The following is a 112,627-nucleotide window of genomic DNA, read 5'->3' as shown; positions in this document are numbered from 1 at the left end:
GGAGGCCCAGCGGCCGGCCACGAAGGCGAAGCCGATCTTGGAGACACCGCCGTCCAGGACGAGCTGGATCAGCAGGTGGCCGAGGACCAGGACGACCAGCACGATGCCGGACAGGCGCATGAAGAGCCAGCCGTACATCTCGAAGTTGCCGCGGGTCGACTTCGGGGTCTTCCTCGTCCGCTTGCGGGGCGGCTCGATGACCGGCGCCGGGTTGTCGACGTCGTACAGCGGGGCACCCTCGACGGGGCCGATGCCGGAGGTGGTGGTTTCAGTGGTGGACATGCGCCTCAGCTCCCGAAGAGTTCACGAGCGGCGTGGCCGAGGACGGGGTAGATCGCCCCGAGCATCAGCACGACCCAGACACCGACGACGGTCCAGAGCATCTGCTTCTGGTAGCGCGGGCCCTTCGACCAGAAGTCGACCGCGATGACGCGGAGGCCGTTGAGCGCGTGGAAGAGGATGGCGGCGACGAGGCCGTACTCGAGAATCGCGACGATCGGTGTCTTGTACGTGGCCACGACCTTGTCGTAGGCCTCGGGGGAGACACGGACGAGTGCGGTGTCCAGCACGTGTACGAACAGGAAGAAGAAGATGAGGACGCCGGTGACTCGGTGAGCCACCCAGGACCACATTCCTTCCCGGCCGCGGTACAGCGTTCCAGCCGGCACGGAAGAACCCTCCGGGAGCGGGGACTAGGGCCGCGCCGGCTTTCCGTGTCGGTCGGGCCCGGCCGGGTACGGTCCACCGGCCCCCAGCATGGTAGCGACGGTTGCCTGCGGCGCTTACGGGGGGCCTGCCTGTGTGATCAATCAGGCACTCAAACGAGCACGGATGGCTCATCGGCCGGGCGGCCACCGGGGTGGGGACTGGTGTTTTCTCCGGGTACGGGTGGTTTGTGGTGGCTTACGTCCACGCGGCGGAGCCGAATATCAGCACAGCCCCCGCCCCTATGGGGCACGGTCCAGCACAGGTTGGTCAGAAAAGTCCCGTACAAGGCGCCTCAGCCTTCCCCTCGCCAAGCGGCGCAGTTCCTCTGTCGCCAGGACCCGCTCCTCCTCGGGATCGTTCGCCAATCGTGATCGGATGGCCGCGAGGAGCTGGTCCAGCAGCTCGTCCGGTGCCACCTCGTCCAGGCAGATGACGAACACGTGTCCGAATTTGCTCTCGTATGCCGCGTGTGCCGCGCTCAGGGCGGTGTGGGCGGCGGAGTACGTGCCGTCGGGGGGCGGGGCGAGGGACTCCCCGGCCAGGGCCTCGGCGAGGTCCGCGGGGGTGAGGTCGTACGTCGCCTCGTCGGCCGCGGCGAGCAGGGAGTCGAGGTCCGGGTAGGGGCGGTGCTCGGCGACCCGGTGGGCCCAGCGCAGGCTGCGGCAGCAGGTGAGCAGGGCGCGCCGGACGTCGTCGGCGGGGGCGCGGTTGAACCGCTCCGGGCCCGTGGCGGACTCGGTGCGGTGTTGCGCCGGGAGGGCGGTGTGGCCGGGGAGGTGCGGGAGACGGTGCGCGGGCAGCGTGGGTCCTCGGCGGCTGGCGTGACGGCTCGTGCGCGCCACGTGCGGGTCGGCAGGGGATCGTGTGAGAAATGCGCCGCCACGTTAGCGACGGCGATCCGGTCGGCGTCCAGTCGCTGCCCGGATTTCACCCGGATGGGAGAGTTTCGGGGCCTCTCATGGACACGTGGGCCGGACGGGGGTCGTAGCTTCGGAGAGAAACGACTGGGGGGCAGAGTGTGGAGGTGAGTCGCGTGCGGTCCAAGGTCTGGCGAATACCAAAACGCATATGCATGCGCAGGAGCACGGTGCGGCCGTGCCCCGGTGTCGAAACGGATGTGGCCTGGTGACCGGCCGCAGGCAGGTCCCCGAGGGGAAGACGCACGTACGGCGCACCAGGTTGCTGCTGGCGGCCACCGGGACCGTGGTGGCCGGTGGTGTGGCGGCGGCCGTGACGCTGTGGCCCTCCGGTGGCGGCTCGCCGAACGGGGCCGGGGCCTCCGTGGGCACGGCGGCGGCGTCCACGGGCTCCGCCCGCTCCGTCCCGTCCCGCTCCTACCCCCTGTCGCAGCCGCCCCGCACCATCCCCGCCGTCAGCCGGTTCACCGCGGCGCGGGGCCCGGGCTGGCGGCCCGCCTCCGGGCACCGGGTGGTGGTCGACAACGCTCAGCTCGCCGACGAGGGGCGGCTGCTCGCCGGGGAGCTGGGGATGGCGTACGGCGGGCAGACCGGCGCCGGCGCCGGTGACGTGGAGCTGGGCCTGGCCGGCAGCGGCAACCAGGAGTCGTACACGCTGACCGTCACGAACGGGCGGGTGAAGATCACCGGGCCCGGCGAGGCCGGCGTCTTCTACGGCACCCGCACCCTCAAGCAGGAGGTGCACGGCGGCGGCACCGCGCCCGAGGGCGTCGTGAACGACGCGCCCGCCAAGCCGCGGCGCGGGTTCATGCTCGACATCGCCCGCAAGTACTACACGGCCGGCTGGATCGAGGACCGCATACGTGAGCTGGGCGACCTGAAGTACAACGAACTGGGTCTGCACTTCTCCGACGACCAGGGCTTCCGCATCGAGTCCTCCTCGCACCCGGAGATCGTCTCCAAGCAGCACCTCAGCAAGGCCGATGTGAAGAAGATCGTCGACCTCGCGGCGAGCCGGCACATCACCGTGGTGCCCGAGATCGACTCGCCCGGCCACCTGGGCGCCGTCATCGCCGCCCACCCCGACATCCAGCTGCGCAACGCCTCCGGTGTCGCCACGCGCGGGGCGGTCGACATCTCCAAGCCCACGGCGGCGAAGATCGTCGACGATCTGCTGGACGAGTTCTCGGGCGTGTTCCCCGGCGCGTACTGGCACCTCGGCGGCGACGAGTATCTGGCGCTGATGGCGCGCAACCCGGCCGCCTCCTACCCGCAGCTAGCCGCCGCCGCGCGGGCCCGGTTCGGGCCGAAGGCGGGCGTCGCCGACCTCGCGACCGGCTGGCTGAACGACCGCGCGAACGTGATGCGCGCGCACGGCAGGACCATGCGGGCCTGGAACGACGGCTTCTACCGGGCGAGCTCCGTGCAGCCGGCCGGGGACCTTCAGGCCGCGTACTGGACCGGCAAGGAGCTGGGCGCCCGGCCGCCGACCGACTACCTGGGCGCGGGCCGCAAGGTGATCAACTACAACGACGAGTACCTCTACTACGTGCTCGGCCAGCCGCAGACCTTCGTCTACCCCACCGGGCAGCGGATCTACGAACAGTGGACCCCGCGCGTGCTGCGGGGCACGACGGCGGTGTCCGCGCGGTACGACGGACAGATCCTCGGCGGCGTCTTCGCCGTCTGGAGCGACCGCCCGACCGCCCAGACGCAGGACCAGGTGGCGGCCGGGATCCGGATGCCGCTGCGGGCGACGGCACAGAAGCTGTGGGACGCGCGGACCCCGTCGCTGTCCTGGACGCAGTTCACGGCGCTGGCGGGCCGACTGGGCTGAAACGCCACACCGGGCAGGCTAGGTGGCCGAAAATACCCTCCTCGAGCGCCTCGACAGCTCCCCTGGTGTGCGTGTGACACTCCCGGTCCGTCGCACGCAGTAAGGGGAGATGCGGGCTCCGTACGGATGAGGCGCCCCGACGAGGCGTTTCGAGGAGGCTTGATGAGCCTGGTGGACCTGATCGCGCAGGCCGACGAGCGGGCACTCGCGGCAAGCGGACTGGCTTGTTTGGACCGGTGTGTGCCGCTCCTCGGAGGCGACGACGAGGTCCTGCGGCCGCTGTGGGCGAGCCTCGTCGAGGGACACGACTGGGAGCAGCGGCTCACCAAGGCGCGCTCCGAGCTGGCGGCCTGGGAGGACTCCGAGGCGGACGCCGAGCGCGCCTCCGAGGCCGAGGCCGCACGGCTCGCCCGCCGCATGCTCGAGGCGGTCCCCGCCGAGCCGTCCGCCGACGCCCTGCGCCGGTGGGCCGACGCCTGCTCGGTGGCCGCGCTCCAGATCCACCGGTTGCTGGACCCCGCCGACGACGACGCCCCGGTCGCGGCCCGCCGCGAGGGCCGTACGGACCGCATGCCGCCGCTCGTCGCCGCCGAACTGCGCCGTCAGGTGGCCGTCCTGGAGCTGGTCACGGACCACGGCGCGGGCGGACTGCGCCGGGCCCTCGACGTGTCGACCGAGGGGCGCCGGGTGCTGCGGGCCGTGGTCTCCCGGCGCGCACGGGGCCGCTCGTAGCCTCAGGGGCTCAGGAGTCCTTGCACTGTGCCCGCCCGGGTCGCGCGGCCTGGCACCGCACCTCGCCGCGTTGCCGAAAAGCCCTGGTAGCTCCTCCTCCGAGCTCTCGGCTTCGCTCGAGCAGGGGGACCCCCTCCGAGGGCTCTCCGGCGCCTTGCGATGCACGGCACCGGACCACGCGACCTCATCGGGTGCTCATAGTGCCAAGGACCCCTTGCAGCCCCGTAAACCCCTTCCGCTGCAAGGATCCTGTGACCGTCCTGTGGTGCGGTGGGGCGGTCCTGCGCCGGTGTCGGGGACTCCCTTCGGACGGCGTGACGCCGCGGCGGTGGAGGGCGCTCTTCCGGGTGTGAACGCAACTGAGGTGACCAGGCCCCACGCCGCCACGAAGCCCGTCCGCTGGGCCGCCGACGCCGTCGCGGCCATGCGCGAGGGCGCCCGGCTGCGGCTCGACTACTCGGCGCAGAGCCTGTGGCGTGTGGACCGGACGATCGAGGAGATAAGCCGTCAGGGCGCGCCGTACGCCGCCGTGGAGACCGTGCTGCGCGGGTTCGGGGCGTACGCGGGCGAGGTGGTCGTCCGGCTGACGGGCGGGGAGTGGTGGTCGTCCGGCGGCGACCATTGGGTGCGTACACCCGACGGCCGCCTGTGGGACCCCATCGACGAGGCCCGCCGCTGCCACCGCGGCGACGGCTCGCTGCGGCTGCTGTGCCGGGACGCGACGAGCGGGACGGCTTGAGGGCGCGCCGCGGCCGTCACGGCCGGCCGAGGTTTCACCCGAGGCCGGTGGGGAGGGTGATGGTCCCCGTGAACGCGCCTTCCGTGCGCTCGGTCACGTCCTGGCTGTAACGCATCGTCTGTCCGCCGTAGGGGATGAGGAAGGTGCACCGGAAACGGTGGGACCTGATGCGGTACGTGGCGGAGTCGAGGGAGAGCACCTCCTCGACGCGCTCCACCAGTACCTGGCTCTCGGACGCCCTGACGCCGGCTGTGCGCAACTGCTCCAGGGTCGGCGTGAGTTCGCGTACCGCCTGCTCCACGACGCCCCGGTCCCGTACGGCGGGGAGCTTCACCGACGCCACCTCGGCCCGCAGTTCGACCGAACCGCCCGACTTCACGACCGAGACGCCGTCGCCCGACTCCTCCCGGGCGTAGTTCCCGAACGCCGTGAGCGCGGCGACCGGGTCCTGCACCACGTCCGCGATCTCCGGATCCGACAGCGGGCCGCTCTTCCACCGTGATCCGGCCGCGCCCTTCCTGACGTACCCGGTCCCGTCGACGACGTAGACCTCTTCGGGCTTGGCGACGCCCTTGGCGTACGTCGTTCCCGTGGAGTGCAGCGCCATGGGGCTCTGTGTGCGCCGTACCGTGGCCGTGTACGTGGCGGTGCTCTGCTGTCCCTGCGACGCCAGGCCCTCGTTCCCCTTCACGGCGAACGTCCAGCCCTTCTGCCTGGACATCGCTTCCCTCGCCCGGGCGAGGAACTCCTCGGGTGTCCGTGGTGCGGCGGGTGCCGCCTTCGGCCTGGCGCCGACGTCCGCGGCGGCTGACTCCGCCGGGGCTCCGGTTCCGCCGCTCTCGGCGCACCCGGCCAGGGACAACGAGAGCAGGGACACAGCGGGAACCGCCAGCGCGGCAACGGCGAAACGGGGTCTCACGCGCGCACTCCTTCACGATCGGAAGGCGCCCGGTTGTACAGGAGCTGGGGCCTCCGACGCCACCACGCGGACAAGCGGGACAAACGCCGCGCGCCGAGCGTGTACGGGAGTTCGGCTGTCGGTGCGACCTGGACGCACGGAACGCGAAAAGGTTGTACATGATGCGCGATCTTGCCGTGTGTTGTTCGCAACGCCCGCGGGCCGTGATGTCCCTGACGTGGCGTGCGCTTGACCAGAGCGAGGGGAGCGATTGGCGTTCTCCGGCCGAGAAGGGGTGGGATCGGCATGGGCGAGCCAGGCGAGCGCATTCCGTACGCGAACGAGATGCGGCCCAGCGCTGCCGCCTTCGTCGCGCGCGTCACCGCACGCAACCGGCTGCCGTTGGACTACTCCGTGGCCAGTCTGCGGGTCGTCGACTTCCTGGTCGACGGCTTGCGCAAAGGCGGGGCCGACCGGGAGCGGGCGTCCGGCACGCTCCTCGGTCTCGGCGCGTACGTCGGTGAGGTGCTCGTGCGCCGCGCGGGGGCGGCGTGGGTGGACTTCGACGCCGATCAGCGCGCCTACTTCGGGCAGTCGGTCGGCGTGCGCATGCCGGACGGGCGGGTGTGGAACCCCCTCGGCAAGGTGCGCAACCGATTCGAAGTGGGCGGCCCGGAGGAGTCGTTGCAGACTTTCTGGCTGACGCTGCACGGGCGGGCCAGGCGGTCGGCCGCCGCCTGACGGGCTGTGACACTTCTGTGAGCCCTGACGCTGATGATCGTGGGTGTTACACACAAACCCGCCGCGAACTCGGCATGGGGCGAGGACAGTCTTGGGTCAGGGAGGGGAACCGCGCCGCGTACACCCGTACGACGCGGAGCTGGGCGCTGCGGTCGCGCGGGCTCAGCAGGGGGACGAAGCCGCCTTCGCGGTGGCGTACCGGATCGTGCAGCCGGGGCTGGTCGGGTATCTGCGTGGTCTCGTCGCGGACGAGGCCGAGGACGTGGCGTCCGACGCCTGGCTGGAGATCGCCCGGGACCTGGGCCGGTTCAAGGGCGACGGGGCGGGTTTCCGCGGCTGGACGGCGACCATCGCCCGGCACCGCGCGCTCGACCACCTGCGCCGCCGGCGGGTACGGCCCCGATCGTCGGGGCTGGAACAGGAGGCACTCGAACTGCCGGGCGCCCACAGCACCCACGACCAGGCGCTGGAGTCCATCTCCACCGAGCACGCCCTGGAACTCATCCGCGGACTGCCGCGCGACCAGGCCGAGGCCGTGCTGTTGCGCGTGGTCGTCGGCCTGGACGGCCCCGCCGCCGCCCGCGTCCTCGGCAAACGGCCCGGTGCTGTGCGTACCGCGGCCCATCGGGGGCTGAAGCGTCTGGCCCGCAGGCTTCGCGTCGAAGGCGCGGGAGACCGGGGTGTGACGGATGACGGCCCCGAGACGCTGGGTGAGTCGAAGTGAGCGGCAGCGGCGGCGGACACGACGACCGGGCCGGCCGCCGGGCAGAGATGGGTGCGGACATGGGTGAACGGCACAGCGACGGCCAGGTCTTCGGCCGTCGGCGCGTGCACCCCGGCGATTCCGCGTCCGCCTCCGCGGGCGCGGCCGGAAGTGCCGCGCTGGAGGCTCTGCTCGCCGCCGCGCTGCGCGAGGGCGCCCTGGACGCCGAGGCCGAACAGAGAGCGGTGGCCGCGTTCCGGGCCGTCCGGGACGCCGGCGCGCCCCAGGCGCGGACCCGGCGCCGCGACGACTGGCGGCCGCTCGGGCACCGGCGTGTGCGGTCGTCGGTGAAGGCCACGGTCTGCCTGTTTCTGGCCGGACTGACCCTGGGCGGAGTCGCGTACGCGGCGATCGGCCCGGACGGCTCCTTCGACGGCGGGAACAGTGGTGGTCACGGGCGGCGGCAACCGTCGCCGAGCGCCCCGGATCGGTCGAGCGGGGCGCCGGATCCGGCGACGTCCCCTGTGCCGGACACCTCCGTCTCCCCCGACCGCCCGGACACCGCGCAGGACACCGAGGCCCATTGCCGCGCATACGAGCAGGTGAAGGACCGTGGCAACGCCATCGGTTCGACGGCATGGCAGCGGCTCGTCGAGGCCGCCGGCGGTGAGCGGAACGTCGCCGCCTACTGCGCCGAGCAGTTGGCACAGGACGGCGGCAAACCGGGCAAGTCAGGCGAATCCGGCAAGGCTCCAGCGGCTTCCCGCACCCCCGGGCCTGGGGAACAGACCGAAGAGGCCGCCAAGGCCCGCGGGAAGAGCAAGTAATCAGGCGCCCCCACGCCGGCTCCTCGACGCTCCGGTGGCTCGTGCGCGCGTTGCCCGGGCGGCGGGCCGACGCCGCGAAGCAACGGCCGGGGCCGCCACCCCCCACAGGAGAGGCCCCGGCCGTCGCGCGGTACGGGCCGCGCGGCGGCCCGTCACTCTCTACAGCGCCGTGGATGCGTTTTCTGTCACACCTCGCCGCGTCACGGGTTGGTTGCACGTTGTACGGGCGTGGACGAAGAGCGGTTTCAGGCCGTAACGTGCCTTTCGCGCCGACCGCGACGATCAGCAATAACGGGTGATGCAACCGCCGCAGACCACGAGCGGCCTGAAGACCACAGGCAGGACGAGGAATCACGACGGCGAGAACCCGGCGCGCGCGAGCGGTGCCGGATCAGGCGCACAGAGGGGCAGTTCGGGTGCTGGGGGACGACGCGGAGCTGACGGCCGCGGTACTTGCGGCACAGGAGGGGGACGAGACCGCTTTCCGTACCGTGTACCGCGCGGTGCATCCGCGGTTGCTCGGGTATGTGCGCACGCTGGTCGGAGACCCGGACGCGGAGGACGTCACCTCCGAGGCGTGGTTGCAGATCGCCCGTGATCTGGACCGGTTCAGCGGCGACGCCGACCGGTTCCGCGGCTGGGCGGCCCGTATCGCCCGCAACCGCGCCCTCGACCACATACGGATGCGCGGCCGCCGCCCCGCGATCGGCGGCGACGAGACGGAACTGACCGGGAAGCCCGCCGAGTCGGACACGGCCGGGGAGGCCATAGAGGCCCTGGCGACCGGCCGCACGCTCTCCCTCATCGCCCAGCTTCCGCAGGACCAGGCGGAGGCCGTGGTGCTGCGGGTGGTCGTGGGCCTCGACGCCAAGACCGCCGCCGAGACCCTCGGCAAGCGCCCGGGAGCCGTCCGCACGGCGGCGCACCGCGGTCTGAAGCGGCTCGCGGAGCTGCTCGACGTGAATCCGGACACGGATCCGGAATCGGCTGGCGCGCTCGGCGCCATGCCTCCCCAGCGAGACGCGCACAGACGTGCGGTGTCGTCCGCCGGTGTGACGCATACGCGTTCGCGGACGCAGAAGGACATGTGATGGCCGACGAGCAGGACAGGTGGCTGGACAGGGACGCGGCGGAGCGTCTGCTGCGCGGAGAGCCCCCGGCCCCCGTCGACGCCGACGCGCGTGCCCGCGCCGAACGGCTCGCCGAAGCACTCGCCGCTCTGGCCGCCACACCCTCTCCGACCAGCGGCGAACTCCCTGGTGAGGAGGCCGCGGTGGCCGCGTTCCGGGCCGCCCGCGCGGCCCGGCAGGACAACGGGGCGGCGCTCCACCCGCAGCCGGCGGCCCTCCCCCAAGCTCTCGACTTCGCTCGAGCAGGGGGGACCCCCACCGCCGACGCCGGACTCGTCCGTCTCGGCCGTCCCGAGTCGGGCGGGCGGCGGGCCCGCCGGTGGCGCACGGTGCGCTTCGGACTGGCCGCCACGGTGGCCGCCGGGATGATCGGCGGGGTCGCGGTGGCGGCCGGAACCGGAGTGCTGCCGACACCGTTCCGCGACGAGCCGGGACCCGCCGCGTCCGTGTCGCCCGCTCTGACGTCCCCTCGGCCTTCGGCCACTCCGACGCCCGGCGCGACAGTAACCGGAGGCCTCCCGTCCGCGACGCCGGGCGGCACGACCGGTGCGCCCGGGCGGAACGGCTCCTCGCGCGACGAGGCACGCGACGGCTCCACCACGACCGGCCGGCCCGGCGACGCCGGCGACCGCGCCGCGGGCCGGACCGGTGACCGGTGGACCGGGGTGCGCTCGTCCTGCCGTGACATGGCCGGCGGCAAGCTCCTCGGCCCCGAGCGGCTGCGCGACCTGGCGGACGCGGCGGGCGGCAGCGGCCGGGTGAAGGCGTACTGCAAGGGCGTCCTGGGCGGCGGCGACGAGGGTTCCGGCCGCGACAGGAGCGGCAAGGGCCGCGACGGGGACGGCAGCGGCGGCGGGAAAGGGAACACCGGCGGGAACGGGAACACCGGCGGGAACGGGAACACCGGCGGGAACGGGAACACCGGCGGCGACGGCGACCAGGGCGGCAACGGCGGTGACGGCGAAGGCCACATAGCGCCGGTTCCCACTCCGCCGACCGCACCCCGCGGCCTGGTCGGGGCCGTTCCGACGCACACGGCGTCCCCGAGCCCGACGTACAGCGCGCCGGGCTCCGCCGAGAACCACTGAGCCGTCGCCGGTGCCGCGCTGACCTGCGGTTTCGCTTCTCCTGAAAAATTCTTCGCGGGAGGTGTGACGCTTTCGGCCGCCGTGGCGCAGTACTGAGTGAGCCGACTGGTCATCGGCCGTCGCACGGAGCCGGGGTTCCCCCCGTACCCACGGCTCGTGCATCGGCGCGGGCGGGACACGTTCCCCCGGTCCCGCCCGCGCCCCACTTCCTCCCTCAGGCGTCTACCAGTGGACGACGACCTTGTCGCCGACCCGCACCTGGGCGAACAGCGCCGCGATCGCCGACTCGTCCCGTACGTTCACGCATCCGTGCGAGCCCCCTGCATAGCCGTGCGCCGCGAAGTCGTACGAGTAGTGCACCGCCTGACCGCCGCTGAAGAACATCGCGTACGGCATCGGCGAGTGGTAGAGCGTGGACACGTGGTCGCGTGACTTCCAGTAGACGCGGAACACACCCTCGCGGGTGGGGGTGTACTCCGTGCCGAAGCGGACCGCCATCGTCGAGAGCGTCCGTCCGTCCACCATCCAGCGCAACGTGCGGCTCGTCTTGCTGACGCACAGCACCCGGCCCGTCGTACAGCGCCGGTCCGGGGCCCCGGCCGGCTGCCCGCCCATCAGGTACAGCTCCCACGTACCGGGCTCGTGCGTCATGGCCAGCAACCGCTGCCAGGTGGCCGAGTCGACCTCACCCGTTGGGGGCAATCCGCGCTTGCCCTGGAAACCCCTGACGGCGTTCTCGGTCAGGTCGTCGTACGTCCCCGTCGGGCCGTCGAACAGCCAGTCGACCTGGCGCAGCCGGGCCTGCAGCTCGCGCACCCCGCGGCCCGAGTCGCCGCGCCGCCACAGGGCGGCGGGCGAGGGCTTCGGGGCGGGTGCGGCGGTGCTCGGCGCGCCGTCCCCGGACGCTGTACGCCCGGCGCCGGACGGGGTGCGCGGGACCTCGATGTGCACCGGTGAGCGGTGCCTGCCGTCCCCGCCGCCCGCGTCCCCCGGCTGCGCCGTGCAGCCGGCGGCCGCGAGGAGCACGGCGGCCCCGGCGACGGCGACGAGCGACTTCCCCATGCCCCTGGTACGCATACCGACCCCCGCCGTCTCACCGGACGCCTCTGTCCGACCGCATCTCCTCAGATGTTCCCCGCGCGTGACCGACGGCGAACCAGGGGGCATGGTTGTGAGCAAGGTCCCAGCGTGCGGCAATTCCACCGCGCGCAGGGCCGCCGCTACAGTCCGTCGCGAGGGTCGTCTGTACTGGCGAGTAACGAAGCCAGGCCACCAAGCCGAGTACGAAGCAACGAAGCAACGCGGAGGCACACACCATGGCGCGCGAGTCGGAGTCCGGACTGCCCATCGAGCCGGTGTACGGGCCGGGCGCCCTCGAGGGCTGGGATCCGGCGGAGAAGCTGGGCGAGCCGGGGGCGTACCCCTTCACGCGCGGCGTGTACCCGACGATGTACACCGGCCGTCCGTGGACGATGCGCCAGTACGCGGGCTTCGGCACGGCGACCGAGTCGAACGCCCGGTACAAGCAGCTGATCGCGAACGGCACCATGGGCCTGTCGGTCGCCTTCGACCTGCCCACCCAGATGGGCCACGACTCCGACGCCCCGATCGCGCACGGCGAGGTCGGCAAGGTGGGCGTGGCGATCGACTCGGTCGACGACATGCGGGTGCTGTTCGGCGGGATCCCGCTGGACAAGGTGTCCACGTCGATGACGATCAACGCCCCGGCCGCGCTGCTGCTGCTCCTGTACCAGCTGGTCGCGGAGGAGCAGGGCGTGTCCGCCGACCAGCTGACGGGCACGATCCAGAACGACGTCCTGAAGGAGTACATCGCCCGCGGGACGTACATCTTCCCGCCGAAGCCGTCCCTGCGGCTGATCGCGGACATCTTCAAGTACTGCAAGGCCGAGATCCCCAAGTGGAACACGATCTCGATCTCCGGCTACCACATGGCGGAGGCGGGCGCGTCTCCCGCACAGGAGATCGCGTTCACGCTCGCCGACGGGATCGAGTACGTGCGCACGGCCGTCGCGGCCGGAATGGACGTGGACGACTTCGCGCCGCGCCTGTCGTTCTTCTTCGTGGCGCGGACGACGATCCTGGAGGAGGTCGCCAAGTTCCGCGCGGCCCGCCGGATCTGGGCGCGGGTGATGAAGGACGAGTTCGGCGCGAAGAGCCCGAAGTCGATGATGCTGCGCTTCCACACCCAGACGGCGGGCGTGCAGCTGACGGCCCAGCAGCCCGAGGTGAACCTCGTCCGGGTCGCCGTCCAGGGCCTCGCGGCCGTGCTCGGCGGCACCCAGTCGCTGCACACCAACTCCTTCGACGAGGCGATCGCCCTGCCGACCGACAAGAGCGCGCGTCTGGCACTGCGCACCCAGCAGGTGCTGGCCTACGAGACGGACGTGACGGCGACGGTCGACCCCTTCGCGGGCTCCTACGTCATCGAGAAGATGACGGACGAGGTCGAGGCGGCGGCGCTGGAGCTGATGGAGAAGGTCGAGGACCTCGGCGGCGCCGTCGCGGCGATCGAACGGGGCTTCCAGAAGAACGAGATCGAGCGCAACGCCTACCGCATCGCCCAGGAGACCGACTCCGGCGAGCGGGTCGTGGTCGGCGTCAACCGCTTCCAACTCGACGAGGAGGAGCCGTACGAGCCGCTGCGCGTCGACCCCGCGATCGAGGCCCAGCAGGCCGAACGCCTCGCCAAGCTCCGCGCGGAACGCGACCAGCCGGCCGTGGACGCGGCCCTGAAGGAGCTGAAGAAGGCGGCCGAGGGCACGGACAACGTGCTGTACCCGATGAAGGACGCCCTGAAGGCCCGCGCGACGGTGGGCGAGGTGTGCAACGCGCTGCGGGAGGTGTGGGGGACGTACGTGCCGTCGGACGTCTTCTGACCGTCGTACGGGCGGGGTGGAGTGTCGTACCCCCGTGCGACACTCCTTGCCATGTTCGGCGTCATCGATCTCCCCACCTACCTGGCAGGACTCGTCCTCATCGTCCTTCTCCCCGGGCCCAACTCCCTGTACGTGCTGTCCGTCGCCGCCCGGCGCGGGGTGCGGGCCGGGTACACCGCCGCGGCGGGCGTGTGGTGCGGGGACACCGTGCTGATGACGCTGTCGGCCGCCGGGGTCGCCTCGCTGCTCCAGGCGAACGCCGTGCTGTTCGGGATCGTGAAGTACGCCGGCGCCGGATATCTCAGCTGGCTGGCGGTCGGAATGCTGCGCGCCGCCGTCGGGATATGGCGTGCGCGGCGGGAGAAGGCCGTCGAGGACACGCCGGCCGCCGTTCCCGCCGCCCCTGCCGAGGAGCGGCCCTACCGCCGCGCCCTCGTCATCAGCCTGTTCAACCCGAAGGCGATCCTGTTCTTCGTCGCCTTCTTCGTGCAGTTCGTCGACCCGGGATACGCCTACCCCGCACTGTCCTTCGTCGTCCTCGGCGCCTTCGCCCAGCTCGCCAGCTTCCTCTACCTCAGCGCCCTGATATTCAGCGGCACGCGCCTCGCGGCGGCCTTCCGGCGGCGCAAGCGGCTGTCGGCGGGGGCCACCTCGGCCGTGGGTCTGCTGTTCCTGGGGTTCGCGGTGAAGCTTTCGCTGGCGAGCGCGTAGCCCGTCACCGTCAGTTCGTGCGGTCCGGTCGGCCCTCGGAGGTCGCCACGCGACAGGGCGCAGGCCGGCCGGACCGGGCCGGGACGGCGGCCCCGACCCGGGTGAACGCGGGACGGCCCGGGCGCGCGCCGCTCAGCGGTTGCGGGCCTTGCGGATCGCGCGGGTGACCACCGGCGGGAGCAGGTCCGCGGCGAACTTACGGGTGCGGCTGCGCGGGACCGCGGGACGCTTCGGTGGGTCCGCGGGCCGCCGGGTGGGCTGCGTGGGGATCGTGACCGCAGGGGGCTCGGGGGTGTCCGCGTGCCGCGACGGCGGGAACGGCGGTGCCTGCATGCCCTTGGACTTGAGGCGGATGATGCGGTGGCCGGCGGCCTGCTGGACGCTCAGGTGGCAGTCCTCGCGCCCCTCCACCATCGCCAGCAGTTCCTCCTGGACGGGCTCGGGATCGCCCCAGGTCCCGTACAGCTTCTGCGTGCTCAGACAGATCGGGCGCAGGCCCCTGTTCAGCACCGCTTCCCAGGCGGCCACCGAGACACCGGGGGTGTGCTCCGAGCGGAAGTCGTCCAGGACGACGATTCCGCCGGGCAGCAGCAGGTCGTGAGCCGCTCCTATGTCGCCGTGGACGTGCTCGTACAGGTGCGAGCCGTCGATGTGGACGAACCGGCAGGAGCGCGGCGGGACCTCGTCGGGCACGATCGAGCTCGGTCCCTGGAGGACGCGGGGCAGCGCGTCGTGGAAGGAGAGGTAGTTCTCCTCGAAGGCCTGCCGGGTCAGGGCGCTGTACGACTTCGTCGACTCCGCCCGGTTGGCGTCGTCCGGTGCGTCGCCCCCGAAGAGGTCGCACACCGTGAACCCCTCGCCGTCCCTCAGATGCCGGCCGAGGAAGATCGCACTCTTGCCCATGTACACCCCGACCTCCAGCAGGTCTCCGCGCATCCCGGCGGATTCCTGCCGGTCGAGGAACCAGTTGAAGAGCGTCTGGTCGAGAACGGGGAACCAGCCGGGGACGTCATCGAGCCGGCGGGGCGGTGGAGCCGTTTCTGCTGTGGCGACCATGAGGCGGGGCACTCCCTTGTGCGGACGGAAACGGTGCGAGAACTGCCCAGCATCTGCCCGGCAGGGGTCATCCAAACGGGTGGCGAGGTGAACAGCAGGCCAATTCCTGTGAGCCGACTGAGAGTCGGGGCTTCGACAGCGCCGCCGTGAAACAGGCCGTCCCCGCCCGGACGACCGGACGGGGACGGTGCCGTGCTGAGGGGCTCAGCCCCGGGCGGCGCGCCCGCGCCTGAGGGCCCGGGCCCGGCGGGCGACCCTGCGGACGGTGGCGTTGCGCGGGATGAACGCCAGCTGGACGGGGATCCCGCCGGGCAGCGCCAGCGAGGTCAGACGCCGGCGCTTGAAGTACCGCCAGGTGTGCGGGCTCAGGTGCTTGGTGAGATAGCGCTCGGCGTGCGCCCGCAGGTCCGGGTAGATCTTCGGCTGCATCGCGAAGCCCACGGTCCGTACGAGCGCGTCGAGGTCCTCGACCTCCATGCCCCGGCGCTGGTGCTCGACCGCCCCCCGGGCCGTCAGCTCGGGCAGCAGCGCGTCGACGATCGTGACCGGGACGCGGTTGCTGTTCTCGTACGGGGCCAGACGTTCCAGCAGGGTCTCGGTGCCCATACGGGCGACCGGGAGGCCGTAGAACGCGGACGCGGTGAGCAGCGCGGTGGAGAAGCAGCCGACGACCAGCGCCGGACGCATGCGCTGGTACAGCACCTCGGCGAGGACCGGGGTGTCGAGCACCGTCAGGTCGGCGCCCAGCTTCTCGGCCTCCTTCTCCAGCGCGCGCGACCAGCGGGCCGGCGCCGAGGGGTGCGGCTTGAACACCACCCGGGTGTGCCCGAGCGCGACGGCGCCCTTCAGCATCCGCACGTGGAGGTTCTCCTCCTCCACGGCGGTGAGTATGTCGAGCGCCGAGAGGTACTGGCCGAGCAGCAGAGCGGGGGCCTCCACGGCGGGCAGCGCGTCACCGGTGTCCTCGAGTTCCGCGAGCACCTTGGAGAACGCGTCCGTCGGCACGATCTCCGGCTCGACGCCGAACTCGGTCAGCAGCAGCGGCTTCAGGCCCGGGACCAGGTCCAGGTGCAGCAGCCGGTCCACACGGGTGCCGACCAGCGGGTCGATCTTGTTGCGGGTGGGGCCGTAGCTCATCAGGCCGTCCGCGTAGACGGTGACGGGCGCGCCGGTGAAGATCTGGCAGACGCCGAGCGCCGGGTTGACCTGGATGGACTCGACGGCCAGCTCTATCTCGTCGTCGCCGAGGTTCCACAGGAGCCGCAGGTGCCGCTCCCACAGCGGGACGTCGTCCAGGCGCGGGGCCCAGCCGCCCGGGTGGAAGGGGTGGATGGTCTCGTTCCAGGAGATGACCTCGTCGAAGCGGCCGCGCAGCCGCTCGAAGCCGGGCATCTCGTCCAGGCCAGGCGTGGTCTCGGGCGTCGCCGCGTTGTTGGACACGAGCAGGATGCGTCGGTCGGCGGGCGCGAAGCACTCGCTGTCCAGTGCCGCGGCCAGGGTCGCCGTGCCGTACAGCGTCGACGCCAGGAAGATCTGCGTCGTCACGCGGCCACCCCCGCGGGGGCGGGACGGCGGCGCAGCCGGCGCAGGCGCGAGGCCCGCTCGATGTCCATGGAGTCCAGGGCGTCGTCGAGCACGTCCTGCGGCATGCGCCGCAGCGCGACAGCACTCATCGACTTCAGTTTCCGTGCCACCGGCGGCTCGAACCTTTCGATGGATCCCAGATGGTGAGAAATGATCGCGCAATAGGTGCGCACGGCCTTGGGGAGCAGTCTGTCGGCATCCTGGTCCCCGGCGGTCTCCGCCACGACCTGGTCGAACGCGCGGATGAAGTCCAGTTGCCGCACATCCCCGATCTGGGTGAGCGAGGAGGCGACACCGCGCCGGTAGTAGACGCCCATGAGGCTGACCGCGGCGAAGGACTCCGCCTCCCGGTGCAGCTTCCAGATCCAGGGCCGGTCCTCGGCGGTGCGCAGGCCGTCGGTGAAGTGCAGCAGACCGCGGTCGACGAGGCGGCGGTGGTAGGCACCCGCCCAGGCGTACGCGTAGTCGACGGAGGTGGAGCGGTCGGCGGGCAGGATCGCGTCGCGCGGGTTCATCACCACACCGCGCCGCCCGTGCGGCACCCGGTGGATGGCACGCGCCCGCCCGGTGCACTGGACGTGGTCGGTGCGCACGAAGTCGCAGCCCAACTCCTCGATGGCGGCGACCAGTTTGGGATAGTAGCCGGGGGCGAGCCAGTCGTCCCCGTCGAGGAACGTGAGGTACTCGCCGCGTGCCGTGTCGATCCCGGTGTTGCGCGCGGTCGCCAGCCCCCCGTTCTTCTCGTGCCGGACATACACCGCGCCTGGCAACTCGCGCTCCGCACGCGCGAGGATGTCCGGCGTCTCGTCGCGCGAGCAATCGTCGACGAGAATGAATTCGAAGTCCTCGCGCGCGTTGGCACGCAGGCTCTTCAGGGTGTCGGGCGCGTATTGCTGCACGTTGTAGAACGGCACGATGACGGAGAGCTTGACCACGCCTGTGACGGTAGGCGGCGGCCCGGCATTCGTCTTGACCGGCGGTTTGATGGGAAGTGAACGACGCATGGCGGAATAGTGAACCCAGCTGTTTCCTGGCGGTTTCACGGCTTGATTCGCTGTTCGTCGGCGTGCTGTTAACCCTTTGTTGCATTCCGCTTCGGCTGCGCCTCGAAATCCCTTCCTAGCGTCTTCGATGTGCCAGCAAGTACTGCGAGGCGCCTGCGGGTCGCCGTCCTAGCCGATTCCGACACCCGGTGGAAATGGGGTGCGCTCACCGCTGCCCGCATTTCACCGACGGAATTCACGGAGACCACCGAATCGACGGAAACATGCGATAAAACCGCCGATTCGGACATCCGGCTCGACGGTTTCCTCCTGCGGGGCCGTGCCACCCCCACCGCCCGCCAGCTCAGGGAGGTCGGCGTCCGCGCGGACTCCCTGCGCGAGGTCACCGCCGTCGAATTCCTGCGCGAGATGACGCAGGAGACGTACGACGTCCTCGTGCTCGCCCTCGTCGGCGGCGGCGTCCAGGCGATGCTGCACGGGCTCGCCCACGCCTGGCAGGGACGCCCGCAGCGGCCCGTGGTGGTCACCGGCTATGTCGGTGTCGTCTACGAGAAGCTCGCCGACGGCCTGCTGCTGCGGCACGGCGCGGACCTGGTCCTCGCCAACTCCCGCCAGGACGCCGAGCGTTTCAGGGCCCTCTACGTGGGAGTGGGCGCCGACGCCTCGTCGGTGACCGAGGTCGCGCTGCCCTTCCTCGGCGGCGCCCCGTACGAGAAGAAGGACCCCTACACGGTCGTCTTCGCCGCACAGCCCTCCGTCCCGGAGACCCGCAAGGACCGTGCGTACCTGCTGGACCGGCTCGTCCAGCACGCGCGCCGCCACCCCGGGCGCGAGGTGCTGCTCAAGCTGCGCTCCAAGCCGGGCGAGCACACCACCCACATCGAGGAACTGCCCTACCAGAAGCTGGCCCAGCGGCACGACCTGCCGGCCAACTTCCGCCTGGTCTACGGGAACATGGGCGAGGTCCTCGACCACACCGACCTGCTGGTCACGGTCAGCTCGACGGCCGCCCTGGAGTCCCTGCACCGCCGTATCCCCACCGTCGTCCTCACCGACCTCGGGGTGCGGGAGGCGCTCGGCAACCACCACTTCGTGGGCTCGGGCTGCCTCGCCTCCTGGGACCAGCTCGACGCCGGACACGAGCCGACACCCGATGCGGAGTGGGTGGCCCGGCAGGGCGTCGCTGCCGGGGGTACCCCCTCCGGGGGAGGTTCGTACGCCACCGCCTTCGACGAGGCCCGGGGGCGCATCGGTGAGCTGCTCACCACCGGTGAACTCCCGCCGCTGAAGCCCTACTACACCCCCGTCACCGCGCCCGGCTATCTGCCCGGCGTCCTCGCCCGCCACCACCTCGCCCCGGACGGCAGCCCGCTGCCGGGCGCGCCCGCCGCCGACAAGGCGCCCGGACCCGTACGCCAGATCGTCCGCCGCGCGGCGCGGGGCGCGTACCGGCACGGCGTGCAGCGGGTGGCGCCCGTCATCCGGCGGATGGGTGAGCTGTGACCTCTCTTCAAGGAGTAGACCCCATGTCCAACCCGGAAGCGGGCCAAGGCGCTTCGGTGTGCCGGGTGCTCGCGGTGATCCCCGCGCGCGGCGGCTCCAAGGGCGTCCCCGCGAAGAACCTCGCCCCCGTCGGCGGTGTGCCGCTGGTGGCGCGCGCGGTGCGCGAGTGCCTCACGACCCGCCTGGTGACGGACGTCGTGGTGTCCACCGACGACCAGGCCATCGCCGCGACCGCGCGCCAGGCCGGCGCCGAGGTCGTGCTGCGGCCGGCCGCCATCGCCGGTGACACGGCGACCTCGGAGGCCGCCGTCCTGCACGCCATGGACGCCCACGAGGCCCTGCACGGCGCGCCCGTCGACGTCGTCCTGCTCGTGCAGTGCACCAGCCCGTTCATCGTCCGCGAGGACATCGACGGGGTGGCGGGCGCGGTCGTCGAGAACGGCGCGGACACCGCGGTCACCGTGGCCCCCTTCCACGGCTTCATCTGGCGGGACGCCGAGGACGTGGTCGCCGCCGGCACCGTCGCCGAGGCCGACGCGGCCGTCGGCGGCGGCTACGGCGTCAACCACGACAAGTCCTTCCGCCCACGCCGCCAGGACCGACCCCAGGACCTGCTGGAGACCGGCGCCGCCTACGCGATGGATGCGGCCGGCTTCCGCAAGCACCAGCACCGCTTCTTCGGCCGTACGGAACTGGTGCGGACGGACCCGGCGCGGGTCCTGGAGATCGACGACCCGCACGACCTGGCGCGGGCACGGGCTCTGGCACCCCTCTTCGACGCGGACCTCCCCCAAGCTCTCGACTTCGCTCGAGCAGGGGGGACCCCCATCGCTTCGCTGCCCACTGCTGATGATGTCGACGCAGTCGTACTGGACTTCGACGGCACCCAGACCGACGACCGGGTGCTGATCGACGCCGATGGAAAGGAGTTCGTCTCCGTGCACCGCGGGGACGGACTCGGCATCGCGGCCCTGCGCAAGAGCGGGCTGAAGATGCTGATCCTCTCCACGGAAGTGAACCCGGTCGTCGCCGCACGGGCCCGGAAGCTCAAGATCCCGGTCCTGCACGGCATCGACCGGAAGGACCTCGCGCTGAAGCAGTGGTGCGAGGAGCAGGGCATCGCGCCCGAGCGCGTGCTCTACGTCGGCAACGACGTCAACGACCTCCCGTGCCTCGCCCTCGTCGGCTGGCCCGTGGCGGTCGCGAGCGCCCACGACGTGGTACGCGGCGCCGCCCGTGCGGTCACCACCGTCCCCGGTGGCGACGGCGCGATCCGAGAGATCGCCAGCTGGATCCTCGGCCCCTCTCTCGATTCCCTCCACAAGTAAGGACAGTTCCTGCCATGAGCACCAACTCCCGTCTGCGTACGTTCGGTTCCCGCGAGGTCGGCCCGGGCAAGCCCGTCTACATCTGCGGCGAGATCGGCATCAACCACAACGGCGAGCTGGAGAACGCCTTCAAGCTGATCGACGTGGCCGCCGAGGCCGGGTGCGACGCCGTGAAGTTCCAGAAGCGCACCCCCGAGATCTGCACCCCGCGCGACCAGTGGGACATCGAGCGCGACACCCCCTGGGGCCGGATGACCTACATCGACTACCGCCACCGCGTGGAGTTCGGCGAGGACGAGTACCGCCAGATCGACGAGTACTGCAAGGAAAAGGGCATCGACTGGTTCGCGTCCCCGTGGGACACCGAGGCGGTCGCCTTCCTGGAGAAGTTCGACCTCCCGGCCCACAAGGTCGCCTCCGCGTCCCTCACCGACGACGAGCTGCTGCGCGCCCTGCGCGCGACCGGCCGCTCGATCATCCTGTCCACGGGCATGTCGACCCCGAAGCAGATCCGCCACGCGGTGGAGGTGCTCGGCAGCGACAACATCCTCATGTGCCACGCCACCTCGACCTACCCGGCGAAGGCGGAGGAGCTCAACCTCCGCGTGATCAACACGCTGGAGAAGGAGTACCCGAACGTCCCGATCGGCTACTCCGGCCACGAGACCGGCCTGCAGACCACGCTGGCCGCGGTCGCCCTCGGCGCGGTGTTCGTCGAGCGCCACATCACCCTGGACCGCGCCATGTGGGGCTCCGACCAGGCGGCCTCCGTCGAGCCGCAGGGCCTGACGCGCCTGGTGCGCGACATCCGCACCATCGAGGCGGCGCTCGGCGACGGCGTGAAGAAGGTCTACGACTCCGAGCTCGGCCCGATGAAGAAGCTGCGCCGCGTCACCGGCGTCGTCGCCGAGGCGGAGATCGCCGCGGCCGCCGGCGAGCCGGTGGCGGTCTGAGCGCCTTACGGGACGGTCGTACGCCGATGAGCCCCCGCGCCGGATCCGCCGGCCACCCCCCCTCCACGCTCGCCTTCGTCGAGAGCCCGGTACAGCTCCTGAACGTGCTGGAGTGGGCCCACGCGCACGCCCTCGGCGCCGCGGGGGGCGCCGCGGGGGGCGCCGCGTCCGGGCGCGCGGCGGCGATCCCCGCGCAGGGGCGCCGGCGGCCGCGCGCGATTCCCGCGCAGGGGGGCCGGGGTTCCGGGGCGGGGCGTACGGCGGGGGACGACGGGGGGCCGCACGGTACGACGGGGGACGGCGCGAGCGCGGCGGCGGACGGTACGGCGCCGCAGGACGGGGGCGCGGCGGACGGCACGGCGCGGGAGGGGCTCACCCTCGTGGTGCTGGCGCCCACCGACCCGATGACCCGGGGCCAGCTGCGCCGCATGGCGGAACTGGCCCGTGACGAGGGGTACGAGGTCCGCTGGGAGGAAGCGCGGGGCGGTGCCCTGGCCCCCTTCCACACCATCGGCGGCCTCACCCCGCTGCTGCGCCGGGCGCACCGGGTGGTGATGGGGGACCCGTTCTCCCGCTACGTCCAGCTGCTGCTGACCATCACCGGGGCCCGGGAGCTGGTGGTGGTGGACGACGGCACCGCGACCATGGAGTTCGTCGCCCAGCTCGCCCGTGGTGAACGCCTGGTGCGCTGGCACCGCAAGGGCAGCCGCCGCGGCCCCCGGGACCTGCTGTTCGCCCCCGTGTCGTCCTCGGCGCGCCGCAGGCTGACGCCGGGCACCCGGCGCACGGTGGAGGTCTTCTCCTCCATGCCGATCGAGGAGGCCCCGGCCGGGGTCACGATCACGTCGAGCGACTTCGCCTGGACCCGGGCCCGCTTCGGCCCGCCACGCCTGACCAAGGGCGCGGACCTGGTCGGCACCTCCCTCGTCGAGACGGGCGTGGTGGACGGCGAGCGCTATCTGGAGGCGGTGCGGTCGCTCGCCACGGCGCACGGGGCGACCCGCTACTTCGCCCACCGCCGAGAAAGCCCCGAGAAACTCCACAAGCTGGCGGTGGAGACGGGCCTGGAGGTGGTCCGCCCGGATCTGCCCCTGGAACTGATCGCCCGCCGCGGCCCCGTCGGCCGTACGATCCTCAGCTTCCCCTCCACGGTCGTCCACACCCTGCCGCTGGCCCTGGTCGGCACGGAGGTCCGCGTCGCGGTGTGCGACATCGACCCTGCCTGGCTCACGGACCACGCCTCGCCCCGGGCGCAGGGCTTCCTGTCCGGGGTGACGGACACGGCGCGGGACGTGGACCGGGTGTCGTCGGTGACGGGGGGACCGGACGTGGCGGCCGCCGAGCAGGACGTGGCGGCGGGATAGACCCGCGGCCGGACCGCGGCGTCGCGCAGGGCGTTCTTCGTGCGGTGGTCAGTCCTCGTCGCGCGGCTTGCGGGCCAGGAGGTACGCGCGCTGCCGCTTCCCTGCCCCGTCCGGTTCCAGGAGGGTGTGCGCCCGGACCGGCAGGCCGGCCTTGGTGAGGTGGGCCGTGATCGTGTCCGGGCTGTGCCAGTAGTGGTCGAGGCCCGTCTCGTGGCCGAAGGGCTCCGCAAGGTGGCGCTGGTCGTCGTCGCCCGTCTCGAACGCCACGAGCGCGTGGCCGCCGGGGCACAGGACACGGTGGAACTCGGTGAACACCGTCGGCAGGTGCTCCTCCGGTACGTGGACGACCGAGAACAGCGCCGCGATCCCGCCCAGCGTTTTCGGCGGCAGGTCCAGCGCCGTCATCGTGCCGACGTGGAAGCGCAGGCCAGGGTGGGTGCGGCGGGCCAGAGCCACCATGCGGGGCGAGAGGTCCACACCGAAGACCGGGACACCGAGGGCGTGCAGGCGGGCCGTGGCGTGTCCGGGGCCGCAGCCGAGGTCGGCCACGGGGGCGGTGCCGTGCGCCCGGACCAGCTCCGCGAAGGCGGTGACCAGGGCCCGTTCGAGGGGACGGGTCGCCAGGTCGTCGGGGAAGCGGTCGGCGTAGTCGGGGGCCATGGCGTCGTACGACGCCCGGGTGGTCCGTATGAAGTCCGGCTCCTCGGCGTTCACGCGGGCGACCCTACCCGCGCGGGCGGGCGGCGAAGGGGCTGCTTTCAAGCGTTCACCACTTCGCCATGTGAGGCCGCGCACGGGTTGGGGAGTCGTAGAGGAGGTGACGCTTCCGCGACGGGAAGGCGGCGTGACGTGGTATCCGTGGTGTACGGGAATCGCTCGGAACCCTTCGAGCGTTCACGTAACGGGCCGCCCGTACACGGAAGCGGTCCCGTACTGGGATCACCGGGCGCCCCCCACGGCGCCGGGACGCCGCCGCGGTCACCCCCGCGGTCCCGCTCTCGACCCCGGCCCGATTCCGTCGCCCGGAAAGCCCGGCGAGTTTACCCATCCCCACAGCCGACCATGCGGCGTGCGGCCAGATTTTCTTCCCCTGACGGGCTAAAGTTTTGTTGATCGCAGGGAGGTCGGCCGCCCGATCGCCTTACCCTTCAAAGGGTGAACCAATTGATGTCCCTAGAGTCCGAGGCCGATCACTCCGGCGAAGCGGTGCTTCCCGGCGCGCTGTCCGAGGCGCTGCACGCCGAACTCGTCGCCTTCCGTCGCGACCTGCACATGCACCCGGAACTCGGCCACCAGGAGTTCCGCACGACCGCCGCGATCAAGGCCCGCCTGGAGCAGGCGGGTCTCGCGCCGCGCGTCCTCGACACCGGAACCGGACTCGTGTGTGACATCGGTGACCCGGACGGCGTACGCCCGATGCTCGCGCTCCGCGCGGACATCGACGCGCTTCCCATCCCGGACACCAAGACCGACTGTGCCTACCGCAGCACCGTGCCGGACCGCGCCCACGCCTGCGGCCACGACGTGCATACCACGGTCGTCCTCGGTGCCGGACTGGTCCTCGCCGAGCTGCACCGCGAGGGGCGGCTGCCGCGGCCGGTGCGGCTGGTCTTCCAGGCCGCCGAGGAGGTCCTGCCGGGCGGGGCCGCCGACGCCATCGAGGCCGGTGTCCTGGAGGGGGTCGGGCGGATCATCGCCGTGCACTGCGACCCCAAGGTCGACGCCGGGCGCATCGGGCTGCGGCACGGCCCCATCACCTCCGCCTGCGACCGGCTCGAAGTCGCGCTCGACGGCCCGGGCGGTCACACCGCGCGCCCCCACCTCACCACGGACCTCGTGCTCGCCGCCGCGCGTGTGGCCGCCGAGGTGCCGGGGATGGTCGCGCGCCGCGTCGACGCCCGCAGCGGGCTCTCGGTCACCTGGGGGCGCATCGAGTCCGGGCACGCCTGCAATGTGATCCCCCAGCACGCCGAGATCTCCGGGACCGTACGCTGCCTGGACCTCGACGCCTGGCGGCAGGCGCCGGACCTGGTGCACGCGGCGGTTGACGAGATCGCCAACCAGTACAAGGCCAAGCCCGAGATCAACTACGTCCGTGGGGTGCCGCCGGTCGTCAACGAGGCCGGTGCCACCGAACTCCTGCGCGACGCGATGACCGCGCGGCGCGGTGCCCACTCCGTGGAGGACACCGAGCAGAGCCTCGGCGGCGAGGACTTCTCCTGGTACCTGGAGAAGGTGCCCGGCGCCATGGCCCGTCTCGGCGTCCGCCGCCCTGGGGACCGCGTGGTGCGGGACCTGCACCAGGGGGACTTCGACGCGGACGAGCACGCGATCACGGTGGGCGTGGAACTGTTCACGGCGGCGGCACTGCTGGACGCGCAGGAGCGGTAGGCGGTAAGCGGGGCCGGGGCTCGGCGGCCGGTGGACGGGCCAGGATGCCTGGAGCCTGAGCCCGGGCCGGTACGCCGGAGCCCAGGTCGGCCGACGATCAGTGACCGGAGGCCGGGGCCGGGTGCCGGAGCCCGGGCGGCCGGTGGCCGGAGCCCGGGTGAGAATGCCGGAGCCCGGACCACGAACCCGGAACCCGGGTCAGGCGCCCGGAGCCCAGGCGGCTGGTGCCCGGAGCCCGGAGCCCAGGTGGGCCGACCGGTGGCCGGAGGCCGGGGCAGGACGCTGAAACCCGGAGCCGGGCGACCAGTGGCCGGAGGCCGGGGCAGGACGCTGAAACCCGGAGCCGGGCGACCGGTGGCCGGAGCCCAGGCGACGGTGGCCGATAGGGGTGCCCCGTTTGGCCCCCCTCGCCCCTTTCCGTCACCCGCGCGTAACCGCCGTCGCGCAGCCGTAACCGGGCGGCGGCACGAATCGATAACGGCCGCGAGAAACCCCGTTCCCCTCCCCTTCTACGCGCGTTACTGTGCGCCGAATCGCTGCGGTGGCGGCGCTTTGGGCATGCGGACCGGTGACGGTGCCGTGGGGATGAAGGGGTGCTTGCTGTGCGTCTGATCTCTCGGGTCTCTCGGAGAACGAGGTTCTCCCAAGCTGCGGTGACCGTCGCGGTCATCGCCCTCGCGGCCACCGGCTGCGGCAAGTCCAGCACGGAGGGGAACAGCGACTCCGGCAAGAGCTCCTCCGGCTACACGGGGAAGGGCATCGGCCTGGCCTACGACATCGGGGGCAAGGGCGACCAGTCCTTCAACGACGCGGCGTACGCCGGTTTCCAGAAGGCCGAGAAGGACTTCAAGGTCAGCGGCCGGGACATCGAGCCGCAGGACGGCGAGTCCAGCGCGGACAAGGTACAGCGCCTGGAGCAGCTCGCCAAGGCCGGCTACAACCCGATCATCGGCGTCGGCTTCGTCTACGCGCCCGCCGTCAAGGAGGTCGCGGCGAAGTACCCGAAGATCACCTTCGGCATCATCGACGACGACACGGTCAAGGCGAGCAACGTCGCCGACCTGGTCTTCCACGAGGAGCAGGCCTCCTACCTCGCAGGCGTCGCGGCGGCGAAGTCGACCAAGAAGAACCACATCGGCTTCATCGGCGGCGTGGACATCCCGCTCATCCACAAGTTCGAAGCGGGCTTCGACCAGGGCGCCAAGTCGGTCAACCCCAAGATCAAGATCGAGTCGCAGTACCTGACCCAGACGCCCCAGGAGGGCGGCTTCTCCAGTCCCGACAAGGGCAAGGACGCCGCGAACGGCCAGATCGAGGCGGGCGCCGACGTGATCTACCACGCGGCGGGCCTGTCCGGCCAGGGCGTGATCCAGGCCGCCGCCGATCACAAGGTGTGGGCCATCGGCGTCGACTCCGACCAGTACGAGCAGAGCGCGCTGGCCAAGTACAAGGACTGGATCCTCGGCTCGGCCCTGAAGAACGTCGGCGGCGCGGTCTACGACCTGACCAAGTCCGTGGTCGACGGCAAGCCCCTGACCGGCGAGGTCCGTGGTGACCTGAAGTCGGGCGGCGTGGGCTTCGCGGACTCCAACCCGAAGTACCAGGCGATGAAGGACGTCGTGGCGGCCGTGGACAAGGCCAAGCAGGACATCATCGACGGCAAGGTCGTCGTCAAGACGCAGTGACACCGTCGTCGGCCCGGCCGACGACTGGGCGCCCTGGGCCGGGTAGTACGGGCCGGGGGCGCCCGTCCTGTTCGGAGGCCGGGCGGGAGGGACGGAGCTCTGATACACTTGATCTTGAGCTGGTCGCCGGAACTCCCGGTGCCTGGTCGCGCGTTGGTGGTCCAAGGAAAGACGCCCCGCTTCCTGCGGGGAGATGCAGGTGCAAGGCCTGCCCGGCGCTCCGATACGAAACCCATCCCGTGCGCGGGATGGGTTTCGTGCGTTGTACCCCGCCGACGGCACGCCGAACGGCAGTCCGCGCGACACCGGCATGGAAGACGTGCCGGTGGCAACCCGGTGCCGATGACCATGGGCCACGGACTGGGCGAAGCGCTCGAAGGCGGCGGTCGTCCGCGCAGCCTTCGAGCCGGCTCTCCGCGCACCAGCCGTCAGTCCCTCCAGACCTCAGGCACCCCATTGGCAAAATCGCTCATATGGCCACCGGAGTTCCCGAATCACTCAGATCCCCCACAAACACCTCGAACACCGCTTTCGTTCGCCTCCCGCAAGTGCCCCGACGCTCTCCGTAACCCGTCGAAGAGACGGTGGCCACATCTCGATAACGGACCGGACAGAAGGGGTTTTCCGTCCGGTCTACGCGCGTTACGCTGCCGCGGAACCAGCGCCTGGTATGGGCGCTTGCACGAAGGAGTCTCGTTCCATGCGCCGGGTGTCCCGAATCGCCGTCGCGGGTGCTGCCACCGCAGCCCTCGCTCTCACCGTCTCCGCCTGTGGCAGTTCGTCCACCGAGTCCGCCGGCAGCGGCAAGAGCAAGGGCGTCGGTCTCGCCTACGACGTCGGCGGCAAGGGCGACCAGTCCTTCAACGACGCCGCCTACGCCGGTTTCCAGAAAGCCGAGAAGGACTTCGGTGTCGGCGGCCGTGACGTCGAGCCGCAGGACAACGAGTCCGACGCCGACAAGGTGCAGCGTCTGGAGACGCTGGCCAAGGCCGGTTACAACCCGGTGATCGGTGTCGGCTTCGCCTACGCGCCGGCCGTCAAGGAGGCCGCCGCCAAGTACCCGAAGATCACCTTCGGCATCATCGACGACAACACGATCCAGGCGAAGAACGTCGCCGACCTGGTCTTCCACGAGGAGGAGTCCTCCTACCTCGCCGGTGTCTCCGCCGCCAAGACCACCAAGAAGAACCACATCGGCTTCATCGGCGGCGTGGACGTCCCGCTCATCCACAAGTTCGAGGCGGGCTACATCCAGGGCGCCAAGTCGGTCAACCCGAACATCAAGGTCGAGACGCAGTACCTGACCCAGACCGCTCAGGAGGGCGGCTTCTCCAGCCCCGACAAGGGCGAGAACGCCGCGAACGGCCAGATCGACGCCGGTGCCGACGTCATCTACCACGCGGCCGGCCTGTCCGGTCAGGGCGTCATCAAGGCCGCCGCCACGCACAAGGTGTGGGCCATCGGTGTCGACTCCGACCAGTACGACCAGAGCGCGCTGGCCGCGTACAAGCAGTACATTCTCACCTCGGCCCTGAAGAACGTCTCCGGTGCGGTGTACGACCTCGCCAAGTCGGTCATCAAGGACAACAAGCCGCTGTCCGGCGAGATCCGCGGCTCCCTGGCCAACGGCGGTGTCGGCCTCGCCGACTCCAACCCGGTGTTCAAGGACAACGCCGACCTGCAGGCCGCGCTGAAGAAGGCCGAGCAGGGCATCAAGGACGGCTCGATCAAGGTCAAGACCTCCTGACCAGGCGGTCATAGGCCTGTCGAAGGCATGGCCGAAAGAGCGCTGTCATGACAGCGTTACGGCCTGGGAACGGGGTGCGGGGAGGATCGCCGAACCGCACCCCTGGCGCCGATCTCCCGCCTGTCGGGCGGCGCGCCTGGCACGCACGCTCGCGGCGTTGCCGAAACGCCCACGTGGCTCCGTCACGAGGGCGCTCCGGCGCCTTGCGATCCCACACACCAGGCGCCGCCCGGCCCGCCCTTCGGGCGGACGGCGGGAGATCGGCGCCAGGGGCGCCCCCGTTCGCGCGGCAGAATGCTCGGAACGGATCGACCGCGATCAGGTCCGAGCAAATTTAAGGCAGGGGCGCTATGCGCGTAGAGCGGCCCCTTTTCCAAGGAGAGTGCGCCATCGACGCGTCCAGCAGCCCTCCGCTCACCGCACAGTCGACGACCGCGGTCGAGCTGGCGGGGATCACCAAGCGATTCCCGGGTGTCGTCGCCAACCACGACATCCACCTCACGGTCCGCAAGGGCACCGTGCACGCCCTCGTCGGCGAGAACGGCGCCGGCAAGTCGACGCTGATGAAGATCCTCTACGGCATGCAGAAGCCGGACGAGGGCACCATCGCCGTCGACGGCGAGCAGGTGAGCTTCTCCAGCCCCGCCGACGCCATCGCCCGCGGCATCGGCATGGTCCACCAGCACTTCATGCTCGCCGACAACCTCACGGTCCTGGAGAACGTGGTCCTCGGCAGCGAGAAGCTGTACGGCATCGGTGGCGGCGCCCGTAAGAAGATCAAGGAGATCTCCGACCGGTACGGGCTGAACGTACGCCCCGACGTCCTGGTCGAGGAGCTCGGCGTCGCCGACCGCCAGCGCGTGGAGATCCTCAAGGTCCTCTACCGCGGCGCCCGCACCCTGATCCTCGACGAGCCGACCGCCGTGCTGGTCCCGCAGGAGGTCGACGCACTCTTCGACAACCTGCGCGAACTGAAGTCCGAGGGCCTGTCCGTCATCTTCATCTCCCACAAGCTGGGCGAGGTCCTCTCGGTCGCCGACGACATCACCGTCATAAGGCGGGGTACGACGGTCGGCACCGCCGTACCCTCCAAGACCACCCCCCGCCAGCTCGCGGAGATGATGGTCGGCAGCGAGCTGCCCACCCCGGAGACCGCCGAGTCCACGGTCACGGACAAGCCGGTCATCGAGGTCAAGAACCTCACCGTCTACGCCAGCGGCGGCGCCTCACTCGGCGTGGAGGCCGAGCCCGCGGCCGGTGGGCTCACCGAGTTCGCCGCGGGCGGCGATGTGAAGCGCGTCCTCGACGACGTCACCTTCACCATCCACGCGGGCGAGGTCATGGGCATCGCCGGCGTCGAGGGCAACGGCCAGACCGAGCTCATCGACGCGCTGATCGGCCTCAAGCACGCCGACTCCGGCTCCATCGCCTTCCTCGGCGAGGACATCACCGCCTGGGCCACCCGCAAGCGCCGCGAGCGGGGCGTCGGCTACATCCCCGAGGACCGCCACCGCCACGGCCTGCTCCTCGAGGCCCCGCTGTGGGAGAACCGCATCCTCGGCCACGTCACCGAGCGCCCCAACGCGAAGGGCTTCTGGCTCGACCCCAAGGGCGCCCAGGAGGGCACGCGGCGGATCGTCGAGGAGTACGACGTCCGCACGCCCGGCATCGACGTCACCGCCGCCTCCTTGTCCGGCGGCAACCAGCAGAAGCTGATCGTCGGCCGGGAGATGAGCCACAAGCCGAAGTTCCTGATCGCCGCCCACCCCACCCGTGGTGTGGACGTCGGCGCGCAGGCGCAGATCTGGGACCAGATCCGCGAGGCCCGCCGCGAAGGCCTGGCCGTGCTGCTGATCTCCGCCGACCTGGACGAGCTGATCGGCCTCTCGGACACCCTGCGGGTGATCTACAACGGCCGGCTCGTCGCCGACGCCGACCCCGCCACCATCACTCCGGAGGAGCTGGGCTCGGCCATGACGGGTGCCGCGTCCGGACACCTGGAACACGTAGCGACCGACACAGACGAGGCAGACGCCGGTCCGGAGGACGAGGCCCGATGAAGAAGTTCGACAAGGAGCGGGTGCTCCTCGCGGTGGCCGGCCCGGTCATCGCGCTCGTCTCGGCGATCCTGCTGACCTCGGTCGTGCTGGTCGCCTCCGGCAAGAACCCGTTCGAGCCGTACGCGCTGATGCTCCAGCAGATCGGGTACTCCGACGTCCAGGTGCTGATCGTCAACCAGGCGTCGATGTACTACCTGGCCGCGCTCGCGGTGGCCGTCGGCTTCCGGATGAATCTGTTCAACATCGGCGTCGACGGCCAGTACCGCCTCGCCGCGATGATGACCGCGGTGGTCGGCGCGCACATCGCGCTGCCGTCCTTCCTCCAGATCCCGGTGCTGATGCTGGTCGCCATGCTCACCGGCGCCTTCTGGGCCGGGATCGCGGGCGTGCTGAAGACCACCCGGGGCGTGAGCGAGGTCGTCGCGACGATCATGCTCAACGCGATCGCCACCAGCCTCATCGGCTACCTCACCCTGTCCAACGTCTGGGGCGTGCAGGTCGGCAACAACATGACGACCGGCATCATGAAGAAGTCGGGCTGGTTCCCCGGCATCAACCTGGGCGCCGACGTCGGTGAGATCTACGGCCTGGTCTTCCTCGCCGTCCTCGCGGGCGTCCTGTACTGGCTCGTCCTCAACCGCACCCGCTTCGGCTTCGACCTGCGCGCCACCGGCGCCTCGGAGACCGCCGCCGCGGCCTCCGGTGTCGACGCCAAGCGGATGGTTCTCATCGCGATGCTGATCTCCGGCGGCGTGGCGGGCCTGTCGGGCCTGCCGCTGCTGCTCGGCGACGCCCACACCTACAGCCTGAGCTTCCCGACCGGCCTCGGCTTCACCGGCATCACCATCGCCCTGCTCGGCCGCAACAACCCGGTCGGCATCGCCTTCGCCGCGCTCCTGATCGCCTTCCTCGACAAGGCGTCACCGGCCCTCGACTACGCGACCCCGGTCGCGTACGAGAAGGAGATCGCCACGATCATGCAGGGCCTGATCGTCTTCGCGGTCGTCATCTCCTACGAGGCCGTACGCCAGTGGGGCCTGCGCCGCCAGCAGAAGCGGGTCGGCGCGGAGCTGGCCGCGGAGGCGGCCGGCAACAACAACTCGCACCAGAAGGAGGTGGCTGCCCGATGACCACCGCGACCGTCGCCAAGCCGAGGGCGCAGCAGCCCGGCAAGGGCAGCCGCCGTATCTCGCTCCCCGCACTCCTGCTGATCATCGCGGGCGTCCTGATCCTGACCTCGGCCGTCCGTGTGATCACCGGCGCGGACGGCATCACCTCGACCGGGCAGATGTCCACCGCGCTGCGCCTGGCCGTGCCGATCGGCCTCGCCGGCCTCGGCGGCCTGTGGGCGGAGCGCTCCGGCGTCGTCAACATCGGTCTCGAGGGCATGATGATCCTCGGCACCTGGTTCGGCGCCTGGGCCGGCTACCAGTGGGGTCCGTGGACCGGTGTCGTCTTCGGCATCGTCGGTGGCGCCCTGGGTGCGATCCTGCACGCCATCGCCACCATCACCTTCAACGTGAACCACATCGTCTCCGGTGTGGCGATCAACATCCTGGCCCTCGGCACCACCCGCTACCTGTCGAAGTTCACCTTCGAGAACGCCCCGCAGGGCTCCTCCAAGCAGTCCCCGCCGATCGACTCGCTGGGCACCTTCGACATCCCGGGCCTGTCCCACTGGCTCGACACCCTGAACAGCAAGCACTGGTTCCTGGTGTCGGACATCGCGGGCCTGATCGGCGGTCTCGTCACCGACCTCTCGCCGCTCACCGTGATCGCGGTGGCCCTCGTCCCGGTCACCTGGTGGGTGCTGTGGCGCACGGCGTTCGGTCTGCGTCTGCGCTCCTGCGGTGAGAACCCGGTGGCGGCGGAGTCGTTGGGCGTGAACGTGTACAAGTACAAGTACATCGCGGTGATCATCTCCGGTGGCTTCGCGGGTCTCGGCGGCGCGTTCCTGTCGATCGTGGCCTCGAACGTCTACCTCGACGGTCAGACCGCCGGCCGCGGCTACATCGGTCTCGCCGCGATGATCTTCGGTAACTGGATGCCGGGCGGACTCGCCCTCGGCGCGGGCCTGTTCGGCTACACCGACAGCCTCAACCTGCGCGGCGGCACCACCAACGTGCACGCGCTGATCCTGCTGCTCGCCATCCTGGTGGTGTTCGGCGCGGCGTACCTCGTGTGGAAGAAGAAGTACGTTCCCGCGCTGATCACGGCCGTGGCCGCGGCCCTGATGTTCGTCTGGTACTCCACCACGAACGAGGTCCCGGCGCAGCTCGTGACCGCCACCCCGTACGTCGTCACCCTGCTGGTGCTCTCGCTGTCCGCGCAGAGCTTGCGGATGCCGAAGGCGGACGGTCTGCCGTACCGGAAGGGACAGGGCAAGTGACCGATCCCGCGACGTTCGACTGGGCGGCCCTCAGGGAGGAGGCGCGGGCGGCGATGTCCCGCGCCTACGCCCCCTACTCCGGCTACCGGGTCGGTGTGGCGGCCCTCGTCGAGGACGGGCGGACCGTCACCGGCTGCAATGTCGAGAACGCCTCCTACGGCCTGAGTCTGTGCGCCGAGTGCGGGCTCATCTCGCAGCTGCAGAACACCGGGGGCGGCCGGCTCACGCACTTCACCTGCGTGAACGGCGAGGGCGAGCTGCTCGTCCCGTGCGGTCGCTGCCGCCAGCTGCTGTACGAGTTCGGCGGCCCCGGTCTGCTGGTGGACTCTCCGGCGGGGGTCCTGCCGCTGTCGGAGATGCTGCCGCAGGCTTTCGGCCCGGACCATCTCGCCAAGTAACTCCTGTGCGGCCCCTCCGAGTTGAACTCTACGGCTCAGGGGGGCCGCACACCTTCGGACCTGAAGGTCCTTCGAACCTCCGGAAGGAACCCATGGCCATGGACGCCATCTCCGTCATCCGCACCAAGCGGGACCGCGGTGAGCTGAGCGACGAGCAGATCGACTGGGTCATCGACGCGTACACGCGGGGCGAGGTCGCCGACGAGCAGATGTCCGCGCTCGCGATGGCCATCCTGCTCAACGGCATGAACCGCCGCGAGATCGCCCGCTGGACGGCAGCGATGATCGCCTCGGGCGAGCGCATGGACTTCTCGTCCCTCTCCCGCCCGACGGCCGACAAGCACTCGACCGGCGGCGTCGGCGACAAGATCACGCTGCCACTTGCCCCGCTGGTCGCCGCGTGCGGCGCGGCGGTCCCGCAGCTGTCGGGCCGGGGCCTCGGCCACACGGGCGGCACGCTGGACAAGCTGGAGTCGATCCCGGGCTGGCGCGCGCTGCTGTCGAACGAGGAGATGCTGTCCGTCCTGGACGGTGTCGGTGCCGTGATCTGCGCGGCGGGCGACGGCCTGGCACCCGCGGACAAGAAGCTGTACGCGCTCCGCGACGTGACGGGCACGGTGGAGGCCATTCCCCTGATCGCCTCGTCCATCATGTCGAAGAAGATCGCGGAGGGGACGGGCTCGCTGGTCCTGGACGTGAAGGTCGGCTCGGGCGCCTTCATGAAGACCCTGGACGACGCGCGTGAACTGGCGCGGACGATGGTGGGCCTCGGCACGGACCACGGCGTGAAGACGATCGCGCTGGTGACCGACATGTCGACCCCGCTCGGCCTGACCGCGGGCAACGCGCTGGAGGTCCGCGAGTCGGTGGAGGTCCTGGCGGGCGGCGGCCCGGCTGACGTGGTGGAGCTGACGATCGCCCTGGCCCGCGAGATGCTGGACGCGGCCGGAGTGAAGGACGCGGACCCGGCGAAGGCCCTGGCGGACGGCTCCGCGATGGACGTCTGGCGCCGCATGATCGCGGCCCAGGGCGGCGACCCGGACGCGCCGCTGCCGACGTCGAAGGAGCAGCACGTCATCAAGGCCCCGTCGGCGGGTGTCCTGACCCGCCTCGACGCCTACGGCATCGGCGTCGCCGCCTGGCGCCTCGGCGCGGGCCGGGCCCGCAAGGAGGACCCGGTGCAGGCGGCGGCGGGCGTGGAGATGCACGCCAAGCCGGGCGACACGGTGACGGAGGGCCAGCCCCTGCTGACCCTGCACACGGACACGCCCGAGCGCTTCGCGTACGCGCTGGAGGCGGTGGAGGGTTCTTACGACATCGCGGCGGACTTCACGCCGCCACCCGTGGTGCTGGAACGTATCGCCTGACCTGGACTTTCATCGTTCGGGTGAACGGGATCGGTGGACCTGTGCCGGTCCCGTTCGGCATGCTGGGATCGGTGACGCACTGATTGGAGACCGCCATGAGCGCACTCACCGTCGACCACGCGACGGCCAGCGGCCACGAGTGGGACGGCCTCGTCCGGATCTGGCAGGAGACGGACGCACCAGAGGGCTGCAGGGTGGAGATCATCGAGGGGATCGTCACCGTGGCACCACCGCCGTCCAAGGCCCACAACAAGATCGCCAGCAAGGTGATTCGCCGCCTGTCCGATGTGCTTCCGGACGACTGGGGCCTCTACCCAACTCTGGGTGCCGCCGTCCCGTCCCGTGACAGCCTCTACATCCCGGACCTCGCGGTGGCGCCGGAGGACGCACTGGATGGTGAAGACGACGAGTACATCCCCGCAGGTGTCGCCGAACTAATTGTGGAGATCACCTCGAAGTCCAACGCGAACACCGACCGGATCACCAAGGCCGCTGGCTATGCCAAGGCCCGAGTACCCCTGTACCTCCTTATTGATGGCTGGGCCCCGGGTGGGCCCACCGTCACGCTGTACGGGGAACCGAAGGGCGATGTCTACCGCGTGCTGCGCGCAGGCAAGTTCGGCGACGTAATCGACCTGCCCGATCCGTTCGGTTTCACCTTGGACACCAGCGATTTCCCGACCCAGTAGGTGCGCGCTCCGCACCGATGAGTTGAACGGCCCGGCCCGGTCCACCCTCCGTGGACGCCGAGAAACCCCCCGTACTCATGCTGGCCGGATCCGTCGCCTCCGAAGACGTGGCGCGGCTGGGCCACGACGTGCAGGCGCTGCTGAAGGCCACCGGAGGCGGGGTCGTCGTATGCGACGTCGGCGGGCTCAGGCCCGTGCGGCTCGCCACCGTAGAGGTGCTGGCCCGGCTGCAGCTCGCCGCCCGGCGGGCCGGGGGCCGCATCCGGCTGCGCGACCCGGCGCCCACTCTGCGCGCACTACTCGACCTCGTCGGCCTCCCCTTCGAGCTGGAGGGGCAGGCCGAGCAGCGGGAACCAGCGCTGGGTGTCGAGGAAGCAGTGGAACCCGGTGATCCGGCCGGCTGATGTCTCCAGCACCTGCACCGCCCAGGCCGTGAAGCCGCCCTTTTCCGGGTCCGGCTTGTACTGGGCGAAGCCCGGCAGGCCGTTCACCGCGACCGGCACCAGCCGTGAGCCCGCGCAGGCGGCGCCGAGCGTGGTCATGAAACCGGTGATGTCCGAGGTGCCGCGCAGCCACAGGTCGAACGGCGGCATCGTCATCACCGCGTCTTCGTGCAGCAGGGCCGTCAGCGCCGCCATGTCGTACCCCTCGAAGGCGGCCACATAGCGCTCCAGGAGCTTTTGCTGCTCCTCGTCGAGGGGGTCGGAGACGGCGGCGTCGGCGCCCTCCCCGCTCCGCTCCGCCAGCGTCGCGCGCGCCCGCTGCAACGCGCTGTTGACCGAGGCGACCGAGGTGTCCAGCAGCTCGGCGACCTCGCTCGCCTTCCAGGCCAGCACCTCCCGCAGGATGAGCACCGCGCGCTGCTTGGGCGGCAGCTGCTGCAGGGCCGCCATGAAGGCCAGGCGGACGGACTCCTTGGCGACGGCCGCCTCCGCCGGGTCCCCGGTCGTCGGCAGCACCCGGGCGTCGGGCATCGGCTCCAGCCACGTGTGGTCCGGGCGCGGGGAGAGGGCGGCCCGCTCCAGCGGCGTGGCCTCGGTCAGGTCCATCGGGCGGGCCCGCTTGTTGCCCGCGTTCAGCATGTCCAGGCAGACGTTCGTCGCGATCCGGTACAGCCACGAGCGCAGGCTGGAGCGGCCCTCGAACTTCTCGTAGCTCCGCCAGGCGCGGACCATCGTGTCCTGCACCGCGTCCTCGGCCTCGAAGGACGAGCCGAGCATGCGGTAGCAGTACCCCGTCAGCTCGACCCTGTGCTTCTCCAGCCGGACGTCGAGGTCCTCCACCGTCGCCGTGCCCTCACCCATGGTCCACCCACCCCTGTGGCCGTTCCTGTCGCGCGCCAATGCGCCCCAGCACTTCGGAAGTTACGGCAGCCCACTGACAACGGCTCCCGGAGCACATGAACACACAGGTCAGAGCGGCTTCGAGGACGATCTTGGTCGGCCCGGCTCAGTGTGCGGGCACCGGCGCCCGGCGCGCGGCGATGCGCGCCGCCCGCGACCCGGACAGGGTGATCACCACGACGCCCAGGACCGCCAGCACACCCATGCCCACCGTTCCGGCCCAGCCCGCCGCGTGGAACGCGACCGCGCCGAGCGTGCTGCCCGTGCTGGAGCCGATGTAGTACGCCGACTGGTAGAGCGCGGACGCCTGCGCGCGGCCCTCCTTCGCCGTGTGGCTGACCGCCGACGACGCCACCGCGTGGCCCGCGAAGAACCCGGCCGTGATCAGGACCAGGCCCAGGAGGACCATGGGGAGCGAGGGCGCCAGGGAGAGCAGCAGGCCCGCCGTGGTCGTGCCGCCCGCCAGGTACAGCGCCCCGCGGCGGCCCAGACGGCCCACCAGCCGCCCCGCCGTCGACGCCGACACCGTGCCCACCAGGTACACCAGGAAGATCGAGCCGATGATGCCCTGCGGCAGCCCGAACGGCGCCTCCGTCAGGCGGTAGCCGATCACCGTGTAGACACCGCCGAACACCGTCATGAACAGCGCGCCGATCGCGTACAGCCGGCGCAGCAGCGGATTGGCGAGGTGGTCGCGGACCGTGCGGGCCAGCACGCGCGGGCGCAGCGAACCCGCCGTGAAGTGCCTGGGCGCCGGCAGCAGCAGACGGAACGCCACCGCGCACGCGACCGCGATCACGCCGACCGTGCCGACGGCCACCCGCCAGCCCCACTCCTGCGCGACCCAGCCGGTGATGATCCGGCCGCTCATCCCGCCGACGCTGTTCCCGGCCACGAACAGGCCGATCGCCGTGACCAGGGCCTTGGGCCGGACCTCCTCGGCCAGGTACGCGGTCGCCGACGCCGGCAGCCCGGCCAGCGCCGCGCCCTGCACCGCCCGCAGCACGATCAGGGAACCCAGCGACGGGGCGAAGGGGACGAGCAGTCCGACGGTCACCGCCACGGCCAGCGACGCCGTCATCAGCGTGCGCCGTCCGAAGCGTTCGGACAGGGCGCTCATGGGAAGGACGAACAGCGCCAGCGCGCCGGTCGCGCCGGACACCGTCCAGCTCGCCGCGCTCGCCGTCACCCCGAAGTCTCGGGAGACGAGCGGCAGCAGGGCCTGCGTGGAGTAGAGGAGCGCGAAGGTGGCGACGCCGGCGAGGAAGAGCGCGAGGCTCATCCGGCGGTAGCCGGGGCCACCCGGGGTCATCCGCGAGTCGGGGGCAGGGACGGTGACGGCGTCGGCGTCCACGGTGGTGGACGCCCCGGTATCGGCAGCAGGCATGCCTCGAACGTACGGACACGACCGCTGATCCGTCCAATGCACAGAACCGCCATAATCGTTCCCGTGATGCATCAGCAGAGGTCGGCCGCTCGGCTGTCATCGTTCAGTGACACAAGTGACGCAGAAGACATCGTCAGGCTGCTCGCGCCGCGCCTCGCGTACTTCGCGGGCGTCGCCCGCACCGAGCACGTCACGCGCGCCGCGCAGGAGATGCAGGTCCCGCAGTCCACCCTGTCCCGGGCCCTGGTGCGGTTCGAGGAGGACCTGGGCGTGGAGCTGTTCGCCCGGCGTGGCCGCACGCTCGCGCTCACTCCGGCGGGGCGCACGTTCCTCGCCTCCGTCGAGCGCGCCCTCGCCGAGATCGAACGGGCCGCGGAGGAGGTGCGCGCGGACGCCGACCCGGCCGCAGGCAAGGTCGCCTTCGGCTTCCTGCACACGATGGGCGCCGAGACGGTGCCAGGGCTGATCCACGCCTTCCGCGCCGACCATCCGCGCGTCCGCTTCAGCCTGGTCCAGAACTACGGCGAGGCCATGCTGGAGCGGCTGCGGGCGGGGGAGCTGGACCTGTGCCTGACCTCTCCGGTGCCGGACGCGCCCGATCTGGTCGCCCGGCGCCTCGACGAGCAGAAGCTGCGGCTCGTGGTGCCCGCCGACCACCGGCTCGCGAGCCGCAGGCGCGTGCGGCTCGCGGAGGCCGCCGACGAGACGTTCGTGACCCTGGAGCCCGGGTACGGGATGCGGCGCATCACCGACGACCTGTGCCGCGAGGCGGGGTTCAAGCCGCGGATCGCCTTCGAGGGCGAGGAGGCCGAGACGCTGCGCGGCTTGGTCGCGGCGGGGCTGGGGGTGGCTCTGCTGCCACCGCCGGCCGTGCCTCGGCCCGGGGTCGTGGAGCTCACGGTCACCGCGCCGCGGGCGGTGCGGGAGATCGGCGTGGCGTGGCTTGCGGGGCACGTGGACACACCGCCGGTAGCGGCCTTCAAGAAGTTTCTGTTGTCGAGGAGGGGGCGGCTTCTCCCGGATTGAGGGCACAGGTTCGTCGTGGTCGCTCGCGCCCGCGCGGCGGAGCCGCGCATCGACCCAGTCCCGCGCCTCTCAGGGGGCGCCCCCCGCTCACCTCCTCAACGACCTCCCGAACCCCGCCGCCAACGGCATCCTCAACCCCAGCGGCGGCGGAGCCGCCAGTGCGTCCTGGACCGGGCGGGAGAACGCCCGTCCGAACAGCGAACCCATCACGAAGTCCTCGGCCAGGGCGTGTACTTCCGAGCGGTACTGGTGCAACCCGTGGCCGTCGGAGTGGACTTCGAAGCGGCAGATGTCGCGGTTGGCCTTCTTCGCACGCGCCGCCAGGCGGAACGACAGCTCCGGGTCCGTGCGTTCGTCGTTCGTGCCGTGCACGATCAGCACCCGGCGTCCGGCGAGCTGCTTCACCGGTTCGGGTGGCGCCGCCACGTCCTCCTCCGGCAGCCAAGGGGACAGCGCGACAAGGGAGTTGACGGCCGTGTGCCCGGCCGCGTGCAGCGCCGCCCGGCCGCCCATGCCCACACCGACCAGACAGACGGGCACGTCCCCGTAGCGGCGGACGATCTCCTCGGCGGCCCAGTCGGCGTCCTGCGCCAGATGCGCCTCGCTGCCGTTCCAGCCCCGGTAGCGGTAGTGCACGACATGCGTGACCAGTCCCTCGCCGTGCCCGGCCCGGGTCAGCCGGCGACCGAGCGCGCGGACCGAGGCGGTGGCCATCACCGGGAGCGGTCTTCGGGAGGACGTCTCGTCACCACCGGGGAGCAGCAGCACCGCGCCGCTCACCGCCGTCGGTTCAGGGCCGAGCGCCCTCCCCAGCCGGGCCCTGCGAACCGGCGTCGCTTGATGTGCCATGACAGAACAGTGTCAGAAGCGACGGTGTACGAAACCTGGCCGGTGGATCACCTTTGCGTATCGACACCTCGTCGCACCCCTGAGCTCTACGCGCGTAGGGCGTATGGTGCCACAATGACGAGCCAGCACCAGAACACCCCGAGCTGGGACCAGATCCGCCGGGCTCCCAAGGTCCTGCTCCACGACCACCTCGACGGCGGTCTGCGCCCCGGCACGATCGTCGACCTCGCCCGCGAGACCGTCCCCCACAGCCTCAACGGCGTGGGAGGTGCCCCCATCGTGCACCTCCCGGAGACCGACCCGGACAAGCTCGGCGTCTGGTTTCGGGAGGCCGCCGACTCCGGTTCCCTGGAGCGGTACCTGGAGACCTTCTCCCACACCGTCGGCGTGATGCAGACCCGCGAGGCGCTGGTGCGCGTGGCCGCCGAGTGTGCCGAGGACCTCGCCGAGGACGGGGTCGTCTACGCCGAGGTGCGGTACGCGCCCGAGCAGCACCTGGAGGGCGGGCTCACCCTGGAGGAGGTCGTCGAGGCGGTCAACGAGGGCTTCCGGCTGGGCGAGCGGAGGGCCAAGGCGGCCGGCCACCGCATCCGGGTCGGTGCCCTGCTCACCGCCATGCGGCACGCCGCCCGCGCCCTGGAGATCGCCGAACTCGCCAACCGCTACAGGGACCTGGGTGTCGTCGGCTTCGACATCGCCGGAGCCGAGGCCGGTTACCCGCCCACCCGGCACCTCGACGCCTTCGAGTACCTCAAGCGGGAGAACAACCACTTCACCATCCACGCCGGGGAGGCCTTCGGGCTGCCGTCCATCTGGCAGGCGCTGCAGTGGTGCGGCGCCGACCGGCTCGGGCACGGCGTGCGCATCATCGACGACATCCAGGTCCTTCAGGACGGCACGGTCACACTCGGGCGCCTCGCCTCCTACGTACGCGACAAGCGCATCCCGCTGGAGCTGTGCCCGAGCTCCAACCTTCAGACCGGCGCCGCCGACTCGTACGCCGACCACCCCATCGGGTTGCTGCGGCGGCTGCATTTCCGTGCCACGGTGAACACGGACAACCGCCTGATGTCGGGGACGAGCATGAGCCGGGAATTCGACCACCTGGTCGATGCATTCGGTTACACGCTCGACGACCTCCAGTGGTTCTCCGTCAATGCTATGAAGTCAGCATTCATTCCTTTCGATGAACGACTGGCGATGATCAATGACGTCATCAAGCCGGGATACGCCGAGTTGAAGTCCGAATGGCTGTTCCAGCAGACCGCCTCCACCAGGGGTTCTGGGACGTCCGAGGACTGACGGAGGGCCTTTTCGATACGGCCGGGCGATCATCGCCTGGCCGTATTCGTATGTTTGCGGAGCCCGTCGGCGCGTGTTTACGGTTTTGGACCGCTCAGATCTCCGTCAACGGACCCAAGGACGCGTTTAACATGAAGCAGTCTGCTGCCAGGACCCTCGGTGTCGCCGCCCTCGGCGCCGCCTTCGCCGCCGCGGGCGCGGGTGTCGCGAGCGCGGCCCCTGCCGTGCCGGACACCGCCGCACTGGACTCCGTCACCCAGGCGCTGCCCGTGGGCAACGTCGCCAAGACGCTGCCCGGCGCGGACCAGGCGCTCGGCCAGGGGCAGAACGCGCTCGGCACCGTGGTGGCCGCCGCGCAGCCCGCCGCCGAGAAGGCCCTCCGCAACGGCCCCGTCGCGCCGGCCGCAGGACTGCTCGGCGGGCTGCCGGTGCAGGGGCTGCCCACGCACGGCCTGCCCGTGAACGGCATCCCGCTGGGTTGAGCGAACCCGCCCCCACGACCACGATGGGCGCCCCGCTCGGGGCGCCCATCGGCGTGCCTGCGGTCGGCAGGTCACCAGGCCGTGCCGGCCGCCGCCTTGTCCTCCGAGGGGAACAGGATCCACAGGGCTATGTAGAGCAGGAACTGCGGGCCCGGAAGCAGGCAGGACAGCAGGAAGATCACGCGCATCGTGGTCGCGGAGGTGCCGAAGCGCCGTGCCAGCGCTGCGCACACTCCGCCGATCATCCGTCCGTGGGTGGGGCGGGCCAGGGCGGTCATGGTGGCTCCTTCGCGAACCGTGGTGGAACCCCGCTCCGGCGGCTGCCGGAAGTCCGGGGGCCGGCGCCGAACTCATCGGCACTTTCGACGTGTTCCACGCTACGGGGGCGAAGCGGACGAAGCGTCACTCTACGGAGCTATCCCGACCCTTGGAATCGTCGGGGTCCGACCCTGAGCGGGCTCCTCCCGGGGGTGGGCGCCCGGGCTGCGGGACTCCATCCGCCGGCGCAGCCGGAACCGTGCCACGGGCACGACCAGGAGGTGCGCCAGCGCCACCCCGACCGTGTTCAGCAGGATCGCGTCGATGTCCACGACCTGTCCGGGCACCCCGGTCTGCAGCAGCTCGATGCCCAGGGAGATCAGGGTTCCCGCGGCGACCGTACGGGCCAGCGAGGCGAGCGGGGAGACGACGAGCCGCCCGCCTGCCAGGGGCAGCAGCACCCCGAGCGGTGCGAGCAGCGCGAGCCCCTCGCCGATACGCCGGGCGGCCCCCGGCCAGCCCAGCGCGAGATCGGCTCTGATGCCGGCGAACGGATGCAGGTTGGCGGGCCTCACCCAGGGCACGTCCAGCGGGCGCAGCGTGATCCAGGCGACGAGCGCGAGGTGTGCGACGAGGAGGACACCCCCTGCCACACGGACGCGGACCGCGGCGCTGCCGCCGATTGAGCCTTGACGCTGCACGCCCCCCTAGACGCCGCTCCCGGCACGATCGGTTCCCCTTCGTGACGGGCTCGCTCACCTCAGGGGCGCGTCCCCACGGTTCACCCGCCGGTCACCTCGGTCGACGGCGGCGCCACCGCCCCCGGGTGCGAGCGCACCTGAGCCGTGCACCGGTAGCGGCGCACCGGCCGGTCGTCCGGGCCGCCGAGGACGACCGTCCCGTCGTCGGCGGCGGTCGCCTCCGAGTCGGCGAACGTGCAGACGATCTGCCCGAGGGCGGAGGAGGTGAGGTCCTGCAGGCGGCTGCTGAGCCGGAAGGTGCCCTCCGGGTCCTTGCCGCGCGGGCCGCTCACCGTGATGCCGCCGACCACGTCCGTCGTGTAGCCGGCCTGCTTCTCCGCGGGCGACGGCGTCATGGCGAGCTGGTCGAGCAGCCCCTGAGCCACCAGCACCCGGCGCTGCCGCTCGGCCGTGCCGTCCGGGATGTGCACGGAACGGTCAACCGTCACGAGCTGCGAGGCGCACAGCAGGAAGACCTGGACGGGAACGCCGCGGCCCGCCTGCGTGGCCAGGTCCGCACCGGACAGCGCGCACGGCACCCGGGACGGCGCCGGCCCGAAGTCCGTCGGCACCTGGGTGGCCCGGATCCCGCACCCGGCCAGCAGCGCGGCCAGCAACGGCACGGCGAGCCGGCGGCGCGCGCGGCGCACCGCCACCGGGCGTGTGCCGCGTACGGCCACTCGGTGTCCGCCCGGCATCACCGCCGGGCGACCGCCCCGTATCGCCGTCAGGCATCCGCCCCGTGCCCTCATCGCGCCTTCTCCTCGGTGCCGTTCCCGTTCCGCGTCTCCTGCTCGATCAGCGGCGACGCGTCGAGCGGCAGGCGCAGCGTGAACACCGCCCCGCCTTCCGGGGAGTTGGCGGCGCTGATGCTGCCGCCGTGGATGTGCGCGTTCTCCTGCGCGATGGACAGACCGAGGCCGCTGCCCTCGGAGCGCGGGCGGGAGGCGCTCGCCTTGTAGAAGCGGTCGAAGACGTGCGGCAGGACGTCCTCGGGGATGCCGGGGCCGTGGTCCCGGACCCGGATGAGCAGCTCCTCGCCCTCCTCGCGCACCGAGACCCGTACCGGCGAACCGCCGTGCTTGAGGGCGTTGCCGATCAGGTTCGCGAGGATCACATCGAGGCGGCGCGGGTCCAGGCGGGCCATGATGCCGCGCTCGGCATCGAGCTCGACGGCGTCCAGCCAGGCGCGGGCGTCGATGCACGCGGTGATCTGGTCGGCTATGTCCACGGCGTCCAGGACCAGCCGGGCCGTGCCCGCGTCGAAGCGGGTGACCTCCATCAGGTTCTCGACGAGGTCGTTGAGCCGCCGGGTCTCGCTGACCACCAGCCGCACGGCCGGCTCGATCATCGGGTCCACGCTGCCGGTCTCCGCGTCCAGCTCCTCCTCCAGCACCTCCGTGACCGCCGTGATCGCCGTCAGCGGCGTCCGCAGCTCGTGGGACATGTCGGCGACGAAGCGGCGGGAGGCCTCCTCGCGAGCGCTCATGTCCGCGACCGTCTTCTCCAGGGACTCGGCGGCGCGGTTGAACGTCCGTGACAGCTCGGCCAGTTCGTCCGTGCCGGACACCCGCAGCCGGGTGTCCAGCTTGCCCTCGCCCAGGCGCCGGGCGGCGATGCCGAGGCGGTGCACCGGCTTCAGCACGGTCGTGGCGGCGGCCTGCGCGAGCAGCGCCGAGCCGATCAGCGCGAGACCGGTGGCGATACCGAGCGACCAGGCGAGCGAGTCGAGGTCCTTGGCCTCCGGCTCCAGGGACTTGAGCATGTAGCCGGTCGTGCCGCCGCCTATCACCTTGGCGCCGCCCACCAGGTACGGCTTGCCGCCCTCCACGATCCGCTGCCAGTACAGGTGATGGGCGTACTTGTTGGTTGAGGACACCTTCTGCTGCTTGTCGACGGCCTTCCGCAGCGACGTGGGCACGTCCTCCAGCGTGAAGGAGTCCAGGTCGGAGTTGCCGACGACCGTCTTCCCGCGCTCGTCCCACGCGATCAGCAGCACACTGAAGCGCTGGCTGCTGTTCGCCATCTGGCCGGCCGTGCGCTGCAACTCGTCCTGCGTCGGGTGCGGCGGCAGCGAACTCGCGTGGTTCTGCATCTCCTGCTGGAAGTCGCGCAGCACCGCGTCCTGGGCGCGGGTGAGCACGGCCTCACGGTTCAGCCAGTACGCGATGCCGGACGCCGACACGGCGGCGGTCAGCGCGACGAGCCCGAACACCACGACCAGACGCAGCCGCAGACTCGTGAAGCGCAGACGGGACTGTACGGTCCTGCGAGCCGCGGCCCAGCCGCGGATTCCCCCCGGTGAATCGGTCACTGAGGGGCGTCCAGCCGGTATCCGACCCCACGGACCGTACGAATGAGCGTGGGCGAGGACGGTACGTCCTCCACCTTGGCGCGCAGCCGCTGCACACACGCGTCGACCAGCCGCGAGTCGCCCAGGTAGTCGTGCTCCCACACCAGCCGCAGCAACTGCTGCCGGGACAGCGCCTGTCCGGGCCGCCGGCTCAGCTCCAGGAGCAGCCGCAGCTCGGTCGGCGTCAGCTGCAGGTCCTGGCCGTTCTTGGTGACGGTCATCGCGGCCCGGTCGATGACCAGGTTGCCGAAGGCCGCCGAATCACTGGCCTCGCGCTCCCCGCGGCGCAGTACGGCCCGGATCCGGGCGTCCAGCACCCGCCCCTGCACGGGCTTGACGACGTAGTCGTCGGCGCCGGACTCCAGCCCGACCACGACGTCGATGTCGTCGCTGCGCGCGGTCAGCAGGATGATCGGCAGCTGGTCGGTGCGCCGGATGCGCCGGCACACCTCGAACCCGTCGATGCCGGGCAGCATCACGTCCAGCACGATCAGGTCCGGCCGCTGCTCGCGCAGCAGCTTCAGACCGTCCTCGCCGGTGGCAGCGGTGGCCACACGGTGCCCCTGGCGCGTCAGAGAGAGCTCCAGGGCCGTTCGGATGGCGTCGTCGTCCTCGATCAGCAACAGGGAAGGCACGGGGTCATTCTGGCCCATGCCGTGGCCGTGTTTCGACTGTCGGGCTGCTCCGGCCACTCCCGAACGGCAGGGCGCCACTGCCCGCAACGCCTGCGTAGCCGTATCGCTCTTCTCTGTGAGCGGGCCGTGACACGGCTGCCGACGAGCCTTGTGACAGCTCTGTGACAGTCGACGGACACGGCCATGAACTGGCCCGGGCAAGCTCTTCGGCACAGGCAAGGAAGCGAGCCGACGACCGGGACTCCACGACGGGGGGCGCGAGATGAACACGCTGCACGGCACAGCCACGAGCGCAGTGGTCACGCGTCTGCACGACGTCGCCCGGAACACGGAGAAGTCCGGTGCTGATGGGGGCCCCTCCTGCGCGAGCGTGTTCGAGCGTGGGGGAGGGCGGGGGTGCGCTCGCGGCACCGGGCGTCAGCACACCGCGTTCATGACGGTGGTCGACGCTCACACGGGGGAAACACACGGGGGAGCCGCGTACGGGGAGGACTCGGGGGAGCGCCGCTCTGCCACGGAGGCGGAGTTCACCGCCTACGTCGAGGAGCGCCGCGCCTCCCTGTACGCCACCGCCTACCACCTGACCGGTGACCGCTTCGAGGCCGAGGACCTGCTGCAGAGCGCGCTGTTCTCGACCTACCGGGCGTGGGACCGGATCAGCGACAAGGCCGCCGTGGGGGGCTACCTGCGGCGCACGATGACCAACCTGCACATCAGCGCGTGGCGCCGCCGCAAGCTGAACGAGTACCCGACCGAGGAGCTGCCGGAGACGCCCGGCGACACGGACGCGATGCGCGGTACGGAGCTGCGCGCCGTCCTGTGGCAGGCGCTCACCCGGCTGCCGGAACTCCAGCGCACCATGCTGGTCCTGCGCTACTACGAGGGCCGCACGGACCCGGAGATCGCGGAGATCCTCGACATCAGTGTGGGCACGGTGAAGTCGAGCATCTGGCGGTCGCTCCGCCGGCTGCGCGAGGACGAGGTCCTCAGCTTCGGCCGTGACCAGGAGGAGTCCTTCGGCGAGCTCGTCGCCTGAGGGACGGGGGGACACGGGGGAGCACGGGGGAAACGGGGGAGCGGTACCGGGGGGAACCACGGGGGATCACGGGGGAGCACAAGAGAGCGGGACTGGAGGGCCGGGGGGTCCAACCAGTCCCGTTTCTCGTTTCTGCGCGGTCCTCAGGCGGACGGGCTACGCCGCCGTACCCACCGACGCCCGCCGTCCCGCGGCCGCCGCGGCCAGCCGGCTCAGTGCCTCGTCCCGGTCGCAGGCGTACGCGCCGTGCGCCGTCTGCCGGGCCACGATCGATCGCTCGGCGCGCATCAGCCGCCAGCCGCGGCGCAGCAGGAACGGCACCGACTTGCGGCCCTCCCTCAGGTCGCGCAGGAAGCGGCGGCGGAACGTGGTGAGGGGTCCGCGGGTCAGGCACAGCGCGTCCGCGAGCACCCCGAGCTCCCGGCAGCGCTCTATGATCTCGGCCGCGAAGACGCCCTCCGCGATGACCACCGGAGCACGGTCGATGTCCAGCGTCTCCTCGCCCGTACGCGCGCTCAGGGCGATGTCGTACACCGGCACGGTCGTACGGCCCGTGGCGCACAGTTCGGCGATGGCCGCGACCGCGACGTCCGCGTCCCACGACTGCGGATGGTCCCAGTCGATGTCCGAACTCCCCTCCACCAGGGGCAGTGTGGGGTCGTCACCCTCCTTGTAGAAGTCGTCGAGCCGCAGTACGGGCAGGCCGGAGCGGGCGGCGACGAGGGACTTGCCGGAGCCGGAGGGGCCGCACAGCAGCACGACGCGGGCGGGGGCCGGGGGATGAAGACTCACGGGACACCAGTGTGACGCATTCCGTACACCCTGCGGACCCCGCGGGTCGACGTTTGGAGCGCAGATCACACCTCAACTACGCTGCGTGGCGACATTCTCACGTTTCGCAGCAAGAAGGTGGCAGCAGCCATGGCACGACACGCCTCCCCCAAGTCCCCCACCGCCCAGCGCACGCTCGTCGCTCTCGCGACCGCGGGCGTCGCCCTGGGGGCGGGCGCCGCCTCGGCGTCGGCGGCGGACGGCGGCCCGCTGGCCGACGTGATGCGGACCCGGCCCACGTCGCTCGGCAAGGTCGACCCGCAGGCAGGGGTGTCGGCACTGACGGGGACCGTGGGGTACGTCACCGGGCCCGTGCGGTACGCGGCCGGGCCGCTCGCGGGCCTGAAGCCCAACCCGCTCGCCGGCACGGGCGTCGACCCGCTCGACAACGGCGTCGCCACCCGACTCGCCGACTTCAAGCCGGTGTCGTCCCGGTCCCTGACCCGGCCGGTGGCCGAGGCGGAGTCGCTCGGCAGTGTGCCGGTGGTCGGGCAGGTGGTCGGGGCGCTGCGCTGACCGCTTCCCGACCGGCGGCCACCGACGCAGAGCCGCGCTTCCCCGGACGGGGGAAAGCGCGGCTCTGCTGTCTGTAGGGGCGGGCGGTCCGCCAGTCGCCCCCGCGGACCGGCGTCAGTACGACGGACCGGCGTCAGTACGACGGACCGGCGTCAGTACGACGAACCGGAGGCGCCCAGCGAACCCGTCGGGTGCCAGACCGTCTTCGTCTCCAGGAAGGCCGCCATGCGCTCGATGCCGGGCGTCTCGAAGTAATCCACAGGCTGTGGACGCAGAACGCGCTTGAGGTTGTCCGCCGCCGCGATCTCCAGCTCCTTCGCCAGGACGTCGTCGGCGCCGGCCAGGTCGATCGCGTTGACGTCCTGGTGCGCGGCCAGCGGCGCGGCGATCTCCGCCGTACGGCCGGACAGGACGTTCACGACACCACCCGGGACGTCGGAGGTGGCCAGCACCTCGCCCAGCGACAGGGCGGGCAGCGGGGCCTTCTCGGAGGCGACCACGATCGCCGTGTTGCCCGTGGCGATCACCGGGGCCACGACCGAGACAAGGCCGAGGAAGGACGACTCCTGCGGGGCCAGTACGGCCACCACGCCCGTCGGCTCGGGGGAGGAGAGGTTGAAGTACGGGCCCGCGACCGGGTTGGCGCCGCCGATCACCTGGGCGACCTTGTCGGTCCAGCCCGCGTACCAGACCCAGCGGTCGATGGTCGCGTCCACGACCGCCGCCGCCTTCGACTTCGACAGGCCCTCCGCGTCGGCCACTTCGCGCGCGAACTGGTCCTTGCGGCCCTCCAGCATCTCCGCGACGCGGTACAGGACCTGGCCGCGGTTGTAGGCGGTCGCGCCGGACCAGCCGCCGAACGCCTTGCGCGCGGCCACGACCGCGTCACGGGCGTCCTTGCGGGAGGAGAGGGGCGCGTTGGCCAGCCAGTTGCCCTTGCCCGCCGCGTCAGCGGCTGATGTTTTCGCGGTCACCTCGTACACCCGGCCGCTCTCGGAACGCGGGAACTTCCCGCCGACGTACAGCTTGTAGGTCTTGAAGACCGGCAGTCGCTCGATCTTCTCGGACTTCTCAGACATCGAGGTACGCCTCCAGGCCGTGGCGACCGCCCTCGCGGCCGAAGCCCGACTCCTTGTAGCCGCCGAACGGCGAGGTCGGGTCGAACTTGTTGAACGTGTTGGACCAGACGACACCGGCGCGCAGCTTGTTCGCGAGGGCCAGGATCCGGGATCCCTTCTCCGTCCAGATCCCGGCGGACAGGCCGTAGGGGGTGTTGTTGGCCTTGGCGACGGCCTCGTCCGGCGTGCGGAAGGTGAGGACGGAGAGCACCGGGCCGAAGATCTCGTCGCGGGCGATGGTGTGGGCCTGGGTGACGTTCGTGAAGAGCGTCGGGGCGAACCAGTAGCCGCTCTCCGGGATGTCGCAGGCAGGGGACCAGCGCTCGGCGCCCTCCGCCTCGCCCTGCTCGGCGAGCGCCGTGATACGGGCCAGCTGCTCGGCGGAGTTGATCGCGCCGATGTCGGTGTTCTTGTCCAGCGGATCGCCCAGGCGGAGCGTGGACAGACGGCGCTTGAGGGAGTCGAGGAGCTCGTCGTGGATCGACTCCTGGACCAGCAGGCGGGAGCCCGCGCAGCAGACCTGGCCCTGGTTGAAGAAGATGCCCCCCACGATGCCCTCGACGGCCTGGTCCACGGGTGCGTCGTCGAAGACGATGTTGGCGCCCTTGCCGCCCAGTTCGAGCGTGAGCTTCTTCTTCGTGCCCGCCACGGTGCGGGCGATCTCCTTGCCGACGGCCGTGGAGCCGGTGAAGGCGACCTTGTTCACGTCCGGGTGCGCGACGAGAGCGGCGCCGGTGTCGCCGTAGCCCGGGAGGATGTTGACGACCCCCTTGGGCAGACCCGCCTGGCGGCAGATGTCCGCGAAGAACAGGGCGCTCAGCGGCGTCGTCTCGGCGGGCTTCAGGACGACCGTGTTGCCGGTGGCCAGCGCCGGGGCGATCTTCCAGGCCAGCATCAGGAGCGGGAAGTTCCAGGGGATGACCTGGCCCGCGACGCCGAGGGGCTTCGGGTTCGAGCCGAAACCGGCGTACTCCAGCTTGTCGGCCCAGCCCGCGTAGTAGAAGAAGTGCGCGGCGACCAGGGGCAGGTCGGCGTCGCGGGTCTCCTTGATGGGCTTGCCGTTGTCCAGCGTCTCCAGGACGGCAAGCTCGCGGCTGCGCTCCTGGATGATGCGGGCGATGCGGAACAGGTACTTGGCGCGCTCGGAGCCGGGCAGCGCCGACCACTTAGCGAACGCCTTGCGGGCGGCCTTCACCGCTCGGTCGACGTCGGCCTCGCCGGCCTGGGCGACCTCGGACAGCACCTCTTCCGTGCTGGGCGAGATCGTCTTGAAGACCTTGCCGTCGGCCGCCTCGGTGAACTCACCGTCGATGAACAGGCCGTAGGAGGGGGCGATGTCGACGATCGAGCGCGACTCGGGCGCCGGTGCGTACTCGAATGCGGATGCCATGGTCATCAGTCCACCGTCACGTAGTCGGGGCCGGAGTAGCGGCCGGTGGCCAGCTTCTGACGCTGCATCAGCAGATCGTTCAGCAGCGAGGAGGCGCCGAAGCGGAACCAGTGGTTGTCCAGCCAGTCCTCGCCGACGGTCTCGTTGACCAGGACGAGGAACTTGATCGCGTCCTTGCTGGTGCGGATGCCGCCGGCCGGCTTCACGCCGACCTGGGCGCCGGTCTGGGCGCGGAAGTCGCGCACGGCCTCCAGCATGAGGAGGGTGTTGGCGGGCGTGGCGTTGACGGCGACCTTGCCCGTCGAGGTCTTGATGAAGTCGGCGCCTGCCAGCATGCCGAGCCAGCTCGCGCGCCGGATGTTGTCGTACGTCGACAGCTCGCCGGTCTCGAAGATGACCTTCAGGCGGGCGGACGTCCCACAGGCTTCCTTCACGGCGGTGATCTCGTCGTACACCTTCAGGTACCGGCCGGCGAGGAACGCCCCGCGGTCGATGACCATGTCGATCTCGTCGGCGCCCGCGGCGACGGCCTCGCGCACGTCGGCCAGCTTCACGTCGAGGGCGGCGCGGCCGGCCGGGAAGGCGGTGGCGACCGAGGCCACCTTCACGCCGGAGCCCGCGACGGCCTCCTTGGCGACGGCCACCATGTCGGGGTAGACGCAGACCGCCGCGGTCGTCGGGGTCGTACGGTCCGTCGGGTCGGGGTGGACCGCCTTGGCGCCGAGCGCCCGGACCTTGCCCGGGGTGTCCGCGCCTTCCAGCGTCGTCAGGTCGACCATCGAGATGGCGAGGTCGATGGCATACGCCTTCGCGGTGGTCTTGATGGATCGGGTGCCGAGCGAGGCGGCGCGCGCCTCGAGGCCGACCGCGTCGACGCCGGGCAGCCCGTGGAGGAAGCGGCGCAGCGTGCTGTCGGACGCGGTGACGTCCGACAGGGCGTGTGCTGTGGGTGCAGTGGTGGGCATGGTCACCAGCCGAGCATATCTACGCGCGTAGCGGCTGTACACCCCCGTGTGCGCATCGCAACGCCGCTGCGATGCCCGACGAGACCGCCCACGACCGCGCCGGTCCCGTCGTGCAGAATCGGGACCATGACGACGCCCGAGCACGAGTCACCAGCGCCGCAGCCGCCGGCCCCCGAGTTCAGGGACCGGGTCCACCGGTCGTCCGGAGGCATCGCGGGCGGGGTCCTGCTGCTCGCCATCGTCGCGTGGCTCGGCTTCGACGCGCTGTTCACCGGCCACGGCCGCACCCCGTGGCTGGCGCTCGCCGCGATGATCCTCGTCGTGCCGCTGGTGGTCGCCTTCACCCTGCGGCCGGCCGTGTACGCCAACGACGAGCGGCTGCGCATCCGCAACCCCTTCCGCGTGATCGTCCTGCCCTGGGGCCAGGTCGCCGCCCTGCGGTCGGGCTACTCGAACGAGGTCATCGCCAAGTCCGGCACCAAGTACCAGCTGTGGGCCGTGCCCGTGTCGATGCGGGCGCGCAAGAGGGCGGCACGGCAGCAGGCGCGGGCCGCCGGGGCGGGGGACCGCGGGGGCCGGCAGTTGCGGCCTCGTCCCTTCGGCCTCGGCGCGCTGGACGCCGGCCCGGGGGGTCCCGCAGGCCCGACCGGTTCCGTCCGTGCCGCGACCGACCAGATCATGGATGACCTGCGCCAGCTGCACGAGACACGGGAGCAGGAGGAGACGGCTCAGGGCGAGGTGACGGTCCGCTGGGCCTACGAGATCGCGGGGCCGGCGGTCGCTGGAGCGGTGGTGCTGGCGATTCTGCTGGCGGTGGGCTGAGCCGGGGGGCTGCTCGAAGGGCTGTGAGGGCGGGGGTGGGGGGCGGTGGGCGGGGCTGCCCGGGGGTTGGCTTGGGTGGACGCCCGTTGCCGGGGTGGCTGTTGGGCCGCCCGCTTCTTTGCGAGTGTCGTGCTTGCGCGGGCCGAGTCAAGGGCGCTGCACTCCGCTGCGCTGCGTTCCGCGTCGGCTGCGCCGATCGGCCTCCGGCCGACCCTGTGAGGGCGGTGCCAGTCATGGCGACTCTGCGTATGTTCGCTCCTGCCTCCCCGACTGCCGCCTCCCGCCTGCCGCTGGCCCAAGCGCTCCCCTCCCGTCTGTTTGGCCGTGTGAGCCGACGGCCGGGCCCGCCCACGCGCCGTGAGCGCCAAGTCCGCCGATGTGCCGCCGATCCGCGGTCGTGTCCCCCTCGCACCGTGAGCCGCTGAACCCGGGCGCGATCGCTTACCCCCACCGGCCGTACGCTGCTTTGCCGGCTCGGCGTGCAGGTGGGGCGTGGCCGCGCATCCGCCCGGCCGCGTGCCGCTGAACCCACCCGGCGTGCAAGTGAGGCGCGATCGCTTACCCCCACCAGCCGTACGCCGCTTTGCCCACCCGGCGTGCATGCGAGGCGCCATCGCGCCCCGCACCCCGGGCACAGCGCAGCCCACCCGCATGCCGCCTACCTTGGGGCACCCGTTCCTCCGGGCCGCTCGCTCGCTTCTCACCCGTGCTGGAGCGGGACTGGTCAAGGGTGGCCCGCAGGGCCATCGCCGAAGGCGACGCGGAGTGGAGCGCAGCGAACGCAGCGCCCTTGACTCGGCCCGCGGAAGCACGACCCTGAGAAAGAAGCGAGCGGCCCAACAGCCCCTCCCGACCCCGGCGAGCCGAAGCTCCACCGCCGCGCACCGGCCGGGGCCGGTCAGATGCCGGCCGCCGCCGACAGGTCGCGCTTGATCGACGCCAGCAGCTCGGTGGCCCTCGCCCGGGCCGCCGGGAGGTCGGCGTGCGCCGCGACCGGGACCACGACCTCCAGGTAGCACTTGAGCTTGGGCTCCGTACCGCTGGGGCGGACGATCACGCGGGCGCCGTCGAGGGTGTAGCGCAGGCCGTCCGTGGGCGGGAGCGTGTCCGTGCCCTGGGTGAGGTCCTCCGACTTCGTGATGGGCAGGCCCGCCAGCGCGGTCGGAGGCTGCTCGCGCAGGCGGCGCATCGCGGCGGCGATGAGCGACAGGTCCTGGACGCGGACCGAGAGCTGGTCGGTGGCGTGCAGGCCGTGCTCGACGGCGAGGTCGTCGAGGAGGTCCAGCAGCGTGCGGCCCTCGGACTTCAGCTGCGAGGCGAGCTCCGTGATCAGGAGCGCCGCGGTGATGCCGTCCTTGTCGCGGACGCCGTCCGGGTCCACGCAGTAGCCGAGCGCCTCCTCGTAGCCGTAGCGCAGGCCCTCGACACGGGCGATCCACTTGAAGCCGGTGAGGGTTTCCTCGTACGGCAGGCCCGCCTTCTCGGCGATGCGGCCGAGGAGGGAGGAGGAGACGATCGACTCGGCGAAGGTGCCGCGCGCGCCGCGCCGGACCAGGTGGGCCGCCAGCAGGGCGCCGACCTCGTCGCCGCGGAGCATGCGCCAGTCGGTGCCGTCCTTGACGGCGGCGGCGCAGCGGTCGGCGTCCGGGTCGTTGGCGATGACGAGGTCGGGTTCCGTCTCGCGGGCCTTGGCGAAGGCGAGGTCCATGGCGCCGGGCTCTTCCGGGTTGGGGAAGGCGACGGTCGGGAAGTCCGGGTCGGGTTCGGCCTGCTCGGCGACGAGGACCGGCTCGGGGAAGCCGGCCCGGGCGAAGGCCGCGAGGAGGACGTCCTTGCCGACGCCGTGCATCGCCGTGTAGACGGTGCGGGCGAGGCGCGGGGAGTCCGCGGCGAGGACGGCGTCCGTGCGGGCTAGGTAGGCCTCGAGGACGCTGTCGTCCAGAGTGTCCCAGCCGGCGTCCGGGCGGGGGACGGCGGTGAGGGTCGTGATCGCGTCGATCTCGGCCGCGATCTCGGCGTCCGCCGGGGGCACGATCTGGGAACCGTCGCCGAGGTAGACCTTGTAGCCGTTGTCGCGCGGCGGATTGTGGCTGGCGGTGACCTCCACGCCGGCGACCGCGCCGAGGTGCCGGATGGCGAACGCGAGGACGGGGGTGGGCAGGGGGCGGGGGAGGAGGGCCGCGCGCAGACCCGCGCCCGTCATGACGGCCGCGGTGTCCCGGGCGAAGTCGGCGGACTTGTGGCGGGCGTCGTAGCCGATGACGACGAGGCCGTCGCTGTGACCCTTGGCCTTGAGATATGCGGCGAGGCCCGCGGCGGCGCGGATGACCACCGAGCGGTTCATGCGCATCGGGCCGGCGCCGAGTTCGCCGCGCAGGCCGGCGGTGCCGAACTGGAGGGTGCCGCTGAAACGCGCGGCGAGCTCGGCGTGGTCCTCGGCGTCGATGAGCTTGGCGAGTTCGTCACGGGTGTCCGCGTCGGGGTCCTCGGCCAGCCACGCCTTGGCCCGTGCGATGAGTTCGTCGTGCACGTCGGGTCAACCTCTCGTTGTGTGGTGGGTGGCGTTGCGTATGCGGAGGCCGGTGGGTGCGTCGCGCATCGCTTTCCCGTCCAGTGCAGCACGGCGGCCGGGTGGGTGCGGGAGCCGGGTGCGGTGGCGCGTCAGTCGGCGCCTCTCTGCCCAGGCCGGCGACAACCAGCCCGTCTGGGGGTTCCCCCCTGCTCGAAGAGCTTGGGAGAGCTTGAGGAGGAGGCCGAAGGCCGACCCGGGGATCTGGGGGCGGAGCCCCCAGAGGGAGCGCACCCCGTGCGACGGTGCCCTACAGCCGTTCCAGCACCTGCGCCAGCAGCGCCCCCATCCGCGTGGCGGAGTCGCGGCCCGCCTGAAGGACCTCCTCGTGGTTCAGCGGCTCGCCCGTCATACCGGCGGCGAGGTTCGTGACCAGGGAGATGCCCAGGACCTCGGCGCCCGCCTCGCGCGCGGCGATCGCCTCGAGGACGGTCGACATGCCGACCAGGTCCGCGCCGATGGTGCGGGCCATGCGGATCTCCGCCGGGGTCTCGTAGTGCGGGCCGGTGAACTGCGCGTAGACGCCCTCCTCGAGGGTGGGGTCGATCTCCTTGCACAGGGCGCGCAGGCGCGGGGAGTACAGGTCGGTGAGGTCGACGAAGTTCGCGCCGACGATCGGGGAGGTCGCTGTCAGGTTGATGTGGTCGCTGATCAGGACCGGCTGGCCCGGGCGCATCGTCTCGCGCAGGCCGCCGCAGCCGTTGGTCAGCACGACGGTCTTGGCGCCGGCGGCGACGGCGGTGCGGACGCCGTGCGTGACGGCGGCGACGCCGCGGCCCTCGTAGTAGTGCGTCCGGCCGAGGAAGACCAGGGCGCGCTTTTCGCCGATCCGGTACGAGCGGATCTTGCCGCCGTGGCCCTCGACGGCCGGCGGCGGGAAGCCGGGCAGCTCGGTGACGTGGTGCTCGGCGGCGGGTGCGCCGAGGGCGTCGACGGCCGGAGCCCAGCCGGAGCCCATCACGAGGGCGACGTCGTGGGTCTCGGCACCCGTCAGCTCGCGCAGGCGCGCGGCGGCGGCGTCGGCGGCGGCGTAGGGGTCGCCCTGGGTGTCGTCCGGAAGAAGAGATGCGTTCACGCGCATGAGGGTAGCCGGTCTTTGCCTACGCGCGTAGATGACGGTGGTCACGGCAATGCGATCGTTGTCTTGCCGTTTTCGGCGAAAGGCAGGAAAACGCGATGAAAGGGGTCAGCAGGGCCGCTTGCGCAGCTCCATCACATAGTCGTGCGGCGCCCCCGCGGACTCCGCCGCGTCCGCGATCTCGCCCAGGTAGCGGGCCGAGGGGAGGCCGCCCTCGTAGGCGTTGAGGACGTACGTCCATGCCGTCTCCTCGCCGTCCAGCGTGTGGACACGGACGCTGCGCAGCCGGCGGTAGACGTCGAGGCCCACGCCCTCCCAGCGGTCCATCGACTCCTCGTCCATCGGCGCGATGTCGTACAGCGCGACGAAGACCTGCGACAGCGGGTCCTCCACGATCGTCGCGAGGGCGCCCTGCCACCCCATGTGCTCGCCCCCGAAGGTCAGCCGCCAGCCGTTCAGCCAGCCCGTGGCGCGCAGCGGTGAATGGGGAGCACGGCGGGTCATCAGCCGCGCGTCGAGGTTGCCGGCGTACGCGGCGTAGAGCGACATGGAGTCGAGGGTACGGCAGCGTTTCGGGGGCCTCTGCCGTAACAGAAGCATCACCGGCCGCCCCCAGGAGAAGAGCCGCCCGAAGGGTGCGGGACAATGGAGTACGTGACTCGGATCGTGATCATCGGTGGCGGACCCGGCGGATACGAAGCGGCGCTGGTGGCCGCACAACTCGGCGCGGAGGTGACCGTCGTCGACTGCGACGGTCTGGGCGGGGCGTCGGTGCTCACCGACTGCGTGCCGTCCAAGACCCTCATCGCGACGGCCGAGGTGATGACCACCTTCGACTCGTCGTACGAAGAGCTCGGAATCATCGTCGCCGACGACACGCCGCCCCTGGAGCAGGCCGCTCGCGTGGTCGGGGTCGACCTCGGCAAGGTCAACCGACGGGTCAAGCGGCTCGCGCTCGCCCAGTCCCACGACATCACCGCCTCCGTCACGCGCGCCGGCGCCAGGGTCATGCGCGGCCGCGGCCGGCTGGAGGGCATGCAGGCCCTGGACGGTTCGCGCAAGGTCGTCGTGCGCGCCGCGGACGGCAGCGAGGAGACGCTCACCGCCGACGCCGTGCTCATCGCCACCGGCGGCCACCCGCGCGAGCTGCCCGACGCGCAGCCCGACGGTGAGCGGATCCTGACCTGGACCCAGGTCTACGACCTCGACGAACTGCCCGAGGAGCTGATCGTCGTCGGGTCCGGTGTCACGGGTGCCGAGTTCGCCGGCGCCTACCAGGCCCTCGGATCCAAGGTCACCCTCGTGTCCTCGCGCGACCGTGTGCTGCCGGGCGAGGACCCCGACGCCGCCGCCGTCCTCGAGGAGGTCTTCCGGCGCCGCGGCATGAACGTCATGGCCCGCTCCCGTGCGCAGTCCGCCAAGCGCGTGGGCGACCGGGTCGAGGTCACTCTCTCCGACGGCCGCGTGATCACCGGCTCGCACTGCCTGATGGCCGTCGGCGCCATACCCAACAGCAGCGGGATGGGGCTGGAGGACGCCGGGGTCAAGCTGCGCGAGTCCGGGCACATCTGGACGGACAAGGTCTCCCGGACGACGGCTCCGGGCGTGTACGCGGCCGGTGACGTGACCGGTGTCTTCGCGCTGGCGTCCGTGGCCGCCATGCAGGGACGTATCGCCATGTACCACTTCCTGGGCGACGCGGTGACCCCGCTCAACCTGAAGACCGTCTCCTCGAACGTCTTCACGGATCCCGAGATCGCCACCGTCGGCTTCACGCAGGCCGACGTGGACGCGGGCAAGATCGACGCCCGGGCCGTCAAGCTGCCGCTGCTGCGCAACCCGCGCGCGAAGATGCAGGGCATCCGCGACGGCTTCGTGAAGATCTTCTGCCGCCCGGGCACGGGGATCGTCGTCGGCGGTGTCGTGGTCGCGCCGCGCGCCTCGGAACTGATCCATCCCATCTCGATCGCGGTCGACAACAATCTCACGGTCGAACAGATCGCGAACGCCTTCACCGTGTACCCGTCCTTGTCGGGCTCGATCGCCGAGGTGGCGCGGCAGCTGCACACTCGGAAGACATCGGGCGAGGGCTGACGGCTCGGGCGCCCGCTTTCCGGCCGAGCCGCAGGTCAGGCGGCTGCTCACGGCGGGCGGCCGACGACGCGCACGGCAGGGCGGCCCGGATGGGCATGGATCGGGCGCCTATACCATTTTCCGCTCTGCCGTGCGAACAACTTCTGTTATTCGGCGCAAACTGCTGAAAGCAGACGGTCGTTAGGGTTACTGTCAGTTTCGTGTTCGCTGCAGAACGTCGCCAACTGATCCTCGAAATGGTGCGGGCCAACGGGGCAGTGTCGCTCCGTGAGCTCGCCCGCGTCGTCCAGACCTCCGAAGTGACCGTACGGCGGGACGTGCGCGCGCTGGAGGCCGAAGGACTCCTCGACCGCCGGCACGGCGGTGCGGTCCTGCCGGGCGGATTCACCCGGGAGTCCGGCTTCCCGCAGAAGTCCCACCTCGCGACCGCCGAGAAGACGGCCATCGCCGACCTCGCCGCGAGCTTCGTCGAAGAGGGCGAGGCCATCGTCGTCGGAGCGGGTACGACCACGCAGGAGCTGGCCCGCCGGCTCGCGCGGGTGCCCGGGCTGACCGTCGTCACCAACTCGCTCCTGGTCGCCCAGGCGCTGGCGCACGCCAACCGCGTCGAGGTGGTCATGACCGGCGGCACCCTGCGCGGCTCGAACTACGCCCTGGTCGGCAGCGGCGCGGAGCAGTCCCTCCAGGGCCTCAGGGTCTCCAAGGCCTTCCTGTCCGGGAGCGGACTCACCGCCGAGCGCGGCCTGTCCACGTCGAACATGCTGTCCGCGTCCGTGGACCGGGCGCTGGTCCAGGCGGCGGCCGAGGTGGTCGTGCTCGCCGACCACACCAAGCTGGGCACGGACACGATGTTCCAGACCGTGCCGACGGACGTCATCACCCGACTGGTGACGGACGAGCCCCCGGCGCACGACGACCGCGCGGCGACGGAACTGCAGGCGCTGGCCGACCAGGGTGTGCAGATCGCGGTCGCCGGTGCCTCGGCCGCTGACCCGGTCCCGGCGGGCGGCCGGCAACGTCGGGAGGTGCCCGTCCCCGGGCCCCGCCGCAGCCAGGCCCCGGGGCCCCCACAGCTCCGCAGTGCCATGGCCCTCGGCGAGCACTCCTCCGGAGAGCGCGCCCGGGTGGCGGACCTGCGCCGTCGCTGACACACGGTCGCAGGCGTTCGGCCCCGCCCCGCCGGGGCCGCAGATCGGGCCGCTGTCGCGAAAGGACGCCCGTCCGCCCCGACTTGCCGTCCGCAGGACGTCTGTCCGTCGCTCCGTTCGCGGGAGACTGCGGGGCTTTCCGTCCGCGGTACGACTGCCCGACATCCCGTCCGCGGTACGACTGCCCGACACCCCGTCCGCGGTACGACTGCCCGGCCCGCCGGACGACCAGGCCGGCGAGCAGCCGTCGGAAATGCAGGCGCCCGGCGGATCCGGTGTCCGGTCCGCCGGGCGTTGCCGCGTGCGTGCCGTCAGTCCTTGATCTCGCAGATCGCGGCACCGGAGGTGATGGAGGCACCGACCTCCGCGCTCAGACCCTTGATGGTGCCCGCCTTGTGCGCGTTCAGCGGCTGCTCCATCTTCATGGCCTCCAGGACGACGACCAGGTCGCCTTCCTTGACCTCCTGGCCCTCCTCGACCGCGACCTTCACGATCGTGCCCTGCATCGGCGAGGCGAGGGTGTCACCCGAGGCCACCGGCCCCGACTTGCGGGCCGCGCGCCGCTTCGGCTTCGCGCCGGCCGCCAGGCCCGTGCGGGCCAGGGACATGCCCAGGGACGCCGGGAGGGAGACCTCCAGGCGCTTGCCGCCGACCTCGACGACGACCGTCTCGCGGCCCGGCTCCTCCTCGGCCTCCGCCTCGGCGGGGGCGGTGAAGGGCTTGATGTCGTTGACGAACTCGGTCTCGATCCAGCGGGTGTGGACCGTGAACGGGCCGTCCTGCCCGTGCACCTCCGGAGCGAACGCGGGGTCGGCGACCACCTTGCGGTGGAACGGGATCGCCGTGGCCATGCCCTCGACCTGGAACTCCTCCAGCGCGCGGGCGGCCCGCTGAAGGGCCTCCTTGCGGGTGCGGCCGGTCACGATGAGCTTGGCCAGCAGCGAGTCCCACGCCGGGCCGATCACCGATCCCGACTCCACGCCCGCGTCCAGGCGCACGCCGGGGCCGGACGGCGGGGCGAACGTCGTCACGGTGCCGGGGGCGGGGAGGAAGTTGCGGCCGGGGTCCTCGCCGTTGATGCGGAACTCGAAGGAGTGGCCGCGCAGTTCGGGGTCGCCGTAGCCGAGCGGCTCGCCGTCGGCGATGCGGAACATCTCACGGACCAGGTCGATCCCGGCGACCTCCTCGGTGACCGGGTGCTCGACCTGCAGACGGGTGTTGACCTCCAGGAAGGAGATGGTGCCGTCCTGGCCGACCAGGAACTCGCAGGTGCCCGCGCCCTCGTAACCGGCCTCCTTCAGGATGGCCTTCGAGGCGCGGTACAGCTCGGCGACCTGCTCCTCGTTCAGGAACGGCGCCGGGGCCTCCTCGACCAGCTTCTGGTGCCGGCGCTGCAGCGAGCAGTCACGGGTGGAGACGACGACCACGTTGCCGTGCTTGTCGGCCAGGCACTGGGTCTCCACGTGCCGCGGCCGGTCCAGGTAACGCTCGACGAAGCACTCGCCGCGGCCGAAGGCGGCCACCGCCTCGCGCACCGCCGACTCGTACAGCTCGGGGACCTCTTCCAGGGTGCGGGCGACCTTCAGGCCGCGTCCGCCACCGCCGAAGGCGGCCTTGATGGCGATCGGCAGCCCGTGCTCCTCGGCGAAGGCGACGACCTCCTCCGCCCCGGAGACGGGGTCGGGGGTGCCGGCGACCAGGGGGGCGCCGGCGCGCTGGGCGATGTGGCGGGCGGCGACCTTGTCGCCCAGGTCGCGGATGGCCTGCGGCGGCGGGCCGATCCAGATCAGCCCGGCGTCGAGCACCGCCTGGGCGAAGTCCGCGTTCTCGGAGAGGAAGCCGTAGCCGGGATGGACGGCGTCCGCGCCGGAGTCCTTGGCCGCCTGCAGGACCTTGCCGATGTCCAGGTAGCTGGTGGCCGGGGTGTCACCGCCCAGGGCGAACGCCTCGTCCGCGGCACGGACGTGCACGGCGTCCCGGTCCGGATCGGCGTACACGGCCACGCTGGCGATCCCGGCGTCCCGGCAGGCCCGGGCGACGCGGACAGCGATTTCGCCACGGTTGGCGATCAACACCTTGCGCACGTTGGCTCCCTCTCCTTGAAACAAGCCGAGTTTAGGGACTGCCGACACGACGTTTCGACCCATCCCCAGTGGTGAGCTTGCCCACACGGAGCGTGAAACGAGGCTCACTCAACCTGCGAAGTCCCTTGTCGCACCGCCGCACATGGGAATCCACCGGAAAACCCTAGCCCTCCGACGTGGCCAAGGTCTCTATGAAGTAGTCCCGCCGCCCGTCGTGTTTCTTTGTGGAGTCCCTACTAATGGCCCAACGAATCTTTGCTCCTGCCGGACCTCTTGTCCGAAGGTTTACCCGTTAGTAGCGTTCGCGATGCTGAAGGAAACCCCAGGGCACTCGAAGGTGGGTGGAGGCCGGTGGTGCGCAGACCGGTGGCATGGGTCGTGGCGATCGTCCTCTTCGTGGAGGCGTTCGGTGTCGCGCTGCTGAACTGGTTCCTCGGAGTGGTCGTCGACCGGCAGAACATGTCCATGGCCGGCGTCGATCCGCACGCCATGTCCGTGTCGTCGAAGGCGGCCGGTGTCGTCTTCGGGCTCTACTTCGCGGTGTGCGGGCTTGCCGCCCTGCTGGTCGCCGTGCGCGACCGGGCGCCGTCCGGCATCTGGCGCATCCTGCTGATCAGCGCCGCGGTGGTGCACGGCCTGCTCGGGGCGTTCGTGGTGGGCCTGGTCGGCTGGGGCGCGTTCGGGTTCATGATGGTGGCGCTCGGGCTGATCGTGCTCACCCTGATGACGTACGACCGCCCGGGGGGCGCGGCGGCCGGTGCGCCGCCCGCCGGCGGCGGCCCGGAGGACGGCGACAGGGCCGCGCGGCAGGCCCCCGAGCCCGCCGAGTCCCCGGAGCGGGCCGGACCTCTGGAGGACGGCGGCCCCGCGCCCGTCACCCCCTGAACGTCGCCTGGGCCCTGTCGTCACGACTGAGCCCGGGGCCCCCGGCTCACCGCTCCCGCGGTGCCCACAACTCCGTGATGCCCACGCCCAGTTCGGCCAGCAGCCGGCGGATGAGGGGCAGCGAGATGCCGATGACGTTGCCGTGGTCGCCGTCGATGCCGTCGATGAAGGGCGCCGAGCGGCCGTCGAGCGTGAACGCTCCGGCGACGTGGAGAGGCTCGCCGGAGGCCACGTAAGCGGCGATCTCCTCGTCCGTCGGCTCACCGAAGCGGACCACGGTGGACGCGGTGGCGGACGCGTACCGCCCGCTGACCGTGTCGTAGACGCAGTGGCCGGTCTGGAGCGTGCCCGCCCGGCCGCGCATCGACTTCCAGCGGGCCGTCGCCTCCTCGGCGTCCGAGGGTTTGCCGAGGGCCTCGCCGTCCAGGTCGAGCACGGAGTCGCAGCCGATCACCAGGGCGCCCTTGACCTCGGGCTTCGCCGCCACGACGGAGGCTTTGGCCTCGGCGAGCGCGAGCGCGAGTTCGGCGGGGGTCGGGGCGGTGACGGCGTCCTCGTCGACCCCGCTGACGATCACCTCGGGGTCGAGCCCGGCCTGTCGGAGCAGTCCGAGCCGGGCGGGGGACTGGGAGGCGAGAACGAGACGGCGGCGCGGCTGATCGGTCATGCGCTCAGCGTATAGGCGGCCCTCATCTGGTGCCGATGATGATCATCGCCAGCACCATGGCCAGCGCCATGAGGACCCCCAGCCGCCTCAACATCTCCTGCGTCTCGCGGAGTTCCTCGGGCGGCTCGTTCTCGGGGTCGGACCACAGCATGCCTTCCATCGTCCGGCGGCCGGCCGCGGCGGCGCCTGAGTACCCGTACTCAACTTCTGGCGCCGGGCGCCGGGCGCCGGCCAGGCTGTCCGTCCGTCCGACTGCCGACTGCCGACAGCACACGGCTTCGGCGGTCACCTGCACCGGACGACGCGGGTGCGCGGTGACGGCCGAAGCCGTCGCGAAGGTGCCGGGCGTGCCCGGGCGGTCGCGGACGCGCCGGACGTCGGAAGCCGTCGCGGACGTGCCGGACGTGCGCCCACGCCCCGGACGTGGCCGGGGCCGCGGGTCAGCCGGGCCAGTAGGTCCGGGCCCAGGCCGTCGGGCCCGGCTGGGGGACGCGGTGGGCGGCGACACGGGCCGGGTCGGCCCAGGAGTCCCGCTGCGCCGCGCCGGACGGCGCGGCGGCCGCCGCCGCAGCGCGGGCGCGGACCACCGCCAGGGCGGCGGCCAGCTCCTCCGGGGTCGGATTGCCCCGTATGACCTTGATGTTCATGACGGCTCCCAAGGGTCCCGGGGGTTACAGAGGGATGTTGCCGTGCTTCTTCGGGGGAAGGGATTCCCGCTTGGTGCGCAGCTGACGCAGGCCGCGGACGATGTGGTGGCGGGTGTCCGACGGCATGACCACCGCGTCGATGTAACCGCGCTCGGCCGCGACGTACGGGTTGAGGAGCGTGTCCTCGTAGTCCTGGATCAGCCGCGCCCGGGTCGCCTCCGGGTCGTCGGCCTCGCCGATCGTGCGGCGGTGCAGGATGTTGACCGCGCCCTGCGCACCCATGACGGCGATCTGGGCGGTCGGCCAGGCGAGGTTGAGGTCGGCGCCCAGGTGCTTGGAGCCCATGACGTCGTAGGCCCCGCCGAACGCCTTCCGGGTGATCACCGTGATCAGCGGGACGGTGGCCTCGGCGTAGGCGAAGATCAGCTTGGCGCCGCGTCGGATGATGCCCTCGTGCTCCTGACCGACGCCGGGCAGGAAGCCGGGCACGTCGACGAAGGTGATGACCGGGACGTTGAAGGCGTCGCACGTCCGCACGAAACGGGCGGCCTTCTCGCTGGCGTCGATGTCCAGGCAGCCGGCGAACTGCATCGGCTGGTTGGCGACGATGCCCACCGGGCGGCCCTCGACCCGGCCGAAGCCGGTGAGGATGTTCGGCGCGAACAGCGGCTGCGTCTCGAAGAACTCGCCGTCGTCCAGGACATGCTCGACCACCGTGTGCATGTCGTACGGCTGGTTCGCGCTGTCCGGCACCAGCGTGTCCAGCTCGCGGTCCTCCTCGGTGAGGGTGAGGTCCGCCTCCTCCGGGAAGGCCGGGGGCTCGCTGAGGTTGTTCGACGGCAGGTACGACAGCAGCTGCTTGACGTACTCGATCGCGTCCTTCTCGTCCCCGGCCATGTGGTGGGCCACGCCGGAGGTGGAGTTGTGGGTGCGGGCGCCGCCCAGCTCCTCGAAGCCGACGTCCTCGCCGGTGACCGTCTTGATGACGTCCGGGCCGGTGATGAACATGTGCGAGGTCTGGTCGACCATGATCGTGAAGTCGGTGATGGCCGGCGAGTAGACGGCACCGCCCGCGCACGGACCCACGACGAGTGAGATCTGCGGGATGACGCCGGAGGCGTGCGTGTTGCGCCGGAAGATCTCCCCGTACGCGCCGAGCGAGGCGACGCCTTCCTGGATCCGGGCGCCACCGGAGTCGTTGATGCCGATGACCGGACAGCCGGTCTTCAGGGCGAAGTCCATCACCTTGACGATCTTCTGCCCGTAGACCTCGCCCAGCGCGCCGCCGAAGACCGTGAAGTCCTGGGAGAAGACCGCGACCGGACGGCCGTCCACAGTCCCGTAGCCGGTGACGACACCGTCCCCGTACGGGCGGTTCTTCTCGAGCCCGAAATTGGTGGAGCGGTGCCGGGTGAACTCGTCGAGCTCGACGAACGAGTCCTCGTCGAGCAGCAGTTCGATGCGCTCACGGGCCGTCAGCTTGCCCTTCGCGTGCTGTTTCTCCACCGCGCGCTCCGAGCCGGCGTGCGTCGCCTCCTGTACGCGGCGCTGCAGGTCCGCGAGCTTTCCCGCGGTCGTGTGAATGTCGATCTCTTCCGGCTCGGACATCGGGATGCGGCTCCCTGCCTGCTCAAGTGGGGACGTGAGGGTGAGGTGCTACCTGTACGTGCTGTAAGTGCTCAGAAGAAGGGTCAGTTACTCATCCGTAGCGTAGTGCTGTGCCTACCGATCGGCAGTGCGGCGTTTACCACACCTAGGGTGGCTTGCATGATGCCGCGAGATTCCTCTGACGCGAACGACAGGTCGAACGGTGCCGCAGGTGGTGGCAGCCGCTGGTCCGACCTGGACCGCCCGCCCCTGAACACCGCCGCGCTGCGCCGGGGGCTGGTGCGCGAGGGCGGGCTGTGGACCGGGGTCGACGTGGTGCAGCGCACCGGGTCCACCAACTCCGACCTGGTCGCCCGCGCCACGGCCGGTCAGGCCGCCGAGGGCGCCGTCCTGGTCGCCGAGGAGCAGAACGCGGGACGCGGGCGGCTTGACCGGGCCTGGACGGCTCCGCCCCGCTCCGGGCTGTTCTTCTCGGTCCTGCTCAACCCGGCCGAGGTGCCCGTGGCCCGCTGGGGCTGGCTGCCGCTGCTGGCCGGAGTCGCCGTCGCGACCGGACTCGCGCAGGCGGCCGGTGTCGACACGGCACTCAAGTGGCCCAACGACGTGCTGGTCACCGTGGGCGAGGAGGAGCGCAAGACCGGCGGGATCCTCGCGGAGCGTGCCGGGAACGAGGGGGTCGTGATCGGCATCGGCATCAACGTCACCCTGCGCCAGGACGAGCTGCCGGTGCCCACGGCGGGCTCCCTCGCCCTGGCGGGAGCCCGCACCACCGACCGCGACCCGCTGCTGCGTGCGGTACTGCGTTCCTTGGAGGACTGGTACGGCCGCTGGCGCGCGGCGGACGGCGACCCGGCCGCGAGCGGCCTGCAGGAGACGTACGCGGCGGGCAGCGCGACCCTGGGCCGCCTGGTCCGCGCGGAACTCCCGGGCGACCGCTCGATCACCGGGGAGGCGGTGGCGATCGACGGTGACGGGCGCCTCGTGCTGGCTACGGAGGAAGGGATGCAGGAGCCGGTGGGCGCCGGGGATGTCGTGCACTTGCGGCCGGCGTGAGCATCTCTCAGCCCGTCTGGGGGTCCCTCCACGCTCGAAGACCTCGGGGGAGTTCGAGGAGGAGGCCGAAGGCCGATACGGGGGTCCGGGGGCGGAGCCCCCAGGTGGGTCGGCCCGACGCCGGATGCCGTCCCCAACGCCGGGTACGTACGGCGCGGCGCCCGGAGAGCCCGCTGGGGAGTGAGCTACCGCACACCTGCCGTAGAGTTGACCGCGGTCGATACCTGACCGCGGCAGATCGGAAGGGCAGCACGCGTGACCGTCGACGACACGGGCTCGGGCACGGGCGTACACCCCGCCCCCGACGGTGAACCGGGGCGCGACGCACACGCCGAGTCCGAGGAGAACCCCCTCGCGCTCCGCCTCGAGCAGCTCATCCTGGGGGCCGAACGCCGTTACACCCCCTTCCAGGCGGCCCGCAGCGCGGGCGTCTCGATGGAACTGGCGTCCCGCTTCTGGCGGGCCATGGGCTTCGCCGACATAGGCCAGGCCAGGGCCCTGACCGAGGCCGATGTCCTCGCCCTGCGGCGCCTGGCCGGTCTCGTCGAGGCCGGACTGCTCAGCGAGGCCATGGCCGTACAGGTGGCCCGCTCCACCGGACAGACCACCGCCCGCCTGGCCGAGTGGCAGATCGACTCCTTCCTGGAGGGCCTGACCGAGCCGCCCGAGCCCGGCATGACCCGCACCGAGGTGACGTACCCGCTGGTCGAGCTGCTCCTGCCGGAACTGGAGGAGTTCCTCGTCTACGTCTGGCGGCGCCAGCTCGCCGCCGCCACCGGCCGGGTGGTGCAGGCCGCGGACGACGAGGAGATGGTCGACCGCCGCCTCGCCGTCGGCTTCGCGGACCTGGTCGGCTTCACCCGCCTGACGCGCCGCATGGAGGAGGAGGAGCTCGGCGAACTCGTCGAGGCCTTCGAGACCACCGCGGCCGACCTGGTCGCCGCGCACGGCGGGCGGCTCATCAAGACGCTCGGCGACGAGGTGCTCTACGCGGCGGACGACGCCGGTACGGCCGCGGAGATCGCCCTGCGCCTGATCGAGACCATGGCGAACGACGAGACCATGCCGGAGCTGCGGGTCGGCATCGCCTTCGGCACGGTCACCACCCGGATGGGCGATGTCTTCGGTACGACGGTGAACCTGGCGAGCCGGCTCACCTCGATAGCGCCCCGCGACGCCGTCCTGGTGGACCACGACTTCGCGGAGGAGCTGATCCGCACGGGAGAGGCCCCCGCCTCCGAGACGGCGGCCGCGGAGGCCGCGGCCGCCGCCGAGAAGGAGGGCAAGGAGCCGCCCACCTACCGCTTCGCGCTCCAGCCGATGTGGCAGCGGCCGGTGCGCGGCCTCGGTGTGATCGAGCCGTGGCTGCTGACCCGGCGGGACGGGCCGGCGTAGGCGCTCCTCCCGGTCCTCGCGGTCAGTGCGCTTCACAGGCCGTGCACGCACAGCCCCACGAGCGGCACGCACAGCCCCGGGGGGTCCGAGGTGGCCGGTGCCGGCGGCGCAGGTGCCTGAGTGGTCGCGGTCGGGGACGGGGCGGACGGCGGCGCGGCCGTCGTCGTGACCGGGGGCTCGGGCGTTCCTGACCGAGAAGCCGTGGGGGTCGAGGGTGCCTCCGGGATGCCGGTCGCGGGATCCGTGACCCGCGGGGTCGGCGTGGCCGGACGCCCGGACGGGCTCGGGTCGCCCGAGAGCGCCGGCACCGCGCTCGCCCTTCCTTTGAGGGCGGTCGTCGAGGGCCCCGCGGCCGCCTTGGACGGCACGCCCCCGGCTGTCGCCGCGGTCCGGCCGGCGCCGATCCGGGGTTCGGCCTCCGCGGTGCCGCCCCCGCCCGTCACCGACTCGGGTGCCAGGCGTACGAGACTCAGGGCCCCGGCGGCGAGCGCGAACCCGCCGACGGCGAGTGCCAGGCGCCGGTGACGGGGCTTGCGGTGCCGGCCCATCGGGCGGAACCAGAGGGGCCCGGAGCCGTTGTGCACCGTCGTCATGGTGTCGTCGGTGGCCGTGTCCGTCATCGCCCGTCCCTCCCCGGTCGCCCGCACTCCCCCAAGTGCCGTAGCGGTGCGCAGATTATGTGGGGATGGGGGGCGGGCGATGCGGAGATGCCTCGAATTCACCCGAACGGGGACAGGGGCCGGTCAATGGCCCACACCCGCCGAAGGTGCGCGGCGGCTTTCGCGGGGCCGCCTCGGCTGCGATGATCGGGGCGTCGTGTAGTTAACCCGCGTTAACCGGGAGGGTGTCATGGCGGAGCAGGGGGACGAGCGGCGGTTCGGCGAGTACGTCGTCGTGCGGCGGCACGGGTATGTCGCGGAGCTGGCACTGGACCGGCCCAAGGCGATGAACGCGGTGTCGACGGACATGGCCCGCTCGATCGCCGCCGCGTGCGCGCACCTCTCCGCCGACCGGGACGCCCGGGTGACGGTGGTGACGTCGACGCACGAGCGGGCGTTCTGCGTGGGCGCGGACCTGAAGGAGCGCAACTCCTTCACGGACGCCGACCTGATGCGCCAGCGCCCCCTCGCCCGCGCCGCCTACACCGGCGTCCTGGAGCTGCCGATGCCGACGATCGCCGCCGTGCACGGCTTCGCGCTGGGCGGCGGCTTCGAGCTGGCCCTGTCCTGCGACCTGATCGTGGCGGACTCCACCGCGGTGGTGGGGCTGCCCGAGGTGTCCGTGGGAGTCATCCCCGGCGGCGGCGGTACGCAGCTGCTGCCCCGCCGCGTGGGTGCCGCGCGCGCCGCGGAGCTGATCTTCACGGCCCGGCGCCTGGAGGCGGCCGAGGCGCGGGAGCTGGGCCTGGTCGACGACCTCGTACCGGAGGGCCGGGACCGTGAGGAGGCGCTCGCCCTCGCCGCCCGTATCGCCGCGAACTCCCCGGTCGGCCTGCGCGCCGCGAAGCGCGCCCTGCGGCTCGGCCACGGCCTGGACCTGCGCACCGGGCTGGAGGTCGAGGACGCGGCATGGCGCTCGGTGGCGTTCTCCGGCGACCGCGCGGAAGGCGTGGCCGCCTTCAACGAGAGGCGCACGCCTCAGTGGCCGGGGGAGTAGCGGACGAGCGCGGGCGTCGCGACGCCGCGAAGATCCGCGACACGGCCCGGGGCGTGCCGCGAAGGTCCCGTCGTTCGCCCGGAGGGCGGGCCTCGCGGCGTCAGGTGCCTGCTCCGGGCACCCCCTGCTCGAAGAGCTTGGGGGAGGTGCCGGGCGGGAGCCTTCGTACGGACGTACCTGGGGTGTCGCCCGCGGCGAGAGTGGGTGCAGGGCGTAGCGAGGCAGGCGGGACCTTCGGGACACGCCCTAGCCTGGAGTCGTGGCTGAGGACAGTCGGCTGAGGGCCGTGGTGGCGCTGGCGCAGGGCATGGCGGCGGCGCACACTCCGCGCGAGGCCTGGCGGGCCGCCGCGCTGGGCGCGTGCCGGGCGCTCGCCGGGAACTTCGCCGCGCTGTCGGTGTGGGAGCGGGAGGCCGGACGGCTGCGGGTCCTCGTCAACGTGGGGGAGCGCGCGCCCGAGGAGGAGGAGTTCCCCGAGCACGAGGCCTACCCGGTGCACCAGTTCCCGGAGATCACCGAGTTCCTGCACGAGCGCTGGGCGGGTGGCGGCGGCCCGAGCGCCTGGGTGGAGACCGCCGAGGGGTCGGCCGCGGGCCACGCCGGATACTGCCACCAGCGGGTCGCGGCGCTGCGTAGACGCGGCCGGGGCTGCTGTGTCGTCGCGCCCGTGGTGCTGCACGGCCGCGCCTGGGGCGAGCTGTATGTGGCGCGCCCGGCCGGTGAGCCCGTCTTCGACGGCGACGACGCCGACTTCGCCACCGTCCTCGCTTCCGTGGTGGCCGCCGGCATCGCGCAGACCGAGCGTCTGGAGGAGGCCCGCAGGCTCGCGTTCACCGATGCCCTCACCGGCCTCGCCAACCGCCGTGCCGTCGACGTGCGTCTGGAGGAGGCGATCGAACAGCACCGGGCCGAAGGGGTCGTGGTCTCGCTCGTCGTCTGCGACGTCAACGGGCTCAAGCGGGTCAACGACACGCAGGGACACGCCGTGGGCGACCGGCTGCTGGAACGTTTCGGGTCGGTGCTGTCGCTGTGCGGTGCCATGCTGCCGGGTGCGCTGGTCGCCCGGCTCGGCGGTGACGAGTTCTGCCTGCTGACGGTGGGCCCGTCGGCCGACGAGGCGGTGCGGGCCGCCGACGAGGTGTGCCGCCGGGCCGCCGAACTGGAGATCGGCGACGGTGTCGCCTGCGGGGTCGCCTCCACCCAGGACCCGATCGGCCAGGTCCGCTCGGCCCGCCGGCTGTTCCGGCTCGCCGACGCGGCCCAGTACCGGGCGAAGGCCCTGCACGCCGCGAAGCCCGTGGTCGCCGGTCGTGAGGGACCGGACGACCCCGTCGTGCGCCTGGCCGACGAGCCGCCGCCCGCCGGGGAGCGCCGCAGGTTCCGTGGCCGGCACTGAGCCGCCGGAGGTCGGTAAGGGGTGAACCCGCACCCCGCTGGTGACATCTTGGAATTCACTGCGTACGCTCCTGAATATGGATATGCACACTGTGGTGGTGGGGACCTCCGGGGCGACCGCGTCCGACGTTCTCGCCGTGGCGCGCGCGGACGCCCGGATCGAGCTCTCCGAGGAAGCCCTGACGGCCCTGGCGGCGGCCCGCGGGATCGTGGACGCGCTGGCCGCGAAGCCGGACCCCGTCTACGGAGTCAGCACCGGCTTCGGCGCGCTGGCGACCCGGCACATCAGCCAGGAGCTGCGCACCCAGCTACAGCGCAACATCGTCCGCTCGCACGCGGCGGGCATGGGCCCCCGGGTGGAGCGGGAGGTCGTGCGCGCGCTGATGTTCCTGCGGCTGAAGACGGTCTGCTCCGGACACACCGGCGTGCGCCCCGAGGTCGCGCAGACCATGGCCGACCTCCTCAACGCCGGCATCACCCCGGTCGTGCACGAGTACGGCTCGCTCGGCTGCTCCGGCGACCTGGCCCCGCTGTCCCACTGTGCGCTGACCCTCATGGGCGAGGGCGAGGCCGAGGGCCCCGACGGCGTCGTACGCCCCGCCGCCGAACTCCTCGCCGAGCACGGCATCGCCCCCGTCGAGCTGCGCGAGAAGGAGGGCCTCGCACTCCTCAACGGCACCGACGGCATGCTCGGCATGCTGCTCATGGCCCTCGCCGACCTGGACACCCTGTACAAGTCGGCCGACATCACGGCCGCGCTCTCCCTGGAGGCGCTGCTCGGCACGGACAAGGTCCTCGCGCCGGAGCTGCACGCCATCCGCCCGCACCCCGGGCAGGGCGCGTCGGCCGCCAACATGCTGGCCGTGCTGAAGGACTCGGGTCTGACGGGTCACCACCAGGACGACGCGCCGCGCGTCCAGGACGCCTACTCGGTGCGGTGCGCCCCGCAGGTCGCGGGCGCCGGACGGGACACGCTGGCCCATGCCCGCCTGGTCGCCGAGCGCGAGCTGGCCTCGGCCGTCGACAACCCGGTGGTCCTGCCCGACGGGCGTGTCGAGTCCAACGGCAACTTCCACGGCGCGCCGGTGGCGTACGTGCTGGACTTCCTCGCCATCGCGGCGGCCGACCTCGCGTCCATCGCCGAGCGCCGCACGGACCGGCTGCTCGACAAGAACCGCTCGCACGGCCTGCCGCCGTTCCTCGCGGACGACGCGGGCGTCGACTCGGGCCTGATGATCGCCCAGTACACGCAGGCGGCGCTGGTCAGCGAGATGAAGCGGCTCGCCGTACCGGCCTCCGCCGACTCGATCCCGTCCTCCGCGATGCAGGAGGACCACGTCTCCATGGGCTGGTCGGCCGCCCGCAAGCTGCGCACGGCGGTGGACAACCTGACCCGTGTCCTCGCGATCGAGCTGTACGCGGCGACCCGCGCGATCGAACTGCGCGAGGGCCTGACCCCGGCCCCCGCCAGCCAGGCGGCGATCACCGCCCTGCGCAAGGCGGGCGCCGAGGGCCCCGGCGCGGACCGGTTCCTGGCCCCGGACCTCGCGGCGGCGGACGCGTTCCTGCGCGACGGTCGCCTGCTCGTGGCGGTGGAGTCGGTCACGGGACCGCTGGCCTGAGCACCCGGTGCGGGGCCGCCCAAGGGGTGGCCCCGCGTGACGGGCGCCTGCCGGAGAAGGCCTGACCACCTCGTCCGACGCCACGCCCCGTCACTCACCCGGCAGCAGCCCCTCGTCTACTCCGCCTCCGCCGCCCGCCGGCCCACCGTGCTCTCCCGCACCACCAGCCGGTGCGGCGCCCGGATCTCCAGCCCCGGCACGGGCGTCGAGCTGCCGATCCGCTTCAGCAGCCGCTCCACCGCCGTCTCCGCGATCATCTTCTTGTCCGGGGAGATCGTGGTGACGGACGGGTTGGAGTAGCGGCCGTCCTCGATGTCGTCGTAGCCGACGATCGCCACGTCCTCCGGGACGCGCAGCCCGCGCGCGGCCAGCGTGTGCATCGCGCCCAGCGCCACCAGGTCGCTGTAGCAGAACACCGCGTCCGGGGGCTCCTCGAGGTCGAGCAGGTGTGCCATCGCCGTGGCGCCGTCGGAGCGGTTGAAGCGCGGGGTGGAGATGATCAGCTCCTCCCGTACGGGGATCCCGGCGCGCTCGTGGGCCAGCCTGAAGCCGCGGGTGCGCAGCTGGGCCGCCTCACCGGTGCGGTAGGGCTGGTCGCCGATCGCCGCGACACGCCGCCGGCCGAGGCCGAGCAGATGCTCGGTGGCCTCGCGGGAGGCGGTGACGTCGTCGATGCCGACGTGGTCGAAGCCGCCGTCGCTGACCCGCTCGCCGAGCACCACCAGCGGAAGGACCGGGTCGCGGACGGCCAGGTCGGACTGGGCGAGGCCGAGCGGGCTGAAGATGACCCCGTCGAACAGCAGTTGCTGGGAGCCGCGGCTGAGGAACAGCCTCTCGTGCTCCGCGTCGCCGTCGGTCTGGTCGATCAGGACGTTGTAACCCTGTACCCGGGCCGCGCGGATGATGCCCTGCAGCAGTTCGGCGAAGTACGGCGTGTCGAGATACGGCACGACCACCGCGATCTGGCCCGAGCGCCCGGCGGCGAGGTTGCGGGCCAGCACGTTCGGCCGGTAGCCGAGTTCGTCCACGGCCTGCTGGACGCGGGCGCGAGTGGCCTCGGAGACCGGTGCGTAGCCGTTCACCACGTTGGACACTGTGCGGCTGGAGACGCCCGCGCGGGCCGCGACATCCCGCAGGGTCACGCCTCTTCCCATATCTCACCTTCGTCCGGTGCAACCGGGTTCGAGCCGGTTGAAGTTTCCGCTGCGTTACCTCTTGCAGCGTGGCAAGTTGTGGGTTAACACTTCTGCAGCGCTGCAAAAGCGTAGCAGGAATGGTCCGAACCGAACCCCTGCACAGCATCTCGAACACCCGTCATTGACCTGACACCCGAACGCCGTTCGGCATCATCGGCACCCTGCAGTTCTTCACCGAGCCACGGGTCCTGCAGCCGACCGCCCGCTCGGTGATCACCCCGGACTACACGCCGAACCTGCACGCCTACAACCTGGCGTTCCAGTACTCCGAGTTCAACTACTCCGCCGCCATCTCCTTCGCCCTCGGAGCGGTGGTCTTCATCGGTTCCTACATCTTCCTCTTCCTCACGCGCCGAAGGAGCGGACTGAAGTGACGACCGCCGCTGCCACCGCCGTCGCCGTCCCGGCCCCCCCGCCGGCGCCCCACCACCGCCAAGGGGCGCGTCACCGTCAACGTGGTGATGGTGGCGATGATCCTCTACTTCCTGCTGCCGTTCTGGTGGCTGCTGGTGGCCTCCACCAAGAACAACGACGCGCTGTTCACCACCGCCGCCCTGTGGTTCCGCTCGCCCGGTTCCTTCTTCACCAACCTCCAGCAGCTGTTCACGTAAGGCGACGGCGAGTACCTGCGCTGGCTCGGCAACACCGCGATCTACGCGGGCGTCAGCGGAGCGGGCGCCACCGCCGTGGCGACGCTCGCGGGCTACGCCTTCGCCAAGTACCGCTTCCCCGGCCGGAACCTGCTCTTCTCGAGCCTGCTCGGCGCCATCATGGTGCCCGCGACCGCGCTGGCCATCCCCACCTATCTGCTGCTGAGCAAGGTGGAGCTGACCAACACGATGTGGGCGGTCATCCTGCCCTCACTGCTCAACCCGTTCGGCGTCTACCTGGTGCGGGTGTACGTGCAGGAGTCGCTGCCCGACGAGCTGCTGGAAGCCGCCCGCGTCGACGGCGCCGGGGAAATGCGCGTCCTGCTGTCGGTGGCCCTGCCGACGCTGAGGCCCGCCCTGGTCACCGTGCTGCTGTTCTCCATGGTCGGCACCTGGAACAACTTCTTCCTGCCGCTGGTGATGCTCAACAACGACAAGCTGTTCCCGCTCACCGTGGGCCTTACGTCCTGGTACCAGGGGGCGATGGTGCAGAGCGGCGCCAACGCGCTGTTCAGCCTGGTCGTCGTCGGCTCGCTGGTGGCGATCCTGCCACTGGTCATCGCCTTCCTGCTGCTGCAGCGGTACTGGCGCGGCGGTCTGACCGTCGGAAGCCTCAAGTGATCCCTGCCCGACCACCTTTCCCGGCCACCCCGCGCACCCCCCGGAGCGACCTTCCATGCTGCACGCTTCCCTGACCGTCGACCCCGCCTTCCGCGTCGCCGACGTCAACCCCCGTACCTTCGGCTCGTTCGTGGAGCACATGGGCCGCTGCGTCTACACCGGCATCTACGAACCCGGCCATCCGCAGGCCGACGAGGACGGTCTGCGCCGTGACGTCCTGGAGCTGGTGCGCGAGCTGGGCGTGACCACCGTCCGCTATCCCGGCGGCAACTTCGTCTCCGGCTTCCGCTGGGAGGACGGCGTCGGCCCGGTCGCCGACCGGCCCACCCGTCTGGACCTCGCCTGGCACAGCACCGAAACCAACGCCTTCGGACTGCACGAATTCGCCACCTGGGCCCGCAAGGCCGGCGTCGAGCCCACGATGGCCCTCAACCTCGGCACCCGGGGCGTCCAGGAGGCCCTCGACCTGCTGGAGTACGCCAACCACCCCGGCGGGACCACCCGGTCCGACCAGCGGATCAAGAACGGTGCCCAGGACCCCTTCGGCATCCGCATGTGGTGCCTGGGCAACGAGATGGACGGCCCCTGGCAGACCGGCCACAAGACCGCCGCCGAGTACGGCCGCCTGGCCGCCGAGACCGGTCGCGCCATGCGCATGATCGACCCGGATCTCGAACTGGTCGCGTGCGGCAGCTCCAGCTCGTCGATGCCGACGTTCGGCGCCTGGGAGGCGACCGTGCTGGAGGAGGCGTACGACCAGGTGGACTACATCTCCTGCCACGCCTACTACGAGGAACTCGACGGCGACCTCGGCAGCTTCCTCGCCTCCGCGGTCGACATGGACGGCTTCGTGGAGTCGGTGGTCGCCACCGCCGACCACATCCGGGCCAAGCTGCGCCGCAAGAAGCGGATCAACCTCTCCTTCGACGAGTGGAACGTCTGGTACCTGTCCCGCTTCGAGAGCCAGGAGAAGCCCACCGACTGGCCGGTGGCGCCGCGGGTCATCGAGGACGAGTACAACGTCGCCGACGCCGTCGTGGTCGGCGGCCTGCTGATCAGCCTGCTCCGGCACAGCGACCGCGTGACGGCCGCCTGCCTCGCCCAGCTCGTCAACGTCATCGCGCCCATCCGCAGCGAACCCGGCGGCCCCAGCTGGAGGCAGACGACGTTCCACCCGTTCGCCCAGGCGGCGCGGCACGCCCGGGGCACGGTGCTGCGGGTGGAGCCGGTCGCGCCCGTGTACGAGACGGCACGGTTCGGCGAGGTTCCCGTCCTGGACGCCGTCGCCACCCATGTGTCCGAGGGGAGGGCGCCGACGAACTCACCGTCTTCGCGGTCAACCGGCACCAGACCGAGGACGTGGAACTCGTCCTGGACCTGCGGGCCTTCCCCGGCTACGCGCCGGTGGAGCACTCCGTCCTCGCCGACCCGGACCTGCGCGCGACCAACACCCTGCACGACCCCGAGAGGGTCCGGCCCCGCGGCGTGGACACCGGCGCGGTCACCGACGGCCGTCTCACCGTGAGCCTGCCGCCCGTCTCCTGGAACGTCATCCGGCTGCGCCCCACCGCCGGCTGACGCCCCACCAACCCCCTGCCGTCACCGCTCACCGGCCTCGGTGGCGGCGGGGACGCAAACTCTGCCGCCGCCTGTCACACCACCAGCCCCCCGCCGTCACCGCCAGTCCTCGGTGGCGGCGGGGCCTTATGCACCACATGCACACCCTTCCCTGCCCCTCAGCACAAGGGAGCCGCACATGTCCACCGACAGGGAAGGCGCCGGACACCGCGCCGTTCCACGTCCTCACGCTGCTGCTCGCGCTGCTCGCAGCGGCCGCCGCCCTCGTCCTGCCCGCGCCGGGCAAGGCCCACGCCGTCTCGCGGGCCTCGCAGACCATGACGGTGGGAGTCAGTAGCCGTAGCCCTCGGTGCGTTCCCGTCGTACCGAATACGTCACGAAACCCGCTCCCAGGCCCAGGAACAGCGTCCCCCCGATGACGTACGGCGTGGTGTCCACGCTTCCGGTGTCGGCCAGTTGTGTGTGGGCCGTCACACCCGTCGTGTCCGTCGTCGTCCGGTCGGTGGTCGTCGAGGTCGCGATCCGCGGACTCCCGGGCGTGTTCTGGGTCGCGTTCGCGGACGGCACGAACCACAGGGCACCCAGCAGGGTCCCCGCGGCGGTGGCGGTCAGCAACGTCCGGCGGGCGGTGGACGACGATCGACGTGCGGCGGACACGAAATTCTGATCCCCCTGGGGCGCTTACGAATTGGCCGTGTGGAGCGATGCTAGTGAAAGGCGCGGGTCGTGGGAAAGTCGCGAGCTCTCCGGGCCGTACGCTGCGCGCCATGAGCACTTCTGAGACATCACGGTATGTCCGCCTTCGCGTGGAACTGGTCGTCGAGATCGACGATGTCGACGCCGTCACCAAGGCCGCCCTGCGCCGGATCGCGGACGACCCGGACATGCCCGAGAGTGAGCGCGCCTACACCGAGGGCGCGGTGGCGGAGGACACGGCCGAGGCCGTCGCGTATCTCGTCGAGCCGTCCGTCCTGTTGGGCGAGGTGCCGGGCGTCGAACTCGCCCAGGCCTCCTGGAGCAGCGAGAACGTCGACTACGACCCCGATTCGCCGGACTGGGCGCTCGGCGAGGATGATGAGCCGGGGGGCGACGAGGACGACGAGGGGGTCCGACTCGGCTGACATGTCTTGGGAAAATGGTGACCCCGGGTGGCAACCGGCGCCCGGGGCACCGTCGTCTCAAGAGGCGTTCCCGGTGTCCCGCATGGCACCGGGACTCCTCGGGCACCCGTCGGGCCGGCGTGGTGTGTCCCACACCGGCCACGGATGTGGAACCGGACGAACCGGTCGTAGCGTTGAGGGTTCTTACGGGGGACTCGACGGGGTTTTTGGGGATTCGGCAACCATGGAGAAGCGTGTGATGACGGACGGTAAGCGGCGCAAGGGCCTGATGGCCGCGTCCGCACTGCTCGGCGGGGTGCTGGTGCTCTCCGCGTGCAGCGGAGGCAACTCGGCGTCGAGTGGCGGCGGGGACGGCAAAGACTCGCAGGCCTCGGTCGACGAAGCGGCCGCCAAGAAGACCTCCGAGGCACAGATCAAGATCACGCCGGCGGACGGTTCCGACAACGCCTCCATCAACAACGCCGCCAAGGTCACGGTCGCCAAGGGCACGCTCACCGAGGTCACCATGACCACCGCGTCCGGCACCCCGGTCGCCGGGCAGATCTCCGCCGACAAGACCAGCTGGGCGCCGACCACCCAGCTCGAGCGGGCCACGACGTACAAGATCGCCGTGACGGCCAAGGACTCCGCGGGCCGCGACGCCCACGAGAACGCCTCCTTCACGACCGTCGCCCCGGCGCACTCCTTCATAGGCAACTTCACCCCGGACAACGGCGCGACCGTCGGCGTGGGCATGCCCGTCTCGATCAACTTCGACAAGGCGATCGCCAACAAGGCCGCCGTGCAGAAGGGGATCACCGTCACCTCCAGCAGTGGGCAGGAGGTCGTCGGCCACTGGTTCGGCGCCAACCGGCTCGACTTCCGTCCCGAGCAGTACTGGAAGGAGGGCTCCACCGTCACGATGAAGCTGAACCTCGACGGCGTCGAGGGCGCGAGCGGCATATACGGTGTGCAGCAGAAGACGGTCACCTTCAAGATCGGCCGCAACCAGGTCTCGTACGTCGACGCGAAGACCAAGCAGATGAAGGTGACGCAGGACGGCACGGTCATCAAGACCATACCGATATCCGCGGGCGCGCCGGATCACACGACCTACGAGGGCCAGATGGTGATCTCCGAGAAGTTCACCCAGACCCGGATGAACGGAGCGACGGTCGGCTTCACCGACTCCGACGGCAAGGGCGAGTACGACATCAAGGACGTGCCGCACGCCATGCGCCTGACCACGTCGGGCACCTTCATCCACGGCAACTACTGGGGTGCCCCGTCCGTCTTCGGCAACGTCAACACCAGCCACGGCTGTGTCGGCCTGCAGGACAAGAAGGGCGCGAACGACCCGAGCACGCCGGCCGCCTGGTTCTACAACCACTCGCTGATCGGTGACGTGGTGGTCGTTCAGAACACCGGCGACAAGACGGTCGCCCCGGACAACGGCCTCAACGGCTGGAACCTGAGCTGGGCCCAGTGGAAGGCGGGTTCGGCCGTCTGACGCCCGATCCGACGCCTCCCTGCTCGATGCCGCCGGCCGCCCTCACGGGCAGCCGGCGGCATCGTCGTGTTCACGGGATGCCAGGCGGGCGCGCTTCTCATCGTTCTCTTATGTCCGGTTTACGGGTTCATCAGGGTGCCTCCCTAGTTTGCGGCCATGTTCTTCACCTACCTGAGGCGCGAACTGCGCCGCCGGAGAAAGGCGGCCCTCGTCGTCGCCTCCGGGCTCGCGCTGGGCATCGCACTTGTGATCGTGGTCAACTCCGTGTCCTCGGGGATGGGGAAGGCACAGGACAAGGTGCTGCAGTCGCTGTACGGACTCGGCACCGACATGACCGTCACCAAGGCGGCCGACCCCACCTCCGGCAGCTCGCAGCGGCCGCGCTTCAACTTCGACGCGAGCGGCAGCGACTCCAAGGAGACCCAGAGCAGCGACCGCGTCACGGTGCAGGGCTTCCAGACGCTGGCGAGCAGCACGGTCACCAAGGTCGGGACGCAGAAGGGGGTTTCGGACGCCGTCGGCGGGCTGAGCCTTCGGGTCATCAAGATCAGCGGGCAGTTCACGCGGGGTCAGTTCCGGCAGAACCAGAACAGCGGCGAGCAGGGCGGACGCGGCGGCTTCGGCGGCGGGCAGCCGCAGGGCCAGGTGGAGGGCGGCGGCGCCGCCTTCGACGTCAACAACTACTCCGTCTACGGCACCGACGTCACCAAGCCCGCCCTCGGCCCGCTGACCTCCTCCGGGATCACCAGTGGTCGCACCTTCAAGACGTCGGACTCGAACGCCAAGGTCGCCGTCGTCGACTCGGCCTACGCCAAGGAGAACAATCTCAAGGTCGGCGGCACGGTCACCATCAAGAGCGTCAAGTTCCAGATCATCGGCATCGCCACGGCCGACAGCGGTGACTCGGCGGCCAATCTGTACATCCCGCTGCAGCAGGCCCAGACGCTCGCCGACGCGAAGGACAAGGTCACCACGATCTACGTCAAGGCGATCGACTCGCAGCAGATCGCCGGTGTGAAGAAGGCCATCCAGACGAACGTCTCGGGGACCACGGTCACCACCTCCGCCGACCTGGCGAGCACCGTCTCCGGTTCGCTGTCCACCGCCTCCAGCCTGGCCGGCAGTGTCGGCAAGTGGCTGTCCATCGTGGTGCTGGTGGCCGCGTTCCTGGTCGCCGGCCTGCTCACCTCCTCCGCCGTCTCCCGCCGGGTGCGCGAGTTCGGCACGCTGAAGGCGCTCGGCTGGAAGTCGGGCCGCGTGACCCGGCAGGTGGTAGGCGAGGCCGTCGTCAACGGCCTGGTCGGCGGCGCCCTCGGCATCGCGCTCGGCCTGGCGGGCGCGTACGCCGTCACCGCGATCAGCCCCACGCTTCAGGCCCAGCTCGGCGGTGGCAGCGGTGGCGGCGGCTTCGGCGGCGGCAACGGTGGCGGTGGCTTCGGCGGTCCGGGACGGCAGGCCGCGCGGACCCTTCAGGTAGCGCTCACCGCGCCGGTCAGCCTCACCACCATCGCCCTCGCGGTCGCCCTCGCCGTGGCCGGCGGTCTGATCGCCGGCGCCTTCGGCGGCTGGCGCGCCTCCCGGCTGCGTCCGGCGGACGCCCTGCGCCGCGTCGAATAGCCCCGGCCCGCACCCCTTCCGCATCCCAGGAGTTGCACCCATGTACGAACTCAGAGGCGTCACCAAGCGCTACACACGGGGCAAGGAGACGATCAACGCCCTGGACGGCGTCGACCTCACCATCGGCGACGGCGACCGGCTCGTCATCCAGGGCCCCACCGGCGGCGGCAAGTCCACGCTGCTGCAGATGCTCGGCGCACTCGACAAGCCGACATCCGGCCAGGTCGAACTGGACGGCGTCGACCTGGCCAGGCTCTCCGAGGCCCGGCTCACCAAGGTGCGCAGCGAGAACATCGGCTTCGTCTTCCAGTCCTTCAACCTCATCCCCACACTCACCGCGCAGGAGAACGTCGAGACCGCCCTGGTCCCCCTCGGGGTGAAGGCCGCAGTGCGGCGCGAACGGGCCGCCGAGGCACTGAACTCCGTAGGACTCGGGGAGCGGCTCGGGCATCTGCCGGGCGAGATGTCGGGCGGTCAGCAGCAGCGCGTCGCGATCGCCCGCGCGCTGGTGAAGCAGCCGAAGGTGCTGCTCGCCGACGAACCCACCGGAAACCTCGACGAGTCGATGCGCGACGAGATCATGGACGTGCTCGAACGCATGTGGAAGGAGCACGGGCTGACGTTCATCATGGTCACCCACGACTCGTCGATCGCGAAGAAGGCGCCGCGGCTCGCGACCATTCGCAAGGGCAGAATCACCGTCAAGGAGAACGCCGCTCCGTAGGCCGCTCCGTACCGTTCGGGAGCCGCTCCGCAGGCCGTTCGGCAGGACGTTCGGCGGGCCGTCTCGTGGACGCCCGGTCGTTCCAAGTCGTTACGGCCCCCGTATTGAGGCGTTGATCACCCCCCGGCATACTGCGTGCTCCGGGGGGATGACGTGTGCATGCACAAGGCCACCCCCGGCCGGGTGAATGGGGATTCGCCCGGTACCTCATCTCCAGGGGGAGTCTTGCGCAGACAAGTGAAAAGAGCATGCGCGGCGACCGTCGCAACGGCGGCCGCCGTGTCGTTGGCGGCGGGCATGACCAGCCCGGCGTCGGCGAAGCCCGCCCCCGCGGCGCACGGCCCCGCCGGCGGTCTGACGGGCCGGCACCAGATCACTCTCATCACCGGTGACCGTGTCGTCGTCGACGCCAAGGGCCGTGTCGTGGGCCTGGAGCGGGCGATGGGCCGCGAGAACGTTCCGGTTCAGGTCCGCAAGGCCGCCGGACACACCTACGTGGTGCCGGCCGACGCGGCCGCTCTGATCGCCGAGGGGAAGATCGACCGGCGCCTGTTCGACGTCACCGAGCTCAACTCCGCGCGGACCCGCGCGGACCAGAAGAACGGCCTGAAGGTCATCGTCGGCTACAAGGGCGCCGCCCGTACCGCGAAGGCCGACGTCCGCGGGGCGGGCACGCTTCGCCGGACCCTCACGTCCCTGAACGCCGACGCGGTCCTCACACCCCAGCGCGAAGCGGCCGAGCTGTGGAAGGCCGTCACCGACGGCGACGCCACCGCCTCCGGCATCGCGCACGTCTGGCTCGACGGCGTCCGCAAGGCCGGCCTCGACAAGTCCGTGCCGCAGATCGGCGCCCCGACGGCTTGGGCCGCGGGCTACACCGGCAAGGGCGTCAAGGTCGCCGTGCTGGACACGGGCGTCTACGCAGACCACCCGGACCTCAAGGGCCAGGTGATCGAGGCCAAGAACTTCTCCACCTCCGCCACCACCGCCGACAAGGTCGGCCACGGCACGCACGTGGCGTCCATCGTGGCCGGTACCGGCGCGAAGTCGCATGGCAAGTACAAGGGCGTCGCGCCCGGCGCCAAGATCCTCAGCGGCAAGGTCCTCGACGACGACGGCTACGGCGACGACTCCGGCATCCTCGCGGGCATGGAGTGGGCCGCCCAGCAGGGCGCCGACATCGTCAACCTCAGCCTGGGCGGCGCCGACACGCCCGACATCGACCCGCTCGAGGCCGAGGTGAACAAGCTCTCCGAGCAGAAGGGCATCCTGTTCGCCATCGCCGCGGGCAACGAGGGCGAGGCCGGCGAGAAGACCATCGGCTCCCCGGGCAGCGCGGCCGACGCTCTCACCGTCGGCGCCGTCGACGACCACGACAAGCTGGCCGACTTCTCCAGCCGTGGCCCCGGCCTCGACGGTGCCATCAAGCCCGATGTGACCGCGCCCGGCGTGGACATCACCGCCGCCGCGGCCCCGGGCAGCCTCATCGACCAGGAGGTCGGCGAGAACCCGGCCGGGTACCTGACCATCTCCGGTACGTCGATGGCGACCCCGCACGTGGCGGGCGCCGCCGCCCTCCTCAAGCAGGAGCACCCCGACTGGACGTTCGCCGAGCTGAAGTCGGCGCTGACGGGCTCCGCGAAGGGCGGCAACTACACCCCCTTCCAGCAGGGTTCGGGACGCATCGCCGTGGACAGGGCGATCAAGCAGACCGTGCTCGCCGAACCGTCGTTCCTGAGCTTCGGCATCGCGCAGTGGCCGCACACCGACGACACGCCGATCACCAAGCAGCTGACGTACCGCAACACCGGGAAGACCGCCGTCACCCTCACGCTGTCGCTGACGGCCACCAACCCCAAGGGTCAGGCGGCGCCTTCGGGCTTCTTCACGCTCGGCGCGAAGACGGTCACCGTCCCGGCGGGCGGCACGGCGTCGGTCCCGGTCGCCGTGAACAGCAAGCTGGGCGGCACCGTCGACGGCGCGTACTCGGCATATGTGACGGCGACGGGCGGCGGCCGGAGCGTGCGCACGGCCGCGGCCGTGGAGCGCGAGACGGAGTCGTACGACGTCACCCTGAAGTACGTGGGCCGTGACGGACAGACGCCCGTCCACCTCAGCGACCTGGTCGCGGCCTCGGGCGCCGACGCGGGCAAGGAGTACTTCTCCCAGAGCTCCGCGACGACCGTGAAGATCCGCGTGCCCAAGGGCACGTACCTGCTGGACTCCCTCTCCGTGAAGGACCCGACCGCGATCGAGGGCGGCGTCGACTGGCTGGTCCAGCCCAAGGTGAGCGTCACCAGGGACACCGCCATCACCCTGGACCTCAACAAGGCCAGGTCCGCCGACATCACGGTCCCGGACGCGTCGGCCGAGCCGCGGTCCGCGACGGTGTCGTACGTCTACGACCCTGCGGGCACCGGCCTGGCCCTGTCCGCTCCGTCGTTCGCGGACATCCGCCTGGCGCAGGTCGGCCCGGCGGTCCCCTCCGGTCTCTCCCAGTCCTGGTTCGGCCAGTGGACCAAGGGCGGCACGGCCGAGTACGACGTGTTCACCGGCTCCGCGGTCAAGCAGCTCCAGGGCGCGCACGTACGCCACTACCGGGCGAACGAACTGGCCACGCTGAAGCTGAACCTCGGCGCCGCGAGCAGCGGCAAGACCGGCGCGGTCGGCGCCTACGCCGAGACACCGACCGACAGCGGCTCCAACATCCCCGTCGAGCAGAACCTGCGCGGCACGCGCACGTTCTACGTCTCCACGGGTGACAAGGCGCGGTGGACGTTCGACCTCTCGCAGTACGGCGGCAAGAAGGACGCGGACGGCTTCCCGGTCTCGGAGGCGTACTACACGCTGGGCGACCCGCGGATACTCACCGGAGGCAAGACCTACACCAAGACCCTCAACACCGCGGTCTTCGGTCCGGTGATCAACTCCGACTACGGCCTCTTCCGGGCCGGCAACGAGATCTACGGATACCTGCCGCTGTTCGCGGACGGGCAGGGGCACGCCGGATCCTCCGAGTTCATGTCGGTGAAGACGACGCTGTACCGGGGCGGCACCGAGGTCGGCTCGAACGACGATCCGCTGTTCGGCGTGAAGCCCTTCGAGGTTCCCTCCGCCGAGGCCACGTACACGCTGACGACCTCGGTCATCCGCAGTGTGAAGGTCGCGGCGGCGTCCACCCGCATCGACGCGAGCTGGACGTTCAAGTCCAAGAAGGTGGACAGCGCGCAGCTGCCCGCCTCGACCGTCCGCTTCGGCGCGACCACCGGCCTGGACAGCCGCGTCGAGGCCGGCAAGAAGGTCACCATCCCGGTCACCGTCCAGGGCGCGGCCGCGGGCCGCAACCTCCAGTCGCTCTCGGTCTGGGTGTCGGACGACTACGGCAGGACCTGGACCAAGCTGACCGTCAAGAACGGCAGGATCACCTACAAGAACCCGGCCAAGGGCCAGGGCCTGTCGTTCCACGCCAAGATCGCCGACAAGAAGGGCAACAAGTCGACGATCTCGCTCTACAACGCGTTCTACGCCAAGTGAGCCGATAGACGGCGGCCAGAGGACAGATGGTGGACGGCCCACCGGAAGCGATGCCTCCGGTGGGCCGTCCGGCGTGCGGCGCGCTTTGTGCCGCGGCCGTCAGGGGTGCGGCGCGCTTTGCGCCGCGGCCGTCAGGCTTGCGGCGCGGCCGTGCCCGCGCGGGTCGCGTCCGTGCCCCAGCTCGCCAGCAGGCGCAGCGCCTCCGCCGACGCCGAGCCCGGTTCGGCGTGGTACGTCACCATCGCCAGCTCACCGTCGTCGGGTACCCGGAACGACTCGCACTGCAGCGCGAGGTCGCCCACCAGCGGATGCCGCATCCGCTTCATCCCGTGGCTCTTCTCCTTGACGTCGTGCGTCGCCCACAGCCGCCGGAATTCCTCGCTCTTCACCGACAGCTCCCCGACGAGGGCCGACAGCCGCGGATCGTCCGGGTGACACCCCGCCTCGTACCGCAGCTGGCACACGATGTCGATCGCCTTCTGCTCCCAGTCCACGAACAGGTCCTGGTACTCGGGCTTGAGGAACGCCATCCGCGCCCAGTTCCGATCCTGGGGCGGCAGCTGCGCCCAGTCCCCGAAGACGGCCGAGGCCATCCGGTTCCACGCCAGGATGTCCGCACGCCGCCCGACGATGTACGCGGGCACCCCGTCGAAGGAGTCCAGCAGCTGCCTGAGCGACGCCCGCACCTGCTGCGTCCTGGCCGACGGCTTCTTCTTGTGCGCCTTCGGCTTGGCCAGATGCGTCAGATGCGCGTGCTCGGCGTCGGTCAGCCGCAGCGCGCGGGCGATCGCGTCGAGCACCTCCGCGGACACGTTCCGTCCGTTGCCCTGCTCCAGACGCGTGTAGTACGCCACGGACACGCCTGCCAGCTGCGCCAGCTCCTCGCGCCTGAGCCCCGGCACCCTGCGGTGGCGGCCGAAGTCCGGCAGCCCCACGTCCTCCGGCTTGAGCCGGGCCCGGCGGGTGCGCAGGAACTCGCTGAGCTCGGCGCGCCGGTCCAGGGCCTGGCCGGCTCCCACGGCGGGCTCCGGCACGGAGTCGAGCTGTTCGTCCATGCGTCCAGTATTCCCGGTCGTACGACCGGGAGCCTGACCCCGCCAGTGGTAGGACCGCCGGTCGTAGGCAGAACCGTGGCCTGGGTGACTCGGCTGCCGTCGGGCAGGCTGGACGCCGTGCCCGGTGGTAGGCAGCCGGGCGCGCGACCCCCTAGGAGAAACTCGGCATGACCACCGTTGCTGCGTACGCCGCACCCGCCGCGAAGGCCCCGCTCGAGCGCACCACGATCGAGCGCCGCGAGGTCCGCGAGTTCGACGTCCTGATCGACATCAAGTTCGCCGGTATCTGCCACTCGGACATCCACCAGGCCCGCGAGGGGTGGGGCGAGGCGATCTTCCCGATGGTACCGGGCCACGAGATCGCGGGCGTGGTCTCGGAGGTCGGCCCCGGTGTGACCAAGTTCAAGGTCGGCGACCGCGTGGGCGTCGGCTGCCTGGTCGACTCCTGCCGCGAGTGCGAGAACTGTGAGAAGGGGCTGGAGCAGTACTGCCTCAAGGGTGGCGTCGGCACGTACAACGCCATCGGCAAGGACGGCGAGCCCACCTACGGCGGCTACTCCGAGAAGGTCGTCGTCGACGAGAACTTCGTCGTCCGCATCCCGGACGGCCTCTCCCTCGACGTGGCCGCACCGCTGCTGTGCGCCGGCATCACCACGTACTCCCCGCTGCGCCACTGGAACGCGGGCCCCGGCAAGAAGGTCGCGATCGTCGGCCTGGGCGGCCTCGGCCACATGGGCGTCAAGCTCGCGCACGCGATGGGCGCCGAGGTGACGGTGCTCTCGCAGTCCCTGCGCAAGAAGGACGACGGGCTGAAGCTGGGCGCCGACCACTACTACGCCACCAGCGACCCCAAGACCTTCGAGGAGCTGCGCGGCACGTTCGACCTGATCATCTCCACCGTGTCGGCGCCGATGGACTTCGGCGCGCTCCTGTCGCTGCTGAAGACGGACGGCGCGCTGGTGAACGTGGGCGCCCCCGAGGAGCCCATCTCGCTCAACCTGTTCTCGGTGATCTCCGGCCGCAAGACCCTCGCGGGCTCCGGCATCGGCGGCATCCGCGAGACCCAGGAGATGCTGGACTTCTGCGCGGAGCACGGCGTCGGCGCCGAGATCGAGCTGATCAGCGCCTCCGAGATCAACGAGGCGTACGAGCGGGTGCTGAGCAGCGACGTCCGGTACCGGTTCGTGATCGACACGGCCACCATCTGAGAATCCCCTGACAGCACCACGTGAGGCGGCCCCTGTGGCCGCCTCACGCGCGTTGTCGGTCGAAGGTCGCAGCGGCGTGGGCCCGAAGAGACCGATGTGCCGAGCCGTCGCGCTGTCTAGTGCCGCGGCAGGCAACGTTTGCCCGTCAAGGAGCGGTGTCCGGTGCGTGCTCTGGGGGTACCCCCTGCTCGAAGAGCTTGGGGGAGTGCCGGCCGGAAGTCCTCGTACTGGATGTACTTGGGCTTTCGGCCGGTGCGGCGAGTGGGGGTCCCCCCTGCTCGAAGAGCTTGGGGGTGGGGGTCCCCCCCCTGCTCGAGCGAAGCCGAGAGCTTGGGGGAGTGCCGGGCGTCGCGACGGGGCGAACGTTGCCTGTTGCGGCACTAGCGTGGGAAGTGGTTACGGCAACCGGGGGACAGGAGGCCCGACCCATGTCCGTGCAGCTCAACCACACGATCGTCGCCGCACACGACAAGGAGGCGTCCGCGCGTTTCCTCGCCGATCTGCTGGGGCTGGAGGTGGCGCCGCCGTTCGGCCCGTTCACCCCGGTGGAGATCCCCAACGGTGTGACGCTGGACTACATGGAGACCACCGGCTCGATCACTCCACAGCACTACGCGTTCCTGGTCTCCGAGGACGACTTCGACGTGATCTTCGCCCGTATCCGGGACAGGGGCCTGAGGTACTGGGCGGACCCGTACCACCACCGCCCCGGCGAGATCAACCACAACGACGGCGGCCGGGGCACGTACTTCGACGACCCGAACGGTCACAACATGGAGATCCTGACGAGGCCCTACGGGAGCGGCGAGGACTGAGGTTCATCCAGTTGGAGGTGCGAGCGGGCGGCCGGGCCGAACCCCTGTCCCGGCCGCGCCGGCCTTGCGCTGCGGGGCGTGGTGCGCACCGAGCGCGTCGCCGAACCGGTCCCACCGTACGGTCGGTCGAGATGGTCATCGGATTGCGATCGTGAGTGCGCCACCTTAGCTTCAGGGCGTCGGGATCGTCCGACGAAGTCCGCATAGATTCTCTATGTCGGCTTTCACCCCTGGTGCCATCGAACGGAGCATTCATGTCGGTGATGACCGGTACCCAGCCCCTGCAGCAGTTCGGCCAGCAGTTCGGCCAGCAGCAGTTCGGCCAGCAGCCGATCGCGCAGGTCGTCCAGCAGACCATCCAGCAGGCCTGTCAGCAGGCGAGCCAGCAGATCGCACAGCGCATGCAGCAGACGCTGCAGCAGATCCAGCAGGTCCAGCAGCAGCTCCAGCAGCAGGGCTTGGCCCACCAGGCGCACCCGTACCTGGCCATCGCGCTGCACACGACGCTGCGCCAGGGCGTGCGGCACGCGGTGGAGCAGTCCGTGCAGCAGGCGCTGCCGATCGCGATCCTGACGCTGGTCCAGCAGAGTCAGCAGGGCCAGCAGGGCATGCAGGGCCAGCAGGGCCAGCAGGGCATGCAGGGCCAGCAGGGCATGCAGCCGTGGGGCCCCGGCGGGGCGGGCGGCCAGCAGTTCGGCCAGCCCTACCAGCAGCAGTACCAGCAGCCCGGCTTCGGCTTCGGCCAGATGCCCTTCGGCATCGGCTGACGTCCGGCGGCGCGCGATGCGGTGTGCCCAGGAGCGGTTCCCGGGCACACCGCATCACTGTGGAAGCGCGGCCGCCGTCACCGGATCAGGAGCCGATCAGGAGCCAAGGAACGACGCAGGCGTGGTGAAGGTGGACGCAATGGTCAAGGAAAGACCCGGAAACAACCGGGAGAGCGGGTCCGAGGGAGCGGGTGCCGGCGGGATGGCACCCGAGGGCAAGGAGACCGGGCCACACGGGAAGAGCGGCCCGTCACCGATCACGGTGCAGCCGCGCCGGGCCCGGTACATGGTGACACCCCTGCCGCAGAGTCTTCTCCCCCCGGGAGTCGCCGAACTCGGCATGGACGCGCTGTGCGACCGGCTGGAGCGTATGCCCGAGGTGACGGTGACCCGCAGACTCCGGTCGCCGGAGAAGCTGAAGTCGGCCGGAATGCGGCCCTCCTGCCCGGAGATCGCGGTCGTCGAGGCGGCCGAGGCCCAGGTACCGGCCATGCGGTCGCTGCATGTGCACATCGAACCGGATCTGCCGCTGTCCGGAACCGGACCCGCCGCCGCGCCGACCGCGGGCGTGCTGCCGCTGCGCGATCCGGGGCTGGTCACGCCGTTGGAGGAGCCCGCGGAGATCTCGCTGCGCGTGTGCGGCCCGGACGGCGAACCGCTGGCGGGCGCTGGAGTGTTCCTGATCGGGGCGACCTGGCCGAGCCAGGGCATCACCGCGGCCGACGGGACGGTCGCCCTCACCCTGGCGACGGAGACCACGGAGACCGTCCAGTCCCTCTACGTCCGCCCCGCGGCCGGTTACGCCGATCGATGGATCCACCGGCCCGACCTGTCGGCGACGCAGGAGAACCTGGTCACCCTCACCCCGCTGGCCCAGGTGTACCCGGAGCTGGAGCAGCGGCAGCAGTACGGCTGGGGCCAGCAGGCCATGCGCCTGGACCGGCTGCCGCCCACGTTCCGCGCCTTCGGCGTCCGGGTCGCGGTCATCGGTTCGGGCGTGAGCACCGAGCACCCCGATCTGCGGCAACGCGTGCGCTCCGGTGTCGATCTGGTGCGCGGCACCGACAGCGGCTGGGCCCACGACACCCTGGGCACCGGCACCCACGCGGCGGGCATCATCGCCGGCGCGGACACCGGCAAGGGGATCATCGGGATCGCCGTCGACGCCGAGATCGAGGTCTGCCAGGTGCTGCCCGGCGGGCACTTCAGCGACCTGATCGCCGCTCTGGACCACTGCATCGAGCGCGAGGTCGACATCGCCCATCTCGCGGTGGCCGCGCCGTACCCTTCGGCGCTGGTCTCCCGCAAACTCGCCGACGCCTACGCGGCGGGGATCGCCTGCGTCGCACCCGCGGGCGACACCGGCGGACCGGTCGGCTTCCCGGGCTCGCTGCCCACCGTGTTCACCGTCGGCGCGCTGGGAGTCTTCGGCTCGTACCCGCAGGGCACCTCCCAGGCCACCCACATCGGGCCGCAGTTGACTGCCGAAGGGCTGTTCGCCGCACCGTTCAGCTGCTACGGCCCCGGCGTGGACGCGGCCGCCCCCGGAGTGGCGGTCCTGTCGTGCGCCCCGCGCGGCGGCTACACGGCCCTGGACGGCACCGGCACCGCCTCGGCCCATGTCGCCGGCCTCGCCGCCCTCGTCCTCGCCCACCACGAGGACTTCCACGGCCAGTTGCTGCCGCGCGGCCCCGGCCGGGTGCAGCACCTGTTCGGGATCATCGCAGGGAGCTGCCGCCAACTGGCCGCCCCCGGAACGCAGGAGGCCACCCGCGTCGGACGCGGCCTGCCCGACGCCCTGGTGGCCCTCGGGCTGGCTCCCGGAGTGCAGCTCGCTCCGGCCCTGTCGCCGTACGCCCCGTCCATGGCGGGATGACAACGCACCACACGGATCGGCACCCGCTCGCTCGGGGCGGGTGCCGATCCGTGTGCCGTTCGCGCGGAGTCGTGGGTCAGCCGCCGCCGGCCGGCTCCTTGCCGGGGGCGGCGTGCCGGGGGCGGTGCTTGCACGACACCTGGCCGACGAGCTCCCGGAAGCACACCAGGGCGGTGATCGGCGGAATCCCGACGATCACCATCGAGAGCACGGAGTACGAGGAGTGGCTGATGCACAGGGCCACTGCCGTCGCGGAGGCGATCAGGATGACGCACCAGGACCGCCGGGCGGTGCGGTGCTGGAAGGCCGCCCGCAGGATGGACAGCGCGGCCACGAACCACGGTCCGTACACCGTCAGCGGCCACCACTGGGCGAGCGGCGCCGGCAGGACCGTGGCGGCGATCTCGCGCAGCTGGTTGTAGGAGTAGGCGGTGGACCAGCCCAGCATCGCCACCGCGCACGCGGCGATCGTGGCGACCAGGAGCGTGACGGGGCTGAGCCGCTGACCACCGTCCAGGATGTGGTGGGCCGGCCGGGGGCGCCGCCGGTCGATCCGGTGGCGGTGCTGGCCGTCCATCGAGGGCGGAGCGGGGTCCACGGCCGACACGGTGGAGAGCATCTGGGCCAGCTCTTCGTCGGGATCCCAGCCGTTCGGCGCGATGTCCGGGCCGGGGGCGCTCCACACGGGATGCGTCTCTAGGGGATCGACATGATAAGAGTGCTGGCCGAGCACATCATGATCGGATCTCAGGGCGAACTGGATGCCGTAGAGGCTTGGCTCGCCTTGAAGCCTGTCCATTCTCGAAGTTCCTCCGAGCTCTGTATCAGGAAGCTCCGTCCAGAGCGCGCAGGTATTCGCTCTCCATGTCACTGATCCTCTTGAAGAAGTCTTCAAGAAGGTCCGAACAGCCCTTGAGGCGCACGTCACCGCCGGCCGACTCGTGCCAGCCGGCGCCACTTCCGACGGGGATCTGATCTTCCGGTTCGTTCCAAGTCACGATCACCTAACGAGCGCCACAGGGCGCCCAGGTATCCGGCATTTGGGGGAATAAATCGACGGAGAATCGTTTCGGCAGTCAGATGACAGTACCTGGCCGCTGTATTTCTCACTATCCGTGCAGCGGTATTTCATTGAATATGATTTGCGTGAGGCGTCGGGGTGAGCTGTCCCGGGAAACGCCCACCTGCCGTGTGATGGTCACGGCCCCTGTCTCAGGTCACCGGTTCGGCGACGATGGCCTCTCGGAGGCTCTCGACGATGGCGAGCACCTCGGACCGTTCCCGCTGCGGTACCTCGAACTTGTCGAGTGTCTTGTTGAGGTCGTCCATGAAGGCCGCCCACTCGTCCCCGGTGATCAGCATGTCGCGATGGGAGTCCTCCATCGCGCGCCCCGTGTACCGCTGCGGCCCCCCGGTCGCTTCGCCGACCATTTCCGTCACCAGGTACTTGAACCCTGGAGGCAGTACGCGGTGGTGCGCGTCGTTGACGCGAGGATTCGCGTTCAGGCGGTCGTCAACCATGATCCGATCGATGAGATCGTCGACGACGGTGGCAATGCTGTATATCCCGCCGAGGCGCTCGTAGAGCGAGATTGGCTGCATCTCCACTTCCGCCTCCTCCGTATGCGCGGTGCCTCGCGGCCGATCACGCGAGCGTGACGGCATCGCCGCGCCGGATCGTGCCGCCCGCGATCACCTCGGCGTAGACCCCCACATTCACCTGGTTGTGCTGCGCTGCCGCACGCAGGATGCCGCCGTCCTGCGGCAGGTCCCCCTGCGGCAGCGTGATCATGACGCAGCGGGAGCAGGGGCCGGTGACCTGCAACCGGACGTCGTCGCCGATCGCCAGCGCATGACCGACCCAGTCGTTCTCCACGAAGCCCTGCTCGTCCGGGCCGGTTGCCACGACAATGTTCGGCCGAAACCGCCGAACCTCGAAGCGCCCGTCGGGATACAGCGCGCGCAGCCGATCGATCGTCGCCGTCGTCACCAGGTGTACGACCGCCATGTCGAAAAAGGTCCCCGCCGGCATTTCCCACTCGGTCACGGTGTCCCGGTGGACGAGACCTGCCATATCGGGCCAGTACTCCTCGGCTGTCGCGCCCGGCCAGTCTGCCTCGCCTCGCGCCTGCGCAAGCACGACCTCCCGGCCGAGAGCTTCGGAGAGGATCTGCGCCAGGTGGGGATGGTCGCTCGTCACGGCCGTTCCATCGGGCAGGGTCAGACGGACGGCAGGGAGCTTCGATCCCACCTGCGGAGGCACGACATAGGCAGCGCGAAAATCGAAGAAATTACCCTTGCGCGGGTTCTTCGCGCCCGCGACCTTTCCCGTCACTTTGTCGACGACGGCGAATCGTCGATCCCCGACGAGCCCGTGCTCCGTGATGCCGGAGGCGTTCAGCTCCTCCCCCGGCATCGACTTCACCGGGTAGCGCCACAGTCCGACGACCGAGGCACTCCCCGCGTGCGCCGAAGGCGAGAGCGAGAGCGAGTGGGACGGATCCGTTTGCATGACGGCCTCCCCCGGGTGAACGCGCGAGCCCGGCACGCCGGACCAGCGCTCTCCCTTCCAGCGGAAAACCTCGCCATCCTCCTGTCAAACGGACAGCCTGACCGCCCAGTCGGCCTGCCGGGTGGCTCCCGAGTACGGCAGGGGGCTGTGCCGGTGATGATCGAGGCCGGCCGTTCGATGAGCGTGCCCAGTCATGAGCGCAGGTGGGCCATCAGTTCGTCCTCGACGGGATATGCCCGCTCCTTGGGCAGCAGTCGGGCCGCGGCGTCCAGGTCGCCGCGGCCGACGAGTGCGTGGATCTCGCTGGCGAGCGCAGTCACGTCGCTGATGGAGACCGTCCACTCGTCCGCGTAGCGGCGTACGGCCTCACCGGAGAGCCCGAGCTGCAACGATCTGTACGGCAGAGGCTGGAGGTGCAGATCGCGCTCGGGGTCCCACTGGACACGCGCCGGTGCCCGCTTCACCTGGCCTTGCCAGGTGCTGCGGTCGGGATGCAGCCCCGGTAGGTAACTCGACAGGCATGCGTTGCGCAGCGCCCACTCGAAGCCGTCGCGAGTGATCTCGACAGCAAGGACGATCTCCTGCCCTGTCTTTGTGCCCCAGCCGCAGCGGTACATCATCCACAGGAACGACGGCTTGATCCACGTCATTCGGTCCCGCTTCCACCCAGCGGGGAAGCGGCCTCGGCGAACCGCAGGAATGCCGATCTCCGGTGCGTATGCCTGGTAGACGGTGATCGTGGACTCCGTGTGGAGCGCGCGGATCCTTCGTTGCGGTTCCTCCATGGCGTACAGGGTGAGGCCGAGCGACTCCCCTTGGCCATCGATTTTCGACTGTGCCGGGGCGGCGGCCTCAGGTCTCGGCGGGCGCCGGTCCGCGTAGGTCGACCTGCGGGTTTCCCGGGACATTCCGGGACCCGGGCCGGGTCGGGGCACGTCCCACCCGTCCTGCTCAGTGCGGAAGCGTCGCCGGGCTCCCCCCGTTCGCCTCGTACCCCGCCACCGCCAGCGCCCGGTACACCGCGTAGTCCGCCGCCGGGTCGGCGGTCAAGGTCCAGGGCAGCGTGCCCACGTGGCCGTCGACGTGGACGAGCTGGGCCATCGCCTCCGCCCAGCGCTCGCTGCGGACCAGGAAGAACACCAGCAGATGGCGGACGTGCGCCAGCATCGGGTCGTCGGGGCGGGCCGAGTGCACCGCGTGCAGCGCGCCGTGGATGGCCCTCGTCACTACCTCGCTCTGGTAGAAGCTGCTGACCAGGTTCACCTCGGGAAGGTGCTCGAAGACCGCGAACAGGGGCATGGCCGCGAGAAGCGAGCCCTGCGGGGCGCGGGCCGCGGCCGCCTCCGCGAAGGAGTACGCCAGCTCCCGCGAGCCGTGCCACTTCTCGCACCAGTAGTGCAGCGCCGCCAGGTGCGCCCCCATGTGGGTGGGCGCCCGGTCGAGGATCTTCAGCCACAGCTGCTCGAACTCCGGCTGCGGGTAGGCAAGGCCGCGGGCCACGGACAGCTCGACGATGTAGGGGACCGGGTCGCCGGGGGCCGGCAGCGCCGCCTCCCCGCACGCCGACCTGGCCTCCTCCATGATGATCCGGAACTCTTCCGTCCCCGGCGTCGACGTGCGCCACGCCTGCTGCACCAGGAACTCCGCGTGCACGGCCGCGCCCCCCGCGTCCTTGGGCGCCTCGGCCCGCCACACCCGCAGCCACTGTCCGCCCGGCGTCTCGCTCACCCCGCCGGGCCGCTGCTGCAGCTCCAGGGACGCGGCGCCCGCGAAGGCCTGCACGCGCTGCCAGCGCGTCTCGCTCTCCGCCTCCGTGCCGGCCAGGAGCTGGGCGGCCGCGCGGTAGTCCTGCGTGCGCTGCACCACGTCCAGGACGTCCAGCAGGTCCTCGTCGGGGCCGGGCATGCGGACGTCCAGCTCCTCCTGGCGCACGAACCCGTAGTTCGCCGGGTCCGCGGCGTCCGGGTCGCCCGGCGAGACCTGCTGGATGCCCGCTCGCCGGCGCATGAGGACGGGGAGCAGGACCATGCTGAACAGGGCCAGCGCCATCAGGACCCAAAGAATCACCATGGCCCAAGCGAACCAGACCGGCCCGACACTTGGCCATCCTGGTCGCCGCGCTGTGGAAAACCCGGCCGCCCGGGCCCGTTCCTGGGTGCGGCGGTCCCCGTTTCCGGCTGCAGAGGGCCCCGTTCCCAGCGGTGACGCCCCCGTTCCGGGGCGCCCGGCCTCGCGATCCCGCGTCCCGGCCGCGGGCGCACTACCCTCGGAACCCATGAGCGACAGGCACATCAGTCAGCATTTCGAGACCCTCGCGATTCACGCGGGGAACACCGCCGACCCCCTCACGGGCGCGGTCGTCCCGCCGATCTACCAGGTCTCCACCTACAAGCAGGACGGCGTCGGCGGGCTGCGCGGCGGCTACGAGTACAGCCGCAGCGCCAACCCCACCCGCACCGCCCTGGAGGAGAACCTCGCCGCCCTGGAGGGCGGCCGGCGAGGCCTCGCGTTCGCGTCCGGACTGGCGGCCGAGGACTGCCTGCTGCGCACGCTGCTCGCCCCCGGCGACCACGTGGTGATCCCGAACGACGCCTACGGCGGTACGTTCCGCCTGTTCGCCAAGGTCGTCTCGCGGTGGGGCGTCGAGTGGTCGGTCGCCGACACCAGCGACCCGGCCGCCGTGCGGGCCGCCCTCACCCCGAGGACGAAGGTCGTGTGGGTGGAGACCCCCTCCAACCCGCTGCTCGGCATCACCGACATCGCCGCCGTCGCTCAGATCGCCCGTGACGCGGGCGCCCGGCTCGTCGTCGACAACACGTTCGCGACCCCCTACCTCCAGCAGCCGCTCGCGCTCGGTGCGGACGTCGTCGTGCACTCCCTGACCAAGTACATGGGCGGCCACTCCGACGTCGTCGGCGGGGCACTGATCGTGAACGACCAGGAGCTCGGCGAGCAGCTGGCGTACCACCAGAACGCGATGGGCGCGGTCGCCGGCCCGTTCGACTCCTGGCTGGTGCTGCGCGGCACGAAGACGCTCGCCGTGCGCATGGACCGGCACAGTGAGAACGCCACCAAGGTCGCCGACATGCTCAGCGGGCACCCGCGCGTGCAGCGCGTCCTGTACCCGGGCCTGCCGGAGCACCCCGGTCACGAGGTCGCGGCGAAGCAGATGAAGGCGTTCGGCGGCATGGTGTCCTTCCGGGTGGAGGGCGGCGAGGAGGCGGCCGTCGAGGTCTGCAACCGGGCCAAGGTGTTCACGCTCGGCGAGTCGCTCGGCGGCGTCGAGTCCCTGATCGAGCACCCGGGGCGCATGACGCACGCGTCCGCGGCCGGCTCGGCCCTGGAGGTACCCGCCGACCTGGTCCGTCTCTCCGTGGGCATCGAGAACGTCGACGACCTCCTGGAGGACCTGAAGCAGGCCCTCGGCTGAGGCACCGCCTCACCCTCTGCCTCATCAGTCGCTGATCGGTGGAGTCGTCGTCGACGGCGGCTCCACCCAGGGGCGGGCGACCGACGCCCATACGGTGAAGGCGAGCGCCGCGGCCAGCAGGGCCAGCCACAGCACACGGAGGGCCAACGTGCGGCGGCGCAGCAGGCGGCTGCCGCGCCGCACCACGTCCCCGTACAGGTCCGGCGGCACCGCAGGCGGTGTCCGCTCCAGCATCCGCCGCACGGTCGCCTCCCGTTCGGACACGTTCACCGGGCACCTCCTCGGGCACACGGCCCGGGGCGGGCGGTCCGGCGGTGCGCGGCGGGCCGGGGGCCGCGCACGTCCGCGTACGGCACGGTCACGACGGCGCCACCTCCGGTGCCGGCATCGTCGGCGCAGACCTTGCCGGGGGATGCAGGAGTGTCGCCATCGCCCGGGCGCAGATGGCCCGAACCCGCTCGACGGGCAGGCCGAGCAGCGCCGCCGTCTGTTCCTCGGCGACCCCCTCGTACATCCTCAGGACGAGGATCAGCCGTTCCTGGGGCGACAGGTTCACCAGCGGGCTGCCCGGGGCCGGCCGGTGCCGGCCGAGCGCCCCGTACTGGTGCCACGCCTCGCGCGCGAAGCGGGTGGCCAGGTGCTGGCGTGCCCGGGCGTAGGGGTCCTCGCCGCGCAGCCGGTCCCAGGAGGCGTACGTCTGGGCGAGGGCCAGCGTCAGCAGACGCCGTGCGCGCGGGTTGTCGTCGGGGGCCTCCGCGGTGAGCAGGGTCGCGGCATGCAGCAGCCGCCCGGCAGCGCCTGCGAAGAACGCCTGGAACTCCCGGGCCCGGCGGGCGCCGTGGGACGCATGCCGTTCTCGCACCGCGCCTCCCGCCTGAGGGTGACCGTGAGGGGACGGGACCCGTCGCGTACGTACGGCGTCGAGGGCGTGCGGCACGCCGGACGGCGTACGGACGACGGGGACCCGCTCTCATAGGAGACCGGCGGCGCCCCCCGGGTCAAGAGCCTTGGAGCACCCGCACGCGCGTGTGTCGGCGTCGCGGCGTACGCGTGCGGGGCTCAGGACGCCGGCTGGGACTCCGGTCCTGCCACACCCTGCGTGCCCTGCCGGGCGGAGAGCGCGACATTGAAGCGGGTGAGGAGGGCGGTGAACGTCTCGCGCTCCTCCGGCGCCCAGTCGTGCGTCAGTTCGGCCATGAGTTGGCGCCTGGAGGAACGTACCTCCTCGAGCCGGGACAGCCCGCGCGGGGACAGCTGGAGCACCACCGCGCGTCCGTCCTCCGGGTGCGAGGTGCGCTTGACGAGACCGGTGTCGACCAGCGGGGCGACCTGCCGGGTGACCGTCGAGGAGTCGATGCCCATGCTCGCGGCGAGCGCCTTGACGCCCATGGGGCCTTCCTTGTCCAAGCGGTTGAGCAGCAGGTACGCGGCACGGTCCATGGAGTTGCGCACCTGCCCGACCCCGCCGAGCCGCGTCTGTTCGGCACGGCGCGCGAACACCGCGACCTCGTGCTGCAGCGTGTCCAGAAGACCGGTGTCACCGACAGTGCTCATGTCGGTCATGTCCATCGACATCTCAGGTGTTGTGGGCATCGCCGGGGGCTCACTTCGTGCGTGGGGAGCTGGGTTGGGGGACAGGGTACGCGGCCGGGGCGCAGGACGTACCAGGGCTGTGCAAACCCGTTTCGCGCCTTGGTCACGGCCGCTGTCGACGGGCGTGAACTGCGAGACTGGTGGTCATGAACTACAGCACGGCCGACTCCTTGCCGACGGTGACGCCGGACGACGTCCGGGGCGCCCAGAAGATGCTCTCGGGTGTCGCACGTGTCACCGCCATGGAGGGCAGCAGGCACCTGTCCCAGCTGGTCGGCGCCCCGGTGCACCTGAAGTGCGAGAACCTCCAGCGGACCGGGTCGTTCAAGCTGCGCGGCGCGTACGTGCGCATCGCGGGGCTGCTGCCCGAGGAGCGTGCCGCGGGGGTCGTCGCCGCGAGCGCGGGCAACCACGCGCAGGGCGTGGCCCTCGCCTCCGCGCTGCTCGGTGTGCGCTCCACGGTGTTCATGCCGAAGGGCGCCCCGCTGCCGAAGATCAGCGCGACCCGCGAGTACGGCGCGGACGTACGGCTGCACGGCCAAGTGGTGGACGAGACGCTGGCCGCCGCGCAGGAGTACGCGGCGGAGACGGGCGCGGTGTTCATCCACCCGTTCGACCACCCGGACATCATCGCGGGCCAGGGCACGGTGGGCCTGGAGATCCTGGAGCAGTGCCCCGACGTGCGCACGATCGTCGTCGGCACCGGCGGCGGCGGGCTGGTCGCGGGCATCGCGACCGTGGTGAAGGCGCTGCGGCCGGACGTACGGGTGGTGGGCGTGCAGGCGCAGGGCGCGGCCGCGTACCCGCCCTCGCTGGCGGCCGGGCGGCCGGTGTCGGTCGAGAGCGCGGCGACCATGGCCGACGGCATCAGGGTGGGGCGGCCCGGTGACGTGCCGTTCCGTATCGTCCGCGATCTGGTCGACGAGGTCCGTACGGTGTCCGAGGACGCGCTGTCCGCCGCGGTGCTGCTCTGCATGGAGCGGGCGAAGCTGGTCGTCGAGCCGGCCGGCGCGAGCCCGGTCGCCGCGCTGCTGAGCGATCCGGGCGCCTTCGAGGGCCCGGTGGTCGCCGTGCTGTCCGGCGGCAACGTCGACCCGGTGCTGCTGCAGCGCATCCTGCGGCACGGCATGGCCGCGCAGGGCCGCTACCTGGCCGTACGGCTGCGGCTGACCGACCGCCCGGGCGCCCTGGCCACGCTCCTCGGGGTGCTGTCGCTGGTGGACGCCAACGTCCTCGACGTGAGCCACGTGCGGACCGATCCCCGGCTCGGGCTCACGGAGGCGGAGGTCGAGCTGCACCTGGAGACGAAGGGCCCGGAGCACTGCGCGGAGGTCGGGCACGCGCTGCGGGAGGCGGGCTACACCGTCATCGGCTGAGGTCGGGGGCGTGTCGGGAGCAGTGGGAGAAAATCCGTTGAGCAACGCGATACATCGCGTTATGGTGTGTGTCTCGTCACCCTGTGCCTCGTCACCTTGTGACGGGTCTCGCCCTCATCGCGTTTTGCGCGTACTTTGCCATACCCCTGTCCCCGGCGGCTCGCCGTTTTTCCGACGACGTGGAGAACTCATATGCCAGGCGCCATCCAAGCCGAAGGCCTGGTGAAGACCTTCGGCGACGTAAGGGCTCTGGACGGCGTCGACCTCGACGTCCCCCAGGGCACCGTGCTCGGTCTCCTCGGGCCCAACGGCGCGGGCAAGACCACCACGGTCCGCTGCCTGACCACCCTGCTGCGCCCCGACAGCGGCAGGGCGCTCGTCGCGGGCATCGACGTGCTGAAGGACCCGGACGCGGTGCGCCGCTCGGTGGGCCTGTCCGGGCAGTTCGCCGCGGTCGACGAGTACCTGACCGGCCGCGAGAACCTCCAGATGGTGGGCCGGCTCTACCAGATGCGCGGCAAGGCGGCGAAGCAGCGGGCGGCCGAGCTGCTGGAGCAGTTCCACCTCACGGACGCCGCCGACCGCCCCACCAAGACGTACTCCGGCGGTATGCGCCGCCGCCTCGACCTCGCCGCCGCCCTGGTGGTCCGGCCGCCCGTGATGTTCATGGACGAGCCGACGACCGGCCTCGACCCGCGCAACCGCCAGCAGCTGTGGGAGGTCATCAAACAGCTCGTCTCCGACGGCACGACGCTGCTGCTGACCACCCAGTACCTCGAAGAGGCCGACCATCTGGCGCACGACATCGCCGTCGTCGACCACGGCCGGGTCATCGCCCGCGGCACCTCCGACCAGCTCAAGGCACGCACGGGCGGCGAGCGCGTCGAGGTCGTGGTGCACGAGCGCGAGCACATCGCCACTGCCGCCGAGGTGCTGCGCCGCTTCGGCAAGGCCGACACCACGGTCGAGGAGCACACCCGCAAGCTCACGGTCCCGGTCGTCGGCGGCGCCAAGCTGCTCGCCGAGATCATCCGCGAGCTGGACGGCCGCGGCATCGAGATGGACGACATCGGGCTGCGCCGCCCCACCCTCGACGACGTCTTCCTGTCCCTGACCGGCCACGCCGCCGAGGAGAAGCCCGAGGAGACCGGCGCGGCCGAGGACCCCAAGGCCCGCAAGCGCACCAAGGAGACCGCCAAGTGAGTGCCGGAACCGACGCCGTGCCCGTCGCGGCGCCCGCCAACCCCGTCGTCCAGTCCGTCCGCGACTCACTGGTCGTCGCCCAGCGGAATCTGATTCGCATGGGCCGGATTCCCGAGATGCTCATTTTCGGGCTGATCCAGCCCATCATGTTCGTGGTGCTGTTCACCTACGTGTTCGGCGGTTCGATCCAGGTCGGCTCGTCCAGCACCACCCAGGCCTACCGCGAGTTCCTGATGGCCGGCATCTTCGCCCAGACGGTCACGTTCGCGACGGCGGGCGCGGGCGCGGGCATCGCCGACGACATGCACAAGGGCCTCATCGACCGCTTCCGCTCCCTGCCGATGGCACGTGGTGCGGTGCTGACCGGCCGCACCATCGCCGACCTGGTGCAGACGGCGCTCACCCTCGTCGTCCTGGCGGTCGTCGCCCTGATCGTCGGTTGGCGCACGCACGAGAACCTCGGCAAGGTGCTCGCCGGATTCGGCCTGCTCCTGCTGCTCGGGTACGCGTTCTCGTGGATCGGCGCGCTGATCGGCCTGTCCGTGCGCACTCCTGAAGCGGCGACCTCGGGCGGCCTGATCTGGCTGTTTCCGCTGACATTCATCTCGAACGCGTTCGTGGACGCGAACCAGATGCCGTCCTTCCTGCGGCACATCGCGGAGTGGAACCCGTTCAGCGCCACAGTGCAGGCGTGCCGCGAACTGTTCGGCAACCTTCCCCCGGGCTTCCGGACGCCAGACGCCTGGCCCATGCAGCACCCCGTGTGGGCCTCGCTGATCTGGTCGGTGGTGATCCTCCTGGTCTTCCGTACGCTCGCGGTCCGCAAGTACCGCTCGGCGACGGCATGACACCACGGTGGCCTCCGGCGGTCCGGCCGGAGGCCACCGGCCCTGGGCCCCCGGCCTGACAAGGCCCCGGGACGCGACGAGGCCCCGGGGGCGCCCGAAGCGCCCAGGGGCCGCGAAGTGTCGGGAGAAGGCAGCCCTGGTAGGGCTCGGCCTCAGCCCTGGTAGGGCTCGGCCTTGAGGATCCGCACCATGGCCTTCTTGCCGTTCGGCAGCTCGTACTCGGCGTCCTCGCCGACCTTCTTGCCGTTCACACCCGTCCCCAGGGGGGACTGCGGTGAGTAGGTCTCGATGTCGCTGCTCGCGTACTCGCGCGAGGCCAGCAGGAAGGTCAGGGTGTCGTCCTCGTCACCGTCGAAGGCGATCGTGACGACCATGCCCGGTGCCACCACGCCCTCGGCCGCCGGAGCCTCGCCCACCTTGGCGTTCTCCAGGAGCTGGGTCAGCTGGCGCACACGGAGCTCCTGCTTGCCCTGCTCCTCCTTGGCCGCGTGGTACCCGCCGTTCTCACGCAGGTCGCCCTCCTCGCGCGCGGCCGCGATCTTGGCGGCGATCTCCGTGCGCGCAGGACCAGAAAGGTACTCCAGCTCGGCCTTGAGCTGGTTGTACGCCTCCTGGGTCAGCCAGGTGACGTTCTCGCTGGTCTGGGTCACAGGTGCTCCTCGTCGGTACTTGGAATACAAAGCATCGCCCTACCCAGAAGCATGTTCCTCCACGGGTGGGCGAAACCACGAGCCTAACAATTCACCGGCGAAAGGGGGAGGACATAAGCCATCAGAATTACTCAACGCAGGTCAGAGGCTACGCGACACGAGTGACATCAGTCGGCGTGACAGCCCAGCAGCTCCGCCGTCGTCCCCGGCGCGGTGGTGCGCAGCGTGACGACCTTGTCGATCTGTGTGGCGTGCCCGCCGAACCGGAAGTCCGCGCGGCCCACCTCGGTGCCGTCCGCCGCCTGGGACCGCAGGGTGCAGTAGCCGGTGGCGTCGGCGTCCTTGCGTACCTCCAGGTGGGCCTTGACCGTGTCCTGCGAGGTCTCGAACGTGATGACCTGGCCGCTGATCTCGTTCTGGACGACATAGTGGTACGCGAACCAGCCGACGAGCACGAGCAGCGCCGCTCCCAGCACACTGCCGACGATCTTGAGCGTGCGGTCGGCGCGCTCGTCCGAGGAGCGCCCGTAGCGGTCCTCGGGCAGTCGCGTGCTCACCGTGGTCATGATCGTCCTCTCGGCCGGGGGCCGGGACGGATGTCCCGAAAAGGACGTCCGGGGACCGGACCCGGAATTTTTCGCGCCCCGGTTCGGTCACTATAGAAGCCGCCCATCGCGCCGCATCACACCGGGCGCCGACTTGCCGACTGACCGAGGATCGAGTCTTGATTGACCAACTGCGACTGATGGCCGTGCACGCCCACCCCGACGACGAGTCGAGCAAGGGCGCGGCCACCATGGCGAAGTACGTGTCCGAGGGGGTGGACGTGCTCGTGGTGACCTGCACGGGCGGGGAGCGCGGCTCCATCCTCAACCCGAAGCTCCAGGGCGACAAGTACATCGAGGAGCACATCCACGAGGTACGCAAGAAAGAGATGGACGAGGCCCGCGAGATCCTCGGCGTCAAGCAGGAGTGGCTGGGCTTCGTCGACTCCGGCCTGCCCGAGGGCGACCCGCTGCCCCCGCTGCCGGAGGGCTGCTTCGCCCTGGAGGACGTCGACAAGGCGGCCGGCGAGCTGGTGAGGAAGATCCGCTCCTTCCGTCCCCAGGTGATCACCACCTACGACGAGAACGGCGGCTACCCGCACCCCGACCACATCATGACTCACAAGATCTCGATGGTGGCGTTCGAGGGCGCGGCGGACACCGAGAAGTACCCGGAGGCGGAGTTCGGCCCCGCGTGGCAGCCGCAGAAGCTGTACTACAACCAGGGCTTCAACCGGCCCCGCACCGAAGCCCTGCACAAGGCGCTGCTCGAGCGCGGGCTGGAGTCGCCCTACGGGGAGTGGCTGAAGCGGTGGGACGAGTTCAACCGCGCCGAGCGCACCCTGACCACCCACATCCCGTGCGCCGACTTCTTCGAGATCCGTGACAAGGCGCTGATCGCGCACCGCACGCAGATCGATCCCGACGGCGGCTGGTTCCGGGTCCCGATGGAGCTGCAGAAGGAGGTCTGGCCGACGGAGGAGTACGAGCTGGCGAAGTCGCTCGTGGACACCTCGCTCCCGGAGGACGACCTCTTTGCAGGCGTCCGCCGGCCCTGAGGGACAATGCCTGACATGAGCGCAAGCGTGAGCCTGGCTGTGACGCACCTGGTGCCGCTGGCCGACGTCGACGAGAACAAGGTCACCCCCGGTGTCCTCGGCTTCATCGTCTTCGCGGTGATGGCAGTGGCCGTGTGGGGACTGATGAAGTCCATGAACAAGCACATGGGCAAGGTGTCCTTCGAGGAGGACGCCGACGCCTCGAACGAGGAAGCAGGGAAGAAGGGCTCGGGCACGGCGGCGGCCAAGGGCACGCCCAAGGCTCAGCAGGGCTGACGGCTCAGCAGGGCTGACGGCTCAGCAGGGCTGAGGGCTCCCCGCTCGTCCCCGGCTCCTCTCCCCTCGGGATGAGCTCGCGCTTCGCGGTGCCGTGAACGGCCTCGGCCGATGCGGCACCGCCGGGCGACACGGCCGTGGTGGCCGAAAAGCGCCCACACATGCGAGGACGCCCCCGTGGGCGCGCCCGTCGGACCGCTGTTCTCCGCGGTGCCCGTCGCCGTGGGAGAGTGGAACGGTGAACCGACTGGCCCATGAGACGTCCCCGTATCTGCTCCAGCACGCCGACAACCCCGTCGACTGGTGGCCCTGGTCGGACGAGGCCTTCGCCGAGGCCCGAGAACGAGGCGTACCGGTGCTGCTCAGCGTCGGTTACTCCAGTTGCCACTGGTGTCATGTCATGGCTCACGAATCCTTCCAGGACGACGCGACAGCCGCGTACCTGAACGAGCACTTCGTCAGCATCAAGGTCGACCGCGAAGAACGCCCCGACGTCGACGCCGTCTACATGGAGGCCGTCCAGGCCGCGACCGGCCACGGCGGCTGGCCCATGACCGTCTTCCTCACCCCGGGTGCCGAGCCCTTCTACTTCGGCACCTACTTCCCGCCCGCCCCCCGCCACGGCATGCCCTCCTTCCGGCAGATCCTGGAAGGCGTCCAGCAGGCCTGGGCCGATCGGCGGGACGAGGTGACCGAGGTCGCCGGGAAGATCGCGCGGGACCTCGCCCAGCGCGAGATCAGCTACGGCGACACCCGGGCGCCCGGCGAGGAGGAGCTCGCCCAGGCGCTCCTCGGACTCACCCGTGAGTACGACGCGCAGCGGGGCGGCTTCGGCGGGGCGCCCAAGTTCCCGCCGTCCATGGTGATCGAGTTCCTGCTGCGCCACCACGCCCGCACCGGCTCCGAGGGCGCCCTGCAGATGGCGCGGGACACCTGTGAGCGCATGGCCCGAGGCGGCATCTACGACCAGCTCGGCGGCGGCTTCGCCCGCTACTCCGTCGATCGCGACTGGGTGGTGCCGCACTTCGAGAAGATGCTCTACGACAACGCCCTGCTGTGCCGCGTCTACGCGCACCTGTGGCGTGCCACCGGCTCCGACCTCGCCCGCCGGGTCGCCCTGGAGACCGCCGACTTCATGGTGCGGGATCTGCGCACCGCCGAGGGCGGGTTCGCCTCAGCGCTGGACGCCGACAGCGACGACGGAACGGGCCGGCACGTCGAGGGCGCGTACTACGTGTGGACCCCGGAGCAGCTGAGGGAGGCCCTCGGCGCCGACGACGCCGAACTCGCCGCCCGGTACTTCGAGGTGACCGAGGAGGGCACCTTCGAGCACGGCTCCTCCGTGCTGCAGCTTCCCCAGCAGGAAGGCGTGTTCGACGCCCAGCGGATCGAGTCGATCCGGCGCCGCCTCTTGGAGAAGCGGGCGGGGCGCCCCACCCCGGGCCGCGACGACAAGGTGGTCGCCGCCTGGAACGGCCTCGCGATCGCCGCGCTCGCCGAGACCGGCGCGTACTTCGACCGCCCCGACCTCGTGGACGCCGCGCTCGGCGCCGCCGACCTGCTGGTACGGCTGCACCTGGACGAGCACGCCCGTCTGGTCCGTACGTCGAAGGACGGCCGGGTGGGCGCGAACGCGGGCGTGCTGGAGGACTACGCGGACGTGGCCGAGGGCTTCCTGGCGCTCGCCTCCGTCACCGGTGAGGGCGTGTGGCTGGAGTTCGCCGGGTTCCTGCTCGACCACGTGCTCACGCGGTTCACCGACGACAGCGGCACGCTCTACGACACCGCCGCGGACGCCGAGAAGCTCATCCGCCGCCCCCAGGACCCCACCGACAACGCCACCCCGTCGGGCTGGACCGCCGCCACGGGCGCGCTGTTGTCGTACGCCGCCCAGACCGGTTCGGAACCCCACCGTGCCGCGGCCGAGCGGGCGTTGGGTGTCGTCAAGGCGCTCGGGCCGCGGGTGCCGCGCTTCGTCGGGTGGGGGCTCGCGGTCGCCGAGGCGCTCCTCGACGGGCCGCGCGAGGTCGCGATCGTCGGCCCGGCGCTCGACGACCCCGGCACCAGGGCCCTGCACCGCACGGCACTTCTGGGCACGGCACCCGGCGCGGTCGTGGCCATCGGCACCCCGGAGAGTGATGAGCTGCCACTCCTGGTTGACCGGATTCTGGTCGATGATGAACCGACCGCATACGTCTGCCGTAACTTCACGTGTGATGCCCCGACCACCGACCCGCAGAGGCTCCGCACGGCCCTGACTCCGACCCCGACGCCAACCGGCTGACGGACATCATCGACCTCAAGCAGGCCGGCCCGGCCCACGTCGCCGGGCCGCCGCTGCCGCAGGGCGCGGTCGACCTCGGAGGCGGCAAGGTCGCCGAGACCGGCAACCAGGGCAAGATGTACGTCTCGGCGGTCCTGATGCCCGACGGCAAGGTGCTGGAGACGGGCGGCGCCCTGCACAACCGTGCCAACCCGGTCTACGAATCGTCGATCTTCGACCCGAACACCTCCACGTTCGACCCGGTGGCCGCCGACCCCGAGTCTCGGGGCTACCACTCCTCCGCGTTCCTGCTGCCGGACGGCCGCATCATGGCGACCGGCGACAACCCGGGCAACGGCACGTGGAACCACAACGTGTCGATCTACTCCCCGCCGTACCTGTTCAAGGGCACCCGCCCGACGATCACCTCGGTGATCACGAACGAGTGGACGTACGGCACCACCCAGCGCATCACGGTCGACCGGCCCATCGCGAAGGCGGAGCTGATCCGGCCCGCGGCGGTCACCCACTCCTCCGACCCGAACCAGCGGTTCGTGGACCTGCCGCTGTCGGTGAACGGCAACAACGTCGACCTGAACGTGACGAGCAACCCCGACCTGGCCCCGCCCGGCTGGTACATGCTCTTCGCGGTCGACGCGAACGGCGTCCCGTCCGTGGCTCAGTGGATCCACCTCCAGGGCCCGGCCGCCCTGAGCGCGGACACGGCCACCACCGCCCACGTCCACTCCTTCGCCGACTCCCTGGAGGGCAGGACGACGAGTGCGGGTCGCAAGCACACCTCGCAGAAGGTCAGCCCGACGATCTCCGGCTGCGACCGGCACTACGGCTCGGTCAACGTGTGCGTGCCGACGGTCTTCCCGCCTCAGGTGAAGAAGACGACGGCCGCCCGCTGCGCCTGGCTGAAGACGAACGACTACGGCCGCCTGAAGGTCGACGGCAAGGACGACCCGCTGGGCCTCGACCCGAACCGGGACGGGATGGCGTGCTCCCGGGGTGACATGAAGAGGCGTTAGCCCGGGCTCGATCCCTGCGCGAGGGCGCGCTCCACGATCGCCTCCAGCTGGTCGTGGTGTGCGCCCTTCCAGTACGCGCGGCCGCAGTCGAGGCAGCGGGCGAAGACGTCGTACGTCCGTCGCGTGCCGTGTTCGAGCTGGTCGGCGACCTCGTCCTTGGTGGCGTCGCGCAGCAGGCCGTTGCAGGCCGTGCAGCGCGTCCAGGGCCGCAGCTCGGGCGCGAACCGGTCGAGCACGTCGCGGAGTTGCTCCTCGGGCCCGGTGCTGTAGACGAACGCGCCCGCCCACAGCTCGCGGCGGCGCAGCAGCCCCCGGTCACGGCTGAGCATCACCCGGCGCTCGGCGGCGGACCGGGCCGCGAGGGCCGCGTCCCCGATGTCCGTGGACTCGTACGCCGCGTCCACGCCGAGCAGCCGCAGCCGGCGGGCCAGGGTGCCGAGGTGGACGTCGAGGAGGAAGCGGAGCGGGGCGCCCGGCACCCGCTGGGGCCGCTCCACGGGGCGCACCTCGATGGTCTCCCCGGCAGCCGGCACATGGGACGCGGCCACGACGTGGCCGTCCACGACGAGCGCCCCGACCTCGGTCAGCGGCACACCGAGCGACTCGACGACATGACCGAGCGTGGACGCCCCGTCGGTGACGACCTGCGTGGGGCGCCCGCGCCGCGCATGCGGAACGAAGAGCCCCAGCTCGGGGGCGAACTCGATGTGGATCTCGGGTCCGTTCACCTGATACCTCCGAGGATGCCCCGGCCTTCAGGCCGGGGAGAAATACGGACCCCTGCGGAGCAGGGTAGCGAAAGAGCAATCGCCGTCAGGGCGATGGGTCGTCTCCGTCCACCAGGCCGAGCGCGACCTCAAGCAGGTGGACGATCTCAGAGTTGAGGGACCGCCGGTCGGCGCGAGCCTCATCAACGAGCCGTGCATGCAGTTCTGTTGGCAGGCGGAGAGAGATCCGCTTCTCGTCTTCCATGCTAAAATGATGCCATGGTGACACCACAGAAGCAGCGGGAGGATGCCGGGCACGCCCGGTACACCTACCGGCTGCGCGTGTCGTCGACCGCCCGCACCACCCTGCTCGCCGAGTGGGACCGCTGCCGCTGGGTGTGGAACGAATGCGTTGCCAAGTCCCGGCAAATACACGCCCACAATCGCGCGCACCCGGACGACAAGCTGACGTGCGGCCCGGCCCAGCCCGACAAGATGCTGACCGAGGCCCGCGCCAAGCTGTCGTGGCTCCGTGACGGCGCGTCGGTGCCGCAGCAGCAGACCATCCGGGACTTCGGCATGGCCCGCTCCAAGGCGCTGAAGGACATCAAGAAGCGGCTGCCGATCCGGCAGGGCGCGGGCATGCCCAGGGTGAAGAAGAAGCGCGAGGCGCTGCCCACGCTGAACTACACCACCCGTGGATTCCGACTGAAAGACGACCGTCTGCACCTCGCTGGCGGGATCGTTTTGACGGTGGTGTGGTCGCGGGACCTGCCCTCCGTACCGTCCTCGGTACGGAGGTACCGGGACAGCCTCGGGCACTGGTACGCGTCGTTCGTCGTCGCCACCGAAGTCCAGTCGCTCCCCAAGACCGGCCGCGCGCTCGGCGTGGACTGGGGCGTCAAGGAGACCGCGACCACCACATCCGACGCGCACGACCTGCCGCACGCCCAGCACGGGAAGAACGTCACGCAGAAGCTGGCCCGCTATCAGCGGATGATGGCGCGCCGTAAGCCCGCACGCGGGCAGGCTGCGTCCAAGGGCTACCGCGAGGTGCAGTGGCAGACCGCGAAGCTGCACAAGAAGGTCGCGCGGCAGCGGCAGGACACCGCTCGCAAGTGGGCCAAGCGCGTCGTCCGCGACCACGACGCGATCGCCGTCGAGGACTTCCGGCCGAAGTTCCTCGCCAAGACCACCATGGCGCGCAAGGCGGCGGACGCCGCGATCGGCGCCACCAAGACGGCCCTGATCGAGATGGGCCGCAAGCACGGGCGGGACATCCGTCTCGTGCACCCCGCGCACACCACCATGGACTGCGCGTCGTGCGGAGCAAGAACCAAGCACGCACTTCCTCTTTCGGAACGTACCTACACCTGCACCGCGTGCGGAGTCGTGTCCCCGAGGGACAAGAACTCCGCGCGCGTGATGCTGATCCGGGCTGGTCTCATCCCGGCTGGTGTTGAGGGCATAAGACCTCCGGGAGCGCTGCTCCCGGAGGCAGCCTGAGCCAGGAATCCCCCTCCTTCCGGAGGGGGAGGACGTCAACTGGTCAGGATGGCACGCGCGCGGGCGGCTCAGGAGCCTTCGGGTCTCCGCTCGAGTCCGTGTTCCATGACGTCCAGCGCCCGGTCCATCAGGTCACGGAGCTCGCCCTCGAAGCCGTTCTCCGCCCAGTACATGGACACCTCCATCAGGCCGCCGATGAGCGCCATGGCGCAGACGCGCGCTTCAAGGCTCTCCGGGTCGCGGCCGGTGCGCTCCGCGAGGGCCTGGCGGAGCAGGCGCCCGGTCTCCGACATGCTCTCGAAGTACCGGGAGCGGACAGCGGGGACCTGGGCCCCGAGGTGCGCCCGCAGCCGGAGCACCTCGGGATCCTCCTGCTCGCTCAGCTCGAGGGCCTTGCCCATCACGTACCGGATGGAGTCCATCCATGGCTCGTCCTCGGGCCGCGCGCGCAACGCCTCCAGCATCAGGGGGTCGTACTCGTCCGTGAGGACGATGTCCTCCTTGGTCGGGAAGTAACGGAAGACGGTGGACGGCGACACCTCGGCCCGGTCGGCGATCTGCTCGATCGTCGTGGCGTCGTACCCCTGCTCTCTGATCAGCGCGTACGTCGCGGCACGGATCGCTTCGCGGGTCTTGATCTTCTTCCTCTCCCGCAGTCCGAGTCGGGGGCGGTCGGCGGGGGAGTAGGGGGAACGTGCGGCCGTCATGACGGTCATTCTCTCCGGTATCCGCCCCGGTGACGGCCAAGGCCGGGGCTGCCTGCGGCTCGCCCCGCGCGGCGGTCGGAATCTCCGGCCGACCGGCTTTGAGGAGGATCTCGGGATTCCGGTGACGGCGGGGAGATCGAACGGACGTCAGAGGCCCCGGACGGGTCGCCCGGACGGCGCCCGGCACCGCAGCAGGCCCACGCCGACCTTGAGACCGTGGTCGCAGTGTGTCGGTGTGACTATTCCCGCGCCCGCGTGCGCCCAGGGCGCGTCACTCAACGACCCGAGCCTCGACTGATAACTCTGTCACCGTGAGAAATCCGGCACTATTCGCTACACACATTTCCAGGGGTCCGGGCCTGACGCGGCGGCGCTTTTTGCGTGCAGGTGCCTCGGCTGCAGCCATTTCTCATGCTGGTGCTCCCACGGCTGCCTCACAGGCCATTCCTCGTCCGATCACCGACCGCGAGTTGATCGTCCTCTGTGATCAGCAATCACAGTCAGCAATCCTCACGGAGACCGGAATCCTGAGAGCCTACCGTGAACGTCGACTGGACCTGACCGCGCTGTGGTCCTGGTCTCCCGCATCGGATGCAGACCTGGCCGACCTGCTCCCGTCCAGGAGCTGGATCAACGTGAGCGAGGCCAAACAAGTGGAGACGCCGGACGGCACGCTGCTCCTCACGTGCGCCTCGGGCGGTATGGCCGTCGCCTTCAACCGTAGTCGTGGATTCACTTATTGGGCGTCGAATATCCCTGGCTCAAGCAATCTCCACAGTCTGGAAATGCTGCCGGACGGCAATATCGCCGTGGCTGCCAGCACAGGCGGGTTCATCCGTCTTTACACATCGTCCCAGGGCCCACGCTCCAGCCACTACGTGCAGCACCCCCTGCCCGGGGCCCACGCCGTCTCGTGGGACGCAAGGCAGCGCCTGCTGTGGGCGCTCGGCGCCTCGGAGCTGTGCGCACTCGCTGTCGACGGGACCAGGGCCGCACCCAGCATCACCCTGCAACGCCGGCTTGCCCTGCCCGACAAAGACGGCCACGATCTCGCTCCGGTCATCGGCGCGCCCGATGACCGCTGGGTGACCACGGGCCGCCATGTCTACCGGGTATCCCTGACGAGCGGAAAATTCACTCACGCCACTGCACCCGGCGGCATCGACCAGGCTCACGTCAAGAGCATCAGTCAGCATCCGACAACGGGCCAGGTCATCATGGTCAGCCCTGACGATCAGACCCCCTGCAGTTGGTGCAGTTCGCGTGTCGACTTCGTGGATCCGACCCGGCAGGACGCATTGATCGGCACAAGTGTGTATAAAGCACGATGGTGGCTCGGGGGCCAGTCGGATGGCTGAGCCGGGCTCGGTGTGGGTGGTTCGCCGACTTGACCGATGCAGGATGTGTCGGTGTCGTTCCTCGTGCTGAACGGGGACGGCCACGGCTTTTGGGAAGCCGTGGCCGCGGGGGAAGTGCTTTGATCAGCTACGTGTGCTGGTACGCCACCAGCGAGATGCACACGTAGTGCACGACGAACGCGGCGAGCGTGAAGGAGTGGAAGACCTCGTGGAAGCCGAACCACCGCGGTGACGGGTTCGGCCGCTTGATGCCGTAGATCACGCCGCCCGCGCTGTAGAGCAGCCCGCCGACGACGACGAGCACCAGTACCGTGATCCCGCCCGCCTGCATGAAGTCGGGGAGGAAGAAGACGGCCGCCCATCCCATCGCGATGTAGCACGGTGTGTAGAGCCAGCGCGGGGCGCCGACCCAGAAGACCCGGAAGGCTATGCCTGCCGCCGCGGCGGCCCAGATCCCCCACAGCAGCCACTGCCCCTTCGAGCCCGGCAGGAGCAGCAAGGTCAGTGGCGTGTAGGTGCCCGCGATGATCAGGAAGATGTTCGCGTGGTCGAGCCGGCGCAGCACGCCGTCCATGCGCGGGCTCCAGTTGCCGCGGTGGTACAGCGCGCTCACGCCGAAGAGCAGACAGGCCGTCAGCGCGTAGATACTGCAGGCGATACGGCCTCTCGCGGAGTCCGCGAGGGCCGTGAGGACGAGGCCCGCGACGAGTACGGCCGGGAACATCCCCAGGTGCAGCCAGCCGCGGAGCTTCGGCTTGACCGGGTGGGGCAGGGAGAGCGCTACGGGACCGTGGCCTGCTGCCGGCGAGTCCGTGGGCGCGTCGGGGACGGACGCAGTCATGCGCGGCATGGTACCTACGGAACCGTAAGTTGTGGATCAGAGTGCGACCGATATCACCCGTCCCGTCCG

General features: G+C 71.0%; 107 protein-coding genes and 2 pseudogenes (1 of these 109 only partly in view). 61 read left to right on the top strand and 48 right to left on the bottom strand.

Translation table 11 applies throughout. From position 1 onward, the window contains the following. From AB0N14_RS03120 to AB0N14_RS03110, 3 genes are all read right to left on the bottom strand, one after another. On the bottom strand, positions 1-282 hold the 5' portion of the coding sequence (locus tag AB0N14_RS03120; protein ID WP_366023986.1) for a succinate dehydrogenase hydrophobic membrane anchor subunit. The gene continues 201 nt to the left of window position 1, outside the view; 282 of the gene's 483 nt are visible here — the first part of the coding sequence; its start codon is at positions 280-282; its stop codon lies off the left edge, out of view. 5 nt (positions 283-287) lie between these two features. Beyond that, positions 288-668 (bottom strand): succinate dehydrogenase, cytochrome b556 subunit, encoded by a 381-nt coding sequence (gene sdhC / locus AB0N14_RS03115; RefSeq protein ID WP_103837432.1) that lies wholly within the window; start codon positions 666-668, stop codon positions 288-290. A 279-nt stretch (positions 669-947) separates the two neighbouring features. Beyond that, on the bottom strand, positions 948-1,550 hold the full coding sequence (locus AB0N14_RS03110) for a 2-oxo-4-hydroxy-4-carboxy-5-ureidoimidazoline decarboxylase (protein ID WP_366023985.1): 603 nt from the start codon (positions 1,548-1,550) through the stop codon (positions 948-950). Positions 1,551-1,833: 283 nt separating this feature from the next. Here AB0N14_RS03110 and AB0N14_RS03105 point away from each other — a divergent pair, with 283 nt between their 5' ends. From AB0N14_RS03105 to AB0N14_RS03095, 3 genes are all read left to right on the top strand, one after another. Then, positions 1,834-3,462 (top strand): glycoside hydrolase family 20 protein, encoded by a 1,629-nt coding sequence (locus AB0N14_RS03105; protein ID WP_366023984.1) that lies wholly within the window; start codon positions 1,834-1,836, stop codon positions 3,460-3,462. Positions 3,463-3,624: 162 nt separating this feature from the next. After that, positions 3,625-4,194 carry a hypothetical protein gene (locus tag AB0N14_RS03100; RefSeq protein ID WP_366023983.1) on the top strand — a complete coding sequence of 190 codons (570 nt, stop codon included), beginning with the start codon at positions 3,625-3,627 and terminating at the stop codon, positions 4,192-4,194. A 424-nt stretch (positions 4,195-4,618) separates the two neighbouring features. Beyond that, positions 4,619-4,933 carry a hypothetical protein gene (locus AB0N14_RS03095; protein ID WP_366024245.1) on the top strand — a complete coding sequence of 105 codons (315 nt, stop codon included), beginning with the start codon at positions 4,619-4,621 and terminating at the stop codon, positions 4,931-4,933. Positions 4,934-4,967: 34 nt separating this feature from the next. On the opposite strand, the gene AB0N14_RS03090 is transcribed toward AB0N14_RS03095, so the two are convergent. Continuing rightward, on the bottom strand, positions 4,968-5,852 hold the full coding sequence (locus AB0N14_RS03090; RefSeq protein ID WP_366023982.1) for a hypothetical protein: 885 nt from the start codon (positions 5,850-5,852) through the stop codon (positions 4,968-4,970). A gap of 285 nt (positions 5,853-6,137) precedes the next feature. Between AB0N14_RS03090 and AB0N14_RS03085 the strand changes: the two genes are divergently transcribed. The 5 genes from AB0N14_RS03085 to AB0N14_RS03065 all read left to right on the top strand — a co-directional run bounded on the left by AB0N14_RS03085 (position 6,138) and on the right by AB0N14_RS03065 (position 10,320). Next, the gene (locus AB0N14_RS03085) at positions 6,138-6,572 is read left to right on the top strand and encodes a hypothetical protein (protein WP_366023981.1); all 435 of its coding nucleotides are present in this window, start codon (positions 6,138-6,140) and stop codon (positions 6,570-6,572) included. 91 nt (positions 6,573-6,663) lie between these two features. Then, complete coding sequence (locus AB0N14_RS03080) at positions 6,664-7,296, top strand: RNA polymerase sigma factor (protein WP_366023980.1); 633 nt, start codon at positions 6,664-6,666, stop codon at positions 7,294-7,296. After that, positions 7,293-8,102: a hypothetical protein gene (locus AB0N14_RS03075; RefSeq protein WP_366023979.1), complete on the top strand. Its 810-nt coding sequence runs from the start codon at positions 7,293-7,295 to the stop codon at positions 8,100-8,102. Before AB0N14_RS03080 ends, AB0N14_RS03075 begins: the two co-directional genes overlap by 4 nt. A 416-nt stretch (positions 8,103-8,518) precedes the next feature. Then, positions 8,519-9,193 (top strand): RNA polymerase sigma factor, encoded by a 675-nt coding sequence (locus AB0N14_RS03070; RefSeq protein ID WP_366023978.1) that lies wholly within the window; start codon positions 8,519-8,521, stop codon positions 9,191-9,193. Continuing rightward, positions 9,193-10,320 carry a hypothetical protein gene (locus tag AB0N14_RS03065; RefSeq protein ID WP_366023977.1) on the top strand — a complete coding sequence of 376 codons (1,128 nt, stop codon included), beginning with the start codon at positions 9,193-9,195 and terminating at the stop codon, positions 10,318-10,320. The genes AB0N14_RS03070 and AB0N14_RS03065 overlap by 1 nt, the downstream gene beginning before the upstream one ends. 222 nt (positions 10,321-10,542) lie before the next feature. On the opposite strand, the gene AB0N14_RS03060 is transcribed toward AB0N14_RS03065, so the two are convergent. Then, positions 10,543-11,397 (bottom strand): L,D-transpeptidase family protein, encoded by an 855-nt coding sequence (locus tag AB0N14_RS03060; protein WP_366023976.1) that lies wholly within the window; start codon positions 11,395-11,397, stop codon positions 10,543-10,545. A gap of 239 nt (positions 11,398-11,636) precedes the next feature. On the opposite strand from AB0N14_RS03060, the gene AB0N14_RS03055 reads away from it, so the two are divergent. Together AB0N14_RS03055 and leuE are read left to right on the top strand one after the other, a co-directional pair. Next, positions 11,637-13,217: a methylmalonyl-CoA mutase family protein gene (locus tag AB0N14_RS03055; RefSeq protein ID WP_366023975.1), complete on the top strand. Its 1,581-nt coding sequence runs from the start codon at positions 11,637-11,639 to the stop codon at positions 13,215-13,217. Positions 13,218-13,268: 51 nt separating this feature from the next. Further along, complete coding sequence (leuE, locus tag AB0N14_RS03050) at positions 13,269-13,928, top strand: leucine efflux protein LeuE (RefSeq protein ID WP_366023974.1); 660 nt, start codon at positions 13,269-13,271, stop codon at positions 13,926-13,928. A 132-nt stretch (positions 13,929-14,060) separates the two neighbouring features. Here the strand turns inward: leuE and AB0N14_RS03045 are convergent, their stop codons facing one another. The 3 genes from AB0N14_RS03045 to AB0N14_RS03035 all read right to left on the bottom strand — a co-directional run bounded on the left by AB0N14_RS03045 (position 14,061) and on the right by AB0N14_RS03035 (position 17,503). Next, positions 14,061-14,984 carry a class I SAM-dependent methyltransferase gene (locus AB0N14_RS03045; RefSeq protein ID WP_366023973.1) on the bottom strand — a complete coding sequence of 308 codons (924 nt, stop codon included), beginning with the start codon at positions 14,982-14,984 and terminating at the stop codon, positions 14,061-14,063. A gap of 204 nt (positions 14,985-15,188) precedes the next feature. After that, positions 15,189-16,529: an alpha-2,8-polysialyltransferase family protein gene (locus tag AB0N14_RS03040; RefSeq protein WP_366023972.1), complete on the bottom strand. Its 1,341-nt coding sequence runs from the start codon at positions 16,527-16,529 to the stop codon at positions 15,189-15,191. Beyond that, positions 16,526-17,503 carry a glycosyltransferase family 2 protein gene (locus tag AB0N14_RS03035; protein WP_366023971.1) on the bottom strand — a complete coding sequence of 326 codons (978 nt, stop codon included), beginning with the start codon at positions 17,501-17,503 and terminating at the stop codon, positions 16,526-16,528. The genes AB0N14_RS03040 and AB0N14_RS03035 overlap by 4 nt, the downstream gene beginning before the upstream one ends. Positions 17,504-17,701: 198 nt before the next feature. Between AB0N14_RS03035 and AB0N14_RS03030 the strand changes: the two genes are divergently transcribed. The 4 genes from AB0N14_RS03030 to AB0N14_RS03015 are packed head-to-tail and all read left to right on the top strand — an operon-like array spanning position 17,702 to position 22,720. Continuing rightward, a complete protein-coding gene (locus AB0N14_RS03030) occupies positions 17,702-19,075 on the top strand; it encodes a DUF6716 putative glycosyltransferase (RefSeq protein ID WP_366023970.1) in 1,374 nt (457 codons plus the stop codon). A 23-nt stretch (positions 19,076-19,098) separates the two neighbouring features. Beyond that, positions 19,099-20,403: an N-acylneuraminate cytidylyltransferase gene (locus AB0N14_RS03025; protein ID WP_366023969.1), complete on the top strand. Its 1,305-nt coding sequence runs from the start codon at positions 19,099-19,101 to the stop codon at positions 20,401-20,403. Between the two features lie 14 nt (positions 20,404-20,417). Continuing rightward, complete coding sequence (locus tag AB0N14_RS03020) at positions 20,418-21,356, top strand: N-acetylneuraminate synthase family protein (RefSeq protein WP_366023968.1); 939 nt, start codon at positions 20,418-20,420, stop codon at positions 21,354-21,356. A gap of 26 nt (positions 21,357-21,382) precedes the next feature. Continuing rightward, entirely contained in the window at positions 21,383-22,720 is a 1,338-nt protein-coding gene (locus tag AB0N14_RS03015) for a hypothetical protein (RefSeq protein ID WP_366023967.1), read from the top strand. Positions 22,721-22,768: 48 nt separating this feature from the next. Here AB0N14_RS03015 and AB0N14_RS03010 read toward each other — a convergent pair whose 3' ends face one another. Continuing rightward, positions 22,769-23,434 carry a class I SAM-dependent methyltransferase gene (locus tag AB0N14_RS03010; protein WP_366023966.1) on the bottom strand — a complete coding sequence of 222 codons (666 nt, stop codon included), beginning with the start codon at positions 23,432-23,434 and terminating at the stop codon, positions 22,769-22,771. 453 nt (positions 23,435-23,887) lie between these two features. Between AB0N14_RS03010 and AB0N14_RS03005 the strand changes: the two genes are divergently transcribed. From AB0N14_RS03005 to AB0N14_RS02960, 10 genes are all read left to right on the top strand, one after another. Then, on the top strand, positions 23,888-25,111 hold the full coding sequence (locus AB0N14_RS03005; protein WP_366023965.1) for an amidohydrolase: 1,224 nt from the start codon (positions 23,888-23,890) through the stop codon (positions 25,109-25,111). Positions 25,112-25,764: 653 nt separating this feature from the next. After that, positions 25,765-26,796: a BMP family ABC transporter substrate-binding protein gene (locus tag AB0N14_RS03000; RefSeq protein ID WP_366023964.1), complete on the top strand. Its 1,032-nt coding sequence runs from the start codon at positions 25,765-25,767 to the stop codon at positions 26,794-26,796. A 700-nt stretch (positions 26,797-27,496) separates the two neighbouring features. Continuing rightward, positions 27,497-28,543 carry a BMP family ABC transporter substrate-binding protein gene (locus AB0N14_RS02995; RefSeq protein WP_366023963.1) on the top strand — a complete coding sequence of 349 codons (1,047 nt, stop codon included), beginning with the start codon at positions 27,497-27,499 and terminating at the stop codon, positions 28,541-28,543. A gap of 350 nt (positions 28,544-28,893) precedes the next feature. Further along, positions 28,894-30,603, top strand: coding sequence for an ABC transporter ATP-binding protein (locus AB0N14_RS02990; protein ID WP_366023962.1), 1,710 nt, complete (start codon positions 28,894-28,896; stop codon positions 30,601-30,603). Then, positions 30,600-31,733, top strand: a complete 1,134-nt coding sequence (locus AB0N14_RS02985) for an ABC transporter permease (protein ID WP_366023961.1) — start codon at positions 30,600-30,602, stop codon at positions 31,731-31,733. The genes AB0N14_RS02990 and AB0N14_RS02985 overlap by 4 nt, the downstream gene beginning before the upstream one ends. Then, a complete protein-coding gene (locus tag AB0N14_RS02980; protein WP_366023960.1) occupies positions 31,730-32,992 on the top strand; it encodes an ABC transporter permease in 1,263 nt (420 codons plus the stop codon). The genes AB0N14_RS02985 and AB0N14_RS02980 overlap by 4 nt, the downstream gene beginning before the upstream one ends. Continuing rightward, a complete protein-coding gene (locus AB0N14_RS02975; protein WP_366023959.1) occupies positions 32,989-33,390 on the top strand; it encodes a cytidine deaminase in 402 nt (133 codons plus the stop codon). The genes AB0N14_RS02980 and AB0N14_RS02975 overlap by 4 nt, the downstream gene beginning before the upstream one ends. Positions 33,391-33,482: 92 nt before the next feature. Further along, entirely contained in the window at positions 33,483-34,757 is a 1,275-nt protein-coding gene (locus tag AB0N14_RS02970) for a thymidine phosphorylase (RefSeq protein ID WP_366023958.1), read from the top strand. A 95-nt stretch (positions 34,758-34,852) separates the two neighbouring features. After that, positions 34,853-35,446, top strand: a complete 594-nt coding sequence (locus AB0N14_RS02965; protein WP_366023957.1) for a Uma2 family endonuclease — start codon at positions 34,853-34,855, stop codon at positions 35,444-35,446. 77 nt (positions 35,447-35,523) lie between these two features. Next, positions 35,524-35,850 (top strand): STAS domain-containing protein, encoded by a 327-nt coding sequence (locus AB0N14_RS02960; protein WP_366023956.1) that lies wholly within the window; start codon positions 35,524-35,526, stop codon positions 35,848-35,850. On the opposite strand, the gene AB0N14_RS02955 is transcribed toward AB0N14_RS02960, so the two are convergent. Together AB0N14_RS02955 and AB0N14_RS02950 are read right to left on the bottom strand one after the other, a co-directional pair. Beyond that, a complete protein-coding gene (locus AB0N14_RS02955) occupies positions 35,743-36,750 on the bottom strand; it encodes a sigma-70 family RNA polymerase sigma factor (protein ID WP_366023955.1) in 1,008 nt (335 codons plus the stop codon). The two genes, AB0N14_RS02960 and AB0N14_RS02955, sit on opposite strands and share 108 nt — an antisense overlap. A gap of 145 nt (positions 36,751-36,895) precedes the next feature. Continuing rightward, positions 36,896-38,176 (bottom strand): MFS transporter, encoded by a 1,281-nt coding sequence (locus AB0N14_RS02950; RefSeq protein ID WP_366023954.1) that lies wholly within the window; start codon positions 38,174-38,176, stop codon positions 36,896-36,898. A gap of 63 nt (positions 38,177-38,239) precedes the next feature. On the opposite strand from AB0N14_RS02950, the gene AB0N14_RS02945 reads away from it, so the two are divergent. Continuing rightward, positions 38,240-39,202 carry a LysR substrate-binding domain-containing protein gene (locus AB0N14_RS02945; RefSeq protein WP_366023953.1) on the top strand — a complete coding sequence of 321 codons (963 nt, stop codon included), beginning with the start codon at positions 38,240-38,242 and terminating at the stop codon, positions 39,200-39,202. Positions 39,203-39,289: 87 nt separating this feature from the next. On the opposite strand, the gene AB0N14_RS02940 is transcribed toward AB0N14_RS02945, so the two are convergent. Continuing rightward, positions 39,290-40,051 (bottom strand): alpha/beta hydrolase, encoded by a 762-nt coding sequence (locus tag AB0N14_RS02940; protein ID WP_366023952.1) that lies wholly within the window; start codon positions 40,049-40,051, stop codon positions 39,290-39,292. A 114-nt stretch (positions 40,052-40,165) separates the two neighbouring features. On the opposite strand from AB0N14_RS02940, the gene AB0N14_RS02935 reads away from it, so the two are divergent. Both AB0N14_RS02935 and AB0N14_RS02930 read left to right on the top strand, forming a co-directional pair. Further along, positions 40,166-41,353, top strand: coding sequence for an adenosine deaminase (locus AB0N14_RS02935; protein ID WP_366023951.1), 1,188 nt, complete (start codon positions 40,166-40,168; stop codon positions 41,351-41,353). A gap of 131 nt (positions 41,354-41,484) precedes the next feature. After that, a complete protein-coding gene (locus tag AB0N14_RS02930) occupies positions 41,485-41,835 on the top strand; it encodes an ATP-binding protein (protein WP_103837400.1) in 351 nt (116 codons plus the stop codon). Positions 41,836-41,906: 71 nt separating this feature from the next. Here the strand turns inward: AB0N14_RS02930 and AB0N14_RS02925 are convergent, their stop codons facing one another. From AB0N14_RS02925 to afsQ1, 5 genes are all read right to left on the bottom strand, one after another. Then, positions 41,907-42,113, bottom strand: a complete 207-nt coding sequence (locus AB0N14_RS02925) for a PspC domain-containing protein (protein WP_103837399.1) — start codon at positions 42,111-42,113, stop codon at positions 41,907-41,909. 129 nt (positions 42,114-42,242) lie between these two features. Further along, positions 42,243-42,794: a VanZ family protein gene (locus tag AB0N14_RS02920; RefSeq protein WP_366023950.1), complete on the bottom strand. Its 552-nt coding sequence runs from the start codon at positions 42,792-42,794 to the stop codon at positions 42,243-42,245. Between the two features lie 80 nt (positions 42,795-42,874). Further along, the gene (locus AB0N14_RS02915; protein WP_366024244.1) at positions 42,875-43,531 is read right to left on the bottom strand and encodes a hypothetical protein; all 657 of its coding nucleotides are present in this window, start codon (positions 43,529-43,531) and stop codon (positions 42,875-42,877) included. A gap of 50 nt (positions 43,532-43,581) precedes the next feature. Next, complete coding sequence (locus AB0N14_RS02910) at positions 43,582-45,147, bottom strand: HAMP domain-containing sensor histidine kinase (RefSeq protein WP_366023949.1); 1,566 nt, start codon at positions 45,145-45,147, stop codon at positions 43,582-43,584. Then, positions 45,144-45,821 (bottom strand): two-component system response regulator AfsQ1, encoded by a 678-nt coding sequence (gene afsQ1, locus AB0N14_RS02905; RefSeq protein WP_103837555.1) that lies wholly within the window; start codon positions 45,819-45,821, stop codon positions 45,144-45,146. The genes AB0N14_RS02910 and afsQ1 overlap by 4 nt, the downstream gene beginning before the upstream one ends. A gap of 262 nt (positions 45,822-46,083) precedes the next feature. Here afsQ1 and AB0N14_RS02900 point away from each other — a divergent pair, with 262 nt between their 5' ends. Next, positions 46,084-46,857: a SigE family RNA polymerase sigma factor gene (locus tag AB0N14_RS02900; protein ID WP_366023948.1), complete on the top strand. Its 774-nt coding sequence runs from the start codon at positions 46,084-46,086 to the stop codon at positions 46,855-46,857. A gap of 156 nt (positions 46,858-47,013) precedes the next feature. Here AB0N14_RS02900 and AB0N14_RS02895 read toward each other — a convergent pair whose 3' ends face one another. After that, on the bottom strand, positions 47,014-47,649 hold the full coding sequence (locus tag AB0N14_RS02895; protein WP_366023947.1) for a uridine kinase: 636 nt from the start codon (positions 47,647-47,649) through the stop codon (positions 47,014-47,016). A gap of 129 nt (positions 47,650-47,778) precedes the next feature. Between AB0N14_RS02895 and AB0N14_RS02890 the strand changes: the two genes are divergently transcribed. Then, positions 47,779-48,204, top strand: coding sequence for a hypothetical protein (locus AB0N14_RS02890; RefSeq protein WP_366023946.1), 426 nt, complete (start codon positions 47,779-47,781; stop codon positions 48,202-48,204). 152 nt (positions 48,205-48,356) lie between these two features. Here AB0N14_RS02890 and AB0N14_RS02885 read toward each other — a convergent pair whose 3' ends face one another. From AB0N14_RS02885 to deoC, 3 genes are read right to left on the bottom strand one after another with little or no spacing between them, the layout of a single operon-like run. Beyond that, the gene (locus AB0N14_RS02885) at positions 48,357-49,283 is read right to left on the bottom strand and encodes an aldehyde dehydrogenase family protein (RefSeq protein ID WP_366023945.1); all 927 of its coding nucleotides are present in this window, start codon (positions 49,281-49,283) and stop codon (positions 48,357-48,359) included. Further along, entirely contained in the window at positions 49,276-50,712 is a 1,437-nt protein-coding gene (locus AB0N14_RS02880) for an aldehyde dehydrogenase family protein (protein ID WP_366023944.1), read from the bottom strand. Before AB0N14_RS02880 ends, AB0N14_RS02885 begins: the two co-directional genes overlap by 8 nt. 5 nt (positions 50,713-50,717) lie before the next feature. Beyond that, positions 50,718-51,677 (bottom strand): deoxyribose-phosphate aldolase, encoded by a 960-nt coding sequence (deoC, locus tag AB0N14_RS02875; protein WP_366023943.1) that lies wholly within the window; start codon positions 51,675-51,677, stop codon positions 50,718-50,720. Between the two features lie 126 nt (positions 51,678-51,803). On the opposite strand from deoC, the gene AB0N14_RS02870 reads away from it, so the two are divergent. Next, the gene (locus AB0N14_RS02870; protein WP_366023942.1) at positions 51,804-52,499 is read left to right on the top strand and encodes a PH domain-containing protein; all 696 of its coding nucleotides are present in this window, start codon (positions 51,804-51,806) and stop codon (positions 52,497-52,499) included. 898 nt (positions 52,500-53,397) lie between these two features. Here the strand turns inward: AB0N14_RS02870 and AB0N14_RS02865 are convergent. The 3 genes from AB0N14_RS02865 to AB0N14_RS02855 form a co-directional block, all read right to left on the bottom strand. Beyond that, entirely contained in the window at positions 53,398-55,029 is a 1,632-nt protein-coding gene (locus tag AB0N14_RS02865) for a phospho-sugar mutase (protein WP_366023941.1), read from the bottom strand. Between the two features lie 289 nt (positions 55,030-55,318). Further along, complete coding sequence (locus tag AB0N14_RS02860) at positions 55,319-56,143, bottom strand: purine-nucleoside phosphorylase (protein WP_366023940.1); 825 nt, start codon at positions 56,141-56,143, stop codon at positions 55,319-55,321. A 111-nt stretch (positions 56,144-56,254) separates the two neighbouring features. After that, the gene (locus AB0N14_RS02855; protein ID WP_366023939.1) at positions 56,255-56,695 is read right to left on the bottom strand and encodes a gamma-glutamylcyclotransferase; all 441 of its coding nucleotides are present in this window, start codon (positions 56,693-56,695) and stop codon (positions 56,255-56,257) included. A 96-nt stretch (positions 56,696-56,791) separates the two neighbouring features. On the opposite strand from AB0N14_RS02855, the gene AB0N14_RS02850 reads away from it, so the two are divergent. Both AB0N14_RS02850 and AB0N14_RS02845 read left to right on the top strand, forming a co-directional pair. Further along, positions 56,792-58,240 carry an NAD(P)H-quinone dehydrogenase gene (locus AB0N14_RS02850; protein WP_366023938.1) on the top strand — a complete coding sequence of 483 codons (1,449 nt, stop codon included), beginning with the start codon at positions 56,792-56,794 and terminating at the stop codon, positions 58,238-58,240. A gap of 200 nt (positions 58,241-58,440) precedes the next feature. Further along, entirely contained in the window at positions 58,441-59,388 is a 948-nt protein-coding gene (locus AB0N14_RS02845; protein WP_366023937.1) for a DeoR/GlpR family DNA-binding transcription regulator, read from the top strand. 311 nt (positions 59,389-59,699) lie between these two features. Here the strand turns inward: AB0N14_RS02845 and AB0N14_RS02840 are convergent, their stop codons facing one another. Next, a complete protein-coding gene (locus AB0N14_RS02840) occupies positions 59,700-61,472 on the bottom strand; it encodes a biotin carboxylase N-terminal domain-containing protein (RefSeq protein ID WP_366023936.1) in 1,773 nt (590 codons plus the stop codon). Between the two features lie 351 nt (positions 61,473-61,823). Between AB0N14_RS02840 and AB0N14_RS02835 the strand changes: the two genes are divergently transcribed. Beyond that, positions 61,824-62,357, top strand: coding sequence for a hypothetical protein (locus AB0N14_RS02835; RefSeq protein WP_366023935.1), 534 nt, complete (start codon positions 61,824-61,826; stop codon positions 62,355-62,357). Positions 62,358-62,403: 46 nt separating this feature from the next. Here AB0N14_RS02835 and AB0N14_RS02830 read toward each other — a convergent pair whose 3' ends face one another. The 4 genes from AB0N14_RS02830 to AB0N14_RS02815 all read right to left on the bottom strand — a co-directional run bounded on the left by AB0N14_RS02830 (position 62,404) and on the right by AB0N14_RS02815 (position 65,279). Beyond that, positions 62,404-63,024 (bottom strand): nucleoside triphosphate pyrophosphatase, encoded by a 621-nt coding sequence (locus tag AB0N14_RS02830; RefSeq protein ID WP_103840055.1) that lies wholly within the window; start codon positions 63,022-63,024, stop codon positions 62,404-62,406. Between the two features lie 22 nt (positions 63,025-63,046). Next, positions 63,047-63,175, bottom strand: coding sequence for a hypothetical protein (locus tag AB0N14_RS02825; RefSeq protein ID WP_258053440.1), 129 nt, complete (start codon positions 63,173-63,175; stop codon positions 63,047-63,049). A gap of 289 nt (positions 63,176-63,464) precedes the next feature. Continuing rightward, positions 63,465-63,671: an acyl-CoA carboxylase epsilon subunit gene (locus AB0N14_RS02820; protein ID WP_366023934.1), complete on the bottom strand. Its 207-nt coding sequence runs from the start codon at positions 63,669-63,671 to the stop codon at positions 63,465-63,467. Between the two features lie 24 nt (positions 63,672-63,695). Beyond that, a complete protein-coding gene (locus AB0N14_RS02815) occupies positions 63,696-65,279 on the bottom strand; it encodes an acyl-CoA carboxylase subunit beta (protein ID WP_366023933.1) in 1,584 nt (527 codons plus the stop codon). A 159-nt stretch (positions 65,280-65,438) separates the two neighbouring features. On the opposite strand from AB0N14_RS02815, the gene AB0N14_RS02810 reads away from it, so the two are divergent. Both AB0N14_RS02810 and AB0N14_RS02805 read left to right on the top strand, forming a co-directional pair. Continuing rightward, positions 65,439-66,332: a biotin--[acetyl-CoA-carboxylase] ligase gene (locus AB0N14_RS02810; RefSeq protein WP_366023932.1), complete on the top strand. Its 894-nt coding sequence runs from the start codon at positions 65,439-65,441 to the stop codon at positions 66,330-66,332. Positions 66,333-66,587: 255 nt separating this feature from the next. Beyond that, complete coding sequence (locus AB0N14_RS02805; protein ID WP_366023931.1) at positions 66,588-67,727, top strand: adenylate/guanylate cyclase domain-containing protein; 1,140 nt, start codon at positions 66,588-66,590, stop codon at positions 67,725-67,727. 32 nt (positions 67,728-67,759) lie between these two features. Here the strand turns inward: AB0N14_RS02805 and AB0N14_RS02800 are convergent, their stop codons facing one another. After that, the gene (locus tag AB0N14_RS02800) at positions 67,760-68,347 is read right to left on the bottom strand and encodes a hypothetical protein (RefSeq protein WP_366023930.1); all 588 of its coding nucleotides are present in this window, start codon (positions 68,345-68,347) and stop codon (positions 67,760-67,762) included. A gap of 229 nt (positions 68,348-68,576) precedes the next feature. Between AB0N14_RS02800 and AB0N14_RS02795 the strand changes: the two genes are divergently transcribed. The 3 genes from AB0N14_RS02795 to hutH all read left to right on the top strand — a co-directional run bounded on the left by AB0N14_RS02795 (position 68,577) and on the right by hutH (position 72,400). Beyond that, on the top strand, positions 68,577-69,383 hold the full coding sequence (locus AB0N14_RS02795) for an enoyl-CoA hydratase-related protein (protein ID WP_366023929.1): 807 nt from the start codon (positions 68,577-68,579) through the stop codon (positions 69,381-69,383). A gap of 259 nt (positions 69,384-69,642) precedes the next feature. Then, the gene (locus tag AB0N14_RS02790; protein ID WP_366023928.1) at positions 69,643-70,779 is read left to right on the top strand and encodes a sensor domain-containing diguanylate cyclase; all 1,137 of its coding nucleotides are present in this window, start codon (positions 69,643-69,645) and stop codon (positions 70,777-70,779) included. 82 nt (positions 70,780-70,861) lie between these two features. Next, a complete protein-coding gene (hutH, locus tag AB0N14_RS02785) occupies positions 70,862-72,400 on the top strand; it encodes a histidine ammonia-lyase (protein WP_366024243.1) in 1,539 nt (512 codons plus the stop codon). Between the two features lie 116 nt (positions 72,401-72,516). Here hutH and AB0N14_RS02780 read toward each other — a convergent pair whose 3' ends face one another. Beyond that, on the bottom strand, positions 72,517-73,554 hold the full coding sequence (locus AB0N14_RS02780) for a LacI family DNA-binding transcriptional regulator (protein ID WP_366023927.1): 1,038 nt from the start codon (positions 73,552-73,554) through the stop codon (positions 72,517-72,519). A gap of 251 nt (positions 73,555-73,805) precedes the next feature. Here AB0N14_RS02780 and AB0N14_RS02775 point away from each other — a divergent pair, with 251 nt between their 5' ends. The 4 genes and pseudogenes from AB0N14_RS02775 (at position 73,806) to AB0N14_RS02760 (ending at position 76,445) form a co-directional block, all read left to right on the top strand. Then, positions 73,806-73,970, top strand: a complete 165-nt coding sequence (locus tag AB0N14_RS02775; protein ID WP_366023926.1) for a hypothetical protein — start codon at positions 73,806-73,808, stop codon at positions 73,968-73,970. A gap of 84 nt (positions 73,971-74,054) precedes the next feature. Continuing rightward, entirely contained in the window at positions 74,055-74,207 is a 153-nt protein-coding gene (locus tag AB0N14_RS02770) for a hypothetical protein (RefSeq protein ID WP_366023925.1), read from the top strand. Between the two features lie 75 nt (positions 74,208-74,282). Beyond that, positions 74,283-74,867 carry a carbohydrate ABC transporter permease gene (locus AB0N14_RS02765; protein ID WP_366023924.1) on the top strand — a complete coding sequence of 195 codons (585 nt, stop codon included), beginning with the start codon at positions 74,283-74,285 and terminating at the stop codon, positions 74,865-74,867. 55 nt (positions 74,868-74,922) lie between these two features. Next, positions 74,923-76,445 (top strand): annotated as a pseudogene (locus AB0N14_RS02760) (alpha-N-arabinofuranosidase). Positions 76,446-76,775: 330 nt separating this feature from the next. On the opposite strand, the gene AB0N14_RS02755 reads toward AB0N14_RS02760, so the two are convergent. Further along, complete coding sequence (locus AB0N14_RS02755) at positions 76,776-77,102, bottom strand: hypothetical protein (RefSeq protein ID WP_366023923.1); 327 nt, start codon at positions 77,100-77,102, stop codon at positions 76,776-76,778. Positions 77,103-77,212: 110 nt separating this feature from the next. On the opposite strand from AB0N14_RS02755, the gene AB0N14_RS02750 reads away from it, so the two are divergent. From AB0N14_RS02750 to AB0N14_RS02730, 5 genes are all read left to right on the top strand, one after another. Further along, positions 77,213-77,566 (top strand): hypothetical protein, encoded by a 354-nt coding sequence (locus tag AB0N14_RS02750; protein WP_366023922.1) that lies wholly within the window; start codon positions 77,213-77,215, stop codon positions 77,564-77,566. 223 nt (positions 77,567-77,789) lie between these two features. Further along, a complete protein-coding gene (locus AB0N14_RS02745; RefSeq protein WP_366023921.1) occupies positions 77,790-79,055 on the top strand; it encodes an Ig-like domain-containing protein in 1,266 nt (421 codons plus the stop codon). Between the two features lie 156 nt (positions 79,056-79,211). Next, entirely contained in the window at positions 79,212-80,672 is a 1,461-nt protein-coding gene (locus tag AB0N14_RS02740; protein WP_366023920.1) for an ABC transporter permease, read from the top strand. Positions 80,673-80,712: 40 nt separating this feature from the next. Beyond that, complete coding sequence (locus tag AB0N14_RS02735; protein WP_366023919.1) at positions 80,713-81,396, top strand: ABC transporter ATP-binding protein; 684 nt, start codon at positions 80,713-80,715, stop codon at positions 81,394-81,396. 297 nt (positions 81,397-81,693) lie between these two features. Further along, a complete protein-coding gene (locus AB0N14_RS02730; protein WP_366023918.1) occupies positions 81,694-84,930 on the top strand; it encodes a S8 family peptidase in 3,237 nt (1,078 codons plus the stop codon). Positions 84,931-85,061: 131 nt separating this feature from the next. Here the strand turns inward: AB0N14_RS02730 and AB0N14_RS02725 are convergent, their stop codons facing one another. After that, positions 85,062-85,985, bottom strand: coding sequence for a helix-turn-helix transcriptional regulator (locus AB0N14_RS02725; protein WP_366023917.1), 924 nt, complete (start codon positions 85,983-85,985; stop codon positions 85,062-85,064). Between the two features lie 167 nt (positions 85,986-86,152). Here AB0N14_RS02725 and AB0N14_RS02720 point away from each other — a divergent pair, with 167 nt between their 5' ends. From AB0N14_RS02720 to AB0N14_RS02705, 4 genes are all read left to right on the top strand, one after another. Then, positions 86,153-87,193, top strand: coding sequence for an NAD(P)-dependent alcohol dehydrogenase (locus AB0N14_RS02720; RefSeq protein WP_366023916.1), 1,041 nt, complete (start codon positions 86,153-86,155; stop codon positions 87,191-87,193). A 428-nt stretch (positions 87,194-87,621) separates the two neighbouring features. After that, positions 87,622-88,008: a VOC family protein gene (locus AB0N14_RS02715; RefSeq protein WP_366023915.1), complete on the top strand. Its 387-nt coding sequence runs from the start codon at positions 87,622-87,624 to the stop codon at positions 88,006-88,008. A gap of 254 nt (positions 88,009-88,262) precedes the next feature. After that, positions 88,263-88,775: a hypothetical protein gene (locus tag AB0N14_RS02710; RefSeq protein ID WP_366023914.1), complete on the top strand. Its 513-nt coding sequence runs from the start codon at positions 88,263-88,265 to the stop codon at positions 88,773-88,775. 139 nt (positions 88,776-88,914) lie between these two features. After that, on the top strand, positions 88,915-90,651 hold the full coding sequence (locus tag AB0N14_RS02705) for a S8 family serine peptidase (RefSeq protein WP_366023913.1): 1,737 nt from the start codon (positions 88,915-88,917) through the stop codon (positions 90,649-90,651). Between the two features lie 76 nt (positions 90,652-90,727). Here the strand turns inward: AB0N14_RS02705 and AB0N14_RS02700 are convergent, their stop codons facing one another. From AB0N14_RS02700 to AB0N14_RS02675, 6 genes are all read right to left on the bottom strand, one after another. After that, positions 90,728-91,450: a DUF2637 domain-containing protein gene (locus tag AB0N14_RS02700; RefSeq protein ID WP_366023912.1), complete on the bottom strand. Its 723-nt coding sequence runs from the start codon at positions 91,448-91,450 to the stop codon at positions 90,728-90,730. A gap of 25 nt (positions 91,451-91,475) precedes the next feature. Beyond that, positions 91,476-91,649, bottom strand: coding sequence for a hypothetical protein (locus AB0N14_RS02695; RefSeq protein WP_366023911.1), 174 nt, complete (start codon positions 91,647-91,649; stop codon positions 91,476-91,478). Positions 91,650-91,863: 214 nt separating this feature from the next. After that, positions 91,864-92,253: a group 1 truncated hemoglobin gene (locus tag AB0N14_RS02690; protein ID WP_366024242.1), complete on the bottom strand. Its 390-nt coding sequence runs from the start codon at positions 92,251-92,253 to the stop codon at positions 91,864-91,866. A gap of 43 nt (positions 92,254-92,296) precedes the next feature. After that, positions 92,297-93,163 (bottom strand): MOSC domain-containing protein, encoded by an 867-nt coding sequence (locus AB0N14_RS02685; RefSeq protein ID WP_366023910.1) that lies wholly within the window; start codon positions 93,161-93,163, stop codon positions 92,297-92,299. A gap of 191 nt (positions 93,164-93,354) precedes the next feature. Continuing rightward, a complete protein-coding gene (locus AB0N14_RS02680; protein WP_366023909.1) occupies positions 93,355-93,948 on the bottom strand; it encodes a DUF4291 domain-containing protein in 594 nt (197 codons plus the stop codon). 166 nt (positions 93,949-94,114) lie between these two features. Further along, positions 94,115-95,233, bottom strand: coding sequence for a hypothetical protein (locus tag AB0N14_RS02675; RefSeq protein WP_366023908.1), 1,119 nt, complete (start codon positions 95,231-95,233; stop codon positions 94,115-94,117). Between the two features lie 205 nt (positions 95,234-95,438). On the opposite strand from AB0N14_RS02675, the gene AB0N14_RS02670 reads away from it, so the two are divergent. After that, on the top strand, positions 95,439-96,593 hold the full coding sequence (locus AB0N14_RS02670; protein WP_366023907.1) for a cystathionine gamma-synthase: 1,155 nt from the start codon (positions 95,439-95,441) through the stop codon (positions 96,591-96,593). A 24-nt stretch (positions 96,594-96,617) separates the two neighbouring features. On the opposite strand, the gene AB0N14_RS02665 is transcribed toward AB0N14_RS02670, so the two are convergent. From AB0N14_RS02665 to AB0N14_RS02655, 3 genes are all read right to left on the bottom strand, one after another. Then, the gene (locus tag AB0N14_RS02665; RefSeq protein ID WP_366023906.1) at positions 96,618-96,863 is read right to left on the bottom strand and encodes a hypothetical protein; all 246 of its coding nucleotides are present in this window, start codon (positions 96,861-96,863) and stop codon (positions 96,618-96,620) included. 88 nt (positions 96,864-96,951) lie between these two features. Beyond that, on the bottom strand, positions 96,952-97,455 hold the full coding sequence (locus tag AB0N14_RS02660) for a sigma factor-like helix-turn-helix DNA-binding protein (protein WP_366023905.1): 504 nt from the start codon (positions 97,453-97,455) through the stop codon (positions 96,952-96,954). 197 nt (positions 97,456-97,652) lie between these two features. Continuing rightward, positions 97,653-98,186, bottom strand: a complete 534-nt coding sequence (locus AB0N14_RS02655; protein ID WP_236041378.1) for a MarR family transcriptional regulator — start codon at positions 98,184-98,186, stop codon at positions 97,653-97,655. 146 nt (positions 98,187-98,332) lie between these two features. Here AB0N14_RS02655 and ilvA point away from each other — a divergent pair, with 146 nt between their 5' ends. The 3 genes from ilvA to AB0N14_RS02640 all read left to right on the top strand — a co-directional run bounded on the left by ilvA (position 98,333) and on the right by AB0N14_RS02640 (position 101,613). Further along, positions 98,333-99,562: a threonine ammonia-lyase gene (gene ilvA / locus AB0N14_RS02650; protein WP_366023904.1), complete on the top strand. Its 1,230-nt coding sequence runs from the start codon at positions 98,333-98,335 to the stop codon at positions 99,560-99,562. Positions 99,563-99,754: 192 nt separating this feature from the next. Beyond that, positions 99,755-100,765 (top strand): ATP-binding cassette domain-containing protein, encoded by a 1,011-nt coding sequence (locus AB0N14_RS02645; protein WP_366023903.1) that lies wholly within the window; start codon positions 99,755-99,757, stop codon positions 100,763-100,765. Further along, positions 100,762-101,613, top strand: a complete 852-nt coding sequence (locus tag AB0N14_RS02640) for an ABC transporter permease (protein WP_366023902.1) — start codon at positions 100,762-100,764, stop codon at positions 101,611-101,613. Before AB0N14_RS02645 ends, AB0N14_RS02640 begins: the two co-directional genes overlap by 4 nt. Before the next feature lie 152 nt (positions 101,614-101,765). On the opposite strand, the gene greA is transcribed toward AB0N14_RS02640, so the two are convergent. Next, a complete protein-coding gene (greA, locus tag AB0N14_RS02635) occupies positions 101,766-102,263 on the bottom strand; it encodes a transcription elongation factor GreA (protein ID WP_366023901.1) in 498 nt (165 codons plus the stop codon). 167 nt (positions 102,264-102,430) lie between these two features. Further along, positions 102,431-102,829 carry a DUF4307 domain-containing protein gene (locus AB0N14_RS02630; protein WP_366023900.1) on the bottom strand — a complete coding sequence of 133 codons (399 nt, stop codon included), beginning with the start codon at positions 102,827-102,829 and terminating at the stop codon, positions 102,431-102,433. Positions 102,830-102,987: 158 nt separating this feature from the next. Between AB0N14_RS02630 and mca the strand changes: the two genes are divergently transcribed. The 4 genes and pseudogenes from mca to AB0N14_RS02610 form a co-directional block, all read left to right on the top strand. Then, positions 102,988-103,866, top strand: coding sequence for a mycothiol conjugate amidase Mca (gene mca / locus AB0N14_RS02625; protein ID WP_366023899.1), 879 nt, complete (start codon positions 102,988-102,990; stop codon positions 103,864-103,866). Between the two features lie 6 nt (positions 103,867-103,872). Continuing rightward, entirely contained in the window at positions 103,873-104,142 is a 270-nt protein-coding gene (locus AB0N14_RS02620; RefSeq protein ID WP_366023898.1) for a hypothetical protein, read from the top strand. Positions 104,143-104,380: 238 nt separating this feature from the next. Further along, complete coding sequence (locus AB0N14_RS02615; protein WP_366023897.1) at positions 104,381-106,426, top strand: thioredoxin domain-containing protein; 2,046 nt, start codon at positions 104,381-104,383, stop codon at positions 106,424-106,426. Then, a pseudogene (locus AB0N14_RS02610) lies at positions 106,399-107,439 on the top strand (galactose oxidase early set domain-containing protein); the annotation flags it as partial. The gene AB0N14_RS02615 and the pseudogene AB0N14_RS02610, both read left to right, overlap by 28 nt. Here AB0N14_RS02610 and AB0N14_RS02605 read toward each other — a convergent pair. Continuing rightward, the gene (locus AB0N14_RS02605) at positions 107,436-108,167 is read right to left on the bottom strand and encodes a Mut7-C RNAse domain-containing protein (RefSeq protein ID WP_366023896.1); all 732 of its coding nucleotides are present in this window, start codon (positions 108,165-108,167) and stop codon (positions 107,436-107,438) included. The pseudogene AB0N14_RS02610 and the gene AB0N14_RS02605 overlap by 4 nt on opposite strands. 85 nt (positions 108,168-108,252) lie before the next feature. Then, positions 108,253-108,411, bottom strand: a complete 159-nt coding sequence (locus AB0N14_RS02600) for an Arc family DNA-binding protein (protein WP_366023895.1) — start codon at positions 108,409-108,411, stop codon at positions 108,253-108,255. 14 nt (positions 108,412-108,425) lie between these two features. Here AB0N14_RS02600 and AB0N14_RS02595 point away from each other — a divergent pair, with 14 nt between their 5' ends. Then, positions 108,426-109,652, top strand: coding sequence for a transposase (locus AB0N14_RS02595; protein ID WP_366023894.1), 1,227 nt, complete (start codon positions 108,426-108,428; stop codon positions 109,650-109,652). A gap of 68 nt (positions 109,653-109,720) precedes the next feature. Here the strand turns inward: AB0N14_RS02595 and AB0N14_RS02590 are convergent, their stop codons facing one another. Further along, positions 109,721-110,368 (bottom strand): TetR family transcriptional regulator, encoded by a 648-nt coding sequence (locus AB0N14_RS02590; protein WP_366023893.1) that lies wholly within the window; start codon positions 110,366-110,368, stop codon positions 109,721-109,723. A gap of 302 nt (positions 110,369-110,670) precedes the next feature. Between AB0N14_RS02590 and AB0N14_RS02585 the strand changes: the two genes are divergently transcribed. After that, on the top strand, positions 110,671-111,717 hold the full coding sequence (locus AB0N14_RS02585) for a DUF6528 family protein (RefSeq protein WP_366023892.1): 1,047 nt from the start codon (positions 110,671-110,673) through the stop codon (positions 111,715-111,717). A 127-nt stretch (positions 111,718-111,844) separates the two neighbouring features. On the opposite strand, the gene AB0N14_RS02580 is transcribed toward AB0N14_RS02585, so the two are convergent. Continuing rightward, positions 111,845-112,558 (bottom strand): hemolysin III family protein, encoded by a 714-nt coding sequence (locus tag AB0N14_RS02580; protein WP_366023891.1) that lies wholly within the window; start codon positions 112,556-112,558, stop codon positions 111,845-111,847. Positions 112,559-112,627 lie beyond the last annotated feature (69 nt).

This window comes from Streptomyces sp. NPDC051104 (genome assembly GCF_040682835.1).
Classification (GTDB): Bacteria; Actinomycetota; Actinomycetes; order Streptomycetales; family Streptomycetaceae; genus Streptomyces; species Streptomyces cynarae.
This window is presented reverse-complemented; position numbering and strand designations above follow the sequence as displayed.

Bases quoted from the DNA above. Each gene is read 5' to 3' on its own strand.
- AB0N14_RS03100 (WP_366023983.1), top strand. From the start codon at position 3,625: ATGAGCCTGGTGGACCTGATCGCGCAGGCCGACGAGCGGGCACTCGCG.
- AB0N14_RS03095 (WP_366024245.1), top strand. From the start codon at position 4,619: ATGCGCGAGGGCGCCCGGCTGCGGCTCGACTACTCGGCGCAGAGCCTG.
- AB0N14_RS03085 (WP_366023981.1), top strand. From the start codon at position 6,138: ATGGGCGAGCCAGGCGAGCGCATTCCGTACGCGAACGAGATGCGGCCC.
- AB0N14_RS03065 (WP_366023977.1), top strand. From the start codon at position 9,193: ATGGCCGACGAGCAGGACAGGTGGCTGGACAGGGACGCGGCGGAGCGT.
- AB0N14_RS03060 (WP_366023976.1), bottom strand. From the start codon at position 11,397: ATGCGTACCAGGGGCATGGGGAAGTCGCTCGTCGCCGTCGCCGGGGCC.
- AB0N14_RS03055 (WP_366023975.1), top strand. From the start codon at position 11,637: ATGGCGCGCGAGTCGGAGTCCGGACTGCCCATCGAGCCGGTGTACGGG.
- leuE (WP_366023974.1), top strand. From the start codon at position 13,269: ATGTTCGGCGTCATCGATCTCCCCACCTACCTGGCAGGACTCGTCCTC.
- AB0N14_RS03045 (WP_366023973.1), bottom strand. From the start codon at position 14,984: ATGGTCGCCACAGCAGAAACGGCTCCACCGCCCCGCCGGCTCGATGAC.
- AB0N14_RS03025 (WP_366023969.1), top strand. From the start codon at position 19,099: ATGTCCAACCCGGAAGCGGGCCAAGGCGCTTCGGTGTGCCGGGTGCTC.
- AB0N14_RS03020 (WP_366023968.1), top strand. From the start codon at position 20,418: ATGAGCACCAACTCCCGTCTGCGTACGTTCGGTTCCCGCGAGGTCGGC.
- AB0N14_RS03015 (WP_366023967.1), top strand. From the start codon at position 21,383: ATGAGCCCCCGCGCCGGATCCGCCGGCCACCCCCCCTCCACGCTCGCC.
- AB0N14_RS03005 (WP_366023965.1), top strand. From the start codon at position 23,888: ATGTCCCTAGAGTCCGAGGCCGATCACTCCGGCGAAGCGGTGCTTCCC.
- AB0N14_RS02995 (WP_366023963.1), top strand. From the start codon at position 27,497: ATGCGCCGGGTGTCCCGAATCGCCGTCGCGGGTGCTGCCACCGCAGCC.
- AB0N14_RS02990 (WP_366023962.1), top strand. From the start codon at position 28,894: ATGCGCGTAGAGCGGCCCCTTTTCCAAGGAGAGTGCGCCATCGACGCG.
- AB0N14_RS02985 (WP_366023961.1), top strand. From the start codon at position 30,600: ATGAAGAAGTTCGACAAGGAGCGGGTGCTCCTCGCGGTGGCCGGCCCG.
- AB0N14_RS02980 (WP_366023960.1), top strand. From the start codon at position 31,730: ATGACCACCGCGACCGTCGCCAAGCCGAGGGCGCAGCAGCCCGGCAAG.
- AB0N14_RS02970 (WP_366023958.1), top strand. From the start codon at position 33,483: ATGGCCATGGACGCCATCTCCGTCATCCGCACCAAGCGGGACCGCGGT.
- AB0N14_RS02965 (WP_366023957.1), top strand. From the start codon at position 34,853: ATGAGCGCACTCACCGTCGACCACGCGACGGCCAGCGGCCACGAGTGG.
- AB0N14_RS02960 (WP_366023956.1), top strand. From the start codon at position 35,524: ATGCTGGCCGGATCCGTCGCCTCCGAAGACGTGGCGCGGCTGGGCCAC.
- AB0N14_RS02955 (WP_366023955.1), bottom strand. From the start codon at position 36,750: ATGGGTGAGGGCACGGCGACGGTGGAGGACCTCGACGTCCGGCTGGAG.
- AB0N14_RS02950 (WP_366023954.1), bottom strand. From the start codon at position 38,176: ATGCCTGCTGCCGATACCGGGGCGTCCACCACCGTGGACGCCGACGCC.
- AB0N14_RS02940 (WP_366023952.1), bottom strand. From the start codon at position 40,051: ATGGCACATCAAGCGACGCCGGTTCGCAGGGCCCGGCTGGGGAGGGCG.
- AB0N14_RS02935 (WP_366023951.1), top strand. From the start codon at position 40,166: ATGACGAGCCAGCACCAGAACACCCCGAGCTGGGACCAGATCCGCCGG.
- AB0N14_RS02930 (WP_103837400.1), top strand. From the start codon at position 41,485: ATGAAGCAGTCTGCTGCCAGGACCCTCGGTGTCGCCGCCCTCGGCGCC.
- AB0N14_RS02925 (WP_103837399.1), bottom strand. From the start codon at position 42,113: ATGACCGCCCTGGCCCGCCCCACCCACGGACGGATGATCGGCGGAGTG.
- AB0N14_RS02915 (WP_366024244.1), bottom strand. From the start codon at position 43,531: ATGCCGGGCGGACACCGAGTGGCCGTACGCGGCACACGCCCGGTGGCG.
- AB0N14_RS02900 (WP_366023948.1), top strand. From the start codon at position 46,084: ATGAACACGCTGCACGGCACAGCCACGAGCGCAGTGGTCACGCGTCTG.
- AB0N14_RS02890 (WP_366023946.1), top strand. From the start codon at position 47,779: ATGGCACGACACGCCTCCCCCAAGTCCCCCACCGCCCAGCGCACGCTC.
- AB0N14_RS02885 (WP_366023945.1), bottom strand. From the start codon at position 49,283: ATGTCTGAGAAGTCCGAGAAGATCGAGCGACTGCCGGTCTTCAAGACC.
- AB0N14_RS02880 (WP_366023944.1), bottom strand. From the start codon at position 50,712: ATGGCATCCGCATTCGAGTACGCACCGGCGCCCGAGTCGCGCTCGATC.
- deoC (WP_366023943.1), bottom strand. From the start codon at position 51,677: ATGCCCACCACTGCACCCACAGCACACGCCCTGTCGGACGTCACCGCG.
- AB0N14_RS02870 (WP_366023942.1), top strand. From the start codon at position 51,804: ATGACGACGCCCGAGCACGAGTCACCAGCGCCGCAGCCGCCGGCCCCC.
- AB0N14_RS02855 (WP_366023939.1), bottom strand. From the start codon at position 56,695: ATGTCGCTCTACGCCGCGTACGCCGGCAACCTCGACGCGCGGCTGATG.
- AB0N14_RS02850 (WP_366023938.1), top strand. From the start codon at position 56,792: ATGGAGTACGTGACTCGGATCGTGATCATCGGTGGCGGACCCGGCGGA.
- AB0N14_RS02830 (WP_103840055.1), bottom strand. From the start codon at position 63,024: ATGACCGATCAGCCGCGCCGCCGTCTCGTTCTCGCCTCCCAGTCCCCC.
- AB0N14_RS02825 (WP_258053440.1), bottom strand. From the start codon at position 63,175: ATGCTGTGGTCCGACCCCGAGAACGAGCCGCCCGAGGAACTCCGCGAG.
- AB0N14_RS02820 (WP_366023934.1), bottom strand. From the start codon at position 63,671: ATGAACATCAAGGTCATACGGGGCAATCCGACCCCGGAGGAGCTGGCC.
- AB0N14_RS02815 (WP_366023933.1), bottom strand. From the start codon at position 65,279: ATGTCCGAGCCGGAAGAGATCGACATTCACACGACCGCGGGAAAGCTC.
- AB0N14_RS02810 (WP_366023932.1), top strand. From the start codon at position 65,439: ATGATGCCGCGAGATTCCTCTGACGCGAACGACAGGTCGAACGGTGCC.
- AB0N14_RS02800 (WP_366023930.1), bottom strand. From the start codon at position 68,347: ATGACGGACACGGCCACCGACGACACCATGACGACGGTGCACAACGGC.
- AB0N14_RS02795 (WP_366023929.1), top strand. From the start codon at position 68,577: ATGGCGGAGCAGGGGGACGAGCGGCGGTTCGGCGAGTACGTCGTCGTG.
- hutH (WP_366024243.1), top strand. From the start codon at position 70,862: ATGCACACTGTGGTGGTGGGGACCTCCGGGGCGACCGCGTCCGACGTT.
- AB0N14_RS02780 (WP_366023927.1), bottom strand. From the start codon at position 73,554: ATGGGAAGAGGCGTGACCCTGCGGGATGTCGCGGCCCGCGCGGGCGTC.
- AB0N14_RS02750 (WP_366023922.1), top strand. From the start codon at position 77,213: ATGAGCACTTCTGAGACATCACGGTATGTCCGCCTTCGCGTGGAACTG.
- AB0N14_RS02745 (WP_366023921.1), top strand. From the start codon at position 77,790: ATGGAGAAGCGTGTGATGACGGACGGTAAGCGGCGCAAGGGCCTGATG.
- AB0N14_RS02740 (WP_366023920.1), top strand. From the start codon at position 79,212: ATGTTCTTCACCTACCTGAGGCGCGAACTGCGCCGCCGGAGAAAGGCG.
- AB0N14_RS02735 (WP_366023919.1), top strand. From the start codon at position 80,713: ATGTACGAACTCAGAGGCGTCACCAAGCGCTACACACGGGGCAAGGAG.
- AB0N14_RS02730 (WP_366023918.1), top strand. From the start codon at position 81,694: ATGACCAGCCCGGCGTCGGCGAAGCCCGCCCCCGCGGCGCACGGCCCC.
- AB0N14_RS02725 (WP_366023917.1), bottom strand. From the start codon at position 85,985: ATGGACGAACAGCTCGACTCCGTGCCGGAGCCCGCCGTGGGAGCCGGC.
- AB0N14_RS02720 (WP_366023916.1), top strand. From the start codon at position 86,153: ATGACCACCGTTGCTGCGTACGCCGCACCCGCCGCGAAGGCCCCGCTC.
- AB0N14_RS02715 (WP_366023915.1), top strand. From the start codon at position 87,622: ATGTCCGTGCAGCTCAACCACACGATCGTCGCCGCACACGACAAGGAG.
- AB0N14_RS02710 (WP_366023914.1), top strand. From the start codon at position 88,263: ATGTCGGTGATGACCGGTACCCAGCCCCTGCAGCAGTTCGGCCAGCAG.
- AB0N14_RS02705 (WP_366023913.1), top strand. From the start codon at position 88,915: ATGGTCAAGGAAAGACCCGGAAACAACCGGGAGAGCGGGTCCGAGGGA.
- AB0N14_RS02700 (WP_366023912.1), bottom strand. From the start codon at position 91,450: ATGGACAGGCTTCAAGGCGAGCCAAGCCTCTACGGCATCCAGTTCGCC.
- AB0N14_RS02690 (WP_366024242.1), bottom strand. From the start codon at position 92,253: ATGCAGCCAATCTCGCTCTACGAGCGCCTCGGCGGGATATACAGCATT.
- AB0N14_RS02685 (WP_366023910.1), bottom strand. From the start codon at position 93,163: ATGCAAACGGATCCGTCCCACTCGCTCTCGCTCTCGCCTTCGGCGCAC.
- AB0N14_RS02680 (WP_366023909.1), bottom strand. From the start codon at position 93,948: ATGGAGGAACCGCAACGAAGGATCCGCGCGCTCCACACGGAGTCCACG.
- AB0N14_RS02675 (WP_366023908.1), bottom strand. From the start codon at position 95,233: ATGGTGATTCTTTGGGTCCTGATGGCGCTGGCCCTGTTCAGCATGGTC.
- AB0N14_RS02670 (WP_366023907.1), top strand. From the start codon at position 95,439: ATGAGCGACAGGCACATCAGTCAGCATTTCGAGACCCTCGCGATTCAC.
- AB0N14_RS02655 (WP_236041378.1), bottom strand. From the start codon at position 98,186: ATGCCCACAACACCTGAGATGTCGATGGACATGACCGACATGAGCACT.
- ilvA (WP_366023904.1), top strand. From the start codon at position 98,333: ATGAACTACAGCACGGCCGACTCCTTGCCGACGGTGACGCCGGACGAC.
- AB0N14_RS02645 (WP_366023903.1), top strand. From the start codon at position 99,755: ATGCCAGGCGCCATCCAAGCCGAAGGCCTGGTGAAGACCTTCGGCGAC.
- AB0N14_RS02630 (WP_366023900.1), bottom strand. From the start codon at position 102,829: ATGACCACGGTGAGCACGCGACTGCCCGAGGACCGCTACGGGCGCTCC.
- AB0N14_RS02620 (WP_366023898.1), top strand. From the start codon at position 103,873: ATGCCTGACATGAGCGCAAGCGTGAGCCTGGCTGTGACGCACCTGGTG.
- AB0N14_RS02600 (WP_366023895.1), bottom strand. From the start codon at position 108,411: ATGGAAGACGAGAAGCGGATCTCTCTCCGCCTGCCAACAGAACTGCAT.
- AB0N14_RS02595 (WP_366023894.1), top strand. From the start codon at position 108,426: ATGGTGACACCACAGAAGCAGCGGGAGGATGCCGGGCACGCCCGGTAC.
- AB0N14_RS02590 (WP_366023893.1), bottom strand. From the start codon at position 110,368: ATGACCGTCATGACGGCCGCACGTTCCCCCTACTCCCCCGCCGACCGC.
- AB0N14_RS02580 (WP_366023891.1), bottom strand. From the start codon at position 112,558: ATGACTGCGTCCGTCCCCGACGCGCCCACGGACTCGCCGGCAGCAGGC.